Source organism: Streptococcus sp. Marseille-Q6379 (assembly GCF_965119505.1).
The window spans coordinates 67,501-182,843 of the sequence record NZ_CBCPLV010000001.1 but is presented as its reverse complement, the minus strand read 5'-3'; the positions used below and the strand labels follow the sequence as shown (position 1 = coordinate 182,843).

The window sequence follows — 115,343 nt, the reverse complement described above, 5'->3', positions numbered from 1 at the left end:
CACAACCTTAGTCGCTGGTGTGTAGGCGTTTGTTGCCATCTCAAGGTTAGCTGCATAGCTTGACTCTGTAGAGTAGGCAATTGTATCTTCACCAGATACCAACCATGATGTCAATTCTTTCTTGATTTCTTCCATGACATCTTCTGGAATCTCATCCAATGAAGCAATTGACTTATCAAGAACTACCCAACGGTTGAGATCTGTACGCTCAGGAGTGACCGCCATAAATTCTTGAGAATCCTTACCACCCATGGCACCACCATCACCGATGATTCCTTTAAATTCAAGGCCAGCACGTGTAAAGATAGCCTCGTAAGCTTTACGGTAGTCTTCATAGGTTACATCCAAATCTTCATAGTTTTGGTGGAAACTATAAGCATCCTTCATGATAAATTCACGTGTACGAAGAAGACCGTTACGAGGACGTTTTTCATCACGGTATTTTGATTGGATTTGGTAGAGATTAAGTGGTAACTGTTTGTATGATTTAACTGCATCACGAACCAAGGCTGTAAACGTTTCTTCGTGAGTTGGACCGAGGATAAAGTCAGATTTATCACGGTTTTTCAATTTATAGAGGTCTTCACCGTAAGTTTCATAACGGCCTGACTCACGCCACAAATCTGCTGTCAAAAGCGCTGGCGCCAACATTTCAACCGCACCGATTTTTTCAAACTCCTCACGCATGATGGTTTTGAATTTCTCGATAGCACGATTTGCCAATGGCATATAAGCATAAATACCAGCAGAAACCTGACGCACGTAACCCGCACGTACCATAAGCGCATGACTGATAACTTGAGCATCACTTGGCATTTCACGAAGTGTTGGAATCAACATTTTACTTTGTTTCATCATTTACATACTAAGGGGGCTGGCCCTCGGGTCAAGTCCCTTAGACTTCCTTTCGTTTCTTTGTTTCTAATTAAAAGAAAGCACGCATAATATCATTCCAAGTGACTGCAATCATAAGAACAACCATGATAGCAACACCTGCAAGTGTAATATAGCTTTCAATTTCTTGATTAAGTGGTTTACGACGAATGGCTTCAATAATATTCATAACAATTTTTCCACCGTCAAGGGCTGGAATTGGGATAAGATTGAAAATTCCCAAGTTAATTGAGAGCATCCCCATAAGGTTAAGAATGGAAATCAAGCCACTTTCTGAAGCCTGGGCAGACATCTGGAACATGGCAACTGGTCCACCAAGTTTATTCAAACTAAAGTTGGTGATAAGCCCCTTGAGTGCCACGAGAATTTTGAAGGCCCCTTCCCAAGCCATTTGGAAACCACCAAAAATCTTATCTTTTAGACCTGTTTTTAAGGCTGGAGAAACACCCAAAAAGTAGCTACCTTGACTCTCCTTAGGTTTAACAGAAACCGTTTCTTCCTGACCGTTACTTCTCTTAACCGTCACAGAAAGGCTGTCACCTTTGGAGAATTTTTGAGTATTCTCTGTCAATGCTTCCTTCAAGCTGTCCCAATCAGTAACCTTGTCCTTATTAATGGCCTCGATAGCATCACCATTTTTCAAGCCTGCTACCTGAGCAGCACCACCATCAGCCACCTGAATACGGTTGGTTGATGTGTCTTGAACACCACCTTGAACAAAGGCTAAGATAATAAAGACAAGCACCCCAAGAATGAAGTTATTCATAGGTCCAGCAAAGTTGGTAATTAAGCGTCCCCAAATGCTAGCATTTTGATATTGGACATCCTTAGGAGCGATACGAAGTTCTGTACCATCCTCCTCAACGATAGTGGCATCATGGTCAACCTCATAGGTCTTGGTCTCATCTAGGACTAGACCTGTAATGGTTAACTTATCTTCCAAATCATAGGCAGTGACGTTCATAGGTAAAGCCGTCTGGTCAACCTGACGATCCGAAAGGTTGATACGTCTTACCTTACCATCTGATCCAATCGTTAGACTAGCAGGACTACCTGTTTTAATCTCAGTTGTATCTTCACCCCAACCAGCCATACGGACATAACCACCCAAAGGGAGGATACGGATAGTATAAACGGTACCATCCTTACCGGTGTGTGCAAAAATTTTCGGTCCCATACCAATGGCAAATTCACGAACCAAAATTCCTGAACGTTTGGCGAAAAAGAAATGACCAAACTCATGGAAAACGACAATCACACAGAAAATCAGTAAAAAGGTAATAATAGCTTTCATCTAGACACCCCCACTCTTAAAAAAGTCCTAGGAAGTGCATGATTGGGAAAACGAAAATCCAGCTGTCACAACGGTCCAAAATACCACCATGCCCAGGAATGAGATTGCCTGAGTCTTTTACGCCAAAGTGACGTTTAATAGCTGATTCAACCAAATCACCAAATTGACCAAAAATACTAAAGAGAATCGTACAGATAAGCAACCAGAAGAAGTTATGAGGGGCATAAACTCCGTGGTTAATCAACCCAAAGATAAGAGCCACAATGACTGCTGATAAGATACCCCCAACACTACCTTCAATAGTCTTATTTGGTGATACTTTTGGCAATAACTTATTTTGACCAAATTGACGACCAAAAAGGTAAGCCCCAATATCCGTTGCCCAAACAATAAAAAGGGCAAAGAGAACCTTTTCCCAACTATCCAAACGTGCTGCAATGAGATTTTGGAAACCAAAACCAACATAAAAGGCAGATGCGATTGGATAAGCTGCATCATCAAAAGAATAGTGGTCGCTATTAAGGACAGTCCCTGCTAGAATCAAAAATGAAATAACAGCGAAACCTGTCACACTAGCATTTGTTGGAAGACTGATAAAATACCGATCAATCGGTACAGCCAAGATAAAGGCTGCCATCATTGATAAAATACCCTCGATAGAGAAAATCTCCAAGTGCTTCATGCGAAGCATCTCAGACACCGCAACCATGGCCATAGCCCCAACTAAAAGTTGGAAAGGAAGACCGCCGATAAAGAGCAATGGGAGGAAAATGGCTGCTGCCACACCCCCACCAATTAAACGTTCTTGCATGAGAGGTCCTTTCTAGACACCACCGAAGCGACGGTGACGTTTATTGTAGTCAGAGATGGCTTGACGTAGCCCCTGTTGGTCAAAGTCTGGCCAGAAAACATCTGTGAAGTAAAACTCACTATAGGCAGATTGCCAAGGCAAGAAATTACTAAGACGAAGCTCGCCACTCGTACGGATAATTAAATCTGGATCACGATAGAGGTAAGGCAATTTATCTGTCATCAAATGCTTAGCAATGAGATCTTCATCAATAGCTTCAGGACTGAGTTTTCCTGCTTCAACCTCTTTAGCAATCGCTTGAACAGCAGACACAATCTCCGCACGACCACCATAGTTCAGTGCAAAATTAAGAACCAAACCGGAATTGTGTTTCGTCTGCTCAACTGCCTTTTCAAGAGCATCTAAAGTCTCCTTAGGCAAACGACTATTATCTCCGATTGTCAAAATACGAACATTGTTTTTGTCTAATTCTGGTACATACTTGTTAAAAAATTCAACTGGCAAATTCATGATGAATTTTACTTCATCTTGTGGGCGTGACCAGTTTTCAGTTGAGAAGGCATAGACTGTCAATACCTTAACTCCAAGTTGTGATGCTTCGATAGTTACCTTTTGCAAGGCGTCCATCCCAGCCTTATGCCCCATCACACGTGGTTGTAGACGCTTTTTAGCCCAACGGCCATTTCCATCCATAATAATACCAATATGGTTGGGAATATTGTCTAGAACCTCTTGATGAGATTTTTTTCTAAATTTAAACATGGAATATCCTCTAAATATAGTTTACCCTTTATTTTACCACATTTTCAGGGGTTCTGAACAGCTTTTAATACCGATAAGATTAGAAAACGCAAAAAGACCAGGATTTAACCTAGTCTCAAATACACATCTTACTTTTCATCAGAAGATTCAATTGCTGAATCTTCTTCGATAATTGTCTTTTTAGTTGTTTCTGCTGTTTCTGTAGTTGGTGCTGGTGTGATCACTTTCATGATTGAACGACTCAAATCAAAAGTCAAGAAGACACCTTCTGCATCCAAAACGATACGGTTATTCTCTTTGTCAATCTCATCAACAATAGCAATCAAACCACCGATTGTTTCAACTTCAGCACCCTTAGCAAGGCCTGCAAAACGATCTTCCTGTGCCTTTGCTTGGCGACGACGGCTGAAAGCCACATAAGCAACAATGGCGACCACATAAATGGCCAAAACTAGCATCATATTCATATTTCGTATTCCTCCAATAATTCACTTGGCTACTACTATATCAGATTAAGTCAGGACAAGCAAGACAAATCCTTAGATAGACCACACAAAAACACTTTCCATCGTGAGGAAAGTGTTGAATGAGATTACATATCTGCTACGTTGTGGTAAACCTTTTGAACATCATCGTCTGCTTCAAGCGCATCAATAAGTCCTTCGAAAACTTCAAGGTCTTCACCTTCAAGAGTAACCTCAGTTTGTGGAATCATTTCAAGTTCAGTCACTTGGAACTCTTCTTGTCCGTTAGCACGGAGAGCTTCCAACGCTTTATGAAGATCTGTTGGCTCAGTATAAACAGTGATAGTACCATCTTCTGCTTCTACATCTTCAACTTCTACATCAGCTTCAAGCAATTGTTCAAAGATTGCGTCTGCATCTTCACCTGCAAAAACGATAACACCTTTTTTATCAAACATGTATGAAACAGAACCTGATGCACCCATGTTACCGCCATTTTTACCAAAGGCAGTACGTACGTTAGCAGCTGTACGGTTAACGTTTGAAGTCAAAGTATCTACGATGATCATAGAACCATTTGGCCCAAACCCTTCATAACGTCCTTCAACGAAAGTTTCATCTGTGTTACCTTTAGCCTTATCAATGGCCTTATCAATAACGTGTTTTGGCACTTGCGCTTGTTTAGCACGCTCCAAAACGAATTTCAAAGCTGAGTTTGATTCTGGATCTGGTTCACCTTGTTTAGCAGCTACATAGATTTCAACACCAAACTTAGCGTACACCTTTGAGTTTGCACCATCTTTAGCAGTTTTCTTAGCAACGATATTAGCCCATTTACGTCCCATGGGATTCACCTCTTCTAAGAGATTTGCATCTCTGATTTGTTTTTTCTTTTTTGAAAATAGCAGAACTTGCTAAATTCACAATCCCTTACATTATAGCACTTTGACTGCCGTTAGTAAAATTGAAATAAATCCTAAGCATTTATCTTATGAAACATTTACTCAGTGCCCTCTCCCAAACGAATAATCTCATCAAAATATGGTTCATTTTCCTTTATAAGATGGTGGGTAACCGTGATATAAGTGATATTAGGATCACTTAATAATGGGTGCTCAATACGAGTAGCATTTTTATGGTCAAGATTTGCAGTGGCTTCATCAAAAATCACAACAGAACTTCCTTTTAAAAACGCTCTTATCAGGCCTATTCTTTGTTTTTGACCCTCCGAAAAAATACCGTCACTTACTTGCTCATCTATACGGCTTAAGAAAGATAAAAGATTAATCCTTTCAAGAACTTCCTTGATGTGCGTATCAGTAATGGCTTCATTCCAAAGAGTTAGATTGTTCCTCAAGGTATCATTATAGATATGAGTTTGACTCCCAACATAGGCACAGTTAGATACGATTGAGTTCTCATCAATCTCTTTTAACTCCAATTTCTCAAACAAGATTTTTCCCTCATAATCTTTAAGATTTCCTAGGAGCATATTAAGCAGGGTGGACTTCCCACTACCTGAGCATCCAGTAATAGCGTACTTTCCTCCTTGTTTAAAGGTTTGGGTGAATCCCTCAATAATACCCTTCTCTCCAAAATGATAACTTACATTCTCAAAACGAACATCCTGAATAGTCGCTATGCAAGTCTTTGGAGCCTCTGGAAAATCGTGAAATTTTTTTAAGATAGGATCGACAGACTTAATTGTCACTTGCAGCTGATTAATGGTGGATAGAGAGCTAAAAATATTACCTGATATCTGGCCTACCGAGGCAATGGTTCCAACAGTAATATTTCCAAAAATAATTAACAAGCCAGTTAGAAGAAGTATCAACATCTGAGCGGCAACTGAAAATAAAGCCATCAGCGTCTCTGTGCTAGTATTTCTTTTTGTAAAAATAATTTTTTGTACAATATATTCCTCAACAATGGACCTCACTTGTCTAAGAAATATCTGTTTACGACTGGCGTAATAAACATCTGCATATCCATATAACTGGTCACTTATTCCTGAGACAAGTTCCTCATTCGCTTGGGAAAATTTTTCCATTGATTTCTGCATTTTATTGGTAAATGGTTTGGGAAGATAGGTCAGACACAAAGTTAAAAAAATGGCTAACAGAACAATTCTTACATCATAACTTAATAAGGCAATAATTGAAAACAAAGTTGTGAATACTGTTGAACAAAGAGTATAAATACTTGTAAAGCCATTTGATTCAATCAATTGGATATCATTATTTAATACTGAGAGATGCTCTCCAATATCACTCTTTCTGAATTCACTAAAAGAATGGTGAATAATTTTACTAAGATAAGACTGACGAATAGATAAAGTCATTTTCTGAATTAGTTTTGTTTGATTTACAGCAATAATATAATTCAAAACTAAATAAATAACGTAAAGCCCTACCTCTAAACCTAATAAAGCTAAAAAGGATTGGATTCGCTTCGATACCAGCTGATTAGTCATTAAAGCCAAGGTTACCGAAGCACTCACGAAAATAGCAGCATTCAACGCTAACAGTAAGATATGAACTAAATTATCATATTTGTATTTAAGAATATAGGTTCTCATAGATTTCCTCACAATCTAAATCACCTTGGTATTTAGTCAGTTGGATAAATTGAAGACATTGGAACTCCATATATCCATTGAAAATTAAAAACCATAGTGATATTGTACTATGGTTTTAGTTTATTCTATTTTTTAACTCACTCTATAAAATTGTCATATAGTGGAATTTAGCAACTCTTGATACTCTGATTCCTTAGTAAGCAATAAATTTTCCGCACCTAAAGTCCTAAGAGTTTCTAAACACCCCTCAATTAGATTTCTCCCTTCAGTAACTTCACCTGACTTTATCAAGTAGGTTCCCATTACAAATATCAACTCATGTCTTTCATATAAGAGGACCTCAGGAATTCCAATATCATTGACTAAATCTAAATAGTATTTCGCAGAATCTAATTCATCACGTCGTAAAAATTCATAAGCTGCATTAATAAGAAGACTAAGTCGAATTCTTTGATTTGAGTCGCTCTTTCCAAAAAGGCTAGTTCTATACACGACCTCCTTGGTCAAAACATTAAGTGTCTGGGTGGAAATAAACGACATACTATTTCCTAATATGATTAACTCTCTTTTTCCCCATTGTTCAATGCTAAAAAGATAGTCTGTTAATTCCCTTACCTTATTTTCATCAACTTCTTTATTTGAAACACTTACCAAAAAAGATTCTAGCATAATACTGTTATAGAGAAATGATTTGTCTTGTGTGAGCTCAAATTTATGACGCTCTTCTCCAGCGTACTTCTGTAACAATAAAATATTGTTTTGATAATAAGCCTTACTAGCACTTGCTAATAACTTTTCAGTATGAGTTGGATTATCTTGAGATAAAATACCATAGAACTCTTCAATACTGACATCCAATTTATCTAACAAAAGAAAAAACCTAGATAATGAGATATCAGATTCTCCACGTTCAAATTTTGATAGGAAAGATACTGATAAATAATCACTAGCAAGTTCTTTCAATGTCAAATTCTTTGATAAACGAATTTTTTTCAACAAAGCACCCATTTTAACAGGTCCAATCATGATCCATCCTCCTATGCTTGAACTAATTATAACAACAATCATTTCTAAATTAAAGAGCCACAAAGCCCAACTAGCCAGTCCAAAACGTTTAAAATAAAAATTCGTAAATTAACCTACAAGAAACAATCAATGGAAAGTTTTAGCTTACAAATGGATAAAAAAAAGACCAGCCAAAGCTGATCTTATCTGAGAATTACAAGCGAGCGTTAAGTTCTGCTCCAAGTTCTTCAAATCCTGGTTTACCAAGAAGGGCGAACATGTTTTTCTTGTATGCTTCTACACCTGGTTGGTCAAATGGGTTGATAGCATTCAAATAACCTGAAAGGGCGATAGCAATTTCAAAGAAGTAAATGATGTAACCCAATGTAAAGGCATCTTGTTCAGGAAGAGTGATGAACATGTTTGGTACATCACCATCTGTGTGAGCAAGAAGAACACCGTCTGTTGCTTTTTTGTTAACAAAGTCAACATCTTTACCTTGGAGGTAACCAAGTCCATCAAGATCTTCTTCCAATTCAGGGATAATCACGTTCTTACGTGGTTTTTCCACACGAACAACTGTCTCAAAGAGGTTACGTGTACCTTCTTGGATAAATTGTCCAAGAGAGTGCAAGTCTGTTGAGAAGTTTGCTGATGTTGGGTAAATACCTCTTTGGTCTTTACCTTCAGATTCACCAGCCAATTGTTTCCACCATTCTGAGAAGTATTGAAGTGATGGTTCGTAGTTAGCCAAGATTTCAGTTGTGTAACCTTTACGGTAAAGGATATTACGAAGTGCAGCGTATTGGTAAGCTTCGTTTTCAGAGATTTTATATGAAGAATACTCTTTACGTGCAGCGTTAGCACCTTCCATAAGGGCTTTGATATCAGCACCTGAAGCTGCGATTGGCAAGAGACCTACAGCTGTCAATACTGAGAAACGTCCACCGATGTCATCTGGAACAACGAAAGTTTCCCAACCGTTAGCATCTGCTTCAACTTTAACTGCATTTTTTTGGCGGTCAGTTGTTGCGTAGATACGTTTGTTTGCTTCTTCTTGACCGTATTTCTTAACAAGGAGTTCCTTGAAAACACGGAAAGCGATAGCTGGTTCAGTTGTTGTACCTGATTTAGAGATAACGTTAACTGAGAAGTCTTTATCTTCAACATACTCAAGCAAGTCTGCAAGATATGTTGATGAAATTGAGTTACCAGCGTAAACGATTTGTGGTGCTTTGCGTTCTTCTTTTGTTTGAAGGTTAGCAAAGTGATGGTTCAAGAAGTCAATGGCTGCTTTGGCACCAAGGTAAGAACCACCGATACCGATAACAACCAAAACTTCGCTTTCTTCTTTGATTTTTTCAGCAGCCTTCAAAATACGATCAAATTCTTCACGATCGTAGTTTTCTGGAAGGTCACGCCATCCAAGGAAGTCTGCCCCTGGGCCAGTTCCTTTGCGAATCATTTCGTCTGCTACTGTTACTTGTGCTTGAAGGTTGTCCACTTCGTGTGGTGCTACAAATTTATCCAAAACTTTTGAATAATCAAATGTAATATGAGCCATTAGTCTCTCCTTATAAAAATTCAATTATAGCTTCTAGTTTACTCTTTTATTTGTCTTTTGACAATGTTTTTTACCCTTATTAGGTCATAATAGGATACCGTTTCTACTTAAATGTTAATTCTGCTTCAAGACCGTAGTGGTCACTTACCAAAGGTTGGTTATTGCCATCAAAAATCACACTAAGGCGCTCTACTGTCCAATCTTGGCTAGCAAAAACATAATCGATACGTAAAGGCTCTTCATTGCCCTTCCAGCCATCGATACCTGGTCCAACTGTATAGCTACCAGTTGTTTCTTTAGCTACTTCAAAACTATCTTGAAGATTGAGCGAGCTAGCCAAAATGGCTTTATGCCCTTCGCGACCTGCTGGGTTGTTAAAGTCACCTGCTAGGATGAGCGGTTTCCCAATAGCTTTGAAACGTTCCTCAATACGTGCCCACTCTTCTTGGAAACCTTTGTCCCACCATGAAAGGTGAACACTAGCAACAGCAACTTCTCGGCCATCTACAGTAGTTTCAGCAACTGCTACACGGCGTGTATGGTAGTCAGTTGGATCATCAACATCTGAAACCAAGATTTCACTCGCTGTCAATGGTTGACGTGACAAGACGGCAACCCCCTCATTAAGGTGATCATAACCAATGTGATTATAGGCCCAAGTCCAATGGTATTGAAGCCCTTCTTCAGCTAACTTTTCCACAAGAAGACGGACAAAGTGATCTTGGTGGATTGGTGTTGCTGATGGAAGTGCATGATAGTAAGCATCCGTGTCCACAACAGAAGTTTCTATTTCTTGGTTAACTTCCTGGAAGCAAATAATATCATACTGAGCCTTTAGGATCTGTTCCTTTAAGGTTTGGAACTTCTCTTCTGCATCTTCTTCCATCCAACTGTGTGTATTTAAAGTTAGAAATTTCATAAGTTTATCCCTCTTCTGACTTGCATCTAGAAATGACATAGGGTCATTTACAAACAAAACAGCCCAAGGGCTGTCTGCTTGTTTATCGTTTAGCAAATTAAAGTTCTACTTTTGCAACTGGAGCGTCAGCAGCCAATTTACCTGTATGTTCTACTTTAACTGATTTGATTGCATCTGCATTTGTAAAGACAACAACTGTAGATGTTGCACGACCTGCTTCACGGATAGCATCAAGGTTTGCTTCAACCAAGAGGTCACCTGCAGCAACTGTTTGACCTTCAGTAACTTTAACGTCGAATGGTTTACCTTCAAGACTGACAGTGTCAAGTCCGATGTGAACCAAAACTTCAAGACCATTGTCAGTTACCAAACCAAGAGCGTGTTTAGTTGGGAAGATACTTGTCACTTTACCAGCTACTGGTGAAACGATTTTACCGTTTTCTGGTTCTACAGCGAAACCGTCACCCATCATTTTTTGTGAGAATACTGGGTCTTTAACATCTTCGATGTTGATAACTTGACCATCAGCGACTGAATGCACTTCATCAGTAACACCTTTGAATTTAGCTTCTGCTTTTTGAACAGCAGTCATTTGACTTGGAAGTGTTTCAGGGATAACTTCACCTGAATCAAGTACATCTTGGATATCAGATTTCAATACGTCAGCTTTAGGACCGTAGATAGCTTGGACACCTTGACCTTTCATAACAAGACCCATAGCGCCTTCAGCTTTCCATTGAGCTTCAGTTCCGACTTTTTCAGCGTCTTTAACAGTAACACGGAGACGAGTCATACATGCGTCAACATCGACGATGTTAGCACGTCCACCAAGAAGGTTGATAATGTTGATAACTTGTGAACTTGCTGAGCTTGTTCCAGCACCTGCTGATCCAGCAGATTCTGCAGGAGCATCATCGTTTTGTTCATAGTTACCGTTACGTCCTGGTGTAGCGTAATCAAATTTCTTAATCATGAAGTTTGCGATGAAGAACATGATAACACCAAAGAGTACAGTTACCCAAATGAAGTTAACGATATCCATCGCCAAACCAGCGTTAATAGCGAGTGGTGTACGTGTCAAGAATTCGATAGAACCGAATGAGTGAACACGAAGGTGAACGATATCAGCCATTGCAAAGGCAGCACCTTGTACAAATGCGTAAATAATGTAAAGTGGAGTAGCTACGAACATGAACATGTACTCGATAGGTTCTGTTACCCCTGTCAAGAATGTTGCAAGCGCAGTCGCAGTCAACATACCTTTGTACTGATGTTTCTTATCATCATCAACGTTACGGTAGATAGCTACCACCATACCCATCAAGATACCAAATGAACCAATCATTTGACCAACTTTAAAGCGGGCTGGTGTAACAGAGTCAAGAAGGTGTTTGTATTGATCAGGATGTGCCCCTTTAAGGTTTGCAAGGTCAGTAACCCAAGCAAGCCATAGTGGGTCTTGACCCAATACCTTAGTACCTTTTGCAGCACCAGTCAAGACTTCATAAGTACCACCCAATTGAGTGTAGTTAATTGGGATAGTCAACATGTGGTGAAGACCAAATGGCAAGAGAAGACGTTCCAATGTACCGAACAAGAACGGTGCCAAGATTGGAGCAGTTTCTTTTGAGCTGGCAATCCACATACCAAAGCCGTTGATTCCTGATTGGATAACTGGCCATACGATAGCAAGAACGATAGCTGCAATAGCTGAACGAAGAATAACTACGAATGGTACGAAACGTTTACCATTGAAGAATGACAAAGCTTCTGGCAATTTACGGAAGTTATAGTATTTATTGAAGGCAGTAGCTCCGATGAAACCAGAGATGATACCTACGAACACACCCATGTTAAGGGCTGGAGCTTCCATAACACTGATGAAGTAATCAGATACCTTGATTGATTGACCAAAAATGGTGTGGACTGTAGCAGCCTTATCAGCAAGAATATCTGAAGTAACACCAAAGATTGAACCAGTCAAACGGTTAATCAAGATAAAGGCAAGACCTGCCGCAAAGGCACCGCCTGCACGTTCCTTAGCCCAGCTACCACCAATGGCAAGGGCGAACAAGATGTGAAGGTTACCAATAACCCCCCAACCAATCTGCTCAAGAAATCCACCTGTAATAACGAGTGGTGCCATGTTTGGATTAATCATGGCAATCGTTTTACCGATAGAAATCATGAGACCTGCTGCTGGCATAACCGCGATAACAACCATGAGGGCTTTACCGAATTTTTGCCAGAACTCAAAGCCAAATTTTTCTTTTAGCTTATTCATTTCATTTCCTCCTACGTTTGATGCAAACGTTTGCATAACTTATGTAATTATTATAGCATCTTTTTAGAATTTGTAAAGCGTTTTCGTAAACTTTTTTTGAATTTTTTTACAAATTTAAAAAACCCCAGAAAAACCGGGGTTACTTGATTATTTTTAAGCCATAAGGACCATCAAAATTGGAATTACAATCATGGTAGCAAGGGTAGTCTCAGTAACCATGACAGCAGCGTAATCACTATCAGCCCCATATAGTTTAGCAACGACTGGAGCATTGGTCATGACAGGCATAGCCGACTGGATGATAAAAACTTGCTTCATCAAGGTTGGGAGGGGCGCCCAATATACGATGGTAGCCATCAAGAGAGGGGCAACCACAAAGCGTCCCAGCAAAATCAGTAACTGGTCCTTTTTAAGAACCAACTGCTTGACACCTGCATTGGATACTGACAAACCGATGAAAATCATAGATAGAGGAGTCGTCAAACTACCTAAATACTGCAAGTCACTGGCTAAAAAGCTTGGTAATTTAATATGGAGGATAACAATAATAAGGCCTAACATGAAGCCCATTAGAGGGGGGGAGAAGATTTTTTTCAGACTTGTTCTTAAATCAAATTCAGCGTCTCCTTCCCCATCACGTTGGATGAGGTAGGTCCCCAAGGTCCAGAAAAAGGTCGTATTGCACATATAATAGATAAGAACATAGGGGATACTAGCATCGCCAAAGAGGGCTTGATTGATAGGGAGCCCCACAAAAATGGTATTCGAATTAAAAAACATGGAAATAAAGAGACCACGACGCTCCTTTTTCACTGCAAAAATTCTAGCCACCGCTGTCGCAATCCCGAGTAAAATCACCATAGAAAGTGTAGGAAAACGCAATTCCGGCAACATTTTAAGTAGGTCTGCCGCTGTGAAACGCTGTGTAATCGTATAGAGCATATAACAAGGAAGGGCAATTTGAGTGACTAGCTTAGCTATAAGACCACGTGACTTGTCGTCAAACCAGCCTTTTTCACCCATTACGAATCCCACTAAAATCATACCCAAAATGACTAGGATTCCCGATATACTCGTTAGAAAGATTTCCATGTTTTCTCCTTTTTTGTTACTATTACAAATGATAGTGGATACTAGAGAAATATAATCATCATTTCTGCCTAGAAAGCTACCATTCTTATTTTAACTTCTCTCAAAAACCACTTTAGTATATCACAAAAAGAGCTTGATTTCTCAAGCCCTTTTCTTCTATTATCTATTCTGCTTTTAAGAGAGGTTCAAAGATTGATACCAGACCAAAGAAGGCGATGAAGATAAGGGTAATAGTGGCACTAGCTGGTGTTTCCCAATAATAGGAAATAAAAATACCAGAGAGCATGCCAACCAAACCAATACCAATAGCCCAGAAAATGACAGATTTAAAGGTTTGACCTATTTTCATACCAATAGCTGCTGGAAGAATCATGATGGTGGAAACCAAAAGTGATCCTGCTGCTGGAATCATCAGGGCAATCGCTATCCCTGTCACAATATTGAAGAGGAGAGACATGAGACGAACTGGCAAGCCATCCACATGAGCGGTGTCCTCGTCAAAGGTTAAAAGATACATAGGACGAATAAAGAGTAAGGTCAAGATCAGTACAATAGCCGCAATAACAAAGAGGGCATAGACCTGTTCAGAGCTAATGGTGATGATAGAACCAAAAAGATAGCTATCCAGACTCATGCTACTGCTACCCGCCTTGTTACTAAGAATAAGAGCCACTGCCAATCCCATTGACATGAGGATAGCCGTTGAAATCTCCATATAATGCTTGTAACTGACCCTGAGATATTCCAAAACCAAAGCGGCAATAACCACAACCACAAGGGTCATCCAAGTGGTTGATTGTCCCAAGAAAATCCCAACAGCCACCCCAGCTAGGGACACGTGACTCAAGGTATCGCTCATCAGACTCTGACGACGAAGAATTAAGAAGAGCCCCAAAATCGGAGAAAATATACTGATAGCAATCACGGCGAGAATAGCACGTTGCATAAAATCATAGGCTAATAATTCACTAATCATGTCTGTGCTCCTCTCCATCCTTTTCATGAACATTGAAACAACGCCAAGGCAATTTCTGATTACGAACCAGATGAATATTACGGTCTGTGTACTCTTTGACTTCCTCTGGGTCGTGGGTAATCATCAAGACCGACTTGCCATGCTTGTGAGCCGAGTGGTGCATGAGTTCATAGAAAGTATTAGCTGTCCCTGCATCCATACCCGTCGTTGGCTCATCCAAGACAAAAATATCTGGATCTGAGGCAAAAATACGAGCAATAACAGCACGTTGCTTCTGGCCACCTGAGAGACGCCCAATTTGCTTGTGACGATTTTCCCACATACCTACAGACTCAAGGGCACGTTGAACGTGTTCCAAGTCGTGCTTCGTCAAACGACGAAACCACCCCTGACGAGGATAACGGCCAGACTTCACAAACTCGTAGACCGTGCTCGGAAAACCTGCATTAAAGCTGGCAATTTGCTGGGGAAGATAGGCCATACGAAGCTTTTTACCATCTTTATTGGTTTCAGAGATGGTTACAGTTCCCTTCTTAGGCTTGAGAATTCCCAGGGTAGCCTTGATAAGCGTTGACTTGGCAGCTCCATTTTCCCCAGTCAGGGTTACAAACTCCCCAGAATCCAAATGATAGTGAATATTGTCCAGAACGGGCTCCGCATCATACTGGAAGCTCAGTCCTTCAACTGTAATATAGCGCATCTTATTCCTCAATTTTTTCTGCTAATTCTGTCAAGAAACGTCCAATAACCTGACGCTCTTGATTATCAAACTGATCCAATACAGACCGATAAACCCCCAAGGTCTCTTGGTGGTGTTCCTCATGCTCCTGAGCTATGGGTTGAGCCTCTTGTGTCAAGACAAAGTAGGTCACGCGCCCATCATCCTTGTCTTTCTTAGCCTCCAACATACCCTCTTTGACCAAGGTTTTAACAGCCTTGGTAACAGCAGCCTGACTGACATTTAAGGTCTTTGCCAACTCCGAATTGGTCTTGCGACCCTCAGCCAAAAGCATGAGAATATGTTCCTGAGTATTAGTCAATTTGACTTGACTACGGCACTGACCAATAAGGAGCTCATGCTGATTTTCAGCCTTAAGCAAAATTTGATTAATCAATTGATTGACTTGTTCTTCTAGTTCTAGCATTGCTTTCTCCATTTACTTAACCAGTTAATTATATCGAAAACACAGAGGTTTTGCAAGGGAAGACCAAGAAAAAGATTAGCGATGGGCTATCATCACTATCAAGGAAGAATAAGGGTAAAATAAAAACCTAACCAAGCTGGTTAAGTTTTTATCAGATATAGAATTATCGCAAAGTTGCAAAGATTTCTTCAACCTGAGCAACAGACTCGGCACGTGAGACTTCTCCACGAACCTTAGCTGCTCCTGCTGTTCCACGAAGATAGTGTGGTGCCAGACCACGGAATTCACGGACAGCAATCTTTTCACCTTTAAGGTCCACCAAACGTTTGAGGTGGTCTTCAGCGATGTCCAATTTTTTATCAAATGGAAGCTCTGGCAATTCCTCTCCTGTTTCGAAGAAGTGATTGATTTGCGTGAAGATGTATGGATTATTCATGGCTGCACGACCAACCATAACGGCATCTACACCAAGTTCTTCAATCATAAGTTTAGCGTCTTGAACGCTACGAACATCGCCGTTTCCGATAAACGGAATCTTAGTGATAGCCTTAGCAACACGGGCCAAAGTCTCGTGATCACAGTGACCTGTGTACATTTGCTCACGAGTACGGCCGTGCATAGCAAGGGCAGAAACACCTGCAGACTCAGCTGCAAGGGCATTTTCTACAGCCAAGTCACTGTCTGACCAACCTGTACGCATCTTAACGGTCAGAGGAATATCAAGTACTGACGTTACTTCCTTGACGATGTGGTAAATCTTGTCTGGATCCTTGAGCCACTTGGCACCAGCTTCATTTTTGACTACCTTATTGACCGGACAACCCATGTTGATATCAACGATATCAGCCTTGGTATTGGTCTGGATAAAGTCAGCCGCACGCTTCAAGCCCTCAGCATCACCACCGAAAAGCTGGATAGACATTGGATGTTCATTCTCATCGATGTGAAGCATGTGGAGGGTCTTCTCATTATTGTAGAGGAGACCTTTTTCAGAAATCATCTCCATCACCACAAGGCCAGCACCAAACTCCTTGGCAATAGTACGGAAGGCAGAGTTGGTCACACCTGCCATAGGAGCTAGTACTGTACGATGAGGAATCTCCACATTTCCAATCATGAAGGATGAATTAAGTTTAGTCATTGATGAGTTCCTCCAAGTCAGCTTCTGAAAATTCATATTTGGTTTGGCAGAATTGACAGACGATTTCAGCCCCATGGTCCTCGTCTTTCATAGCTTGAAGTTCATCCTTACCAAGTGTCAAGAGGGCATTTTCAAAGCGTTCACGTGAGCAATCACACTCAAAGCTAAGCTCCTCTTCAGACAAACGTTTGAAAGGTTCATCCCCATAAATGGCATTCAAGAGAGCTTCGATATGGTCATCAGACTCCAAAAGCGTTGAAATGGCTGGCATCTCTTGGATGCGTTTTTCGTAACGAGCGATTTCTTCCTCGCTAGCTCCTGGCAAGACCTGAAGCATGAAGCCACCAGCAACCTTGACCTTGTCCTCTTCGTCAAGAAGTACATTAAGACCTACAGCAGATGGCGTTTGCTCAGATTCTGTCAAATAGTAGGCAAAGTCTTCACCGATTTCACCAGAAATAAGTGGTGTTGATGACGTGTAGGGATTACCAGTTCCATAATCGATGATAGAAACAAACTGCCCTTGTCCCATGAAAGGACCCACCAAGACTTCACCAGTTGCTGTTTTCTTGATGTCCACACCTGGATTTTGGATGTAGCCCTTAACATGTCCTTTGGTATCAGCTACAGAGATGATATGCCCAAAAGAGCTGTTCCCGATAACTTTAACCGTAATTTTGCTCTCACCTTTTTGATTAGCAGCCAAGATTTGATTGGCAATAAGGGTACGCCCCAAAGCGACTGTTGAAGATGATAATGTATTGTGTTTTTCTTGTGCGGTTCTAACTGTTTCAGTGCTATCAAGAACGTAAGCACGGAAAGAACCTGATTCTGAAATTGTTTTTATTAATTTATCCATAGTGACTCTATTATAACACAAAAAAGAGGGTGGAAAAGTCGTAAACGCTTGGCGTTTCCTCTCCCACTCTCTCTAGCAAATTACCATGAAAATTCGGACAGCTTTTCCCTCAAACTTGCTATTTTCCTCTCGTCAAAATGGTGTTTCTGCCTTATTACAGGTGGCAAATTCTCCAAATACTCCATATAGACACTGACAAGGAGATTATAGTCGTTAGTCGTCAAACGCTTGAGTTGACTATGAATGAAGGTAGTTGCCTGATCATACTGTTCATGGATTAACAAGTCATCAATGTAGTCATTTCCATCAATAGTGCGACCTTGCTCGTCCTCCACCTGACCTAAATCAATATCTAGAGTCTCAAATTTAAAAGCCTTACTGACAACATTAGCTGTCCCACGAATCTGATTGAGTAGCCAGTCACTGTTATATACTCCCATATTAGTCCCCTCCATTACTGCTATTCAAATCTATTATATCTTTTTAAATATCAGTTGTAAACGTTTTCTGATCATTACAATCACTCCTTTCCTAACATTAATCTAGAGCTCATTTCTTGATTTTTCAAGCAAAACAAAAAGGACCGTCTGGTCCCTTTAGATTATCAGAGTTTTTACCCAACTGATCCTTCCATTTCATAACTAATCAAGCGGTTAAGCTCAACAGCATATTCCATTGGAAGTTCTTTGGTAAATGGTTCCACAAATCCCATGACAATCATCTCTGTTGCTTCTTGTTCTGAAAGTCCACGGCTCATGAGGTAGTAGAGTTGCTCTTCAGAAATCTTAGAAACCTTAGCTTCGTGTTCAAGAGCAACTTGTGAGTTATGGATTTCGTTGAATGGGATAGTATCTGATTTAGACAAATCATCCATCAAGATGGTGTCACATTCGATGTGAGATACCGATTTCTTAGAATCCTTGTTGAAAGTGACTTGTCCACGGTAGTCAACCTTACCACCATTACGGGCGATTGATTTAGAGACAATAGATGATGATGTATGCGGTGCATTGTGAATCATCTTAGCCCCTGTATCTTGGTGTTGACCCGCATTGGCGAAGGCGATTGAAAGCATGGTACCACGCGCACCTTCTCCATCAAGGTAAACAGATGGATACTTCATAGTTACTTCGGCTCCAAGGTTACCATCAATCCACTCAACAGTCGCATTTTTCTTAGCCGTAGCACGTTTAGTCACCAAGTTGTAAACGCTATCTGACCAGTTTTGGATAGTTGAGTAGCGCATGTAGGCACCATCAAGTGCAAAGATTTCAACGATAGCCGCATGAAGGCTGGCAGTTGTGTAAGTTGGCGCTGTACATCCTTCAACATAGTGAACGCTGGCACCTTCATCAACGATGATAAGAGTACGTTCAAACTGAGCAGTTGCTTCGTTATTGATACGGAAGTAGGTTTGAAGCGGAATATCCACCTTAACGCCTTTAGGTACATAGATAAAGGTACCACCTGACCAGAAGGCTGAGTTAAGGGCTGCAAATTTATTATCTGTTGGCGGAACTAGTTTTGAGAAGTACTTCTTGAAGAGTTCTGGATGCTCTTTAAGAGCTGAATCCGTATCTGTAAAGATAATCCCCAACTTGTCGTACTCTTCTTTCATATTGTGGTAAACCACTTCTGATTCATACTGAGCTGAGGCTCCAGCAAGATAAGCACGCTCTGCTTCTGGGATACCAATACGTTCAAAAGTTTCCTTAATTTTCTCAGGAACATCTTCCCAGTCACGAGCAGGTTTGTCTGATGCCTTTTGGAAATAAGTCAGGTCATCAAAGTTAATACCAGAAAGGTCTGGTCCCCACTCTTGCATAGCCATTTTGTTAAAGGTTTCCAATGATTTTAAGCGGAATTCAAGCATCCACTCAGGTTCCCCCTTTTCAGCAGACATGGCACGGACAACGTCTTCACTGATTCCTTTTCCGGTTGAAAAGACTGGTGTCACATCGTCATGGAAACCGTATTTATATTCTCCCAAATCAATAGGTTTTGGTTCTACTTTTTCATTTGTTTCAGTCATAGTATTTTCCTTTATTAAAGGTTTGATTCGTTTTCCTTTTTGCTTGGGCAAGGAGACTGACTGCTCCTTGACTTCCTAAAGCTCACTTCTCTCTATAGCTTTTTTAAGGGCATTCCAAGAGAGTGTTGCACATTTGATACGTTGTGGAAATTTAGAAACCCCTGCCAAGAGCTTAGCCTCACCTAGCTTATCTTCATCTTCATGATCTCCTTGAATCATAAGAGAGAAAATCTCCGCTAGTTCCAAAGCCTCTGCCTTAGTTTTACCAATAACCGCATCCGTCATCATACTTGATGACGCTGTAGAAATGGTACAACCATCTCCAGCAAAGGCAATGTCTTCAATCACGTCACCATCAAATTTTACTGACAGATTGATAACATCTCCACAAGTCGGATTATTCAGTTGAAGTTGCTCCACATCAGGTAGAACACCATGATGGTGAGGGCTCTTAGAGTGATCGGCCACAACAGCCATATATAAACTATCTAGTCTAGAGAGTGCCATTGAAAAACTCCTTCGTCGCAAGAATTGCCTCTACAAGCTTGTCACAATCCTCTTTAGTATTGTAAATATAGAAGCTTGCTCGGGCAGCTGATGAGATACCTAAATGATTGATTAAAGGCTGAGCACAGTGGTGACCTGCACGCACTGCTACTCCTTCATAGTCAAGGGCAGTCGCCACATCATGAGGATGAAGCCCATCAATGTTAAAGGCAATAACACCTGCGTGCTGGCTAGGATTCTCTGGACCGTAGACTGTCAATCCCTCAATCTCATGAAGTTTAGGCAAAACATAGTCTACTAACTCCTGCTCGTAAGCATGAACATTTTCCATACCTAAAGCAGAGAGATAGTCCACAGCAGCACCAAGAGCAATAGCCCCCGCAATGTTAGGTGTACCAGCCTCAAATTTCCAGGGCAATTCCTTCCAAGTGGCTTCCTGTTCATAAACGAAATCAATCATTTCACCACCAAATTCAATAGGATTCATCTGGTTAAGAATCTCTTCCTTGCCGTAAAGAACCCCAATCCCTGTTGGACCTAACATCTTATGTCCAGAAAGGGTGAAGAAATCACAATCCAAATCCTGAACATCAATGGCCATGTGGGGCGCCGATTGGGCACCGTCCACCACCATATAGGCACCAACTTGGTGGGCGAGCTTGGCAATTTCTTTGACAGGATTGATGCAGCCTAAAACGTTAGAAACCTGAGCTAGACTGACAAATTTTGTCTTTTCAGTAATCTTGTTGGCCAAATCTTCCATATCCAATTGGCCATCCTTCAAGTAGGCGTAAACAAGTTTAGCCCCCGTCTTCTTACAAGCTTCCTGCCAAGGAATGATATTCGAGTGGTGTTCCATAATTGAAATAACCACCTCATCTCCTGGCTCAAGAACCTGCTCTGCAAAACGACCAATCCAGTTAAGACCTGTCGTCGTTCCACGGGTAAAAAGGACCTCTTTGGTTGATTTAGCATTGATAAACTGACGAAGCTTTTCACGACTAGCTTCGTAAGTAGCTGTTGCACGCTCAGCCAAGGTATGCACACCACGGTGAACATTGGCATTGTCCTCATGATAGTAAGCCATGAGAGCGCCCAAAACGACTTGAGGCTTCTGGGTCGTTGCTGCATTATCCAAGTATACCAAAGGTTCATCATTAACTACCTGATCTAAAATGGCAAAATCTTGTCGAATCTTATAGGCATCTAAAGCTGACATCATATCTCCCTATCTAGATATATTATAGGTTAGACTATCTGCGTCGATAGTTCCTAACGTTTGTTTAGTTTTGTATCAGTTACAGAAATCATTTCATCGCGTACTTCTTTAACTGGAATTTCGGTAATAACCGCTCCCAAGAAACCGCGAATAACCAAACGTTCTGCAGTGTCTTGATCAAGTCCACGACTCATGAGGTAATACATATCCTCTGGATCCACCTGACCGATTGAAGCAGCATGCCCTGCCGTAACTTCGTTTTCGTCAATCAAGAGGATTGGGTTCGCATCTGAACGTGCCTTGTCAGAAAGCATTAGAACACGGCTTTCTTGTTGTGCATCAGCACCCTTAGCACCTTTGACAATGTGACCAATACCATTGAAAGTCAAGGTACCACGTTCCAAAATAACACCATGTTGTAGGATATGTCCCACAGAGTTGTTACCATAGTTAGTTACACGAGTATCAATTCCTTGAACCTGACGCCCTGATGAAAGACCAATAACTTTAAGGTTGGCATGACTTCCATTACCAATCAAGTCACTATCAAAGTCAGCAATAACATTGCCCTCGTTCATGATACCAAGAGCCCAGTCAATGCTGGCATCACGACCGATACGACCACGACGACTAATATAAGTTGTAACGTTTTCGCCCAAACGGTCAATAGCAGCAAACTTAACTTGTGCACCATCTTGAGCAATGACTTCAACTGAAATATTGGCACTAGCTTCTTCAGTCGCTTCACCTAGCGTTTCAAAGCGCTCAAGGTAAGTCAATTTACTGTTTTTACCAGCCACGATCAAAACGTGTTTGTTAAATGGAACATTTGAAGTTCCATCTTGGTAAAAATAGCTTTCAACTGGCAAGTCAATTTCAACATTATCTGGTACGTAAAGGACCGCTGCACTATTGAAATAGGCATAGTTATAAGCTGCCAATTTGTCCTCATCATAGGCTACAGCCTTACCAAAGAAGGCTTTAACGACTTCTGGGATTTCCTCAAGAGCAGTCGTCAGGTCTGTGAAGACCACACCTTGACTAATCAAGTCAGCTGGCAATTGTTCAAGTACAGTATTTGTTCCTACTTGGACCAATTTAGGGTTGTTTCCAAGCGCTGTAAAATCAGGTACATTTGCTGATGGTTCATTTTCAGTAATCGTTCCATCACCGAGATTCCAACGGTGGAATTTAACACGCTCAATTTTTGGAAGAGCCAAACTTTCAAGCTTATCAAAGGCTGCTTGACGAAGGTCTTGCAACCAAAGTGGCTCTGCTTTTGCTTGTGAAAAAGCGATAATAGATTCTTTTGACATAGGTTACTCCTTTTCTAGTTATTTCGAGTAACAGACTTACGCTTCTTCGTGGTACTCGTAACCGAGCTCTTCAGCGATTTTCGCATAACCTTCTTGCTCAAGACGAGCAGCCAATTCAGGACCACCTGAAAGAACCACTTTACCTTCCATCATCACGTGTACGACATCTGGAGTGATGTAGTTCAAGAGACGTTGGTAGTGAGTGATAATCATGGCACCAAAGCCTTCGCCACGCATAGCGTTAACCCCTTTTGAAACCACTTTAAGGGCATCGATATCAAGACCTGAGTCAATCTCATCGAGAAGAGCAAACTTAGGTTCCAACATGAGCAATTGAAGAATTTCGTTACGTTTTTTCTCACCACCTGAGAAACCTTCGTTAAGGTAACGCTCAGCCATTTCTTCACGCATACCAAGCAATTCCATCTTTTCATCCAATTTAGTGATAAAATCAAGAACAGAAATCTTTTCGTCATCTTCTTTACCAGCGTTCATAGCCGCACGGATGAACTCAGCATTTGTGATTCCTGGGATTTCAGCTGGGTATTGCATAGCAAGGAAAAGACCTAGGCGTGCACGTTCGTCAACTTCCAAGTCAAGGATACTTTCACCATCAAAAAGGATGTCCCCTTCTGTGATCTCATAGTTTGGATTACCCATGATAGCAGCTGAAAGGGTAGATTTACCAGTTCCGTTAGGACCCATGATAGCAGCAATCTCACCAGTTTTAAGAGTCAAATTAAGACCCTTCAAGATTTCTTTATCTTCAACAGAAACATGAAGATTTTTGATTTCAAGTACAGACATTGTATACTCCTTTTTCATATATACAGCGAGCAGTCGCTCGCTAATTTGCATTATTTTTTTGAAAATAGTCTTGCTATTTTCTGGAAAACAAAAAGAGAACTTCCATTTTCCTTAATTAGAATCATTATAACAAAAAAGCCATTACTTGGCTTTTCAAATGTTTAATTTTTTCGCCCTTGCTTCCATTTTAACAGGGTTGCTTGGCGATAATCACTATTTCCGATAAATTTCAGGAGGTTGAAGAGAGGTGTTCGACCAACGCCCCAAATCTCAAGCCCCTCAATCAGAATTTCCAATCCCAGAAGTAAACTCAAGAGCAAGAGAATACCACCAAGACGGCTAGAAACATTTAACAAGAGGGCAATCAATGAAAAGAGGATAGCGATGGCATAGACCACTAGAACCGCTCCACGATGAGTAAAGCCCATAGCTAGGAGACGATGATGCAAATGCATCTTGTCAGCTTCCATAGCTGGGCGCCCTGACAACTTACGGCGGAAAATAGCCACCACTGTGTCAACAATAGGCACTCCAAGGATAATAACAGGTGACAAAATAGCCACCGCTGTCGCATTTTTCAACCCTTGCAATGACAAGACACCAATCATAAAGCCAATAAAGAGCGCCCCTGTATCACCTAGATAGATAATCGCTGGATGATAATTGTAAGGGAAAAATCCCATAATGGCAGCCACCAAGACAAAGATGGTCATGGTCAAGAAAATATCAGTGTCATAGAGGAAGAAATAAGAAATCACCCCCATAGTCATAAGGGAAATGATAGAAACTCCTCCAACTAAGCCATCCAAACCATCAATCAGATTAATGGCATTGGTGATGGCCGCAATCCATAACACCGTTAAAATCAAGGTCAAGACCGGCCCAAAATGAATCATGGGACCACCAAATGGAATCTTAAAGCTATCAAATCGGAAGTCTGTAAAAGCCCAAACGATGACAGCTCCAATGACAATACCAAGCATCTTAGGTAGAGGCTTTAATTCCAAGATATCATCAATGAAGCCAGTCAGAGCTACGACAGATCCTCCTACAACAACCGGCAAGATGTACCTGATGTAAGAAACATGCCAGATATCCTTATGAATAATCATAGGCATAAAGACCAAGGTCGCTAGTACAAAGGCCAACAAAATAGCTAGGCCACCAGCACTAGGCATTGGCTTTTTATTGATACGTCTTGCATTGGGATTGTCAACAGCTCCGACACGTAAGGCCAAAGAGCGTACCAAAGGAGTCGCCACAATGGCGATCAAAAAGGTCCCAATCAAAACGAATATATAGTTAATGGTCCAAGGCATGTCTTAGCTCCATTTCGTTGCTTGTAGTACCGGTAAGGCGTCCTCTTCCATCAAAATTGTTGCATGCTCTTGTAGGTAGGCACGTGTTCGGTCTGCCACATTCGCATATTCAAGAAAACGCGCATACATATTGTTCGCGTAATAATCAGGCTCATCAGCCAAGTAAAGAAGGATTGTCATATAGTAGACATCCCCAAGTTTATAAAGCTCAGAACCTTCAACAGGCACATCCTTCAAGCCTTGTGTAAAGGTCACTACTTGATCAAAGTCAGAGAAAGCCAAGACATAGTGGGTATAGTCTTCACGAATATTTTCTTCAGCCACTTCCTTGGTAGGCTCTGTCATAGCCTTATCAACTTCTTCCAAGGTCTTCTCAAGTTCTTCGAGCTTATGGTGTGCTTCGATATCCCCCTTGTCCATAAAGTTACCTTCAAGAGCCTTGAGGAACTCTTCTGGAGAAAGACCTGAGTAGTCGTCCATATCTGACAAATCGTTGAAATCAAGGTCTTCCTTAAGATCTGATTTAGTCACAAAGACATCCACACGGTCCTTGCGTGGCGTGACACGGAAGCTCAGCATCCCGCTATTTTTAAAGTTATCAGGCAAGTCCAACTCATCCATGACAGTGTAGAAAAATTCCTCTGTTTTTTCCTGGGGAATCAAGAAATCTTTCAATTCCATACCATGTTCTTCAAGATCTTCCATGGTAATCATGATTTTTAGAGTTGTCTCGCTTATTTGTTTCATTTCCATATGTAAAAAACCTCGCACGAGTAGTTATTTCATTATACTAGAAAAGCCAAGAGATAGCAATTTCTGAGCAAGCTTGCGTCTTATTTAGGATAGGGTTTCTAAAAACTTCTCAATGCTAACAAAACCTTGTATTTCCCCATTAATACCTGTCATCTCCCCCAGAAAGCGATATAATATAAGTGAAACTATACGTGGAGGTGATGACCATGACTGCCTACAAAAAAGGGTGGCTACGAGCTAGCATTGCTGGAGGAATAACGAGTTTATTGACGCTCTTTCTCTACTTGTCGGGGCAACCTCATCAAGTAAACAAATCTACCTTTCTTACGGGGCTAATTGTCGCCATCATACTAGCAACTGCTCCCATTTACGACGATAACCGTTTATCGCTCAAACAGCAATCACTGCTCCACTTCTCTATCATGTGTGTTACCATCCTTCCAATCCTCTGTTTGTCTGGATGGTATCCCTTGCATAATGTCGTGGACTTCTTGAAAATCCTAGCTAGCTTCTTAACTTGCGGACTGGTCCTATGGTTGCTGGCTTATCTCATCTTTGGAAAACTTATCCACAAATGATTTCAAAACCAGATAAAAAGGACTCCAATTGAAGTCCTTTTCAGTTTACTTAAAAGTAATTATCCAAAAATAAGTTTAACAGCTCCATAGAGAAGCACAATAATACCAAGCACGATACGGTATTTTCCGAAAACTGTAAAATCATGTTTCTTAATGTAATTCATCAAGAAGCGAATCACGAACAAGCTGACAACAAAGGCTGTCACACTAGCTACCAAGAGAATAGCTACTTGTCCACCTGTCAAAGTATTTCCGTCAATGAAGTACTTAACTGCCTTAAGGCCACTGTAACCAAACATGGTTGGAATACCAAGGAAGAAAGTGAAGTCAGCAGCTACGCTACGACTAGTACCAACGATGATACCCCCAAGAATAGTAGCACCTGAACGGCTTGTCCCTGGAATGATACTCAAGACTTGGAAAAGACCAATATAGAAAGCTGTCTTGTAAGACATACGTGCCAAATCCGTTACCTTAGGCTCTACACGTCGATTGCGGTCCTCAATCCAAATAAAGGCAATCCCGTAGACCACCAACATAATAGCTACTACAAAGAAATTACTGAGATGAGCCTCCATCCAGTCATCTAAAAGAAGCCCAAAGAAGGCTGAAGGAATACAGGCAATGACCACCTTGAGCCAAAGTTGCCAAGTCAACTGCACTTCACGTGCTGTCTTACCAGGTTGGAAGGGATTCAAGCGTTTAAAGTAGATGACCATAACCGCAAGAATAGCACCAAGTTGGATTACGATATTAAACATATCAATGAAATCTTTACTCTGTCTCAAATTCAAGAATTCATTAACCAAAATCAAGTGACCTGTAGATGAAATAGGTAGCCACTCTGTGATTCCTTCGACAATCCCAAGAAAGACTGCTTTTAATAATTCAATAATAAATTGTGCCGTTTGCATAATTATCTCCGTTTTAAAATGCTAGCCCCATCACACCAAAAATGATCAGGGCTCCAAATTGTCCTTCCCATTATATCAAATTACAACTTGTATTTGAAGACAATCTTGATATAGAGATTGTTTTTCTAATCCCAGCTTATTGTCATTAGTCCTAATTTCCTGTAAAATAGTAAGGTATGACATTTTTATAGGAGACATTGTTTCAATGAAAAAAATTATTGTAGCCTGCTTTGCAGCGCTCCTCCTCGTTTTTGGTGGGGTATCAAGCGCTCAAGCAGACGAGTATCTCCGTGTCGGTATGGAGGCTGCCTATGCACCTTTCAACTGGACGCAGGACGATGACTCAAACGGAGCCGTTCCAATCGAAGGGACTAAACAGTATGCCAACGGTTATGACGTGCAAATCGCTAAAAAAATTGCTCAAGCCCAAGGTAAGAAACCCTTGGTGGTCAAAACAGCTTGGACAGGTTTGATTCCTGCCCTCACTTCCGGCAAGATCGATATGATTATCGCTGGTATGAGTCCAACAGCTGAACGTCGTCAAGAAATTGACTTTTCAGATAGCTACTACCGAAGTGAGCCTGTTATGGTTGTTAGCTCTGATGGTGATTATGCCAACGCTAAGAGTCTCAAAGACTTCAAGGATGCTAAAATCACAGCTCAACAAGGGGTTTATCTCTATAATTTGATTGACCAAATCCCAGACGTCAGCAAACAAACAGCTATGGGAGACTTCGGTGCTATGCGCCAAGCCCTTGCATCTGGTATCATCGATGGTTATGTTTCAGAGCGTCCTGAAGCAAAAACTGCCGAAGAAGCTAGCTCAAAATATAAGATGATTACGCTTAAAGATGGTGGTTTCCAGGTTTCAGACGATGACGTGTCCTTGGCCGTCGGTCTTCGTAAAGGAGACAGCCAGCAAATGGAACAAGTCAATAAGGTCCTTGCTGGAATCAGCCAAGAGGAACGTGTCAAACTGATGGATCACATCATTGCCATCCAACCTGCAGATAAGACTGATGAGGCTAAAAAAGGAAACTTCTTTAGTCAGATGAGCGCTATCATCGCTAAGAACTGGCCACAATTCTTACGTGGTACAGGAATTACCCTTCTTATCTCAATTATTGGTACAGTTGTGGGTACTTTTATCGGTCTTATGATTGGTGTTTACCGCACAGCTCCTAAAGCTGCTAATAAATTTGTAGCTTTGCTCCAAAAACTCTTCGGTTGGGTTCTTAATGTCTATATCGAAGTTTTTCGTGGTACGCCAATGATTGTACAATCTATGGTTATCTACTACGGTACTGCCCAGGCCTTTGGTATCAACATTGACCGTACCCTAGCAGCTGTCTTCATCGTTTCTATCAACACCGGAGCTTACATGAGTGAAATCGTTCGTGGTGGTATCTTCGCTGTAGATAAAGGACAATTTGAAGCTGCAACTGCTCTTGGATTTACCCATGGTCAAACCATGCGTAAGATTGTTCTTCCACAGGTTATCCGTAACATCTTGCCAGCTACTGGTAATGAGTTCGTTATCAATATCAAGGATACCTCTGTTTTGAACGTTATCTCTGTTGTGGAACTTTACTTCGCAGGTAACACTGTTGCAAGCCAAACTTATCAATACTTCCAAACATTCTTTGTTATCGCAGCAATCTACTTTGTCCTCACCTTCACAGTAACACGCATCTTGCGTTATGTAGAACGCCGTTTGGATCAAGATACTTACACACAAGGAGGGGTTCACTAATGACTGAGACGATTTTAGAAATTAAAAACCTCAAAAAATCATACGGAAAAAATGAAGTCCTCAAAGATATCTCCCTCAGCGTCAAAAAGGGTGAGGTTATCTCAATTATTGGTTCTTCAGGTTCAGGGAAATCAACCTTCCTTCGCTCTATTAACCTACTCGAGTCACCTTCAGGTGGTGAAATCCTCTATCATGGAGACAATGTCCTTGAAAAAGGTTACGACCTCACTACCTATCGTGAAAAACTCGGTATGGTTTTCCAATCTTTCAACCTCTTTGAAAACCTTAATGTTTTGGAAAATGCTATCGTAGCTCAAACAACCGTTCTCAAACGTGACCGTAAAGAAGCTGAGAGTATCGCCAAAGCTAACTTGGAGAAAGTTGGTATGGGGGAACAATACTGGAAAGCTAAACCAAAACAACTCTCAGGGGGACAAAAACAACGTGTGGCCATTGCCCGTGCCCTCTCTGTTGATCCAGAAGCCATCCTCTTTGACGAGCCAACTTCAGCTCTTGACCCAGAAATGGTAGGGGAAGTACTCAAGACTATGCAAGAGCTATCTGAAACTGGTTTGACCATGATTATCGTTACCCATGAAATGGAGTTCGCACGTGACGTTTCAGACCGTGTCATCTTCATGGACAAAGGAGTAATCGCTGAACAAGGTAGCCCAGAACAAATCTTTGAAAATCCTAAAGAAGAACGTACAAAAGAATTCCTCAAACGTTTCTTGGGTTAAAAACGAAAAAGTTAAGGTTTCGGCCTTAACTTTTTTATTTACTCACTTAACTCCTCAAAATTTTCTATAATAACTTAGTACTCCATGCTATTAAATTTTTTTAGGCCAAACAGACTTAGAATAATACTATAAAACATCGTTAACATAGTAGGACCAACTAAGCCAATCCAAGCGTTATTCACTGTTGTCGTAAATTGACTATAGCCGTTCGGAAAAAGTGTTGCGATAGGACCACCTACAATTGAGGTAATCATCATAATTACAGATAATCCAATTCCTGTAATCATTGTTGTACCTATACCAAATCTAAGAGAAATAAAAGCTGACACAGAAATAGAGAGAACTCCTTTTAAAAATATTACGAAAATACTTTGTAACCCCAAAAAAGTATAGTAAGTATTTTCAGATAAAAAGCGAGTTGTTCCAAAATCCATATGTACTACTCTAGTATAGTGAACAACTAATGAAGATAACAAGAAAACTCCAAAATATACGAGTAGGATTAATAACAAACTAAAGTATTTTGACAAGAAAATATTTTTTCTGTTAATATCCTTATACATGAACATTGTATGATCATCTGTTTCTCTTCTAAAAACTGAGATAGTTAGGAAATAAAGAGCTAAGGTTGGTAAAATCATAGTATCCATAGAATTTAAAATCATATCAGCAAAATCAAGATAACCAACTTTTGAATTCCCAGAGTTTGTAATTTGCATGAAATTAGAATCACCAAAAAGTGAGGCTACCCAATAAACTAGAGGATACAAACTAAACAATAGGAATATTTTTGTCTCTTTTCTTTTCCAAACTGATTCAAATACTGCGGAAAAAATTTGCTTCATAACCTCATCCTTTCATAAATACTTCCTTAAGGTGATTCTCTTTCACTTCGATTGATTCTACCAGAGATTCACTAGCTAATACTCCAAAAATATCATTAAGCGCTTCCTTATCAACAGATATTGGAATATCTAGCAAACCATCGCTTAAAGTAATTCCTTGTGAAATATGATCTTTAAGATTACACATATGATACTTAGAATTTAGGTGAACTACTAAACTTGGCTGAGCCTTACCAATAAAGGACTCCGCAAGTTTCCCACCTTCAATATAGATATATCTATTACACAAAGCTTCCAGTTCTCCAAGTTGATGGCTAGAAATCAACATAGAAATTTGACGTTCACTGGACCATTTTTTTAAAATATCAATTAACTTTTGAACACCTACTGGATCCAGCCCTACAAATGGTTCATCCAAAATTAGAAAGTCTGGTTCAGCTACTAGAGCAATAGCCAAAGCTGTACGCTGCTTCATCCCAAATGAGAATCCTTTGGGTTTACGATTTCGAGATTCCCACAACTCAACTAATTTCAAAGTCCTCTCGATATTAGGATATAACTCTTTTTTTCCATGAAGCTTCAAATAAAACTTTAGATTATCTATAACTGACATTTCTGGATAGAATACTGGTTCAATCATAATTCCAAAGTCTTCCAAAACATTATCATTACTATTTATATCCGTACCATTATAACTAATCTTACCTGAAGTTGGTTTTTGTGATTTTGCCATCATTTTCATTAATGTTGACTTACCAGCGCCGTTTTTTCCAATAAGGCCTACAATTTCTCCCTTCTCAATTTCGAGAGATACATCTGATAGCGAATAAAAATCATTACCGGGAAATTTTTTTGAAAGATTTTCTATTTTAAGCATATTTAGCTCCTTTATTCACTGAAATTTTTTTATTAATAAAGTGCGTTGTCAGTGACACTACATAAAACAGCAATGTCACAAATACTAGTTGAGATACTGATAACAAATTCATTCCAACTTTTACACTCATATCACTATTTGAAAACGTATTAATATTAACAAAATTTGTCCAAGTACCTGATTTAACAGTAACGTAAGCAAATACCAAATACCCTAATAAAGACATTGTAGGTAATAAGAAAGTCAGAAACGTTTTACATTTAAGTTGCTTTAGCTTATATCCAATAAAATTAATAATCAATGGTAACACATATAAAGAAAATAAAAGGATGGGAACAGACATATGAGGCAATAAAAAGATAGTTGCCAAAGTCGTAAGTAAATAAATAAGGGTAATTAATAAGATTAACATTATTCAAAATCTCCTATTAAATCTAAGAAAATAGTTGATGTACCTGCACTATATATCGAGGTAGCTATAGCAAGTAATCTATATGGAAAAACTAGCGATTGAATATTATTCTTCATTTCTCCTCCTAGAATTCCACATTTTTAAATTTATGCATACCTCTTACGTAAAAAATAACGAAGTAGATAATGGAAATAACAACTGCAGCCATATATGATAAAACCCAATTACTTTGAATAAAGTGGATATATCCATTTGGAAAGAGGTACTGAATACCGATTAACATCGGAGAAACAGATGCCGCTAGTGAAAAGAAAACCCCAGCCAATACTGACTTGATAGTTTTAGAGGTGATAGATACCATCACAACTAAAGTAATTGTAATTAGATTTAAATTAATAGTTGAAATTAAGGTAAATAAACTCTTAATTGTAGCTGAAGATTGATTTGCGATAAAGTTTGATGAAACTTCTCCTTTGGGCAACATAAATCCATAATAAGATACAATACTCGTAAAAATAGTTAACCCCAAAAAAATACTGTATACTGCAACTAAACTCAATAATTTGGCATTAAAAATTTTCTTTCTATTAATATCTTTATAAAGAAACATAATACCTGAGTCTATTTCATCCTTAAAAACTGAAGATACAACCAAAGAAAATAAAAGTATAGGCAATACAAAGCGATATTGCGTACTCACTGCTGACTCTAAAAAAGAAAGAAAATTACCTGTATATTCTGAACTCATTCCTTCCATGAACCCTGATAACAATGGAACTAAAACAGGGAGAAAGGCAAATGTAAGAAAAATATTAACATCCTTTCTCTTAAAAACTGATTTGAAAACTGATTTAAATAACAACATATATAATCTCGCTTTCTACTTCATTAGTAGTTAAAAAACAATATTTGATATCAAATCTATTCGGATTGTGAATAACGTTTTGCATATAATCCAATAAATTAAATATAGTAGATTCCTTTCATAAATGATTTAAGCTAAGTATTTTTCTGAACTTGCTCTTACAAAAATTAGTATATATTAAACTTAATAGTTCGCATCTTAAATATAATAAACAGCACATTATTAGTAATAAACGGGCAAAAAATTACAGATAATTCTTTTTAGTAGCAACACTAATATTTATAATTGCACTATTTCAGTATTAACATATCTTTGTTCAATCTTGAAAGATTTCCTAAATACAAAAAAGAAGACATGAATTATATGTCTACTTTTTAATCTTCAAAAACGAATTCTTGTCGAAATTTATACTCATTACTATAAGTTTTTAAATATACTCTACTGTAAGTCGATAGAATCTCATACACATTAGCTAGCCCTATCCCCCTACCATTACCTTTAGTTGAGTAGCCATAATTAAAAATGGCCTTTGTATTAATTCTCTCCTGCTTCGTTGAATTTTCAATAATCATTATTTTACGATTTTCTTCTTGAAAATATACAAATGAAAGCTCTGGTGAAGCTGATTCCAATGAGGCCTCTATAGCATTATCCAAAAAAATGGCTAATAATTTCAACAAATCTATTGAATCTATACTAGCCGGAGCTTTAATAACCTTTTCTATCTCTATAGAAAGTCTAATCCCCTTACTTTGTGCCTCAAACATTTTTGCTGAGACAATAGATTTCATTGCTAAATCCTCTAAATTTACCAAGTTAGCAATATCATAATGCGTATTATAAAAAGTTTTATCTGAATCCAAAAGCACTGAATCATATATGCTTTCAATCCCATCTATGTCTCTATTTTTTATGGATTCATTTAAACTAACTAATATGTTTGTATAATCATGACGAAAACTCTTGATTTCTTTATACAATGACTCTATATGCTCACTATAAATACTCATCGATGAAATCTGTGAGTCCTTAATTTTTTCTAGCTCCCTATTTATATTTTCTTTAACAAGATACTGAATGTATAATAAAAAACCTAAGAATATTGGAAAGTAACTATAAATAATTACCCTATTAATATATATGTCTTCTATATTAAAAGAAATCCAGCCCGCATGCTCTAATGTAGGTATACTTAGTAAAATATAGCTAGATGTATAATACAATATCATTGTCATAGTAAATAAATTAACAATTTTTGTTAACTTATTATTTTTAATTTCTCTTGACAGTGTATTTAAATCTATTCTTACTAATTTTAAAAACAAAACATATAGAGGAAAGGATGAAAGTGTAGGAATCCAATCTAGCCAAACGTTATTTTCCAAAGTAGTCTCTGGTATTTTAAATACAAATTGAAAATAAAGAGAAGACAAACTGCTAAATATCTCATAGATAGCTAAAGTGAAAAAGCAATAGAATAAGGATTGAACCCAAGACCAATGTTTTTTTGTTTTTATGAATAAAACAATTAAAGGTAGGAAAAAGAATTCACCCCAGAATACAATATCATAAAAAAAGTATTCCACAAGAGTAAATAAAATAGGAATAATAAATAAGTGTCTAACTTTAAATTTGTAATCACTAACTTGTTGAAAGATGACTAATCTAATAACCCACCCAATAAAAAATACTCCCTCATACTCAAATTTCATCTCAAAGTAATCCTCTCAACTAAACCTTTTAATTTCATACGAGATACAAAACAAGATTCATCATTTTCAAAGAAAACAGTATGATTTGATTTGTCAATACGAATAATATTCTCTGGATTCACTACATAAGATCTATGACTTTGGTAGAGTCTTTTGTCTGCCTTCGCAATATCTGAAACTTTACCATAAAATTCCATATGGCCTTTCTTCGTCGTTAAAATTACCTTATGAATCGTAGGTGAGGTCTCAAAATAAAGAATATCTGAAAAAGGAACTTGTATTTGGGAATGTTCTGATTTAAAACAAAATGAATCTTCACCTATTGTTTTATTAACACTACCAGTAGCATGTATCAAAACAGACGAAATAGCTTCCTGATAATCTTGATCACTTAACCCTTTGTCGATAAAGTCCAAAGCAGATACACGGTAACTGTAGGTGACTGGCATAAATTCTGAGTGAGTCGTCACAAAGACAATCGACGCACTAGGATCTTTTTCACGGATTTCACGCGCAATCTCCATTCCTCTCTTTTTATCTCCTTTAATTTCAATATCAAGAAAGAAAAATTGATGATTTCCTGTCTCTTTAATTGCATCTAACAACTGTTGAGGCTTACCAAAGACTTCTAAATACCTATACCTCATTTTATTATCAGACATACATTTCTTAATCGCTGTCTCAATACGAGTTTGCTGAAAAAAATCATCTTCTAGAACAAAAATATTTAACATATATATCCTCTTAAACTATAAATTCTTCCAATCCTTTAAAACTTCAGTAAGTTTTCGTCGCGAACAGACAATGGAATTAACTTTACTATTATCAAACATAATTCGTCTAGTTCCTAAATCAATAGCTTTTATACGCTTAAGATTAACTAAATATTTTCTATGACAGCGCCTAAAAACTAACCCCATATCTATTTCAAAGTCTTTTATTTTTCCATAAGTCTCAAAAATTCCATTATCAGTTATAAACTGCAAAAGTCTTGGACAATCTGACATTGTACCGATATATAGAATCTCTCCAATTGGGATTTTAACCGACATGCTATCTTTTTTAGCAACAATATAATCCATCATTTCCCCCTTACTATAACATAATTTAATCATAACAAAGAGTTCTCTTAAAAAACTAAAATTACATCCAACGGTACTTTTTTTGTCATAAACGGTAAAATTATCTCTACCATTACAAAATAAACACCATTCACGACAAGCCAAACCTCTTATTTACTCATCATGATAAAATTGATAATAAAAAGAAAGGTAAAATTATGAGTGATAAAATCTATATAATTCAACCATTTAGATATCAACAACCACTGACCAAAATCCTTAAACAATTGCTTAAGAAAAAATACCCTAATACCAGATTAAAAATTAAACATAGACAAGGTGATATTCAAAAACAAAAACTAGGTACCCCCACTAATGTCTATTTTATCATATACGATCCTCAACTAAAATCTTGGGATGGATTACATATCTCCAAAAAAATCAGACAAATAGAACCAAAATCTATTCTGATATTAGTTTCAACCACTATGGACCACACCAAATTTTTCAGAAGCCATATCGGATTTTTAGGAGTCATTAATTTTCACAAATTCTCTAAATCTGAAATAGAAGATTATCTAGAATATTGCTTTAAATTAATATCAAAAGTCGCTTAAGAATATTTCATATAAAAGATAAACTAAACTCCATTATCAAATTGAATATGATTCTGCTCTATAATTTTAAAATAATTATTGTTTGTTGATAATATATTAATCAGCAAATGAGTCTTTCCTATGTGAAAAAAAATGCCAGAAAACTATTAAGTTTTCTGGCATTCGGAAGTTTTGAGACATTAGACTCAAAACTTAGTCATGGAACTTCGCAGAAGGTCGCTGACGTCCGCCATCACATAATGAAAGACTCAGTAGAAGATTGCATTTTCATAATAAAAAAACGGCAGTTGCCGTTTTTTTCTATGATTAGTTACGACGTGTACGTCTGTCAACAAAACCAAGGAAGGCCAATAGTGTCATAAAGAGACCTACAAGACTGAATCCTACTGCAGTTGACTCACCTGTTTCTGGCAAGCTGTCTGTTTCTGGCAAGCTGTCTATTTCTTGTACAGGAGCTTGTTTCTCTGCTTTTGCTTGACCATAATTTACAGGAATTTGAGCCGCCGTTTGAGCTGCTTTTTCTTGTGTTGTGAAAGCAACAACTTTACCATCTACATCGTAAACAGGTACTGGTGTAAGACCTTTAGAGATGATGTTAGCATACTCTTTAGCCAATTGTGTTTGAAGCTCTTTGTCTGCCTTAGCTTTCATATAGTTATCGAAAGCTGTTTGAACTGTCGTGTATTCGCTCGTTAATTTATCACGTTTAGCAGACAATTCAACCAGTTTCGCACGTTCAGTTGAAAGAGCACCTTTCGCCGCAGTAAATTTAGCAAAGGCCGTTGCACGTTCTGCCTTAGCCTTAGCTAGGTTAGCTGAAGCATTTGTAAGAGCTGCTACACGGTTCTTAGCAGAAGCCAAAGCTTGGTTAGCTTGTGTCAATGCTACTTGTTTCTTAGCAGTATCTTGCTTAGCAGCGTTGTATGCATTTGTCAAACGTTGCAAGGTCGCAGAACTTGTCGCAAGTTTATCTTTAGCTGTTTGAAGCTCTGCTTGTTTTTCATCAAGAGTTGCTTGAGCTTTGCTAAGGGCTGCTGCTTTTTCTTGTGCATTAGCATTAAGATTTTCAACTGCAGCATTAGCTTTTTCCAATTCTGATTTAGCAGTTGCAAGGGCGGCTTGTTTTTCAGAAAGGTTATTCTGAGCAGCTGCCAACTTGCTTGCAGTCGCTTTAAGAGCTGCAAGTTCTGATTGAGTATTCTTAAGTTTAAGAGTTGCTGACTCAGAAGCAGCTTTCTTGCTAGCCAAATCACTTTGAGCTTGATCGTTAGCTTGTTTAGCAGCTTCATAAGCTGCTTTTGCAGCTGCTAGATTTGCATTTGAAGATGGTTGAGATTGGTTACCTACATATGGGTTAGCAATCTTAGTTGTGTCAAAGCTACTATCAGAAGCGATAGAATTTTTATTGACATTGTTTACGTGAACGTTAAAGGCACCGGCAACAACACTGATGTCTGTACCAATGTAAGCCTCACCACCATCTGCTGTAAGTCCAGAGATAGAACGAGCATGGTTCCACTCATTACCATTAAACATGAAGTCGAGCATAGCTTCATAGACATATTTCTTAATGTCGTTAAGTGTAAATGGTCCTGTCAAACCTTGCCATGTATTAAGATTTTCACCAATACTTACACTATTAAACGACTTACCAGCACGGTCAAGGGCGGCACTATCATGTCTTTTATGGGTAATAGCTTCCCAACCCCAGTTATCTGCTACATAACCATCTGAAACACGATCAGCTGCAAGAACACTACCTTTTGAAACAGATGTTTGAGTTGTACCAAAGACTGTACGAATTTGGTTAATCAAACTTGAAGCATACAATGACAAATCTGTAATTTGAGCTTCACTAAGATTATTCAAATCACTAATTTTAACATTTTTATCTGCTTCATTGTCTTGATAACTATTGTTACCACGATCACGTTTATTGACGTTCTTCAAGACTTGTTCAGCTTGAGCTATTTCTGCTGCTGTCGCTGTTTTAGACTCATGAATCTTAAGGGCATTAACATACTCTTGTGATACTGAGAATTTTTGACGAACATTAGCTGTTGAAGTTGTTGAAGATTCTGCTTTTTTCTTAGCTGCTTCAGCGGCTGCAAGGGCAGCTGCCTTTTCATTAGCTACTGTTTGAGCAGTCTCATAGGCTGCTTTAGCTTGGTTTGCTGCATTTTGGTCTGCAGTCAATTGACCTTCTTTAGCTGAAATAGCAGTAGCTTTTTCTTTATCAGCTGCCTGAGCTGCTGCCAATTCTTCTTGAGCTTTTTTCTCAGCTACTGTTGCAGCGTCAAAAACTGATTGTGCTTTAGCTTGGTTAGAAGCTGCCTCAGAAGCGCTAGAACCATTAAGAGCTGCTTTAGCAGCATCTACTGATTTTTGAGCATTAGCAACTTCACTAGCTTTAGCATTGACATTAGCTTGATCTGTATTAACGACAGATTGCTGTTTGTCTGCTGCATCTTTGGCAGTTTTTTCTGCTGATTGAGCTGTTTCGACTGCTGACTTAGCTTCCTTAGCCGCATTTTCTGCAGTAGTTACTTGACCTTGAGCGGCAGCAATAGTTTCTGGGCTTGCTTCATCGGCTGCTGTTTGTGCCTTTTGCAAGTTAGCATCTGCTATCGCTAGATTTGCTTGAGCCTGGTTGGCAACTGCTTCATGATTAGCAACTACTGACTCTTGTTGCGATACTGCTTGATTTGCAGCGCTGGCTTGTTCTCTAGCCGCTTCAACTTGGGCTTGAGTTGGGACAGCTTGTGTAGCTGTCGATGATACTGATGCTGTTGTTGAGGCTTGATCGTTTGTCGTTACCTCATCAGCTTTAGCAACTGTAGCAGAAACTGCAAGTGCTGCAATTCCAGCTGTCGCCAAAACCTTTTTATTCATAAGACGAACTCCTTTTTATGTTAAAAATTCACTACTATATAATAACATTTTAATAATCCTGAAACAAGATGCTGACTCCTAATTTTTTAAATTTAATTATTTTATAAGCTTTCATAGCCTGTTTACAAAAACCATTAAATTGTTAGTCAAAAGTAGAGTTGCTGTTTCAAAGTCCTTTTTTAGTCTTTGATTCTGCCTTATCTTTCCATTCTATCAAAACTTCGTTACAGTTTCTTAACTTTCTTTAAACGTTTTTTTGATATAATGTGTACTCATCATATGCAAATGGAGGAGCAAAGTGGCAAAAACATTAAAAACATTGAGTAATATCTTACTAGGAAGCCTATCACTGTGCTTGTCTTATTGGTTTTATAGGGGTCATCTCGAACAGTACGTTCATTACATCGCCCATTATGGCTCCTACTTCCAAGTCTTACTCAACCTAGTCATCATAGTCCTACTTAGTTACTTTGTCTATGCTTTTTTGAAACTCCTTCTTACCAGACAGCTGAAAAAACAGACACTGCTCCTACTCTACTTCATTTACTTTCTTGCTCTCTTCTACCTACTTTTCTTGAAAAACATTGGTACCCAAGGTCTCTCACTTAATCCCCTTTCCTTCGCTCGGGAATTATACTGGGGAAGCCACTTCGTTCCCACCATGAACCTATTAATGTTCATTCCTCTGGGACTCCTCTTTTCTTCACGATTGAGTAATCTCCTACTTTGTCTCCTGACCCTTTTCACCGTCGAATCCATTCAGTATTTTGGACATTTGGGAGTCTTTGATTTAGGAGATATCGCCTTAAATATGCTAGGTATCCTTGTCGGAACCGCTATCCATCAACTCCCTCAATTTCAAACAGTTATCAAAAAGATTTTAAGATAGAGAAGCCTCCAGAATTAAATCTGGAGGTCTTTTACTGGCTCTATAGATCAATCATCATAAGGAATTCTTAGATGAATACCGCAAGACTGCCCTCTGAATCTAGAGAGCTGTTTTGAACTCGAGCTAAAATCCTAGTGAAAAAGAAAAACTGACCCATTATAGAGCAGTTCCATTTTCGTGTATTCAATTGAACAAGGCCTAAGCACTTGGCAAAAAAGATAAAATCTCCTAGAAGCTAAAATTTCTTCGTCAATTTTCCTATTTTTGCTTTGTACTTTTGACGGCCTTTGTATCTTGGGGATTGAACATAAACCAAAAAAATAACAGCCCTCTAAATCTAGAGAGCTGTTCTGAACTCGGGCTAAAATCCTAGTGAAAAAGAAAAACTGCCCCATCATAGAGCAGTTCTATTTTCGTGTATTCAATTGAACAAGGCCTAAGCACTTGTATCTTGAATTAACGACGAAGTCCAAGTGAGCTGATCAACTCACGGTAACGGTTAACGTCTGTACGGCGAAGGTATGCCAACAAGTTACGACGGTGACCAATTTTTTTCATCAAACCACGGTAAGTAGCGTGGTCTTTTTTGTGTTGTTTAATGTGGTCGTTAAGGTGGTTGATTTCCCAAGTAAGGACAGCAACTTGAACCTCTACTGAACCAGTGTCACCTTCGTGACGTGCGTATTGAGCAATGATTTCATTTTTTTTCTCTTTTGAGATTGCCATGTTTTTTCTCCTTTTTTTGCTCCATCCGAGTCTTAGGATTGGCTCTCCTAAAACCAAGAAAGAGTTGGTTTGTCTTTACGACCTCTCTATTTTAGCTTATCTACTAATCTTTGTCAATCACAAGATTCGCTGTTTAGATTTCTACATCTTAGACTTTTTTTGTCATTCTTGATTTCATCAAAAACCCAAGGAAAAGTAGGAAACTTACTATAGCATAGGCTAGGAAAATCCAACTAAAACTTGGAGATACAAGTGCCAATAATTTCAAAACATAAGGAGAGAGGGCAGACCCTAGGTTACACCCCAAGAGGACATAGGCTGTCGCTTTGTTCAACAGATTTCTAGCAATACGCTCAGAAAGTCGGTTAAAGATAATTGTCAAAACAGTACTATAGAAGAAACCAACACCAACTGAGGATAAAATCAAAATCGGTAAGTTACTAGCCACTGACATCCCAAAGAGACAAACCGCCAATAAAAACATCACTATATGCAAAAGATGATTCTTAAAATATCCTATAAGAGAAGCGAAACTTAGTCCAGCTACAATTCCAATTCCCTGCTCTAAACTAAGTACTAAAGCTGATTGCCCACTCGCAATGGTCTTACCAGCAACCTGAAATAGAGGCACGCGCAAACTAATCGAAGAATTAATACAGATGACAAATCCTGCTAAAAGGGCCATGCTAAGGATCATACTAAGGTCTTTTTTGTTTAGACCTTGTTTACTTTTTGTAATCTGCTTCCTCTCCACCTGATCCATCGTTGGCACAAAAAGGAGGTACATGGTCAGAATCACAAAACCAAGACCATAAATAAGAAAGGCAAAGGTCCAATGGATTTTCAATAGTTGACCAACCAAAAGAGAACACGAAGCTCCACCAATCAACTCCATGGAGCCACGAATACCTAACATCTGAACCCGTTCTTTACCTTGAAAACGTTGACTGATGATGGCAATCGCCTTAGCATTGATAAGGCCAATCCCCATCCCAAAAGCAATACGTGACAGTAAGACAAGAGGATAGGCTTGTACAAAAAAAGGAAAAATCCCAGCACTACTAAGTAAAAGCAATCCAGTCACAATTAGCTGTCTATCACTTAACCTTTTGTCAATAAATGAATTAAGTAAGAGCATCGCTACTACGGAAAATGAAGGGACAGATACTAAAAGCTCCACTTGCGCGGCAGAAAAGGTTGGGCTATAGTAGTCCAACATAGGTGGTAGCGCTGTTGAAATCGAAAAGGCCGAAATCAAGAGCAAGGATAGCCCAAGTAGGCTCATTTTTTCTAAAATTCGTGTCATAATATAGGGATTAGAACATCCTTTCCTTACTTGTCTGATAGTTATTTTTTCATTATAATCTAAGGAGACTTTAAAAAATAGGACCTAGGTCCTAAAAAAGGAGATGTATGCGTAATCATGCCATAAGACCTCAACTTGATCAGGTCTTTCCACCCCCCTACCTCTACCAATTACAGAAAGTCACCTTTCAAAAGAATGATTATATTTGTACCCAAGGAAAAGCTATCACAGAGCTAACCTACATTTTGTCAGGAAAGGTAAAAATTGTGCGTTCTCTCTTCAATGGTAAAGAACATATCCTAGAAATGCTTAACCAACCACAAATATTTGGAGATGTAGAACTCATGACCAATCAACCAGCAGGGTCATCAGTCATTGCTTTAGAAGAGGTTCAAGCAGTTCAGCTCCCTTTAAATAATAAAGAAGAGCTCCTCAAAGATCCCGTTTTTCTCTATCAAATTGGGCATAACCTAGCCATGGCACTGCATAAACAGGGTATTACTGCCTCAACAAATGCAAGCTACTCTGTCAAAGAGCGTCTGGCTACTCATATGTTGAGTATTGAGGAAGAAGGTGTTTTTCAACTATCACCATCTATCCTAGCTGCCAGTTTTGGGACTAGCTATCGCCATGTGCAACGAGTCATCAAACAATTTATCAATCAAGGAATTATTGAAAAAGAAGCTTTTAAGACCTATCGTATTTTAAAGAGACAAACCTTGGAAAAACTGGCTTTTATCGATTAGAATAAGCCTCACTTTAACCCTTGATGGTTTAATTTTCAACCCTTTTGTGCTATAGTTATAAACAAGTAAATCAAAGAAAATAGAGGTAAACAAATGGACGCTCAAACCAAAATTATCCGCGCCAGCCATATGATTGATATGAATGATATCATTCGCGAAGGAAACCCAACCTTGCGTGCTGTCGCTGAAGATGTAACCTTCCCACTATCAGACGAAGACATTATCCTAGGTGAAAAAATGATGCAGTTTCTTCGTAATTCACAAGATCCTGTTATTGCTGAAAAAATGGGGCTTCGTGGGGGAGTCGGTCTTGCAGCCCCACAATTGGATATTTCAAAACGCATTATCGCCGTTCTCGTTCCAAACCCTGAAGACGCTGAAGGTAATCCACCAAAAGAAGCATATAGCCTTCAAGAAATCATGTACAACCCTAAAGTAGTTGCCCATTCTGTTCAGGATGCTGCCTTGGGTGATGGAGAAGGATGCCTCTCAGTCGACCGCGACGTTCCTGGTTATGTGGTTCGTCATGCTCGAGTAACTGTTGAATACTACAACAAAGAGGGCGAAAAGCAACGTGTTAAGCTCCGTGGGTACAACTCAATTGTTGTTCAACATGAAATCGACCATACTAACGGTATCATGTTCTACGACCGCATCAATAAAGACAATCCATTCGCCATTAAAGATGGACTCTTGATTATCGAATAAAGAAAGCCTCAGTAGCAATACTGAGGTTTTAATTTGAAGATAAAGCCTTAGTGCCTCCGTATAGCTGGGTTAAAGTAGAAAAGAACCGACTTTCTTCGATTCTTTTTTCATTATGTGAACCTGTCCTCAGACAAGCATATTGTAAAGTGTTTCGTTACCGTGAAGGTTGATATAACTTGGGTCAAAGGCCGAAAGACGCTCGAGAAGTCCATCATAATCGTTCTTGTCACTAAGAGCGATACCAATGAGAACTGGACCTTTTCCTTTATTAGCACGTTTGATGTACTCAAAACGAGTGATATCATCATTTGGTCCCAAGATATCATTTACAAATTCACGAAGGGCACCAGGACGTTGTGGGAAGTTAACCACAAAGTAATGCTTGATACCATCGTAGATAAGCGCACGTTCTTCCATCTCTGGCATACGGTTAATATCATTGTTACCACCTGAAATGATGCAGACGATGGTTTTTCCTTTAATCTCATCTTTAATCACTTCCAAAGCTGCTACTGATGCTGCACCTGCGGGTTCTGCAATGGTACCAACCTTAGAGTACATATCAATTAGGGTTTCTGAAATCAAGCCTTCATCAACTCCCAAGAGACGGTCAACATATTTACGTGCAACTTCATAGGTCTTGACACCTACCTTTTGAACAGCAATCCCATCCGCAAACTTATCAATTTCTTCGAGTTTTATAGGATAACCACGGTCAAAGGCAGCACGCATACTACGCGCACCACTAGCCTCAACACCAATAACTTCCATAGATGGTGCCACATCCTTGATATAAGTAGCCACACCAGAGATAAGGCCACCGCCTCCGACTGGAACCAAGATACTATCAAAGGAAACACCTTCCTCTTGAGCCTGCTCATAAATTTCATAAGCAACAGTTCCTTGACCCGCTTGGACATTATAATCGTCGAATGGATCAATGAAAGTCATGCCTTCAGACTTGGTATATTCCTGCGCTGCTTGAGCAGAAGCATCAAAGGTATCTCCCACCAATTTGATTGTTACAAACTTGCCACCAAAGAAACGGACTTGACCAATTTTTTGGAGAGGCGTTGTTACTGGCATAAAGATGGTTGCCGGAATCCTCATCTCGTTACAAGTGTAGGCAACCCCTTGAGCATGGTTTCCGGCTGATGCACAAACCACACCACGCGCCTTATCCTCATCACTCAATTGATGAATAGCATAGTAGGCTCCACGCAATTTGAAAGAGCGTACCTTTTGCATATTTTCTTTTTTAATATAAATGGTCGCCCCGTATTTTTCAGATAAGTAGCGATCAAAATCTAGTGGTGTGCGTTCCACCACGTTTTTTAAGACTTCATTAGCCTTTACGATATCATTTGCAGTAATCATTGGCTCTCCTTTGACACAATATTCAAACTATTTCTATTGTATCACAATTTTCAGAAAAAATAGCAGCCAGTATAAAGAAAACTCCTTGTTTACACAAAGAGTTCTACTTATTATTTATCAACTTTTTTTGACATCAAGAAGTTACGAAGAGCTGCAAGGGTTGCCGCACCTGCAAGGACAATAGCTGTAAGGATAGCTACAGCATGTTCTCCCCACTTGTGAGATTTTGCTGTTTTAGCAATTGTAGCCTTAAGATCTTCAGCTGTTCCTTTTTCACCTGCTTGCGTCGTTGTCTTACTTGCAAGGTTAAGATCTTGACTACCACTGTAAGTGTTATCTGACGAAGCTGTATTGTTAAGGTCTTGACGGCTACTGCGAGTATAGCTAACATTTGTTGTAATGCTATCAATCATCTCAACAATATTTCTGATTGTAGTTGCATCGTACAAGCCACCCTCAGTATCTTTCAAGATTGATACTGCTAATTTTTCAATAGAAGCTGCTGAAGAAGCTGCTACCATAGAGTGAGATTCTGAGCTTGCTGTTTCTGAATATCTTGCATAATTGCTAAAGAGTGACGCTGCTTCTGTAATCGTTTCAGAAGTACTTGGTAAGTTTTCTGAGACGCGAGGAGCTGCAGAGAGTCTATTCCAACTATTGATGTTTTCTGATAGTCCATCAAGGATGACTTCCTCAGACGTGCTCACTGTTTCTGAAATTGCCGAAGTCACTTCTGAAGTGCTCACTTGACTTTCTGATTCTGTCAATGAAACAGCTGGTTCTTTAACTACTTCTGATTCTGAAACGACTGTGCTGATTGAATTCTCTGATTCAGATGCTGAAGTCTCGGAAGTTGATGCTTCTGAGATAATATCAGTTTCTGAGACCTTCGATGACACTGTTGTGCTTTCTGCTACTTCTGATGAGGCTGTTGAGTTTACTAACTCGTCAACTGTTGGTGCTGGTTTAGTTATTTCATCTAGTTTAGGAGCTTCAACAGATGGTTTCGTATCAGTTGGAGCCTCTGAACCTTTGTTTACTGTTGTATTTTCGGATTTAGCTGTTTCTGAGCTTGCTTCAGATGTTACGGTATTGTCTGCTTTCTTACCAGCTTGGTTAGTAACTAGTTTCAAGATAACTGGTTCTACCGGTGTTGCTGTTGTGTCTTCCTTGATATAGAGCATGTTCCAAAGCGTTAGTTTAGGAACTGAAATGACAAGTACTGGTTGACCATTTTCATCTGTTTCAAGACTTGCTTGTGCCTTCTTCATGCTTGAAGTTGCCCAATCATCTGGTGACGTCACATAGACTTGATCAGTAATTTTAGCTGCTTCTTGGGCTGTTTTACCTGCTAGACTAAGACGAACTGTGAGATTTTCTTGAGCGTCCGGTGTTTTATTATCCGCATAACCCTCTTCATTATGCCAGCCCGCATTGATGCCCATCATGTTAATCATTTGAACAGTTGAGAAACCTTTTCCTGATTTAGCAAATGTCCAAACTTGATCTCCTGTCACACCTAGAGCATCCTTAGAAAGGATTTCACCAGCAGTATTCTTGGTAGACACAGACTGAGTGCTGTTAATCACACCCTCACCACGGAGAAGATTTTCATAAGCAGTGATAAACTGTTGGTAATTGTAAAGCTTACGAATAGTGTCCTTAGCCACACTGAGGTATTGAGTTGGGTAATAGGCACTTTGAAGGACGTTTAGGGCTGCATTAGCATTGGCAAGGGCTGCAATGGACATGTGATAGCCACCGGCTGCAGCTACTGTCGCATCTACGAGAAGAGTCGCGTCAGCTTGCAATGGCTTACCAGCAAGGGCATCTTTACCAGCACCGTTAGTTGCTTTTCCACCAGGAACAGTATAATCAATACCTGGTTCTTCCATGTAGGCACCAACGATAAGTGATTTACCAGTTTTATTGCGTACCATATCGATACGTGCTTTCAAATCGCCATAGGCAACCTGCATACGTCCTGGAATAACTGAACCACCGTTTGTCCAGAGCTCATTATAAACAACATCTTGACGTGCCTTGGCTAATTTATCATCATTACCACCATTGACATCATTGATTGTGATGTAGTACTTTTCACCAATGAGGTCTTTCATAGCATTAATAAATGACGCATATGAATCAGACATCATGTATGAGTCAGCCTCGTCTGAGCTGTTACGGTGCTCATAATCAGTCACACGGTTGTCACCAATTGTATCACCTTGCCAACCATCGAAGCCCATACGATCCATAGCTGATTTCATGACACCCGCAATGTATTTTTGCCAATCTGGATTAGCCGGATCATAGTAAACTTGAGTTGGGTTATCACCGATAGTGTAAGTCATCGGCTCACCCTTCTTACCAAAGCTATCGTAGAAGTTATAAGCCAAAGCAGCAAGTGGAAGGGCTGGATTCTTTGGATTTGAATCTGCTGAAATCATGTTATAAAGCATGGCAACAGCACCTGACTTATGAACTTGGTCAACCAATTCTTTAACAGCCTTAGTGTCAACCTGAGTATGACTCCAGGTATTCCATTTTTGAACAAAGCTATCAACACCTTCTGGGAAAGGATCTGTAGCTTCACTATAAGCATCATAGAAGAAATATGAGTTGATATTCATAGACTTCATGAGATCAAGCTCTTTACGGTAGGCTTCAAGATTTTTAACAAGAATACTGTTTTGATCCGTTGGCGAACCTGCTACGATACCGTAACGTGGGAAAACTGTCCAATCATCTTCAACAGACAAGCCAGCACGCTTGCTTGACAAAGTACTACCTGATTTATCGTTGACACTGATTGTCACCAAGTAACCTGTATTGTTTGTCAACCACTCTGACGCTACTGTCAAGTTTGAAACCTTAGCTGAGGTTCCTGCCGCTAGCGTAAGGTCAACGTTATCTTGACCGATGATCTCCGAAGCATGTTGAAGTGTCAAGTTGACAGTCATCGTCTTAGTTTCTGCAGTTGGATTAGACACAACAACAGAATAGTTAATATCACCATCTGTCTTGCTATAAGCAGCTTTTGTTGTTTCTGGATCTGTCAAGTAAGCATCACCATTTAAGTTTTGCTCTGTCACTTCTGTAACTGGTGTCACTTGAGCAGTTGAATGGCGTCCTGCTTCAGTAGCATTATCAGATGATGATGTGATGGTTTCCACAGCAGCTGACTCAGGAGCTAGTGCTTCACTGGCTACAAGCATTTCTGAGCTAGCACTCTCTGCTGACACAGCTTGTGAAAATATTGTAGAAGCTGTTGCTGTTGTTGCAGTATCTGTCGCAACAGCGGCAGATGATGGACCTACTTCTGTTGTCGCAACTGGAGCAACTGTCTCCGTTGGTACCACCACCAAGTTATCTGCTTCAGTCGTAATGACTGGTTTTGTTGCTTCTGAACTGACCATGTTATCTGCCTTGGCGACATGATTCATCCCTAGGACACCGCCGGCTACAAACAAACCTGATAGTAATTTATTTGACGCTACTTTCTTTGACATCTCTCTATCCCTCTAAAAAAGTTTAAATCACCTCGGCGTTTCAAATTATCACTATTTGTATTTGCATGCTGTAAACTCGAGTTATTTTTTAGTTTCATAAAAATCGCTTGGTGTTTCTTATGAAACTAATGTTAACTTAATCTTTTTTGTAAGACAAGGGAATTTCCGGCAATCCTCGTAAACGGTAATTTTTTCATCATGAATGGTCGGTTTTTTCAGAAATTTGAGAACAACATTTTCTAATTTCATTAAACATTCACTTGGTTAAGCCTACTTAAAATAACAAAAATAAATCTCAAATAATGAAAATCGAGCACCTAAATTGCCCATACGATGAGAGTTAAAAAACCACCTCTCACACAAGGCGAGAAATGTTTTATCGATTTTTGGTATCTAAAATAATGGTCACAGGGCCGTCATTGACCAGACTAACCTGCATATCTGCACCAAAGCGTCCTCTTTCTACAGGAACATGTGTTGACAAGGATTGGTTGAAATCGTCATAGAACTGGCTAGCCATGTCAGGCTTTGCAGCTCCCGTAAATGCTGGTCTATTCCCTTTTTTCGTATCTGCAAAAAGCGTAAACTGAGAAATCGACAAAATCTGGCCATCAATATCCTTAACAGAAAGATTCATCTTACCATCTTCATCTGAAAAAATACGCATATTGACAATCTTACGAACTGCATACTCTAGGTCCTCTTTGGTATCCTCTGGACCAACTCCGACCAAGAGTAAGAGCCCCTGATTAATAGCACCAACCGTAGAATCCTCAATAACCACAGAGGCACTTTGCACGCGCTGAATCACAATCTTCATCGCAGTAACTCCTTACCCATTCGTACGTTTAACACTGTAAACATCAGGGATAATTTTAATCTTATCCACTAGACCAGTCAATTCAATAAGGTTTGCAATTTCAAAGCTAACGTGAATATTGGCAAACTTCATGTCCTTAGTCGGTTGCGCATTGACCGTAGCGATGCTCTTGGTCGTATTTGACAAGATTTGGAGAACATCATTCAACAGACCAGAACGGTTAAGGCCATAGATGTCAATCTCTGCCAAATAAGATTTATTGGCATTACGTTCATCCCACTCCACTTCGATTAAACGTTGTTCATAACCTTCTTGACTCTTGATATTATTACAATCTGAACGATGAATAGCAATTCCACGGCCCTTGGTGATGTAACCTTCAATCTCATCTCCAGGTACTGGGTTACAGCACTTAGCGATACGCATGAGGAGACCAGAGGCACCTTGAATGATGACTCCATTTTCACTCTTAACCTTAAGAACTTCTTTCTTCTCAGTCTTAACCTCGCCACCGTTCATTAGCTCTTCAGCTTCAGCTTTTGCCTTAGCACGCTCTTCCTCACGGCGTTCTTTTTCTGTCAGACGATTGAAAACAGCAGCAGCACTAATTTCGCCAAAGCCAACAGCAGCATAGAGAGCTTCTTCACTACGCACACTCATACGAGGGAGAATTTCCTCAATATGTTTCTTGTCTAGGTATTTATTGGCAATATAGCCATGCTCTTGGAAGTAGGCAATCAAAAGCTCACGACCTTTGGTGATAGAAGCTTCCTTATCCTGATTCTTAAAGAATTGTCGAATTTTATTTCTGGCCTTAGTTGTCTTGACCATCTTAATCCAGTCACGACTAGGACCAAAAGAATTGGCATTAGTGACAATCTCAACCACATCACCTGTCTTAAGTTTGGCAGTCAAGGGAACCATACGGCCATTAACCTTAGCACCTGTAGCCTTCTCTCCAACTTGGGTATGGATAGCATAGGCAAAGTCAATAGGTCCTGAATCTTTAGGCAATTCCTGAACAGCACCATTCGGCGTAAAGACATAAATACGCTCTGAGAAGATATCCTCTTTAACAGAGTCTACAAATCCCATAGCATCACCATTTGAGGCATCTTGAAGTTCAACAAGATCTTTAATCCAGTTCATTCCCAAAGCGGACTCTTTTGAATCTACCTTGCCCTTGATCCCTTTCTTGTAAGCCCAGTGAGCTGCAACCCCGTATTCGGCAACTTGGTGCATTTCCTTGGTACGGATTTGGATTTCAATAGGTCCTTTTGGTCCATAAACCGTTGTATGGATAGACTGGTAACCATTGGATTTAGGATTGGCAATATAGTCTTTGAAACGGCCAGGCATCGGACGCCAGAGCTCATGAATGTATCCCAACATGGCATAAACATCACTGTGCGTCTCCATGACACAACGGATGGCAATCAAATCATAAATTTGATCGAAGCGCTTTTTCTTGTCGCGCATCTTACGATAAATAGAGTAGATATGCTTTGGACGACCATAAACATCACCAACAAGTCCTTGTTCAGCTGTGTAGGTCTTAATTTTATCGACAATCTCGTCCACAAGTTCCTCACGCTCACGACGTTTTTCCTTCATCATGTGAGAAATCTTGTAGAATTCCACCTCATTAAGGTAACGGAAGGACATATCTTCCAATTCCCATTTGATACGACTGATACCCAGACGGTGAGCCAAAGGAGCATAGATTTCCATGGTTTCACGAGAAATGCGCTCTTGCTTATCCTTACGAAGATGCTTTAGGGTACGCATATTGTGTAAACGGTCGGCCAATTTAACCAAGATGACACGGATATCCTTAGACATGGCCATAAGCATCTTACGGTGGTTTTCAGCCAACTGCTCCTCGTGGGACTTGTACTCAACCTTACCAAGCTTAGTAACACCATCTACGATATTTCGTACATCCGTACCAAAATCCATTTCCAAATCATCGAGCGTTTTTTCGGTGTCTTCAACGACATCGTGTAAGAAACCACAGGCTACTGTCACTGCATCAAGATGAAGGTCTGCCAGGATACCTGCCACTTGAATAGGGTGAATAATATAAGGTTCTCCTGACTGACGAGATTGCCCACTATGAGCATCTGTCGCATAATGCCAGGCTTTTTCAACTAATTTCAAATCATCTGCTGACATGTAGGCCGAGCAAATGTCTAAAATTTCTTCTCCTGTTACATTTTTATCTTTAGCCATGATTTCTTCCTTCGCTTCTTTTAATAACCTTTATTTTATCACTTTTACAAGTAAAGAAAAAGAGCTAGATAGGCAATTATTAACTGCAAGGAGCCAACTTGAAAAGCACAACATCTTGTGTTAGAATGATTGAGCAAACACAAGATATAGATAGAAAGAGGACGCTTATGTCTCAACTTACCCTCGTTTATATTAGTCTAAGTGGCAATACCCAAAGCTTTGTCAAACGTATGTCTGACTACCTATCCCTCAACCACGGGATTGAATGTCGCCAAATCAATATTAAAGAGCTTAATCATGAAACCTTCCAAGTAGATGAACCCTTTGTCGCACTCTTGCCAACCTACCTTGAAGGTGGAAATGGCGTGGACAATGGAGATGTCGAAATCCTAACCAATCCACTGGGAGATTTTATCGCAGCCCATGATAACCACAAACGTTGCTTTGGTATCATCGGTTCTGGTAACCGTAACTTCAATAACCAGTACTGCCTAACCGCCAAACAATACAGTCAACGTTTTGGCTTCCCTATGTTGGGAGACTTTGAGCTTCGTGGCACACAGTCTGATATCGAACGTCTGGCACCTATTATTCTAGAAGCACAGAAGAACTTTAACCAACGCTAAAACTACAGCAAAAAAGCCCCTGTCAGGGCTTTTTCCTTTGCTTAATTTTTTTCGTGTTTTTTGATTCCAAAGAATCCAGCCAAGGTCATAAGAACCATACCAGCTAAAGTTGCTGACATAGATTCGTCTGAACCAGTGTTTGGCAAGGCCTTAACTGAACTTGAACCTTGAGTTTCTTGCACTTGAGCTTGAGGTAAGATAACGACTTGAGCGTTTGACAATTGGATAGCTGAAGCAGGTTTAGCCATGCTAGCAACTGCAGTAGCATTTGGTTTCACATGCTTAGTTTGGTCTGCCATCTCAACACCTTTTGGTGACTTCTCAGATTCTTTCTTAGTCGTATCCTCAACTTGATTTGCCTTTTCCTTAACAACCAAGCGGTACTCTGCAAATCCTGCTTGTGTTGATGGTCCTACATAACTAATGGCATCCTGACCAGCAAGGTGGGCACGTGCATTGTCAGATGAGGCAAAACGGATATCTGCATTCGTAATATTAGGAACGAAACTCCAATTTCCATCAGCAGTTGGGTTAATCGTTTTCTCACTAACGATATAATCAATGATTGCCTGACGATTCTCAAGATTGAGGAGACGTTTTTCTGCAGCATCCTTAACACCAGGGAAATTACCAGTCGCACGATAGTTGTTAGTCACAACAAGGAAAGTCTGATTCAAATCAATGGGTTTACCTTGATAAGTCAAGTCACGAACACGACTAGCATCTGGGTTAACCAACTTACCTTCACGATCGTATTTGTTAGGTTGTGTCAAATCAAACTTATAAGTCACCCCATCAATCACATCGTAATTGTATGAGCGATAGCTACTATTAATGAGTTGTTGTGGCTCTTTGCTATTAGGATCAATTTGATTGAACTGTCCTGCAGACATTTCCAACCATTCTTTTATTTGTGCACCAGTCACCTTGAGTAGGGCAGTAACATTGTCGTAGAGGTAGAGGTCTGCGACATTCTTAATGGCTAATGGTCCTGCTGGAATATCGGTATAGTAGGTCGCATCCCCACGAGTCCCCGCCTTGAAAGGTGCCGCTGCTGAGAGGATTGGGAGTTTTTCATCTGCTGTTCCCGCTACTTGTTTTTTAGCATACCATAGTTGTGCATTATTAACGATTTGAATAGATGGATCGTCCTGAACCTGAGCAAAATAGCTAGTAATTGGTGCAGTAGTCTCACCAACTTCCTTACGAACATAGTTGATTGTTCCATTATGGTCATGAGCAGCCATATTAATTAAGTCCTTGTCCGCAACATCTGACTTAGTATCAATCTTTTCAAGCTTGGCCTTACTGTTAACAACTTTCCATTTACCATCCGTGTAAGTCAATTTGACATCCATGATGCCTAGATGATCTCCGAATTTACCAGCCATAACCACAGGTTTCCCATTGATGAGACCATTGACATCATCTACACCAGGGTATTTCGCATAAAAACTTGTACCATCCCCATTTGGGAAATCCGCATGAGAATGCCCTGTCGCAACAGCATCAACACCTTCGATACCAGCAATTTGGTAACCTTCATTTTCCTCATTCTTAGTGTATTCATTGTCACCAATACCAGAGTGAGCAGCAACAAGGATAAAGTCAGCTCCTGCAGCCTTCATCTTAGGAACGATAGCCTTAACAGCCTCCATTGGATCGTCAACAGTTACCTTACCTTCAAGATTGGCCTTATCCCAAACCAAAATCTGTGTTGGAAGGACACCTGTAATACCGATTTTTAGCGTTACCTGTTTGCCATCTGTATCAGTAAAGGTCTTGTTAACAATCTTATAAGGGTTGTAATAGTAGTCACCTGTCTGAGCATTACGCACATTGGCATTGATAATGTTAATCTTAGCAGCCTTAACCATACGATCCAAAAATTCTAGACCATAGTTAAACTCGTGGTTTCCAAGTGTTTCGGCATCGTAGCCCAGCATCTCAAAGGCTTTGTACATAGGGTGAGTCTCACCTTGGGCAACAGGGTCAATCAAAGCCTTATAAGTCCCAAAAGGAGTTCCCTGAATCGTATCCCCACTGTCCACTAAGACCGTATTGGGATTAGTTTCACGGGCTTTTTTGATAAGGACAGCAGTTTTAGACAAACCAACTGTTTGAGACGGCTTATCTTGATAATAATCATAGTTAACCAAGTTGGTATGAAGGTCTGTTGTTGACAAAATCTGCATATCAACGGTCTGCCCCTCATGAGCAGGCTCTGTAACAGTTTCAGCCTGTACTGGCACCGCTGGTGTCACCTGATTGGCATTCGTCAAAACAGCACTGGCTTCTTGACTTGCTTGGGTCGTTGAAGTGGTAGGTGATGACTCTGCGGACGCATTTGTCGCTACTGTTGTTGATGTAGGAGATACAGTCTCTGTTCCTCCTTGAACAGCTGTTCCCGAAGTTCCTTGTCCTGATACGGTAGCAGCTCCACTATCTGTCACACTTTCAGTTGAAGTAGTTGGTACTGGTGCGGTTGCCTCATCAGCATGACCTAGGACTTGTGGCACAGTCAAGAGAGCAAAGAGGCCCAAAACCACAGCCGATTGAGTCACATAACGATTCGTTTTCATTAAAAATCTTCCCCTTTTATAAAGATAGTACAATTATATTAAATCTAAATAAGATTATCAACTTTTTTAGAAATGCTTGATTTGTCATACAAAACTAATGGCACGATGCAATCTTAGCTTAAAAGTGTCAAATACAAAAAAAGTTGGAACAAGGCCAACTTTCTCTTATTGATTCAATTCCAAGGCATAACTGACACTACTCAAAGCGTAGAGAGGAGCGGTTTCCGTCCGCATAATACGTGGTCCAAGGCCAATTTTAAGGCCACCAGCTTCTTCAAAGGCGTCAATCTCAGACGGAGAAATACCACCTTCTGGTCCAAAGATAAAGAGAATTTTCTGACCATTCTCTACCTGAGCCAACTCACGAGCTAGAGTAGCCAACTCACCTGCTTTGGCTGTTTCCTCATAGGCGATAAAAATCTTATCAAAATTATCTAATTCTGATAGAAATTCCCCTTTTTTCTCGAACAATCTGACTTCTGGAACACGATTACGCTTGGATTGTTCTGCAGCTCCTAGACCAATCTTGGCAAGTTTATCTTCCTTCTTGGCTAGCTTCTTACCATCCCACTTAACCACAGACCAGTCGGCAGGGAAGGCCCAAATAGCCTGAGCTCCAAGCTCTGTTGCCTTTTGTGTCACCAACTCCAGTTTATCTCCCTTGGGAAAACCTGAGGCAATGGTTACAGATACAGGCATCTCGACATTATCATTTAAGTCTTCAATCACTTCAAAGACGTGATTCTCACGGTCAGTCACACGCGCAAGACGCTTGATACCATCTTCAAAAACCAAAACCACCTGATCATCTTCTGTTAAACGCATAACGTTAAACATATGCTTCACAGTATCCTTGTCTTTGATGATTACTGGATTTTCAACCTTCCCCTTTATAAAATACTGTTGCATTTAGCCTCCAATCACACCTGAAATATCATCTGTCTTCTTGAAAACACAAGCATTCCACTCTCCCTGAACCATGTGAGTTTCTAGGAAGAAACCTGCTTTCTCAGCCGATTCACGCACCATATCCCATTTTTCAGAAATAATACCTGACATAATCAAGTAACCTTCATCCTTAACCAAACGGTAGGCATCTTCCGTCAAATGGATAAGAATATCCGCTAAAATATTAGCCACGATAACATCAGCTTCTTGCGTCACACCCTTCAAAAGATCTCCCGCAGCAACGTGGATATTTTCCATATCAGGATTCATATCAATGTTTTCCTGTGCCACTCGAACCGCCACATCATCAAGGTCATAAGCGTAGATTTCCTTGGCACCAAGCAGAGAGCTGGCAATCGAGAGGACTCCTGAACCAGTTCCCACATCAATCACCCTCTCACCACCACGAAGCACCTGTTCCAAGGCAAAGAGGCTCATCTTAGTTGTTGGATGTGTTCCTGTCCCAAAGGCCATACCAGGATCCAACTTAATGATCTTTTCCCCCTCTGATGCTTCATAATCCGTCCATGACGGTACGATGGTCAAATCATGGGTAATTCGTGCTGGTTCATAGTATTTTTTCCAATTCTCAGCCCAATCCTCTTCAACCAATTCTTGAGTAGCCAAGTGAATATCTCCTGTTTCAAGACCAAAATCTGTCAACTCAGCCAAACGCTCATTGACCTGCTTAGTAATGGCCTCGATATCTGCTGATTCCGGATAATAAGCCGTAATTTTAACCGTTTCAACCTGCTCAACCTCAGGATAAAGTTCCCCAAAACGGTCCGCATTTTCCAAATAATCTGCACTATCATCAATAGCCACACCTTGGCTCCCAGACTCAATTAAAATATTAGAAGCCGCTTCTTCGACCTCACGATTAACTTCAATCGTTAATTCTTGCCATTTGTCCATTTATTTCTCCATTTCCTTTCCTACTAAATAGTCTTTAAAGCGTTCCTGCAACTGGGGAATGACGCCTTCTGCTTTTATAAAATCCTCTATAGGCATTAGTTTAAATTCCTGCCCCTCGTCACCAAAACGAATCTCACGATACTGCTCTTGGCTAATTTTGCCAACCACAAAAACAGCTAACCTATTTTTATCCAACATACTAGGATAGATTTTCGACCAAATAATCGATTCCTCTTTCAGAGCCAATCCCAGCTCCTCCCAGACTTCGCGTTGAAGACACTCAAGTGGTGTTTCTTGACCTTCTCTTCCGCCACCTGGCAACTCCCATGTATTTGGCCAAGGAATATCTGGCTTATTATCTCTGAGAATGACCAAAATACTTTGCTCTACGAGTAAGGCAGCCTTAACACCTGTAAAATCGAACTGATCTTTTAAATAAGCATCCATCCCTTTTCGCTCCCTTTAATACCTTGGATAAGCAAAAAATTCCTTCTCTTCAAGTTGAGCTTTCCCTTTTTCGAAAGCTTCTTTGTCCCAAACCAAACCGAATTCCTCAGGTCCATCATCAGATAGAAAATCCATCAAGTCACTCAATCCTTCTGTTGCCACCTCATTCAAGGTCTCCGCAAAATAGGACAAAAACTCACGAGATAGACCTTTCTTAGGTTCATATGGAATTGTCACTAGGTAGTCCTCTTCATCAAAACGTGATTTTGCTGGATTGTAAAAGAGCACGTAATCCTCAAAAATGACATCTTCATCAGACACTTCACCCTTATCATCAATAGTCTCGACATTGCTACTGTTTTGCGCTTCCAGGATAAACGTTACTTCCACAGCATGATTCTTTTTATCCCAGTCCATAGCAAAATCATAGTCCAAGTGCTTATCCAGTTCTTCTTCTAATACTGACAAAAAGCCAAATTTAGCCATTTGTTTTCCTCGTTCTTTCTTATTATTCCCTTTATTTTAGCATAAAAGGAACTAATAAAAAACAGAGTAGGCTATCCCACTCTGTCTTAGATAATTATTTAGCATTTTCAACTGCTGCTGTCACAAAGGCACTGTAAAGTTCTTCCGCATGGTTTGGACGGCTATGATATTCTGGGTGGTATTGCGCTGCCACAAAGAATTTCTTGTCTGGGAGTTCTACAACTTCCATCAAACGATTATCTGGTGACACACCTGAGAATACAAAGCCCTCAGCCTCAAACTGTTCACGGAACTTAGTATTAAATTCATAACGGTGACGGTGACGACGTTGAACAACTTCTTGGTTGCCATAAGCTGCAGCTGCCTTAGAACCTGGTTTCAACTTACATGGGTAAAGACCAAGACGAAGAGTACCACCCATGTCTTCAATGTCAATTTGATCACGCATAATATCGATAATTGGATATTTTGTGTTTGGATCAAGCTCAGCTGAATTAGCGCCATCCAAGTGAAGAATGTGGCGAGCAAACTCAATACATGTCAATTGCATACCGAGACAGACACCCAACATTGGCACATCATTCTCACGTGCATAACGAATAGCTTGAATCTTACCTTCAGTACCACGTTGACCGAAACCACCAGGAACAATAATACCATCAGCATCAGCCAAACGAGAAGCAACATTTTCAGCAGTCAAATCATTAGCATTGACCCAGTCAATATCAATGGCAGTATCATTTGCCAAACCTGAGTGTTTAAGTGCCTCAACTACTGACAAGTAAGCATCGTGAAGCTCCACATACTTACCAACAAGAGCAATTTTAGTTGTTTTCTTAAGGTTAAGCACCTTATCAACCATAGCAGACCACTCTGTCATATCTGCAGCTGGAGCATCCAGTTTCAAATGATCACAAACGATTTGATCCATACCTTGAGCCTGCATATTAAGTGGCACTTGATAGATATGTTCCACGTCGAGTGATTCGATAACAGCCTCAGGTGCAACATCACAGAACTGAGCTAATTTATTCTTGATTCCTTGACCAGCAGGTTGTTCTGTACGAATAACCAACATATTTGGTTGGATACCCAAACCACGCAATTCCTTAACAGAGTGTTGCGTTGGCTTTGTCTTCATTTCACCAGCAGCCTTCAAATAAGGAAGAAGCGTTGTGTGGATATACATAACGTTGTCAGAGCCCACATCAGCCTTCATTTGACGAAGAGCTTCAAGGAATGGAAGACTTTCAATATCACCAACCGTACCACCAACTTCAGTGATAATGACATCTGAATCAGTTGTTGTCGCTGCGCGCTTAATCTTGTCTTTCAAAGCATCTGTGATATGCGGAATCACCTGAACAGTCGCACCAAGATACTCTCCTTTACGTTCCTTACGCAAAACTTCGCTATAAATCTTACCAGTAGTCACGTTAGAGTATTTATTAAGATTGATATCAATAAAACGTTCGTAGTGACCAAGGTCAAGGTCAGTTTCAGTACCATCATCAGTGACATAAACTTCACCGTGTTGGTAAGGACTCATTGTTCCTGGGTCAATATTGATGTAAGGATCAAATTTTTGAATCGTAACCTTAAGACCACGGTTCTTAAGCAAACGCCCAAGACTTGCAGCTACAATCCCTTTACCAATTGAAGATACCACACCACCAGTGACGAAAATATATTTTGTCATGTTAACTCCTTATAATATAATTCAAAACAACTACAGATAGCAGATTGGTTACCCACTCAGATAATCACGATAGTCCTTTCCTAGTACCTGATGGGTGCCGTACAAAGTACCTCACCTTAGACAAGTCCAGTAAATGACTAAAAACAAAAATGACCCCCAAGAGTTTTACTCTGGGAGCCTTAATCATGACCTCTTCAAAAGAGGTGCCCGATAAATAGTCTAAACTATCCAAGACCATTTGTCAATGAAAACTTAGTCGTTTGACTCATCCTCATAGTCATCGTCATCATCTTCTTCTGACAACTCAACATCATCCAAATCATCATCTGGAATAATTTCATTCAACTCAGAGTCATAAGATTCCACTTCGGCTTTCTCATCATCTTCGCTATCGTCGTCATATTCAAGACTATCAGAATCAGGTGTAAAGTTCTCGTCTTCTGGATCATCGTCATTATAATCGATGGCATCTTCATCACCATCCATGAAGGCATTAACTTTCTTGTTCTTACGTTTTGGTGCATTTTCATCAGTATCTTCCAATGTGATGACCTCTTCATCGATTTCATCAATTGCATACCATGAACGCAAGCCCCATTTGTTATCACCTAGTGGAATGAAACTTCCATCCGTATTCAAATCTGAATAAAAGAATGGCAAAGCATTGCGGATATCAGCATCCGATTTTTCTAAGTAATTTTGAATTTCATTGACCAAATCATTGAAATACATTTCATTATCACGACCACGTGTTTCTAAGATAGCACGGGCCACTTCAATCATTGATAATTCACTTTTTTCTTGTCCAGCAAATACGTCTAGTTCCAAAGTGGTTCTCCTTCATTCTTACTCAAGCTAGTTTCTATCAGAAATAGCTCAGCAATCAATTTTTCGCTACCTTTTATTTTACGCTAAAAAGAGTCAATAGTCAAAGCATTTATAGAAGAAAAAATCAAGTCTCAACAGAAACTTGATTTTAGTCATATTATTTAACTTTTGCTGTGCTTGTGATAACTTCAACAGCTTTCTTCATAGTGATATCGTGTTTAAGCATTTCAGGTGAAAGAAGTGCAGAAACTTGTGATACTTCCATGTTGTACTCAGCTGCAAGATCGTTAATTTCTTTTTGGATTTCTTCTTCTGTAGCGTCGAATCCTTCAGCAGCAGCAACAGCTTCGATAACAAGGTTAGTTTTCACACGTTTGTCAGCGTCAGCTTCATATTGTTTGTGAAGATCTTCTTGAGTTGTACCAGTGATTTGGAAGTACATTTCAGGAGAGATACCTTGACGTTGCATGTTGCCCATGAATTCGTTCATAGCACGGTGAACTTCGTCTTCAACCATTTCTGCTGGCAATTCAACGATTTCAGCGTTTTCAACAGCCAAATCAAGTGCAGCACCTTCAACAGCGTCATCAAATGCGATTTCTTTAGCTGCTTCAAGTTCTTTACGGTATTTAGCTTTCAACTCATCAAGAGTTTCAACTTCATCGTCAAGATCTTTAGCCAACTCATCATCAAGAGCTGGAACTTCTTTAGCTTTAACTTCGTTAACTTTAGTAACAAATACAGCAGCTTTACCTGCAAGGTCAGCAGCTTGATAGTCTTCTGGGAAAGTTACTTTAACTTCTACTTCATCACCAGCTTTTGCTCCAACCAATTGGTCTTCGAAACCTGGGATAAATTGACCTGAACCAAGTTCAAGAGAGTGGTTTTCACCTTTACCACCATCAAATTCAACACCGTCTACTGAACCAACAAAGTCGATAACAACAGTGTCGCCATTTTCAGCTGCACCTTCTTTAACAACCAATTCAGACAAGTTTTTGCGTTCGCTTTCAAGCTTAGCATCAACTTCTTCATCAGTAACTTCTTTAGAAGCTTCAACTGAAACTTCAAGATCTTTATATGCACCAAGTTTTACTTCAGGTTTTGTAACAACTTCTGCAGTAAGTGTCCAATCTTGACCTTTTTCAATTGATTTTACATCAATTTTTGGTTGTGCAACAACATCAAGACCAAGTTCAGCAATCGCTGCTTCATAAGCTGCTGGAAGAATTGCATTCAAAGCATCGTCGTAAAGAGCTTCTTCACCAAATTTTTGGTTAAATACGGCACGAGGCATGTGTCCTTTACGGAAGCCTGGAGCGTTCAAATTCTTTTTAACCTTGTTAAATGCTTGATCCAAAGCTGGTTGAATTTTATCTTGACCGATAGTGAATGTCACCACACCACGGTTAGTGGCTGTGTTTTCAAATGATACAGACATGTAGTCATTCTCCTTAAAATTTTTTATAGATACAGTTTAGTTTACCATATTTCAAAGCCTTTTAAAAGTTTTTTTATCCAATTTAATCACAAGAAAATCGTTAGAAACTGCTACTTTTTCAAAATTTTGATAAACTAGAGCTATGAATATTTTACAAAGATACATCCAACAATTTAATTTTGAAGAGACCCTAATGGTACTCATTACGAAAGGGATTAAACTCCTTATTCTCCTCATCATCTTTCTTCTTAGTAAGAAGATTATCAACTTTCTTTTTAAACATACAGTGGGACGCTCTCTAGCTTGGACAATTCAAACACCTGCTCGACAAAAAACAATTGAACGATTACTACACAATTGCATGAACTACGTGCTATACTTCTTCCTTGTTTACTGTCTTCTTAGTATCCTTGGGGTCCCAGTATCTAGCCTCCTTGCTGGGGCAGGACTTGCTGGGGTTGCTCTTGGTCTAGGAGCTCAAGGCTTCCTATCTGATGTCGTTAATGGTTTTTTCATATTGTTAGAAAACCAATTTGAAGTCGGTGACGCAGTTGAAGTAGGAGCCGTTACAGGCCTTGTTTCAACCGTAGGTATTCGAACTACTCAAATTCGAGGATTTGATGGAACCCTCCATTTTATACCTAACAGAAATATCACAATTGTATCTAACAAATCTCGAGGGGACATGAGAGCTCAAATTGATATCCCAGTCTATCCGTCAACCGATATCAATAAAGTGACAAGCATCATACAAAAAGTAAATCAAGAAAACATTGAAAACTATCCTCAAATCTGTGGAGCTCCAAATATCATTGGATTAAGCACAACTCCTTCTGGACAACTAGTATTTCGTATTGATATTTTTACGAAAAATGGACAACAAACTCATATCTATGCTGATTTCTTAAAACTTTACCAAGAAGCTCTAATCAAAGAAAACATTGAACTTCCAAGATTCATTGGAAACCCTATAGCAGTAAAATAAATTCATTACATTAAAAACACTTCAAAAGATAGATAAGATAAATCTACTTTCGAAGTGTTTTTTATTCATATTAATCAATAATGCTAGTCAAGGTTCTATATTAAGAATTAATCATCTTCATTGTAAGGATCAAAATCAACCATCCAAAATTTTAACTCTCGAATCATCTTTTTTCGACCTCTAAAACACTCCCCAGCTAGCAAACGGTCTAACTTAGTAGCATCTTCCGAAGACAACTGATTACGGAAAGCATTAAGCTGCTCGTCATAAACAAGCCTATCAACAGCATCTAACTCTTTATTTGGGAGACAAAAAGCAATATCTGAAATTTCGATATAACATTGTCGATTAGCTTGTCGTTTTACAGACTCCTGCCTTCTAACCTCATCATTAAGTCTATTCCTAAATTTCGTTTTAAAATATCGCCGTAACTTATCATCATCAGACTTTAATTCAGGAAACTTTTCTAAAAGCTGATAAAGCGTCATCATAGCTTCTTGCTCCATATCAGCTTGGTCCCAAAGTTGGATGAAATATTGTCTACTAGCCTTAAGTACAATCGGTCTTACAACTTCATATGCATGAACAAAAACTTCTTGTTCCATTAAACCTCCTATAAATAGATAAAATATTTGTAATTAAAATAATTACGAAATCTATTATAAGAGATACATAAGAAATAAAATAGAGACATATATGTCACTATAAAAATGATAGGCTCTATAATTTCTGAAGTGGGTAAAACCACTGTAGAGATTATAGAGCTTTTTGAGTATACACAAAAATTCCCATAAGAACTATAATGAAAAGCGACCAAACCATCATTAGAGCTTATAAGATTTATTAAGAATGCCACAGAATTAATCGGAAATAGAGAGTAAAATATTAAGGTTTCCCTTGTTTTTGAAACTGTCACTCATATCCAAATTTAAACAAAACTGGATTACCCTATACCACTATATCCTCTCTAGATATTAGCTTTTCGTCACTCACTACAGTTGATAAACAGATCAGTCAAAACCACCCGTGAGAACGGGTGGCTTGCTCTTCGGCTGAAAGCCTCTGCTACCGGCCGAGGCCTAAAGGCCTACCGAATGGTTTCCCTTCAGTACTACCTTTGCTAGCTGACCCGACTAGTGGGTCTCTTTAAGACTACTTTCTTTTATTCTTCTCACCTGTAAACGGATCATATTCCTCAAAAAGACTGAGCCGATCTGCTATCACGTCTTCTTGTAATTGATTACGAATATATTCTTCAAGTCACTTCTGATTTCGCCCAACCGTATCAACATAAAACCCTCGAAACCAAAATTTGCGATTTCCAGATTTATACTTTAAATTAGCGTGTCAATCAAATATCATTAAGCTACTTTTACCCTTTAAATATCCCATAAATGAGGAAATACTTAGTTTCGGTGGTATACTCACCAATTAGGGGGACTTTTTTGATACATCGCTAAAAGCTTTTCGGAACCACTAGCACAGCTAGTGGTTTTCGTAAAACAAAAAAGCTAGACCTGCGTCTAGCAATGAGAATTATACTCCGCCAGTAGGACTCGAACCTACGACATCATGATTAACAGTCATGCGCTACTACCAACTGAGCTATGGCGGATAAACGCTAAGCGACTACCGTATCTAACAGGGGCAACCCCAACTACATCAGGCGTACTAGGGCTTAACTTCTGTGTTCGGCATGGGAACAGGTGTATCTCCTAGGCTATCGTCACTTAACTCTGAGTATTCTCAACTCAAAATTGAACATCTATACTGTATCAAGAAACCAAATCGTTGTCAATATGTCTCAGTTACTTTCTTTGGATAAGTCCTCGAGCTATTAGTATTAGTCCGCTACATGTGTCACCACACTTCCACTTCTAACCTATCAACCTGATCATCTCTCAGGGCTCTTACTGATATAAAATCATGGGAAATCTCATCTTGAGGTGGGCTTCACACTTAGATGCTTTCAGCGTTTATCCCTTCCCTACATAGCTACCCAGCGATGCTCTTGGCAGAACAACTGGTACACCAGCGGTAAGTCCACTCTGGTCCTCTCGTACTAGGAGCAGATCCTCTCAAATTTCCTACGCCCGCGACGGATAGGGACCGAACTGTCTCACGACGTTCTGAACCCAGCTCGCGTGCCGCTTTAATGGGCGAACAGCCCAACCCTTGGGACCGACTACAGCCCCAGGATGCGACGAGCCGACATCGAGGTGCCAAACCTCCCCGTCGATGTGAACTCTTGGGGGAGATAAGCCTGTTATCCCCAGGGTAGCTTTTATCCGTTGAGCGATGGCCCTTCCATGCGGAACCACCGGATCACTAAGCCCGACTTTCGTCCCTGCTCGAGTTGTAGCTCTCGCAGTCAAGCTCCCTTATACCTTTACACTCTGCGAATGATTTCCAACCATTCTGAGGGAACCTTTGGGCGCCTCCGTTACCTTTTAGGAGGCGACCGCCCCAGTCAAACTGCCCGTCAGACACTGTCTCCGATAGGGATAACCTATCTGGGTTAGAGTAGCCATAACACAAGGGTAGTATCCCAACAACGCCTCACTCGAAACTGGCGTCCCGAGGTCATAGGCTCCTACCTATCCTGTACATGTGGTACAGATACTCAATATCAAACTGCAGTAAAGCTCCATGGGGTCTTTCCGTCCTGTCGCGGGTAACCTGCATCTTCACAGGTACTAAAATTTCACCGAGTCTCTCGTTGAGACAGTGCCCAAATCATTACGCCTTTCGTGCGGGTCGGAACTTACCCGACAAGGAATTTCGCTACCTTAGGACCGTTATAGTTACGGCCGCCGTTTACTGGGGCTTCAATTCATACCTTCGCTTACGCTAAGCACTCCTCTTAACCTTCCAGCACCGGGCAGGCGTCACCCCTATACATCATCTTACGATTTAGCAGAGAGCTGTGTTTTTGATAAACAGTTGCTTGGGCCTATTCACTGCGGCTGACCATAAGTCAGCGCCCCTTCTCCCGAAGTTACGGGGCCATTTTGCCGAGTTCCTTAACGAGAGTTCTCTCGCTCACCTGAGGCTACTCGCCTCGACTACCTGTGTCGGTTTGCGGTACGGGTAGAGTATAATTAACGCTAGAAGCTTTTCTCGGCAGTGTGACATCACTAACTTCGCTACTAAACTTCGCTCCCCATCACAGCTCAATGTTATAGATATAAGCATTTGACTCATATCACACCTCACTGCTTGGCCAGACACTTCCAATCGTCTGGTTTAGTTAGCCTACTGCGTCCCTCCATCACTATATACTCTAGTACAGGAATATCAACCTGTTGTCCATCGGATACACCTTTCGGTCTCTCCTTAGGTCCCGACTAACCCAGGGCGGACGAGCCTTCCCCTGGAAACCTTAGTCTTACGGTGGACAGGATTCTCACCTGTCTTTCGCTACTCATACCGGCATTCTCACTTCTATGCGCTCCAGCACTCCTCACGGTACACCTTCTTCGCACATAGAACGCTCTCCTACCATACCTATAAAGGTATCCACAGCTTCGGTAATATGTTTTAGCCCCGGTACATTTTCGGCGCAGGGTCACTCGACTAGTGAGCTATTACGCACTCTTTGAATGAATAGCTGCTTCTAAGCTAACATCCTAGTTGTCTGTGCAACCCCACATCCTTTTCCACTTAACATATATTTTGGGACCTTAGCTGGTGGTCTGGGCTGTTTCCCTTTCGACTACGGATCTTAGCACTCGCAGTCTGACTGCCGATTATATCTCGTTGGCATTCGGAGTTTATCTGAGATTGGTAATCCGGGATGGACCCCTCACCCAAACAGTGCTCTACCTCCAAGAGACTTAACATCGACGCTAGCCCTAAAGCTATTTCGGAGAGAACCAGCTATCTCCAAGTTCGTTTGGAATTTCTCCGCTACCCACAAGTCATCCAAGCACTTTTCAACGTGCCCTGGTTCGGTCCTCCAGTGAGTTTTACCTCACCTTCAACCTGCTCATGGGTAGGTCACATGGTTTCGGGTCTACGACATGATACTAATGCGCCCTATTAAGACTCGGTTTCCCTACGGCTCCGTCTCTTCAACTTAACCTCGCATCATATCGTAACTCGCCGGTTCATTCTACAAAAGGCACGCTCTCACCCATTAACGGGCTCGAACTTGTTGTAGGCACACGGTTTCAGGTTCTATTTCACTCCCTCCCGGGGTGCTTTTCACCTTTCCCTCACGGTACTGGTTCACTATCGGTCACTAGAGAGTATTTAGGGTTGGGAGATGGTCCTCCCAGATTCCGACGAGATTTCTCGTGTCTCGCCGTACTCAGGATACTGCTAGGCATAAAGACTATTTCGAATACGAGGCTATTACTCTCTTTGGCCTACCTTCCCAGGTAGTTCTTCTATAATCTTTAAGTCCACGTTGCAGTCCTACAACCCCGAAGAGTAAACTCTTCGGTTTGCCCTCTTGCCGTTTCGCTCGCCGCTACTAAGGCAATCGCTTTTGCTTTCTCTTCCTGCAGCTACTTAGATGTTTCAGTTCACTGCGTCTTCCTCTACATTACCTTAACAGTAATGAGTGACAGGCATTACCTGCCGGGTTCCCCCATTCGGACATCTCTGGATCATTGCTCACTTACAGCTCCCCAAAGCATTTCGTCGTTAGTCACGTCCTTCATCGGCTTCTAGTGCCAAGGCATCCACCGTGCGCCCTTATTAACTTAACCTTATTTTGGTCTTGCGACCTAACTCATTAAATATTCACAGCGTTTCGGTTTATTTTCTTGTTACTATCTATATGTAATTAATTACATATGGAATTTGATATAGATATTCAATTTTCAATGGACAATACTTGAATCTTTCGATTCAATGGAGCCTAGCGGGATCGAACCGCTGACCTCCTGCGTGCAAAGCAGGCGCTCTCCCAGCTGAGCTAAGGCCCCACAAGACCTCTCAAAACTAAATAAGAAACTCAAGTGCATTCCGTTTTTCCTTAGAAAGGAGGTGATCCAGCCGCACCTTCCGATACGGCTACCTTGTTACGACTTCACCCCAATCATCTATCCCACCTTAGGCGGCTGGCTCCAAAAGGTTACCTCACCGACTTCGGGTGTTACAAACTCTCGTGGTGTGACGGGCGGTGTGTACAAGGCCCGGGAACGTATTCACCGCGGCGTGCTGATCCGCGATTACTAGCGATTCCGACTTCATGTAGGCGAGTTGCAGCCTACAATCCGAACTGAGATTGGCTTTAAGAGATTAGCTTGCCGTCACCGACTCGCAACTCGTTGTACCAACCATTGTAGCACGTGTGTAGCCCAGGTCATAAGGGGCATGATGATTTGACGTCATCCCCACCTTCCTCCGGTTTATTACCGGCAGTCTCGCTAGAGTGCCCAACTGAATGATGGCAACTAACAATAGGGGTTGCGCTCGTTGCGGGACTTAACCCAACATCTCACGACACGAGCTGACGACAACCATGCACCACCTGTCACCGATGTACCGAAGTAACTTTCTATCTCTAGAAATAGCATCGGGATGTCAAGACCTGGTAAGGTTCTTCGCGTTGCTTCGAATTAAACCACATGCTCCACCGCTTGTGCGGGCCCCCGTCAATTCCTTTGAGTTTCAACCTTGCGGTCGTACTCCCCAGGCGGAGTGCTTAATGCGTTAGCTGCGGCACTGAATCCCGGAAAGGATCCAACACCTAGCACTCATCGTTTACGGCGTGGACTACCAGGGTATCTAATCCTGTTCGCTCCCCACGCTTTCGAGCCTCAGCGTCAGTTACAGACCAGAGAGCCGCTTTCGCCACCGGTGTTCCTCCATATATCTACGCATTTCACCGCTACACATGGAATTCCACTCTCCCCTTCTGCACTCAAGTTTGACAGTTTCCAAAGCGAACTATGGTTGAGCCACAGCCTTTAACTTCAGACTTATCAAACCGCCTGCGCTCGCTTTACGCCCAATAAATCCGGACAACGCTCGGGACCTACGTATTACCGCGGCTGCTGGCACGTAGTTAGCCGTCCCTTTCTGGTAAGCTACCGTCACAGTGTGAACTTTCCACTCTCACACTCGTTCTTGACTTACAACAGAGCTTTACGATCCGAAAACCTTCTTCACTCACGCGGCGTTGCTCGGTCAGGGTTGCCCCCATTGCCGAAGATTCCCTACTGCTGCCTCCCGTAGGAGTCTGGGCCGTGTCTCAGTCCCAGTGTGGCCGATCACCCTCTCAGGTCGGCTATGTATCGTCGCCTAGGTGAGCCGTTACCTCACCTACTAGCTAATACAACGCAGGTCCATCTTGTAGTGGAGCAATTGCCCCTTTCAAATAAATGACATGTGTCACCCATTGTTATGCGGTATTAGCTATCGTTTCCAATAGTTATCCCCCGCTACAAGGCAGGTTACCTACGCGTTACTCACCCGTTCGCAACTCATCCAAGAAGAGCAAGCTCCTCTCTTCAGCGTTCTACTTGCATGTATTAGGCACGCCGCCAGCGTTCGTCCTGAGCCAGGATCAAACTCTCATTAAAATCTTTAATAATTGTTCGAGCGTTAACTCATTTCCGTCATCTGACGATTTATTCTTGTAAATTGACAGGTTATAATTTCTTCTATCATAACCCTGCACTTGGTTTCTTATTCAGTTCTCAAAGGTCTTTATCTCTCTTAAGACAACTCCTATATTCTAGCAAATCTAGAATAACTTGTCAACACTTTTTTCGAAGTTTTTTTACTTCTCGTGTTCGCCACCCCTTCCGAAGCAGCTTATTTATAATATCATCTCTGACTTGTCTTGTCAATAACTTTTTAAAAGTTTTGGAACCTTTTCAAGTTTATGGCAAGTCTGTTAAGACAACTTTTATATCTTAACACCCAATTTTGTTATTGTCAATAGGGTTTAGTAATGTTATTAACCTTTTTTAGACTGAACTTTTTTGAATCCTTGATACAATACCCATCCAACAACTACGCCAAGAGCATTCTGGCAGAAATTAGGAATCACTTCTGCGATTGAAGCTCCTGTTCCATACATAAATACTGAAGCAAGTGCATAGCCACCCACCATCACAATTGTTGCAATCAGAAGGCCTAGGATACGATAGTTCCCTTTAAATCCAGCAAAATAACCTTGTGCACCATGAATTAATAAACTGATAAACATCCATTGCGGAGCAGATGATAGCAAATCTATCAGAAAAGCAGACAATCCGCCCACAATTGCCCCCTCTTTCTTCCCAAGATAAAAGGCTGTGAAGTAGATTCCTGCATCTACCAAAGTTAAAAGCCCTGTTGGAGTTGGAATTTTAGCTACGAATCCAAAGGTCACTGATAAAGCTGTTAAGATAGCTAATAATGTTAGCTCTTTTGTTTTCTTATTTTGCATATTGAACTACTCCAAATTCATTTGATTGTTTAATTGATTCATAAACAAAGGCTTTAGCATTTGCCACAGCTTCAGTTTCTGAACATCCTTTAACTAATTCACTAGCTATACTTGAAGCAAATGTACATCCTGCACCGGTATTGTTTTTATCCAACACAACTTCCTCAAACAATTTGTAGTCTGCTCCATCATAAAAGACATCTATCGCTTTATTTCCATCCAAGCGGTTTCCACCTTTGACAACGACAGTCTTAGCTCCTAATTCATTGAGATAGCTAGCCGCATGCTTCATATCATCAAGAGTCTTGACCTTTCTATCTATAAGCAGTTCGACTTCAGGTAAGTTCGGAGTGATAACCGTGATATAAGGGAAAAATTTAACCAATTCATCACGTAGTTGAGAAACTTCAACGTCATGAGTCTCCTTACATACTAAAACGGGATCCAAGACAATTGGAATATCAGAATGATTTTTAACAAAATCCAACGTTAATTCTGCAATCTCAACGTTAGGCAACAAGCCAATTTTAATTGCTGAGAAGGGGACATCTTTTAGTGAATCAAGTTGTTGTTTAAAAACATTAGTATCAACCGGAATGACCTCAAAACCATTCTCAGTCATAGCTGTTAGACAGGTAAGAGCCACAAATCCATGCTGTTTATTTGTGGTAAATGTCGCTAAATCTGCATGAAGTCCGCCACCACTAAAAATATCATTCCCTGAAATCGCTAAAATCAATTCATTACTCATATCGTATCTCCTTTAAATACAAACCATTACCAGCTGTCGTTGGTCCTGCAAGATTACGGTCACGACTTTCCAACACTGTCTTAACTTGCGAAACAGGCATGCGACCATTGCCAATCTTCAACAAGGTGCCAACCATATTTCTAACTTGCTTATAGAGAAAACCATTACCAGAAAAAGTAAAGATATAAAATCCAATTTTCTCATCGATAGATACACTAGCCTGGGTAATTGTGCGTACTTTATTTTCTACAGAAGTTCCTGAAGCTGTGAAGCCTGTAAAATCATGTGTACCGACCAAATCCTTAGCAGCCTCTTGCATAGGTTCTAAACTTAGAGGGTAGGGATAGTGGGTCGCATAATTACGCATCATGGGGTTCTTAGGTCGCCCTGCATCTACTAGGAACTCATAAGTTTTACTGTGTTTATTGTATCGTGCATGGAATTCCTCCGATACAAGTTCGATACTAACAACATCAATGTCATCTGGACATTGCGTATCTAAACCGAAACGTAACTTCTCTGGATCTCGCTCCTGGGGCAAATCGAAGTGGACAACTTGTCCATAGGCATGAACACCTGCATCTGTCCGACCCGCCCCATGAACGGTGACAGGTGTACCGCTATTTAACCGTAAGAGAGTCTTTTCAAGCTCTTCTTGAATAGAACGTGCATTTGGTTGTCTTTGAAAACCTGAGAAAAGTGTACCATCATAGGAAATTGTCGCTTTGTATCTAACCATAGAATTATCATATCAGATTTTTTCAAGGATAAAAAGTAGGTCGATCACCAACTGACCCCATACAGTTTTTTTGTCATAAAGAAAAAGACGCATTAAGCGTCCTTCCTTTATAAATCTTCTAAAGCATCCTTTACCTTATTGAAGAAACCTTTTTTCTGTGGTGCGATTTTTTCATCACCACTTGCTTTGGCAAATGCAAGGAGAGCTTCTTTTTGAGCATCATTTAGCTTCGTAGGAGTTACAATCTTAACTGTAACGTGTTGATCTCCTTGTGAACCTCCACGAAGACGTGGAGCACCCTTTCCTTTTAGACGGAAAGTTTTGCCTGTTTGAGTTCCTGCTGGGATGGTCATCTCAACATTTCCGTGAACCGTTGGTACTTCAACAGTGTCACCAAGGGCTGCTTGGACAAAGGAAATATTAAGTGTATAGTAAATCGTTGATCCATCACGCGTAAATTTATCGCTTGGATTAACATTGATGATTACAAAGAGATCTCCATAAGGTCCACCATTGAAACCAGCTTCACCTTGACCAGCAAGACGGATTTGTTGACCTGTTTCAACACCTGCTGGAATCTTGACAGATACTTTGTGGCTTTGTTTTTCATGTCCTGTTCCATGACAAGTTTGACATGGCTCTTTAATTTCTTGACCTGTTCCATGACAGACATCACAGGTTACTTGACGACGCATCATACCAAGTGGTGTTTGCGTATCAACATTGATAACCCCTTGACCATGACAGCGACCACAAGTTACAGGGCTTGTTCCAGGTTTTGCACCAGATCCTGAACATGTCTTACATGTCGCTTCACGATTATAGTGCACTTCTTTTTCGGCACCAAAAATCGCCTCTTCGAAGCTTAGGTTGACACGGTACTGAAGATCATCACCTTGACGTGGAGCATTTGGGTTACGAGTAGCACCACCACCAAAGAAGCTAGAGAAGATATCCTCAAAACCACCAAAACCTGCACCACCATCGAAGCCACCAAAGCCTCCTTGACCACCAAAACCATTCGCACCATCTGGTCCGTATTGGTCATAGGCTGCACGTTTTTGGTCGTCACTTAAAGTTTCGTAGGCCTCTTGGACCTCTTTATATTTTTCTTCCGCACCTGGTTCTTTATTAATGTCTGGGTGGTATTTTTTAGACATCTTACGATAGGCACGTTTGATTTCATCTTGAGAGGCATCCTTAGATACCCCAAGACGATCGTAATATTCCGTATTGTTCATAATTTTAGATACAAAGGGCATCTAATGGAGAAAGCCAAAGTAATAGTTTTAAAGATGAACACCTAGTCCCTTGAAACCAACTATCTTTTTGGCTTAATCCATAGCCCGTGTTCAACGACGAACACTCTTTGTTCCTTTCTATTTTATATTTGTTACGATACGAAGTAAAACTATATCTTATATTCACTTCACTTATTTTACCGAAAAACAGAGGCTGGGTTGCAACCTCTGGATTTCTTTTTATCATTACGACGTTCAAAACAAAGTCGATTATACTTTGTTTTTGAACTAGTGAGGCGTTTAGGCAATCGCTCTCATGATTTTCAAGCTCGGGATAAAATAGTCCACTGGACTATTTTATTTTTCCGTAAACTCTCCGTCTACGACGTCGTCGCCTGAGTTATCTGCTGTTTGTGCACCTTCTGCTCCTGCTTGAGCTTGTTGTGCTGCTGCAGCTTGTTCGTAAAGTTTAACCGCAAGAGCTTGAGCTTTTTCGTTAAGAGCTTCCAATTTAGCCTTCATGTCATCAAGATTACCTGATTCTTGAGCGTTCTTAAGATCATCAAGGGCTGATTGAGCAGCATCACGTTCTGTATCGAAACCTTTACCTTCTGTTTCTTTGATTGTCTTCTCAGTGGCAAAGATAGCTTGGTCAACTTCGTTACGAAGATCTACTTCTTCTTTACGTTTTGCATCTGCTTCAGCATTTGCTTCAGCATCTTTCATCATCTTTTCAATTTCTTCATCTGTCAAACCAGAGTTCGATTGGATAACAATTGTTTGTTCCTTTTGAGTTCCAAGGTCTTTAGCTTTAACAGATACGATACCGTTCTTATCAATATCGAAAGTAACTTCGATTTGTGGGATACCACGAGGTGCAGCTGGGATATCAGTCAATTGGAAACGTCCAAGAGTCTTGTTATCTGCTGCCATTGGGCGTTCCCCTTGAAGAACGTGGATATCAACGGCTGGTTGGTTGTCTGCTGCAGTTGAGAAGACTTGTGATTTAGATGTTGGAATAGTAGTGTTGCGGTCAATAAGTTTTGTGAAGACTCCACCCATTGTTTCAATACCAAGTGACAATGGAGTTACATCAAGAAGGACAACATCTTTGACATCACCAGTGATAACACCACCTTGGATAGCAGCACCCATGGCAACTACTTCATCAGGGTTAACTGATTTGTTTGGTTCTTTACCAGTTTCAGCTTTAACAGCTTCTACAACGGCAGGGATACGAGTTGAACCACCGACAAGGATAACTTCGTCAATATCTGACAAGCTCAAACCTGCATCTGAAAGGGCTTGACGAACTGGAGTTTTCGTACGTTCTACAAGATCACGAGTCAAATCATCGAATTTCGCACGAGTCAATGTCATTTCCAAGTGAAGAGGTCCAGCCTCACCAGCAGTGATGAATGGCAAGCTGATTTGTGTTGAAGTAACACCAGAAAGGTCTTTCTTAGCTTTTTCAGCTGCGTCTTTCAAACGTTGAAGAGCCATCTTGTCTGTTGACAAGTCGATTCCATTTTCTTTCTTGAATTCTTCAACCATGTGGTCGATGATTTTTTGGTCGAAGTCATCACCACCGAGTTTGTTATCCCCTGCAGTTGCCAATACATCAAAGACACCATCACCAAGTTCAAGGATAGATACGTCGAATGTACCACCACCAAGGTCGAATACCAAGATTTTTTCTTCTTTATCAGTCTTATCCAAACCGTAAGCAAGGGCTGCTGCTGTTGGTTCGTTGACGATACGTTCTACTTCAAGACCAGCGATTTTACCAGCATCTTTTGTTGCTTGACGTTGCGCATCGTTGAAGTAAGCAGGAACTGTGATAACTGCTTTAGTTACTTTTTCACCAAGGTAATCTTCAGCATAACCTTTCAAATATTGAAGAATCATAGCTGAAATCTCTTGCGGTGTGTATTCTTTACCGTTTGCAGAAACTTTTTCAGAAGTACCCATCTTAGATTTGATAGAGATGATTGTATCTGGGTTTGTTACTGCTTGACGTTTTGCAGCGTCACCAACGATGATTTCACCATTTTTGAATGACACAACAGATGGAGTTGTGCGGTTACCTTCTGGGTTTGCGATAATTTTTGATTCAGTTCCTTCAAGAACTGCTACTGCTGAGTTTGTTGTACCTAAGTCAATACCAATGATTTTAGACATATGTTTTTCCCCTTTTTACTTAATTTCTATTTTGCTTTTTTATCTTTCATTCATAGTTTTCTGTCATTTCGGACAAGTTTTCAATTAATTATATACAACTACCATAGCTGGGCGTAAGACGCGTTCGTGGAGTTTATACCCTTTTTGGAAAACTTGTGCAATCGTATCTGCTGGATGTTCATCATCTGCAGGCATTGTTTGAATAGCCATGTGGAAGTTATGATCGAAATCACCATCTGCTGGAATTTCTTCAATCCCTTCCTCTTTAAGAGCATGCACTAAACTTTCTTGCACCATTTCCAAACCTTTTTTGACATCATCAGTCAAACCCTCAACGGCAAGAGCACGTTCAAGGTTATCAAGTGATGGCAAAATTGCTTTTGCCAAATCTTGGCTACGATACTTTTGTAATTGTTGACGTTCTTCATTAGAACGGCGCTGAATGTTTTGCATTTCTGCATGGGCACGAAGGTATTTGTTTTCAAATTCTTCGGCACGCGCTTGGGCTTCTTCAAGTTCAGAAGGTTCGCTTACTTCCTCTACAACTTCTTCAGTTGTCTCAGTAGCTTCCTCTTCTTTCACTTCTTCTTTTTTAATATCTTCAGTCAAGGCATACACCTCTTTCTATACTTTTTAAATGTTATATCTTAGCTAACTTCATAATGGTTACTATTGAGGTAACGGTAATAATCCGTCAACTTCATAACCAAAACTCTACTAATAACATTGACCAAACTAACCATGCGACGATAATCCATTTCAACTGGGCCAATCACATGCATGAGCGCCATCCCACGATAAGGAATCAGGAATTTATGACTCATAACTGTGACATTTTCAAGCGCTTCTTCAGTTGATTCTGCAACCGAAATCTTGGTCACTTCATCATCGGAGATAGCTGATCGAAGCTCAAGTGCCACATGTTGTGGATTGTCCAAAAATTGATAGGTTTTTAAGTCGGCATAAGTCAGTGATGCAACCTTACCTTCGATGAAAATCAATTCCTTAAAAAGTTGTGAAAAGATATAATCAAACAAATCTAGAACATTATCTGTTACCTTGAAATATTTTTGCACAATCTGAGGAATCTCAGTTCTCAATCGGTAATGGATATCTAAGACAGTGTTTCCCAAAAAACGTTCTTGAACAAGCTTATGAAGAATTTCCAAATCACTAGACAAGAAATTTTTTGGAATAGCAAACTGAACTGTCACAGGCTTAGATTCATCTAGAGTAAGAACCGCTAAAGCGTCGTGATTGGATAGATGAACAATATCAAATCCAGTCAGACGTTGTCGTGTCGGTTCCACATCTTGAATCACTGCTGTGCATCCTGTCATTTCTGCCAGCAGCTTTGCCGCTGCATCCAAGATATCTTCAAGTTTGAAAGCTTCAAAGTCGAAAGCTTTAACCACTTGATAAACATCTTGTTCATCAATCGTATCAAGATTCAAAGAATTAGCGACAAAATACTGGAAACCTGCTCGGCTTGGCATACGCCCACTAGAAGTATGAGCTTTTTCAAGATAGCCCATTTTTTCTAGCTTGGCCATGTCATTACGAATAGTCGCTGAACTCGAATCAATTGATTCTTGTAACGCTTTAGAACCAACCGGTTCATGTGTACGAGTAAACATCTCAACTATCAAATTCAAAATAGTGTTTTGCCTTTGCGTAATCACGATGTCACCTCATTTCTATCTGTTAGCACTCTAATACGTCGACTGCTAACTTATGATTCTATTATACACCTAAACTTGAACATGTCAACCCAAAAAACCAAAAAATTAGCACTCTTTTTGAGAGAGTGCTAAAGATACATCTCAAGACCTAGAGAAGCAAAAAAAGAGCACCTCCGAGGTACTCTAATCTTATCGATCATATTTTGACAAATGATAGGTCTCAATAATAGATATGAGGTGTTTGGCGTAATCAGGATCACTGCTAAAACCCGCAGCTTGTAGTTTTTCTGCCGCAACTTTATAACTAGTCGTTCCTGCCACCTCTTTATAGGTCGACTCGCCCCACGTTCCTTGGCGAAGTTCTTCTAAATAAGTCATCATAGAACTTGACCAATCCTTAAAAACTGCAAAATCCACTTTTTGGTATTGCCATTTCCCTTTACTATAGATACTATCCTTTAAACGAATACGTTCTTGACCCGGCTGAGCTGCCAGACTGTAGATGTTATGGTATTTAACAGATAAAAGACTGCTACCATAATTCGACTCATATGCAGCTTGGCTAAGGAGAATTGACGCTGGCACACCATAGTTTTTGGACATCTTTTGAGCTGTTGGAGCTAAGGTCTCAATAAACTCTTGCTGCGTGTAAGCAACCTTTACCGAACGAGCATTATCATCTGTAGAGGCATGAAGAATCAAAGGTAAGACAATACCTAAAGCGAAAACAGCAACTAGGGTTATGAAGGCTTTTAGTTTAAAACGTCGTCTCACTTAGCTTTCTCCTTTAATAATGCCAAATATTCCTCCAAAGTAAGATTATGTTCAGTCATATACTCTGCCGACTCTTTACCAACATAGCGGAAATGCCAATCCTCGTAGCCTACACCAGTTGATGACGTTTTACCATCTGGAAAACGAAGAACAAAGCCATATTTCGGCGCCAACTCTTTGACTTTAGCTACTGTATCTGGATCTGCTTCATTTAAGCTATCTACAGTACTCATATCAATCGCAAGACCTGTCTGGTGTTCACTCGCTCCTGGTGGTTGTGAATAGGTTTGAACCTTTTTCTCCGCCTGAGACTCTGTCAAACTTGGGTCAGCAGCCATTTCCTGCTGAACATAACTGTTATAAAGTTCTGTCTGATAAGCAACACTACGATAACCTGATATCAAGTGGTAACTTGGATCAATTTCTTGAGCAGCTGCTAAAAACTCCTTAACATTCTTAGCAATTCTCGCATCCACAGAAACACCATCGACATCAGCAATCTCAGGGTTAAGTTCTTTAGACTTATTATCTCGATTTACCAAAAGCAATTGCCAGTCTTTAGGCGATACATCAGGTAGTCCCTTTGCATCCTTGCTTCGAGTCGCATCGGTAGCTTGCTTACTACTTTTCATTACCGACGATCCATTGGTTTGTTGAACCGTACGACTGACACCAAATACAGAATAAAGTCCTGCTGCAACTAAAAGGACTGCAATCAAGACACTACTGATAACCAAAAACCAGTTGGTTTGCTTTTTCGCCTGACGGCGACTTGGATAGTTATTTTTTACCATTTTCTTTTTCTATTATCTCTCGCCCAACCTGACGATAAGTCATATCGCCAAGTGCTTCTAATGTAAATTTACCATTTTCATAAGCAACAACAGTAACCGAACCGTTGTCCAATGAAGGATGCTCGACAGAAGGATCAATTAACCAAGCAAAGGTTGCAATGGTCATACCGTGACTAACAACGATAGCATTACCACCACCAGACCTCTCAAGATCCTCAGCAATAGCTGTAAACCCTTCTAAAATACGTTTTCTGAGCACTTCCCAAGACTCTGCCCAACCAGCCGTATCCACATCAAGGATACCTTGTGCAAGTTCAGGATAAGTTACCTCATGTAACTCCTTACCTTGAAAAGCATCTGTTCTCGGTAGCACACCGTAGAAAAGTTCACCATCATAGCCACCATCTAAACTACCAAAACACCACTCACGGATACGTTTATCACGTTTATAAGGAATAGTTTCCAAACCCGTCTCATGTAAAATGATATCCATGGTTTGAATCGTTCGACCTGAATCACTAGAATATGCGGCCTTGAAAGGGATACCTGCCGCTTTCAGACCTACCCCCAATTCACGAATACCTTCTTCACCGAATGGGGTCAAAGGGCTATCAGACCAACCTTGTGCACGACCAATGGTGTTAAACATGGTTTTGCCGTGTCTCGCAATATACAACTTAACCTTACTCATAGCGCCCCCTTCTTTCCGTCATTTTTGAATTCATTATAGCACAAATTCCCTCGACTATCTAGCCAGCGAGACCATCAGAAAATGCCTTACCAATTGGCAAAGCATTTAACATCCGCTTAGTTTTTAAAGCTGTGAACAGGAGCTGGGATTTGACCACCACGCGCAATGAAGTCAGCCGATGAAGCTTTGTTTACCTTCATTACCGGTGCATAACCAAGAAGACCTCCAAGTTCCAACATGTCACCTTCCTTACCATAAGGAATGATACGAACAGCTGTTGTTTTCTGGTTAATGACACCGATAGCTGCTTCATCAGCAATCATGGCCGCGATTGTTGTATCTGGCGTATCAGCAGGAATAGCAATCATGTCTAGACCAACAGAACAGATAGCTGTCATGGCTTCCAATTTTTCAAGGTTGATATGACCAGATTGAACCGCAGCAATCATACCTTCATCTTCAGAAACTGGAATAAAAGCACCTGACAAACCACCAACTTGGTTACATGCCATGATACCACCTTTTTTAACCTGGTCGTTAAGAAGGGCTAGAGCTGCAGTAGTACCATGCGTACCAACAACCTCAAGACCCATCGCTTCAAGGACACGGGCTACTGAATCACCAACTGCTGGTGTTGGCGCAAGAGACAAATCCACAATACCGAACTCGACACCAAGACGTTCACTGGCCATTTGACCAACCAACTGACCAACACGTGTGATTTTGAAGGCAGTCTTCTTAACTGTTTCAGCTAAAACATCGAAACTTTCGCCTGGAACTTTCTCAACTGCACGTTGCACAACACCAGGACCTGAAACCCCAACATTGATTACAACATCAGCCTCACCAACACCGTGGAAGGCACCTGCCATAAATGGATTATCTTCAACCGCATTGGCAAAGACAACCAATTTACCTGGACCCATTGGATCTGCCTGAGAAGCCTCTTTGATGATACGTCCCATGTCACGTACTGCTGTCATGTTAATACCGGTCTTTGTTGAACCAATGTTGACAGACGAACAGACAAAATCAGTCTCAGCAAGCGCACGTGGAATAGAATTGATAAGAATCTCATCACCTTTTTGGTAACCCTTTTGAACGAGCGCAGAGAAACCACCAATAAAGTTAACGCCGATTTCCTTAGCTGCTCGGTCAAGCGCCTTCGCAAAAGGTACATAGTCTGTAGCATCTGTTGCCGCACCGATGATTGAAATCGGAGTAACAGATACACGTTTATTAACAATCGGAATACCAAGTTCAGCCGCAATCTCGTCGCCAACAGTTACCAAATCCTTAGCCTTAGATACAATCTTGTTATAGACTTTTTCCGCTGCCTTATCGATATCTGAATCGATACAGTCTAGGAGTGAGATTCCCATGGTAATGGTACGAACATCAAAATTCTGTTCCTCAATCATGGCAATGGTTTCTGTGACCTGTTTAATATCCATTTTAAGCTACTCCTATCTTACAAGTTGTGCATCGCATCAAAAATCGCTGAACTTTGGATGTTGATTTTAACGTTCAATGACTCACCAAAGGCTTCCAATTCAGCACGTAGGTGTGTAAAATCTTGTTTGCCTTCCGATGATACAACCGCCATCATGGTAAAGAATTCATCAAGGACTGTTTGAGAAATATCATCAATATTCAAACCAAGTTCTGCTACCTTAGTCGCAACACCCGCAACAATACCTGCTTTGTCCTTACCTACAACTGTAATAATTGCTTTCATGAGAAGCCTCCATCATTTTATTTTGTATAATTTTAGCATATTTTGATTAAAAATGCTATTTTTTATGAAAATTGCCTTTTTTTCTTGAAAAAGACGAATGTTTCAGCAACATTTAATCATTATCGTTTATGAAAACATCCTCTCTTTGACCTAACTACTTGTGGATAAACTTGTTCACAACCTAAACAATTTCCTTCTTTTAAAACCTTGAAAAATCAATATTCAACACAGTTAACAGACTTATCCACACCTGTGGATAAGTCTGTGGGTAACTTGTCGATAAACAAAAAATACCGCCAAATTTAGGCGATATCTTAGCTTTATTTCCATTTTAAATTAACATGGGCATTCATTTCTTTATAGGCAGTATCGATACGTTCTTTGGTCTCTTCATCTAATTTATTTCTATATTTACCACCTTTAATGAAATCCTCTAAAATATAAGTTTGGTAAGTATACAAAGGATACCCCTCTGGCGAAGTTGTTCCTTTAGGCATACGGTTAACCCAAGTCGGATGTGCTTGAGCCGTCTTAATCGTGGTTTGACCATTCTTTTTCTCAAGGGTCACATCCATTAAGACACCTCTCTCTGTCCACTCTGCACTATCCACACCATCCATAGTCTCTATGCGCTGGTTAGAGATAAAATTCCCCATTGAGTAAATAATAAGTTTTTGCTGACCATCTTTTTTAACCACCTCTGAAGGCTCAACCACATGAGGATGACCTCCAAAGATAATATCGGCACCCCAATCAATCATCTTATGATAAAGTTTAACCTGTTCATCTGTCGGTTCCAAACGATACTCAACACCCATCTGAGGCATGATAACCGTGATATCTGCTTCTTTTTCTGCACGCTGAATCTCAGCTTTCATACGTTTTTCATCCAAATTCGATAAGTGGTCTGCAACCTCTTTATCCGTTAAGTTCGACTCTAGGCCATTGTAACCATAAGCATAGGAAAGTATTGCAACCTTGATACCATTAATATTCTTGATGAGGAGTGGTGCCTTATCACGCACCGGCTTTTCATAAACACCAACAGGATCAATGCCCACCTCTTTAAAAGCATCAGCCGTTGTAAAAGCTCCCTCTAAACCAGAATCCAAGATATGATTATGAGCCAAATCCATAACATCATAGCCAGCATCCTTAATAGCTGCAGTCACTGATTGAGGAGCATTAAACAGAGGATAGCCTGACAAAGGATAATCAGGATTGATCGTTCCCTCAAAATCACCCAAAACCAAATCAGCCTGCCTTAACCACGGCTTCACATAAGTAAAATTCTCCGTGAAATCATAGCTACCATCTTCCTGCAGGGCACTCATATAGAGACCATCATGATAGAGCAAGTCCCCATTAGCCATGATACGTGCTGTCTGTACCTGGTTCGAGGCATTCTTTTGCTGTTCGTTCTTACTATGAACAATTAAAATCTCAAGAAAAAGCAAACCTAAGACAAGAGCAATTAACCCCATCAAAATCTTATTAGTCATCGCATTGTCACGCTTTTTAGCCTGGCTCTGTTTCATAATACTCTCCTTTTTCATACTTCTAGTGTACCAAAAAAACTTATCCATTGATGATAAAAAAGATTAATAAACGGTTACATCTCAACTCCACGACGATTGAAAAGAGCAGTTTTCTTAGACAAGATAAAAACTCTACTTCATACTGAAGTAGAGTTTTTGTTAATGATTAGCGTGTTGGTGTGTATTCCAAATCTTTACCATGTTTAGCTACAAAATCAGACATTTCAGAATCTGGAATTTGACGTAAGTAGAGATTGGCACGAATCGTTTCATCTTCCTCACGACAAGTAGAAAGAACGAGGTATTTATCTGAAGCACTAACCTTCAAGTCCTTGTTTTTAACACTTGCTTGATCATAGATAATATCCAACTGTTGTTTAAAGTCTTTATCGCTTTCAAATGATGTACGATAGAAAGCTGTGTCTTCAGGCACAATTACCATAGCAAGCGCTTCATAATAGTACTTACGTTGAGGCGTCTCAATAACAACATATTTGTGTTTATCAAAGAACGACTGATCACTATAGTAGTTAACATCGTTGAACATACGACTATCAGCAACCTTACTGCCTCGAGCATGGCCGAAGAGCCAAGTCAAACGATCACTGAAATCTTTCTTATTGTCTGTATCCATGAAGACAGTTCCCAAATATGGAACGTTTCCTCCATCGAATGTTTTATCTAAATAGGTTGAATTGTCCGTTGTTTGAACAACCGGCTCATCCAATTTAGTCCCTGGTGCATAGACATAAGCGATAGTATCAGGGTTTGTTGCCTCAAGACCATCAAATTTATTTTTGAGGTAGGCTTTCTCCTCATCTGAAACTTTATAAGTGTTTGCTTTTTTAGTCGTTAAAACACTCTTAACACCATTAGAGGATGATGCTGTTGGAGACATAAACTGGAAGCCAAGGAAAATTGCCAAAGCAGCAATTACTACGGCAGAAATCCCAGCAATCAGTTTATTGCGAGATCCATTAGATTTACGATTGTGATTACTCATGAAATGTCAAATCCTTTTCTTTATCCATAGAAAAATATCACCGAAGCTTAAGCTCCAGTGATATTCTTTTTAGCAATAACAGTTAATTATTTAACAGCTGCTGTGTTTGGAAGAGCTTTAGCTTCAGCTTTAGCTGCTGGAGCTTTCTTTTCTGCAGCTTTAACAGCTTTAGCTTCTTCTTTAGCGTCTTTGTTAGCGTTAGCTTTATCAGTAACTACAAATTCATCTTTGATGATGTTTCCGTTAGCATCACGTTTTGGTTCGATGTGTTCACCAGCATCTTCAAATTTTTGTTTAGTTGAATCTGCGTCAACGTTGTTAAGACCATCTTTAGCAGCTTGAGTAAGACCACCTTCGTTGTTTGTGAAGAAGTCACCACCAGTTGCTTCAGTTTTGTTATCAAGGTTTCCAGTGTGAACGTTACCGTCGTTAGCGAAAACTGCTGCTGATGAAGCGAATACTGCAAGAACTGCAGCTGATGTAAGCAATACTTTTTTCATAATTGTTTCTCCTCTAATGGATTATTATATATTTAGTATCAGGACCTCCCTGACATTTATAGATTATAACACTATTTAGAGATATGTCAACAATTTTTAAAAACTTTTTTAAATTTTTAATATATCCTACAATTCCTACAAACAAAGGGTTTTTGAAGTCTGTTACCAAATAGTAATAATTAATCGTTTTTAATTTTAATGTTATTTTAGGTAATTTATTACGTCCTCTGCTAAGTTTAAATACAAATTTAAATCATATATAAAAGCATAATTTGTAAAATATACATTCATTATTATGTGAAGTTTTTTGGCCAAAAATCAAGAGATATTTAATAGACATATAAAACCCTTTACTGATAATATGTTTGAAGTATATAACAATATCATCTTTCAAATGAATGTACTCATTCACTTTGAGCGCTTTTGTATGATAACTACATAATATGCAAGACCTCAAAATTGAATAGATTAGAGAAACATTAGCATTTTTGAAAGTATTTCGGCCTAAAAAGTTCTATTATTGGGTTAAAATGCTTGAAAAATAAACTATTATCTTATTTTTAAAAGCGTTTCAACTAAGGTGAAGTCAAGAAAATTCCTTTGAAAACACTCCCTCTTACCAAGACCTCTTCTCAGAATAACAAGTCTCCAAAAAACTAATACACAAATCAATTGGATTATTTTACTTCTCTTATTTCAGACGAAATAGTTCTTCCACTTGTTTATTAAAGACTTGTGCTATTTTTAAAGCCATTTCCAACGAAGGGTTGTAGCGGTTATTTTCCAAGTGAACAATCGTTTCTCTCCGTATTCCTACTTGATCTGCTAAATCTTGTTGAGTCATACCATAAGCTTCCCTTACTTCTTTCAAGTTAGTCTTTATTTTACTTTCTTTCGCCATATTTCATCCCCTTTTTTCAATGATAAAGTAAGTAATGGCAAATAATAAGAGTAAAAAAGCCACCAAAATATAAAGAAATCCAGCATTCAAAACGAAAACTTTACAGACGGCTATCAAGGTTGCAATTCCCAATAATATAAAGATTGCTATTGTAAACAAAATGGAAGAGGACTTTGCAATATTTCTATAAAATCGTTCATCAGGTTCTTCATTAATTCTCTTGAATAAGAAGTAAAACATTAATAACAATTGAACACTTAATCCAATTCCTAACATTATATTCTTAATCAAAGAACCAGGAGTTAGAAGCCAAACTCCAATTGTATAGATCGATGACGAGAGAAGTACAAGCACTGTATATAATTTTGCAGTAATCCCAAACATATTTTTCTCTTTCTTTTGATAGGTTGATTTTGAGAGGACCGATTGCATCGTACAAGCCAAATACGTAGGAAGCCAAGACATCGTCATAATAGCACCTTTTGCTAGAATCGGTAGGTGATTCCCCAGCAATAAAACTAAACATACAACAATAAGCACGCTAGCGATATAAAGGATTATCTTTAAGTTCTTCGACATTTTCATTTTCGTCACCTTCTTTCACCATGTTATAAATACATCACGCCTTATCTGTTATAAATATATCACATTATTGTCAGAATTTCAAGATGAAGACAAAACTCTAGTAAGATTTTGAACAATTTTTCAGAAATCTATACAAAAAAGCACCCATAGGGTAAACCTGTGAGTACGTTGAAACGTTGATATAATCGTATTGATTAACGTTTTGAGTGCAGTGGTTGCCATCCAATCAAATGTCGCTTCGCTTATTTTCTTGGGGCAACTATGCATAGCATATCTCTATGCGACTAAAGTCGCTAGAGCTATCCTAATTGCGCACCGCCAATTCTCATACAAAAAAACACCTTGCAAGTTGCAAAGTGTTTTCGTTTGGACTCTGCTGTCCAGTAACGAATTAACGTTTTGAGAACTGGCTAGCTTTACGAGCTTTCTTAAGACCTGGTTTCTTACGTTCAACCATACGTGCATCACGAGTAAGAAGTCCAGCGCGTTTCAATGAATCGCGGAAGTCTGGATCTACTTGAAGAAGTGCACGAGCGATACCGTGACGGATCGCACCTGATTGACCAGCGTATCCACCACCTACAACGTTAACGTGTACGTCGTATGAACCTTCAGTTGAAGTAACTGCGAAAGGTTGGTTGATAACGAGACGAAGGTCTGCGTGTGGGATGTATTCTTCTACATCTTTTTTGTTAACTGTGATTTTACCAGTACCTGGAACCAAACGTACGCGTGCAACGGCGTTTTTACGGCGTCCTGTACCTGCATATTGTGCTTGTGCCATTATATTAGTGCTCCTTTCCTCTTAGAATTAGATAAGTCCTGAGATATCAAGTACTTCTGGTTGTTGTGCAGCGTGAGTGTGCTCACCGCCAACGAAGACTTTCAATTTCATACCTTGTGCGCGTCCAAGAGTGTTGTGTGGAAGCATACCTTTAACTGATTTTTCAATCAAACGAACAGCATTTTTAGAACGAAGTTCACCTGCTGAGATTTGTTTCAATCCACCTGGGTACATTGAGTGAGTGTAGTAGATCTTATCAGTTGCTTTTTTACCAGTCAATTTAACTTTTTCAGCATTGATAACGATTACGAAGTCACCTGTATCAGTGTGTGGTGTGAAAGTTGGTTTGTTTTTTCCGCGAAGTACGCTAGCAACTACTGCAGAAAGACGTCCAAGTGGCACATCAGTTGCGTCAACGACATACCATTTACGTTCAACTTGGCCTGGTTTAGCCATAAATGTTGTTTTGTTCATGATTTCTCCTATATATAGTTCGATTTTTGTTTACGAGTGATGGGTGTTCCTTCCCATCGAAAAGTATTTGGAAGGTTCCGGGGCCTTTCAAATGGGGTAAACAATACCGTTTAACATAATATCAAAAAAACACGTCCAAGGCAAGTCATTTTGAGGTGTTTTTCTTTTATTTTTTGTATTTTTTTAGTCTCTAATTTTATAAGGTGTAAGACTAGAAATCATACCTAATTAACCTCTAAGGGGGTACAAATTAATCCTCAGATTCCCAAAAAAGCTGGTCTAAAGTTTTGTCCAGAGTTTTGCAGATAGCAATACACAGATTTATAGTCGGGTTGTAGTCTCCCTTTTCAATAGCTGAGATAGTCTGACGAGAGACTCCTATAGCATCTGCCAACCCCTGTTGAGTGAGATCCTTTGCTACACGCGCTGACTTCATTTTTAAATTTTTCATTTAAAAAACCTACTCTTCGTCTTCCTGTTCTTCCAGACGGTTCTTCTTGATTCTTTTAATAATAACCCAGCAGTCACAAATAAGGGTCAAACCCAATGTCAAAAATGCTACACTACTCATAAGATTCTTCCCTATCTTAAACGACTGAAATAGACTTAAGAGGCCCATTAGCAATATAAAAATTCCCAAAAAACACATTACCCAGGAAATTATAAGCATCTTCTTCTCAAGTTTTTTGTCTAGCAACCATGGATGCCCATTACGTGATACGCTGTGAACTAATACTAGGCACATAGAACCAAAGAAAGTGATGATTAATAGTGACTGCACTAATTCGACGGAGTGTGTCTTACTAGCAACCATAATCGTTACAAACATACCAAGCATGGCTATCCAATAACCTCTAGCAGAAGATTCTCCGCTGATCAACTGAGCACGTTCATCCATCGTGCTAGCTACTTTTTTCTTTGACTTCTTCATTTTGTTTCCTCCATTTTCTAGATTCATTATAGCATTATTTTACGTTATGTCAAATATATCATTCATTTTGTATAGATTATCTTTTTATATTCTATTAATCTAGCATTTCAGAAAACAAAAAATCAGATAGGAAATCCTATCTGACACTTTTCTATCTAGCTTCTTTACCAATCGTGAAGACGGCCAAGGTATCTGGTCCGACGTGGGTAGAGATGACTGGCCCAAGTGGCAGAATGAGAACTTGCTCAATGCCGTCAACTGCTAACAAGTCCTGTTTTAGATTCTCCGCAGCTTCAATATCATTGGCATAAGCGACAATTGCTGTGCTATGTCCAATATCCTGAGTAGCTTGTAGGACCATTTCTTTAATAGCTTTTTTACGTCCACGAATCTTGGCCAGAGGAACCAACTTGCCTGAAGCATCTAACCAAAGGAGAGGTTTGATATTAATCAAACTACCAATAATGGCTGAGCTCTTAGAAAGGCGCCCCCCACGCATCAAATGGTAGAGATCATCAACTAAGAAATAGGTCCGTAAACGTGGCAGAATGTCCTCAATCATAGCTTTCGTTTCAGATAAGCTCTTACCTTGGTCACGAGCTTCTGCCGCCAAGATAGAGAGATAACCTTCCCCACCTGCTGCCGCTAGAGTATCTACAATCTCAATGACAGCTTCTGGGTATTCATCCAAAATCATGTCACGCGCCATAACAGCACTTTGATAAGTACCTGAAAGCACTGATGAGAAGGCAATATAGAGAAGAGCATCACCATTTTTAGCATGACGACGAAAAACCTCTTCAAATTGACCAACATTCACCTGGCTTGTGGTGGGCTGACTGCCTTCTTGCATACGTTCTAAGAGACGGTCACTCGTTAAACGGTTAGGACCAACGGTCTCATAGGCAATATCATCAAGCGTGATGGTCAAACCAACGAGCTCTACCTTATTCTCCTGAGCCCATTTTTCATCTAGATCTGCTGTGGAATCTGTCAAAATGTTAAATGTCATATGTCCCTCTATTCTATTTCATTTAAAAGGTCCTGTAATTTCCCTAATTGTGCATCGTCCCATGGACGTAGTTTTGGTGTCTTTAAGTCAATATGTGCCGACATCTTGTCTAAGTCAGACTTAACAGTATTGACACGCTCTTGCAACTCACGCGCCGAAACACGCAAAGCTCCTTGTGAAAAGATAGCCCACTGTTCATTTAAGTCACTAGTTGCTACTTCAACTAAATTTTGAACAGTATTCATCTCAGCCGCTGCGCGCTCAATATAGCTATCTGCTGTCTCATCTTCCTCAGTAAAAATAACACTGATACGATACTGATCATAACGCTGACGACTTCCTGGAACAAACTGGGCATCAAACACACAGATAATATCAATATGTTCAAAGTTAGCATAATGATTGAGCTTACGAAGCAATGTTTCACGAGCTTCATCAAGCTGATTGGTCTTAAAGAGTTGACGGGTTTCTTGCCAAAAGGCAATCATATTATAACCATCAACTAGAAGTATTCTTTTTTTCATAGTTACAATCGGTTTCGATAAACTTCATACATGAGAACTGCTGCTGCCACACTGGCATTAAGGCTCTGCACATGACCACTCATGGGTATAGTAATCATCTCATCCACTTGTTTCTTGATGTTAGCAGAGATTCCCTTACCTTCATTACCAATGATAAGGGCAACCTTTCCAGCTGTATTCCATTTATGAGATGGGGTCCCATCCATATCCGTTCCAAACACCCAGAAGCCTGCTACTTTAAGCTTATCAAGAGTTTGGCTAAGATTAGTCACTCGGGCAATGGGAATATGCTCCACGGCCCCTGTTGATGTCTTAGCAACAACAGGTGTTACCCCCACAGCACGATGCTTAGGAATAATAACTCCTGTCACCTGAGTAGCATCAGCTGTACGTAGGATAGAACCAAAGTTATGAGGGTCGTTAAGTCCATCTAAAATGAGGACTAGAGGATTCTCCTCTTGTTCAGCCTTATCCATAATAACTGAGAGCTCAGAATAAGCGAACTCTGACACACGAAGAACAAAACCTTGATGCACAGCCCCACCTGTCATATCAGACAAGGTTTTCTTAGGTGTCCAAGAGATGGAAACCTTCTTTTCAGCTGCCAAGGCCTTAATGGCATCAACATTTTTCCCTCGAAGATCATCTTGAATATAGAGTTTATTACCAGTATTTGCTTCTAGACTCTCTGTTACGGCGTGCACACCATAAACAATGTCTAGACTTGTTTCTTTAGTTGTTTTCATAAGCTAATTCTATCATAAAAAAAGCCCTCTTACGAGGGCAAAGCATGTTAAATAAATGTAATTGCTGCTAGGTAAAGCACTAGGAGAACTAGAACAACAGTTGCAGCAGCCAAAGCTTGCTTACCAATTGTATCTGGATCTGAGATTGATTCTGCAATCTTTCTCGCAGCTTGAGTAATGGTTTTACCTGCCGCTTGGAAGATATCAATTGAACCTGTGCTTGTTGAATTATTTCCAGAAATCGCTGAAGACCAACCACTCAAAACCTCAGCAATTTGTTCTGCTAATTGCTGTGTTAACGCTCTAGTTGTCTCAGCCAACTCATTAACAGCCGTAGCTTGTATATGATTGGCGGTCTCAGTATAGTTATTTGCACTGGTATTATAAGTAACCGGTACAGTCGTTGTTGTCGTTGATGAATACTGATTCCTACGGTAACTATCAGGTGTCACTGGACGTTCGCCTTCATTGAAGACGCTAAAAGTCTGTGTCAGGTAATGAATATTGTTATTCGTATCAATCAACTCAAAGGTCATTTTATGAATACCAGTCGTTTGTTCTGCCAAATGGTAGGCACTCAAACCAGCATTGACCTCATCCAGAGTTCCTTCAACAAAGTAACTATGATGAATTTGTTTGCCATCAAGGACTAGATTAAGGCCCTTAATCTTCTTACCTTCCATCTTGTTAACATCAAAATTGACGTTAAAGATTTCACCACGTGCTAAATAAAGAATGTCTGTATTCCCTGTAACAGCAGGTTGATCTTCAAGAAGCGCTCCAGTACTATCTCGTTTTGGAACAACGGTGTATACTTCAGAAGTGATTGGAGTCGCTAAGATTTCTGAGATGAGTCCATCCGTAAAGGTTACCTCTGACGAATAGGTCAAACTCTCACTTTGCAACATAGAAACCACTTCAGAAGTTTCAAAGACCTCAGAAGTTGATGATGAATCTTTCCAACCAATCGTGAGGACAGTTAAGCTATCTTCTGAATTATTATTTAACTGACTCGTTTCTGGAGCCGTAGATGCAAGAGAGCTAGCAGTACTTGCAGACTCAGAAGCGACTTCAGAAGTTGCAATAGCTTGGCTAGTATGAGTTGCACTTACAAATGTCTTATGAGAATCCAATGAAGAATACTCTGATTTTTCAATAACATCATGTGTATTTCCAGCAAGTTCTGATGTATATAGTGTACTTTCACTCTTATACATTGAAGTCACAGCTTGTGACTCTGCAGTCGCTGTAGCCTCACGAGACTTATCATAAGTAAGCACAATATTTGGTTTAGCTTGTTCAGAATCAGATGTTGGATTTGCATCTCCTCGTTCAGACGCCGCTACTGATCGATCCTCACCAAAAGCTTGGGCACGAGCCTCTTCTGAATGAGGTGTCGTCGTAGAAACGCTAGTCTCCACGATATCAACTTGAGAATGTACCTCAAGAAGCCCCTCATCTGTCTCACTTGAAGAGACAACCATCAGTGACGTTGAGGTCACTACTGAACTTACTTGACTCGCTGGCTCTGCCTTAGCTCCTACTGAAGAAAGATCAGCCTGAGGAGCAACTGGAGCCGGTGCCTCACTATTAACATAATCTATTTTAGCTTCATCAGGTTTTACCTGAACCTCATCTGCTTTACCTGTTTGAAGCGTAAAGCTAGATAAAATCAAAGCAGCAAAAGTTGTATAGAAAACTTTTTTCTTAGCTATTTCCATTCACCTCCTCATTTTTTATGGCCTCGTTTACTAATATTATAGACTTTTTTTTTACTTTCTGTCAAATTAGTTTTATTAAAAAACGCTATAATATCGGGGTTTTACACGTGTCAGACATCCCTTAACTTTCTCATTTTCAAGGTGCTAAATATTAGTTTCATCTTATTTTTTATTGTCAAATCGCTGAATTACTTTGATTCTCAAATAATCTAAATTTTGAAGTTTCAACTAATTGTCACAATTTTTATAGCCTTTAAGTCAAAACCACCCGTGAGAACGGGTGGCTTGCTCTTCGGCTGAAAGCCTCTGCTACCGGCCGAGGCCTAAAGGCCTACCGAATGGTTTCCCTTCAGCACCACCTTTGCTAGCTGACCCGTCTAGCGGGTCTCTTTAAGATTACTTTCTTTTATTCTTCTCACCTGTAAACGGATCATACTCCTCAAATAGACTTAGCTGATCTGCTATCACGTCTTCTTGTAATTGATTACGAATATATTCTTCAATTCGCTTCTGATTTCGTCCAACCGTATCAACATAAAACCCTCGACACCAAAATTTGCGATTCCCATATTTATACTTTAAATTAGCGTGTCGATCAAATATCATTAAGCTACTTTTGCCCTTTAAATATCCCATAAATGAGGAAATACTTAGTTTCGGTGGTATACTCACCAACATGTGAATATGGTCTGGGCAAGCTTCTGCTTCATGAATTTCAACACCTTTTCTTTCGCATAATAATCGTAAGATTTGACCAATACTTGCTTTGTATTTCCCATAAATTATCTGACGTCGATATTTGGGTGCGAACACAATATGATACTTACAATTCCATGTAGTATGTGCTAAACTATTATTATCCTGTCTCATCAGGGGTCCTCCTTTTGTATATTAGTTAGCGGTCGGGAAACCTTATCTAATATAACACTTTAGGGGGACTTTTTTGATACATCGCTAAAAGCTTTTCGGAACCACTAGCACAGCTAGTGGTTTTCGTGAGACAAGAAAAAATAACAAAAAATCCTGCTCTCGGCAGAATTTTTAGATTTCTTTTTCAACTTCGTCAATACACCAAGCAATTAGTTCCTCTAAGCGAGCAATATCCTCAGTCATATGAAGATAGCCCATGACTGCTTCGAAGCCTGTTGACATTTTGTAGGTAATGACATCTGTATTTTTAGCCTTGGTATGGCTATTCGCATTACGACCTCGTTTATAGATATCTAGCTCTTTTTCAGTCAAAAGCTCTTGCTCTAGCATTTTTTCAATGAGACTAGCCTGGGCCTTTGCCGACACATAGCGTGTAGCTAGACGGTGCAATTGATTTGGCTTGGTCTGACCTTGAAAAATCAGGTGACGGCGAATGTACAAGGAATAAACAGCATCTCCCTCAAAAGCGAGAGCAATACCATTAATAAGGTTGACATCAAGATGTTTAGTCACGTGTCCACCTCACACCATCCTTGGTATCAAGAAGTTTGATACCTTGAGCAGCTAACTCATCGCGAATGCGGTCTGCTGTCGCAAAGTCTTTGTTGTCACGCGCTGCTTGACGCTCTTCAATGAGTTTTTCGATATATTCATCAAGGACTTCTTCTTCGAAAACAATACCGAAGACTTGGAGCATTTTTTCAAAAGCATCCTTAACGGTTTGGTCATAATTGCCTGAATTAATCCATTTGGCCATGTCAAACAGAACAGTCACACCATTCGCTGTATTAAAGTCATCATCCATAGCTTCTTGGAAGGCTTCAAGATAAGTTTGCAACTCATCTTGATTCACCTGATCTGTCAATGGAAGACTGTGGGTGTTTTTCAAATACTTAAGATTGACTTCAGCATCATGAATAGCTTTTTCAGTAAAGTTAATTGGCTTACGGTACTGTTGTGTTGCTAGGAAGAAGCGAAGCACTTGACCATCGACTGTCTTAAGCATATCATGAACCGTTACAAAGTTACCTAAGGATTTTGACATTTTCTCATTGTCCACATTGACAAAACCGTTGTGCATCCAGTAGTTGGCGAAGGTCTTGCCAGTTTTGGCTTCTGATTGAGCAATTTCATTGGTATGGTGTGGAAACTCAAGGTCTGCCCCTCCACCATGGATGTCGATGGTATCTCCAAGGATTTCAGTCGCCATAACTGAACATTCGATATGCCAACCAGGACGACCAGGTCCCCACGGGCTGTCCCAAGAAACTTCTCCCTCTTTGGCAGCTTTCCAAAGGGCAAAATCCAGAGGATTCTCCTTACGTTCTGTTTCAGCATCCGTACGTCCGCTTGCACCAATTTCAAGATCTTCCAAAGTCTTGTTAGCCAATTTAGCATAGTTGTTTGACTTAGCTACTCGGAAGTAAACATCACCTTCAGAGACATAGGCGAATCCTTTGTCAACCAAGGTTGACACAAATGCAATGATTTCATCCATATAGTTAATAACACGAGGATTTTGTGTCGCTGGTTTAATGCCAAGCTGTGCAGTATCTTCCATAAAAGCCGCGATAAACTTGTCCGACAATTCTTTAGTTGAAATGCCAGCTTCATTGGCTGCCTTGATGATCTTATCATCTACATCCGTAAAGTTGGAAATATAGTTGACTGTGTAGCCACAATACTCAAAATAACGACGAATAGTATCAAAAGCTACTGCTGAACGGGCATTTCCGATATGAATATAATTGTAAACTGTTGGTCCGCAGACATACATATTGACAACATTTTCTGTCAAAGGTACAAAATCACGGAGCGAACGCGTCATCGTATCATAAATTTTAATCACTAGAGATTCCTTTCAATTAACTGGAAACTATTTTTTATCCTTGATATGGTTTAGGTATAAACACAAGAGTATCACAAGAATGATAATCCATATAGCCGCAACCAGCTGACCCTGAGCCAAGAGAGACATAGCTGAAAGGAAACTCCCAACTATATAGAAGACCAAAAAAGGATTGTTTTTGAATAAATTTTTCATAACTCAAGTATTACTTGTGACGTTGCTTAAAAACAAGACCACCCCATAAAAGAGCAATGCAAAACCACAAGGCTGCCATGCTATAGTCTGCTCTATGTAAAGCAATGTAAACAAGGGCAAGAGGGCCCACGACCGTCAATCGAGTCACCTTTGAACTAAAAAGTTTCATCGTTTCCTTTCCTTATAGCCGTGATGAGTGGAAGCTAGCTGCTTTTAGAAGGTCTTCTAGTTTTTCGCTATAGTATTCACGACCTTCTTCAATATCGTGGATAACTTCTTCGTCCTTTTGACCATGAACACGCACAACCTTAGCAGGAACACCAACGACTGTAACATCTTCTGGGACATCCGCAACAACCACAGCTGCCGCACCGACCTTAGAATTCTTTCCAATCTCAATAGGGCCTATGACCTGAGCATGGGCTGAAACCAAGGCACCCTCACGAACGGTTGGGTGACGTTTTCCGACATCTTTACCAGTACCACCTAAAGTGACACCGTGGTAAAGCATAGCACCCTTCTCCACAACAGCTGTCTCACCAATGACAAGGCCTGAGCCATGGTCAATGAAAACACCTTCAGCAATCTGAGCCCCTGGGTGAATCTCGATTTGAGTCCAGAAGCGCCAAAACTGACTATGCATACGCGCTAAGAGTCGACAATGGTGGCGCCAGAGAAAATGTGAGATACGATGAGCAGCCAAGGCTTTTAATCCAGGGTAGGTTAAAAGAACCTCCAGACTCGTCCGAGCTGCTGGGTCATTTTTCTTTACTATATCAATACTTTCTTTCCACCAACCCATTTAGGTCACTCCTTACATCATTATTGCTATTATTGTTTGTTGTGGCCCTATTATTTCTTTAAAGTGGAAAGCTGTAAACACTAGGTCTACTCGCTATCCCCCTCAAAATAAGACCAATCGACTAACTCAGGTTGCTCATCAAACGGATTGATGACAATACCTTGAACCTTATCCAGCTCATTTTCACCTGTTGAAGGCTGGTAAATTTCTGACAGTGGCCATTGTAAAATCGTCCCTTTAGCCTTACGGAAAGGTAGGCCAAAAGTTTCGTTACCGTACCATTTTGCAAAGCTCGTTAAGTTCGTAAACACTGGCACATAACTCTGTCCCTCTGCATTCGACATGGTCGCAAAGAGACGGTCATCCTGACCATCTTCCTCGCGCTTGTGAACAAAGGCTGGGACAAGATAAATCTTATCTTTGGAATCTGCCTTTTGATTTTCCTCACCCAAAAGATTATTTAAGGTCTGAGTGAAATAGTTGATAAACTGGATAAGTTCACTGCTTGCAAAAAGAGTGGTATTTGAGAAATCACCATCCTCTTTTAAATTGAAAGCAAGACCAAAAAGCTCTGCCTGAACCAGTTGTGTTAGGATATCTAAGCTTGAACGTTCTATCCAAGTCTGTTCTCGAGCACTCTCTTGAGTAGCTTTGAAAGATTGTAAGTCCTGTTCACTAGTGAAGACAGGAACAACCTTCTTGCCTTCCACTTCAACTGCGTAGAGGTCTTGGGCAGCCAAGACGGGAGTACGTTGTAGGTGATTAACCAAAGCCAGACTGGTCAAAAAGTGGTCTGGTTCCTTTAAAAATTCTTTTAGAGTTTCATCAAAAGCTTGCAATTCTTGATTTTCTGTCATTCTTCTATCTGTTCTTTCGTTTCTGATTTATCAGGATTTTTCGGTGCTTCACCATTTTCATTATGGTGGCGTGGTTTGTGATGAGAACGACGGCGGTGACGATGCTCTCCTTTATTTTCCCCGTCCTCAATCTTTTCAGGCTTAGGGAGCAAGGTCTTGATTGAGGCATCGATACGTCCTTTTTCATCGATTTTGATAATTTTAACAGTTACCATGTCCCCAACCTTAACCACATCTTCGACACGCTCAGTGCGTTCCCAAGCTAGTTCTGAGATGTGGACAAGAGCATCTGTCTTATTAAAGAGGTGAACAAAGGCACCGAACTTTTCAATACGCACAACTGGTACAGTGTAAACCTCTCCAACCTTAGCTTCACGTACAAGATTAAAGATGATAGCTTTAGCACGGTTAATGGCATCCTGATCACTAGAGAAAATCTGAACAAGACCTTCTTCATCGATATCGATAGTGACACCAGTCTCAGCGATAATCTTGTCAATCGTTTCGCCACCTTTACCGATGACAACCTTAATCTTGTCAACAGGAATCTGAATACTGTCAATCTTAGGCGCTGTTGGTGCCAATTCTGGACGTGGCTCAGCGATTGCTGACTCAATAACGTCAAGAATCTCAAAACGAGCTACCTTGGCTTGAGCCAAAGCCTCTTCGAGAATGGCAGGTGTAATACCTGAAATCTTAATATCCATCTGAAGAGCTGTAATTCCTTGACGTGTACCAGCTACTTTAAAGTCCATATCTCCAAAATGGTCTTCTAAACCTTGAATATCAGTCAGGACAGTGTAGTTAGTACCATCTGAGATAAGCCCCATAGCTATCCCTGCAACAGGCGCCTTAATCGGTACACCACCAGCCATAAGAGCCAAGGTTCCTGCACAAATAGAGGCTTGTGAGGAAGAACCATTTGACTCCAAGACTTCTGCTACCAAACGGATAGCATAAGGGAACTCTTCAACACTTGGAAGAACCTGAGCAAGGGCACGTTCACCTAGGGCTCCGTGACCTATTTCACGTCGACCTGGTGCACCGTAACGCCCTGTTTCACCCACTGAATACTGAGGGAAATTATAGTGGTGAAGGAAGCGTTTCTTATACTCTGGATCCAAACCATCAACAAGTTGTGTATCACTCATAGGTGCTAAAGTCAAAACTGACAAGGCTTGAGTTTGTCCACGTGTAAAGAGACCTGAACCATGAACCTTAGGAAGAAAGTCAATCTCTGCGTCCAAAGGACGGATTTCATCCACACGACGACCATCTGGACGAACCTTATCCTCGGTAATGAGACGGCGTACTTCAGCATGTTCCATCTGCTCAAGGATTTCTGCTACATCACGCAGAATGGTTTCCTTATCTTCATCTTCTGCAAAGCGTTCTTGATAAGAAGTAAGGACCTCTTCTTTAACAGCGTGGGTTGCTGCTTCACGCGCCAGTTTTTCTTCCACCTGAACAGCCTTAGCTAACTGATCATAATAAGCCGTTTCGATTTCGACTTTCAAATCAGCATCAACTTGTAGAAGTTCAACCTCAGCCTTTTCCTTACCGACAGCTGCAACGATATAATTTTGGAAATCAACCAACTCTTGAATAGCCTCATGTCCCTTCAAGAGTGCTTGCAACATAATATCCTCAGACAATTCCTGAGCACCCGACTCTACCATATTGATAGCTTCCTTGGTACCTGCCACTGTCAAGTCTAAAAGTGAAATTTCCTTATCCGCTGCACTTGGGTTGATGATGAAATCTTCTGCGGCATAGGCCACTTGAACCCCAGCAATCGGACCATTGAAAGGAATGTCAGAAATAGAAAGAGCTAAAGAGCTGCCAAACATAGCTGCCATCGGAGCACTAGCATTCTCATCATAAGAGAGGACGGTGTTAATGACTTGAACTTCATTTCGGAAGCCTTCCGCAAACATAGGACGAATAGGACGGTCAATGAGGCGAGCAGTCAACGTGGCATCTGTTGAGGGACGACCCTCACGCTTGTTAAAGCCCCCCGGGAACTTACCAGCTGCATACATTTTTTCCTCATAATTAACCTGTAAAGGAAAGAAATCTGCAGTTGCCATCTTTTTAGACATAACAGCTGTTGATAATACCGTTGTATCTCCATAACGCACGACGACAGCACCATTAGCCTGCTTGGCTATCTGCCCAACTTCAACGACAAGCGGGCGTCCTGCAAAGGTCATCTCAAAAGTTTGTTTAGCCATGTTTGATCCCTCTTTTTATCCATGACCAGCCCTTATAAAAACGAACCGGTCAACTTTATGTCATTCATTTGATATAACTTTCATTTTACCATAATATAGTCAAAAATGGCAGAGCTCCGGCATAAGTTAGCAGCTAAGATTCCCTTTCTCTCAGATATTTAAGTCGTTTTGTGATATAATAAACACTTATGAGAGACGAAGGAATGACTATGAAAAAATTACAACACATCATTATGATTGCCTTAATCTTACTAGGCCTAGTAACACCTGCTCTAGCACAAGAACAGACAGATGATTTCAATGTTTCCGCTAAACATGCGATTGCTATCGAAGCAACTACAGGAAAAGTCCTCTATGAAAAGGACGCCACTACCCCTGATGGTGTGGCTTCAATGACTAAAATCCTAACAGCCTACATGGTCTATAAAGCAGTTGATCAAGGAAAAATTACCTGGGACACTGAAGTAGATATTTCAGATTATCCTTTCAACTTAACCGTTGATTCAGAAGTTTCAAATGTCCCACTGGATTCCCGAAAATACACTGTTAAACAACTCCTAGATGCCACCCTCATTTCCAGCGCTAACAGTGCTGCTGTTGCTCTGGCTGAAAAAATCTCAGGATCAGAGAGTGCCTTCGTTGACAGTATGACAGCCCAACTAAAAGAATGGGGCATTACAGATGCTAAATTATTTAACGCTTCTGGTCTAAATAATAAATATCTTGGGGATAACCGCTATCCTGGCTCAAAACCAGATGACGAGAATACGATGAGCGCCCTAGATGTTGCCATTATTGCGGACCACCTCATCAAAGACTATCCTCAGGTACTTGAAATCACCAAGCAAACCGAAACTGACTTCGAAGGTGACAACAAATTAACGACACACAACTACATGTTGGAGGGGCAAGACAACTACCGTGAAGGCGTTGATGGACTCAAGACTGGAACAACCGAACTTGCAGGGGCATCCTTTGTAGCCCACTCCAATGAAAATGGCATGAGTTTGATTACAGTTGTTATGAATGCGGACAATGGCGGAGAGGATGAAGCTGCTCGATTCACAGCCACAAATGAGTTGCTAGATTATGTGACTCAAAACTGGGAAATCAAAACCCTCAACACCAAAGGACAAATCGTCAAGAAAAATGATATTAAGGTAGCCGATGGAGACCGTCAAACCATCTCTGCTAAGCTCGAGTCAGACCTTACAGTCATTCAAAAAATAAACAGCAAAAATGATGCTGTTAAAATCAAAGCAAAAACCATAACGGCACCTATCAAAAAAGGTGACACTATTGGAACAGCAACCTTTGATGATAAGAATCTCGTAGGAACAGGTTACATCTCTGATCCGCCTCAAATTTCGGTGACAGCCAACCAATCTATCAAGAAAAGTTTCTTCTTAAAAGTTTGGTGGAACCATATCGTTAATTTCTTTACAGGAAATAAGTAAACACAAAACTACCTTTTAGCTATCAAAAGGTAGTTTTATCTTGCATTCAAAATTAGTCCTGTTAGTAAATGCCCCTTCTCTACACCTTAAGTTCCTCTCAAAATGTGGTATAATAAATATCCAAAACACATGAAGGAACAAACCATGAAAAAACTGATTACGCTTATGATGACCTTCTTACTCTGTCTGGGAAGCGTAGCCCCTGCTTTTGCAGCAGATAAGAAAAAAGGATATGATGCCGCAGCCAAACATGCCATCGCTGTCGAAGCTACTACTGGCAAAATTTTATACGAAAAAGATGCAACCACTTCTACAGGGATTGGCTCTATTACCAAGCTCCTAACAGCCTACATGGTTTATAAAGCGGTAGATCAGGGAGACCTCAAATGGAACAGCAAAGTTGATATTTCTGACTACCCCTTTGAACTAACTGTCAGTGCCGGAGTATCCAATATCCCACTAGACGCCCGCAAATACACTGTCAAACAACTTCTTGACGCAACTCTTATTTCCAGTGCCAATAGTGCATCGATTGCTCTAGCCGAGGAAATCGGAGGAACCGAAAGTAAGTTTGTCGACATGATGAAAGCCCAACTTAAAGATTGGGGTATCACTGATGCCAAGATTGTCAATGCCTCTGGTCTCAATAATTCTTACTTAGGTGACAATATCTATCCAGGCTCTAAATCAGACGAAGAAAATACCATGAGTGCTAAAGATGTTGCTATCATTGCACAACACGTGGTGAAAGAGTATCCTGAAATCCTCGATATCACTAAAAAAACTGAGGCTGATTTTGATGGTGTTAACAAACTTAAAACCTTCAACTATATGCTTAAGGGACAACCTAGTTACCGTAAAGGGGTGGATGGCCTAAAAACGGGAACCACTGATTTAGCTGGTGCTTCCTTCGTGGCCCACTCAAATGAAAGTGGCATGAGCATTATCACAGTCATTATGAATGCTGATAATACCGATACTGATGACTACGCCCGTTTCACTGCAACAAATGACCTACTTAACTACGTTGTCTATCATTGGGAAAGCAAGACCATTGCCAAAAAAGGACAAGCCATCGGTAAAAGTCAAGCCCATGTCCTTGATGGTAAATCTAAGCAAGTCACTGCCGTTGCTAAGTCTGACTTTAATATCATCCAAAAAATAGATGCTAACAATAGTAAACATATTAAAGTCACTACCAATCAAGTCCAAGCCCCTGTCACCTCAAGTGACAAGGTTGGAACTGCTACCTTTGAAGATAAGTCACTTGTAGGAGAAGGTTACTTACCTGACCAAGGTATGCCTAGCATGGAACTGGTTGCTGGTAAAGAAGTTAAGAAAAGCTTCTTCCTCAAGGTCTGGTGGAATCACTTTGTCAACTTTGTCAACGAAAAACTCTAAGCATTACAGTCGAGCTTTGCTCGGCTTTTTCTTTTACCCTACCTTTACAGAAAGATTGACTCTATCTTGACTCCTATTGACACAACAAAAAGACAAACTACACCTGTAATCTGTCTTTTTGTTTGATTTTTACACTACTGTAAAGGTTAATTTATCTTTCGAGCAGCCGATTTTAAGAGTTTGTCCACTAACTACTTGGCCACCTAGTAAGAGCTCAGATAACTTGTCCTCCACTTGAGTTTGAATCGTACGACGTAATGGACGAGCACCCATCTCAACATCATAGCCATCTTTAGCCAAATGCTTGAGGGCAGCTGGTTGGAACTTCAAGTCAATCCCTTTTTCAGCCAAAGCTGATACCAACGGTTTTACCATAATCTTGACAATCTCACGAAGCTGCTCTTCCTCTAAACTATGGAAGACAACCTTTTCATCAATACGGTTGATAAACTCTGGTCGGTAGGCCTTCTTAAGCTCTTCCATGATGCGTGACTGCATAGCTTGGTGATTATGAGAAATGTCTTGGACTCCAAAACCAACGGTCTTATCATCACGAAGAGCAGTCGCTCCCAAGTTCGAAGTCATAATGATAATGGTATTTGAGAAGTCAACTTTACGACCTCGACTATCCGTCAAGACACCGTCATCCAAAACCTGTAAGAGAATATTGAAAATATCTGGGTGAGCCTTTTCCACCTCGTCAAAGAGAAGAACTGAGTAAGGCTTATTACGAACTTTTTCTGTTAACTCACCGCCCTCATCATATCCAACATAACCTGGAGGAGCACCGTTAAGTCGGCTAGCCGCAAATTTTTCCATGTATTCTGACATATCAAAGCGAAGCAAAGCTGACTCATCATCAAAGAGAACTTCCGCCAATGCCTTGGCCAATTCTGTCTTACCAACACCAGTAGGCCCAAGGAACATGAAGGAACCAATCGGACGTTTTCCAGTACGAATACCTGACTGGTTACGACGAATAGCACGACTAATCGCTGAAACTGCTTCGTATTGACCAATAACACGTTTGTGAAGCTCTGCTTCCAGATTCAAATAACGCTTTCTATCTGCCTGAGCCATCTTCTCAACAGGGATACCTGATAGACGACTAAGGGTTTGCATAATCTGATCCGCATCTACCAAGGCAGGTTTTGGTAATTTTGCTTTTTGGTTAGCCTTATATTGTTTAACAGCAGCCTTCATATCACCAGATAGAAGTGCTTCATCCAAAGGCGTTATCTCACGTTTGGCTTCTTTTTTAATACGACCTTGAACAGTTGCACTCGCTTCATCTAAAAGGTCAATGGCAGAGTCAGGCAAGTTTTTACTCGTCAAATAACGGTGGGCCGCCTTGACCGCTGTCTCAACTGCCTCATCAGTAATCGTTACACGATGATAGTCTTCATAAGACGAACGTAGACCTTTTAGAATATCAATCGCCTCATGTACACTTGGCTCCTCAATTGTAATCTTAGCAAAACGGCGAGAAAGAGCTGCATCTTTTTCAATATGCTTCTGGTACTCAGCTTGAGTAGTTGCTCCAACCATATGAAGGGTTCCACGTGCTAGAGCAGGTTTCAAAATATTTGCCGCATCTAAGGTACTATCAATACCTGAACCAGAACCAATAATCGTATGCAATTCGTCAATAAAGAGAATGATTTTTCCATCAGCTTCAATCTCATCAATGATTTGATTCATACGTTCTTCGAAATCACCACGGAAACGTGTTCCTGCAACCACACTCATCATATCAAGCTCTAAGATACGCATATCAGCCAGCTCAAAAGGTACTTCGCCTGAAGCAATACGCTGTGCCAAGCCAAGCGCCAGTGCCGTCTTACCAACACCTGCTTCACCAACAAGAACTGGGTTATTCTTCGTTTTACGACTCAAAACCTGAATCATGCGTGAAATTTCTTTCTCACGTCCAATAACAGGATCAAGAGCACCTGACTCGGCTACAGCCGTTAAGTCCTTGGTATAATCTGACAGTTCCCCAGTAGAAGATTGGGGAGGCTGCATCATATTAGCAAAATTTCCTGATGCCTTTGATTTTTTAGGCTTACGAAGGTCATGAATGGCCTTCAAGTCTTGCTTACTAAGACCTGCGTAACGCTCCAAAGAACGTCGTAAATCGATAATGCGAGGCTTATCGCTGTCATCCTTATATTGAAAACCAGCAACTTCAAGGAGACGACAAACCATCAAATCCTTATGAAGAAGAAAGGCCATCAATACATGTTCAGACCCTACCTCTACAGCACCAGTCACACCAGCAATTCCCTCTGCCTCTTGCAACATAGCCTCTAAAGCATGTGACTGTGCACGTAAATCGATAATATCTGATTCAGACAAGTCTTTTGGACTTTTCTCCATCGCTAGTACAGCGGCTGTCTCAATCTCTTCCGAACGAATACGGTCCTCAAAATCAGTAAATGTTAGGTAGGCTACAGATCCTGGAACCTCAACCATAGCCAGAAGCACATGCCAAGTCTCCAGAAAAGGACTTCCAAAACGCTCTGCCTCAAGCTGCGCACGATGGAAAATGGCCTGCATTTTTCTTGAATATGTCGTCATCTAATTTCCTTTTCTATCCAATCTAAGTAATAGCGAGCGTAGAATACGCGAACGAATAGCAGCCGCATCTGCGCCTAAAATATCATCACTAGCAGTTGCTAAAATCAAATTTCCCTCACGTTCTGTGATGATTTTTTCATCAAACAGCAACTGGATCAAGTCTGTAAATACCTGCTCGCTGAGCTGATCCGCTAAGTTTTGAAGCAAATCATTAATCATGTGGTGCTTGTCAGAGAATCTGACTTTGACGATACGAATATAACCGCCACCTCCACGCTTACTCTCAACAATATAACCACGACTTTCTGTAAAGCGGGTCTTAATAACATAATTAATCTGACTCGGTACAACTTGAAAAGTATCTGCTAAGTTCGAGCGTTGAATCTCAGCAATTCCAGACTGGCCCAGCAATTCTTTAATATATTCTTCTATACTATCTGATGTATTTCTTGCCATCTTAATTCCTCCAGTCTAATTTGACTATAACTGACTATTATTATACCAAAAATGTCAGCACATGGGAAACTATACCTTCAAAAAGCTTTTTTAAGTTGTCATTAGAGACCATATAAGATACAATAAATAAGACTAAAATATTAGGTAACTTTAAGTGTTTGATCCACTTTGACAGGCTGAGCCTCACCTAATCCAACAAGTACTTTTTAGTACTTTCGCAGTAGTATTAGTCTTATCACTCTTGATAAAGCTCTTGTGACTTTTAGTCTTTATTTTATTTCTCTATGAAAGGTTACTCATGAAATACATCATTGCACTCTTAATCTCTATGATTCCCTTGGTTGAGCTCCGCGGAGCCGTTCCTGTTGCTATCGCCTCAGGTATTCCTTGGTGGCAAGCCCTAATTCTTTGTGTTATTGGGAACATGATTCCAGTTCCAATTATCTTCTTCTTCGCCCGTCGTGTTCTCGAATGGGGGGCAGACAAACCTCTAATTGGTGGCTTCTTTACCTGGTGTCTTAAAAAAGGTCACAGTGGTGGCCAAAAACTTGAAAAAGCTGCCGGAGATAAGGGGGTCTTCTGGGCCCTCCTCCTTTTTGTGGGAATTCCACTTCCAGGAACAGGAGCCTGGACTGGCACCCTAGCAGCATCTATCCTAGATTGGGACTTTAAACGTAGTGTTATTGCCGTTATGCTGGGGGTTATCTTTGCAGGTATCATCATGGGAACACTCTCTCTTCTACTTGGTGTAAATACCTTCGCTCATTAATTACTTTGTTAACGTCTGGGGCATGCTCAGATGTTTTTTTATAACAACAAAAAAGAAGTTACGATTCATTTACGTAACTTCTTTCTTTTTATCTAGCAACTAGAATTAGTTGTTAAGGGCTGCTGCCATTGTAGCTGCAACTTCTGATTCAAAGTCGTTAGATGCTTTTTCGATACCTTCACCAACTTCAAAGCGAACGAATTCTACTACTGAAGCGTTTACTGATTCAAGGTAAGCTTCAACTGTTTTGCTGTCGTCCATGATGTAAACTTGAGCAAGAAGAGTGTAAGCTTGGTCAACTTTAGTGTTGTCAAGCAAGAAGCGGTCCATTTTACCTGGGATGATTTTATCCCAGATTTTTTCTGGTTTACCTTCAGCAGCCAACTCAGCTTTGATATCTTCTTCAGCTTGAGCAAGAACAGCATCAGTCAATTGAGCTTTAGAACCATATTTAAGGTGTGGAAGAGCTGGTTTGTTAACCATTGCACGGCTTTCGTTATCTTGATCGATAGCGTGGTTAAGTTGTGCCAATTCATCTTTAACAAATTGTTCATCCAATTCAGTGTATGAAAGAACAGTTGGTTTCATCGCTGCGATGTGCATTGAGATTTGTTTTGCAAGAGCATCATCTCCACCTTCGATAACTGAAACAACACCGATACGTCCACCGTTATGTTGGTAAGCTCCGAAGTGTTGTGCATCAGTTTTCTCAACAACTGCAAAACGACGGAATGAAATCTTTTCACCGATAGTAGCTGTAGCAGTTACGTATGCAGCTTCAAGAGTTTCACCTGAAGGCATAGTCAATGCAAGTGCTTCTTCGTTGTTAGCTGGTTTACCTTCAGCAATTACTTTAGCTGTTTCGTTTACCAACTCAACGAATTGAGCGTTTTTCGCAACGAAGTCAGTTTCAGCGTTAACTTCAACAACTGCTGCAACGTTACCGTTAACGTAAACACCAGTCAAACCTTCAGCTGCAACACGGTCAGCTTTCTTAGCTGCTTTAGCCATACCTTTTTCGCGAAGCAATTCAATCGCTTTTTCGATATCACCTTCAACTTCAACCAATGCTTTTTTAGCGTCCATGACACCAGCACCAGATTTTTCACGCAATTCTTTAACAAGTTTAGCTGTAATTTCTGCCATTTTGTTTTTCTCCAAATTTATTTTATCAAACTAAGGGGCAGGGCTGAGCCCCGCCCCTTAGGTGTTTGTCGTATCTTAAGTGGGCATATAGCCCTAACCAATCTTAAAGATTAGTTGTTGTCACCTTCGACAACTTCAACGATTTCTTCGATTGAATCAGCTGCAGCTGCTTCTTGGAAATCTGCAGAAGCATCTTCACCTTGGTTACCTTCGATGATAGCATCAGCCATTTTTGAAGTGATCAATTTAACGGCACGGATAGCGTCATCGTTAGCTGGGATGATTACATCGATCTCATCTGGATCAGCGTTTGTATCAACCATCGCTACAACTGGGATACCAAGTTTTTTAGCTTCTTTAACAGCGATTTGTTCTTTGTGTGGGTCAACGATGTAGATTACATCTGGAATGCGAGGCATATCTTCGATACCACCCAAGAATTTTTCAAGACGTGCACGTTGTTTGTTAAGAAGTGCAACTTCTTTCTTAGGAAGAACTTCGAAAGTCCCATCAGCTTCCATTTGTTTGATTTCTTTCAAACGAGCGATACGTTTTTGGATAGTATCCCAGTTTGTAAGAGTACCACCCAACCAACGGTGGTTGATGTAGTATTGACCAGCACGAGTTGCTTCTTCAGCTACTGCTTCAGCTGCTTGTTTTTTAGTACCAACGAACAAGATTACTGCATCGTTAGCTGCTGCTTCACGAACGAATTCGTAAGCTGTATCAGCCATTTTTACAGTTTGTTGCAAGTCGATAACGTGGATTCCGTTACGTTCTGTGAAGATGTACTTAGCCATCTTAGGATTCCAGCGACGAGTTTGGTGACCGAAGTGAACACCAGCCTCAAGAAGTTGTTTCATTGAAATTACTGCCATGAGTATTTCTCCTTAAAAATTGTTTTTTCCTCTTCTAAGCTTTAGACTTGCAGTCCCACCCTGCGGCAACAAGACCACAATCGGCTTAGAATGAGTATTTGTCACTTTACGCAACTATAATAGTTTATCAAAAAAAGTGACATTTGACAAGCTCTAAAACCAGTCTGACCATTAGAAAAATCCCCTCTCATTAAAATTGCAATCGTTTTCTTTGAGGTTGATGAGTATTTTGTTTATAATTAGGCTATTAAAAATAGAGGAGGACATTATTTTGTCATTAGTCGGAAAAGAAATTATTGAATTTTCAGCACAGGCTTATCACAACGGGGAATTCATTACTGTTACAGATGAAGATGTTAAAGGTAAATGGGCGGTCTTCTGCTTCTATCCTGCAGATTTTTCATTTGTCTGCCCAACTGAACTCGGTGACCTTCAAGAACAATATGAAGCTCTTAAATCTCTTGGTGTAGAGGTTTACTCTGTCTCTACCGATACTCACTTTGTTCACAAAGCTTGGCATGATGACTCAGATGTTGTTGGAACTATTACTTATCCTATGATTGGGGATCCTTCACACCACATCTCACAAGGTTTTGATGTTCTTGGACAAGATGGTCTCGCACAACGTGGTACATTCATTATTGATCCAGATGGTGTTATCCAAATGATGGAAATTAACGCTGATGGTATTGGACGCGATGCAAGTACTCTTGTTGATAAAGTCCGTGCTGCTCAATATATTCGTCAACATCCAGGTGAAGTTTGTCCAGCCAAATGGAAAGAAGGAGCTGAAACACTTACTCCTAGCTTAGATCTTGTAGGTAAAATTTAACAACCAGGGGGTATCCATGGTCTTAGATAAAGAAATCAAGACACAATTAGCGCAGTATTTAAATTTACTAGAATCTGATATTGTATTACAAACAGATTTAGGGGATGATGATAATTCTCGTAAAGTAAAAGAATTTCTAGACGAGATTGTTGCTATGTCTGACCGCATTAGTCTTGAATCAACACATTTAAAACGTCAACCTAGTTTTGGTATTGCACAAAAAGGGCAAAAAAGTCGTGTTATTTTCTCAGGCTTACCAATGGGACACGAATTCACATCTTTCATTTTAGCTCTCTTGCAAGTTTCTGGTCGTCCACCTAAAGTTGATGATGACACTATCGAACGTATCAAGAAGATTGATAAACCCATTGATTTAGAAACTTATGTTTCATTAACTTGTCACAATTGTCCAGACGTTGTTCAAGCCTTTAATATAATGGCTGTTTTAAACCCTAATATCACCCACACCATGATTGAAGGTGGTATGTATCAAGATGAGGTCAAAGCCAAAGGTATCATGTCTGTTCCTACGGTTTACAAAGACCAAGAAGAATTTACGTCTGGTCGTGCAACCATTGAACAGCTTGTAGAAAAGTTGGACGGACCACTTGAAGCTGAGGCTTTCGCTGGTAAAGGTGTCTATGATGTTTTGGTTATTGGTGGTGGTCCTGCTGGAAACAGTGCTGCAATTTACGCTGCTCGTAAAGGGCTTCAAACTGGGCTTTTAGCAGAAACTTTTGGTGGGCAAGTTATCGAGACAGTCGGCATTGAGAACATGATTGGTACGCTATATACAGAAGGTCCTAAGTTAATGGCCCAAGTTGAAGAGCATACAAAATCTTACAATGTTGATATCATCAAAAGTCAATTAGCTACTGGCATTGAGAAGAAAGAACTTATTGAAGTCACACTAGCTAATGGTGCCGTTCTACAGGCTAAAACTGCTATCCTAGCACTAGGAGCCAAATGGCGTAATATCAACGTTCCTGGTGAAGATGAATTCCGCAATAAAGGGGTTACTTACTGTCCACACTGCGATGGTCCTCTATTTGAAGGAAAAAATGTTGCTGTTATCGGTGGTGGTAACTCAGGTTTGGAAGCTGCTTTGGATTTAGCGGGTATTACTAAACACGTTACAGTCTTAGAGTTCTTGCCTGAATTGAAGGCAGATCAAGTCTTACAAGAACGAGCTGCTAAAACTGATAATCTAACCATTCTTAAGAACGTTGCAACCAAAGAAATTCTTGGTCAAGATCATGTGACTGGTTTGAGTTACGTTGAGCGTGATACAAACGAAGAAAAACATCTTGATCTTGAAGGTGTCTTTGTCCAAATTGGTCTTGTACCAAGTACTGCTTGGCTCAAAGACAGTGGTATTGAACTCAATGAACGCCAAGAAATTATCGTTGATAAATTTGGTTCAACAAATATCCCTGGTATTTTTGCCGCAGGTGACTGTACTGACAGCGCCTACAAACAAATCATTATTTCCATGGGATCTGGTGCTACAGCTGCTATCGGAGCCTTTGATTACTTGATTAGACAATAATCAAAACATACGTGTTAGTAATCTATCTACAACAATTATAATTAATATAAAGAGGTTGAATGTCTTTCAGCCTCTTTATATTTCTTGTAAATAGGCAGTTTGAACAATCAACCAGCCAATTTGATGAAAGAGACTTGACGAATCTTTGTTTTTTCGATAGAATGGTATCTGTTATGGCGGTATAGCCAAGTGGTAAGGCACGGCTCTGCAAAAGCTTGATCGTCGGTTCAAATCCGTCTACCGCCTTCATAATACGAGGACACCTTAGGGTGTCTTTTTTCATTATTGCATATAAAAATACCCGAAGCTAGAAACCTCGGGTATTCGTTATTCTTATTTAATCGCTTCAACCAAAGCCTCTGCTTGATTCTGAAGGCTTTCAAGAACTTCTTCAGTTGCTACTAATTTTCCATCCACCCAGGCTGTATCATTTACACGTGTCGCTGTAAAATCACCAACCACTTGGGTACGGATAAATGGTAACAATTCTTTGTAGACATCAAAAAGTTGATTGTGACCACCATTAGCAACTGATGACACGGTTACAATCTTATCTTGAAGAGCTGATGGTCCTGAAGGATCTGATAGGTCAAGGGCGCGGCTCAACCAGTCAAGCAAATTTTTCACTGGCCCAGGAATTGAAAAATTATAAACCGGTGAGAAAATCCAGATTGCATCTGCTGCCAAGACCTGCTCTCGAACTTCTGCCAAAACAGGAAGAACCGGACTTTCTAAATCCTGATTAAAAACAGGTACTTGACTATAGTCAAGATAAGAAACATTAGCTTTATCAGCTAGCATTTTCTCAGCTTCTTTTGCTAATTGGTGGTTAAATGATCCCTTACGAAGGGACCCAACGATAAATAGAATGTTTTTCATGATACATTTCCTTTGTATTTCTAACAATTAATAATTAATACTACATAGTAATATATGTGATTTCATTAGAAATATAAAGAAATATACTCAGACATTCTTAAATTTTTTCAGTAGCTCTACCAACTGTACCTGCTCTTCAGATGTCAGAACGGAAAAAGTCTCCTCAATAGCTCGCTGATGTGGGGGGATTGCTGCTTGAATAATACGACGTCCCTCATCCGTCAAATCAACCTCGAAAGCACGCTTATCTGTTTGGCAGGCTTCTCGCGTCAGCCAGCCTTTTTTCTCCATATTTTTAATGACGACAGTCATATTACCGGAGGTAGCAAGCATGCGATCAATTAATTCGCCAATCTTCATACGTCCTTTGGCATTTAGTACGTCCATGACCCCAAATTGAGTTGGTGTCAAATTAAATTCTTTAAAGGTCTCAGAAACCTTGGCATCGATGGTACGAAAAGCCTTACGCATAACTACCATACTTTTTACAGCCATATTTTTATCTAAGTCGCTCATTTCTAGTCCTTTCCAAATAGATGCTGTTTTTATTACTCTACCACAGTTTTTCTAAAAGTGGTATATGAAAATGAAAAAATAAGAAAAAAGAGTCCTTAGATATCTAACCAATACCTCAGAACTCTTTCATTTCTAACTATTACGATTCCAAAAAAGGGCTAATAAGATAACAGCACCTAGTACCGAAGGGACTATAGCAGTATCTGCTAACATCGGTCCCCAATTTCCAAAAAGAAGCTGACCAACAAAAGCACCTAGCCATCCAACAAAGGTCTTGCCAATACAACCCATACGTTCACCCCTATTTGATATAGCAGAAGCAATAAGGCCAATTAGAAAACCAACTATCATACTTCCAATCATGATAAATTCTCCATCATACTTAGATTACCCAATCCCCATTTCGGAAGATTGGTACACGACTACCATCTTGGCGGATACCATCAATATCCATTTGATTTGAACCAATCATAAAATCTACGTGTACATCAGAACGATTAAGACCAGCTTCCTTAAGCTCCTCTTCTGTCATGTCTGCCCCTCCCTCAACACTGGTAGCATAGGCTGCTCCAATAGCTAGGTGGTTGGATGCATTCTCATCAAAAAGAGTGTTAAAGAAGGTGATGCCTGACTGTGAAATAGGACTTGGATCTGGTACCAGAGCACATTCACCTAGAGCACGCGCCCCATTATTGTTGAAGACGAGATTCTTCATCACCTCATCGCCCTGGTCCGCTGTGATATCTACAATTTCACCGTCTTTGAAGGTTACCTTGATTCCCTCAATAATATTGCCATTGTAACTTAGAGGCTTTGTACTTGAGACATAGCCATCTGCACGACGAAAATCTGGTGCCGTAAAGACTTCTTCTGTTGGCATATTAGGGAGGAAGCCTTCACCTTGCGCATTGATGGCACCTGCAGACTCCCAAACGTGATTTTTAGGCAATCCTAGAGTCAAATCTGTTCCAGGTGCTTGGTAATGCAAGGCTGAGAATTGTGCCTCATTGAGTAGGCGTGCTTTAGCATCCAAACGGTCAGCATGTTCCTTCCAAGCACGTACAGGATCCTCTTCATAAACACGACAGGTCTTGAAAATTTGGTCCCAAAGTAAATCTACAGCTTCCTCATCACTCGAAGCATCGGGAAAGACCTTCTTAGCCCATTCCTTACCAGCTGCAGCAGCTACAGTCCAACTAACCTTATTAGACTGAGTTGCCACCTGCATAGGTTTAAAGGCCACTCCAGTAGCTTTAGCATGGGCAGATAAACGTTCAGGAGCTACACCATTAAGGGCACCTGGATCTGATGAACGAACACCTAAGCGACTTGCCTTTTTGGTCAACAAATATTCCATCTCAGCTTTTTTATAGGCAGGAACCTCTTCGATGCGGTCCATATCAGCATGCAAGAAGCGCTCGCGATTAATAATATCATCTGACCATTGAACGATTACCTCAGCTGCTCCTAAAGTATAGGCTTCTTTTACTAAGAGGTGAGCTAGCTCTGCTTGTTCTACATCAATGCTCAAGGCCACTGTGTGACCAGGTTGCACATTAATCCCATTAGCAACCAGTAATTTAGCATATTTCTCAAGATTTTCTTTAAAATTTGGTAAAACCATGATTAACTCCTTGAAACTATATTTTTCTATCAGTATACCATAAGACGAAGAAAAAGGTTTCTTCTCAGCTTTAGCTTGTTAGCATCACATGCAGACCCCTAAACAAAAAGAGAACGGAGACTGACTCCATTCTCTCAAAGTTGATGACGATTCTCTTTAGCTATTAAAAGAAATCATCAAAAAGACTTAATTGATTATCTTCTGGCATATTTCCTAGGATTCCCATTTCATCCAATTTTTCAACCAAGGTTGATGATAAACCTCCTCGTTTACGCAATTCTGTTTTGGAAAGGAACTCCCCTTCTTCACGCGCAGCAACCACTTGCTTAGCAACGTTCTCACCCAAACCTTCAAGTGCAATAAACGGTGGAATCAAGGTATCTCCTTCAATCAGAAATTCAGTTGCCTGACTCTTATAAAGATCTAACTGGCCAAAGGTAAAGCCACGTTCTAACATTTCATTGACAATCTCAAGCGTCGTAAATAAGTCATTTTCAACATTAGTCGCTTCATTTCGTTGGCGCTTCTCCTTAATATCTTCCATTCGAGCTTTAACAGCATCAAGACCCGCAGACATCGTTTTAAGCTCGAATGCTTTAGCTCGAATTGAAAAGTAGGCACAATAGTAATAAATAGGATGGTGCACTTTGAAATAAGCTACACGCAGGGCCATCATAACGTAGGCTGCCGCATGGGCTTTAGGGAACATGTATTTGATTTTACCACAAGATTCAATATACCAGTCTGGAACATTATTTTCACGCATGGCTTGAATATAGCCATTTCGCTCTTCTTCAGAAATTTTCAACCACATTCCCTTACGCACACGTTCCATAATGGTGAAGGCCATCTTAGGATCTAATCCTGCATGCATTAGGTATACCATGATATCGTCACGACAACCGATAACGGTTTTCAGAGTGGCAATACCTTCCTTGATCAAATCTTGTGCATTACCCAACCAAACGTCTGTACCATGAGACAAACCAGATAACTGTAAGAGTTCCGCAAAGGTCGTCGGATGCGTCTCGTCTACCATACCACGAACAAAGTTAGTCCCAAACTCAGGGATTCCCAACATTCCCGTTGGTGTCCCAATCTGTTCAGGTGTAACCCCCAAAATTTCAGTCCCTGAAAAAAGTTTCATCACATCTGGATCATCTGCTCGAATATCTTTGGGATCAATTCCCGATAAATCCTGCAACTTACGAATCATAGTCGGATCATCATGTCCCAGAATATCAAGCTTCAATACGTTCTCATCGATATCGTGGAAATTAAAGTGAGTCGTCTGCCAGGCAGCCGTTACATCATCAGCCGGATATTGAACAGGTGTGAAATCATAGACATCCATATAATTTGGAATAACAACGATACCACCCGGGTGCTGACCTGTGTTTCGCTTAACCCCAGCGGCACCCATGGCCAGACGATCGACCTCGGCATCACGGTAAAACTTATTGTAGTCACGTTCGTAACCTTTGACAAAACCATAAGCCGTCCTATCTGCAACAGTACCTACTGTTCCAGCACGAAAAGCATATTGCTCTCCAAAAATATCACGAACATCCAAGTGGGCTGATGGTTGATCATCACCGGAAAAGTTCAAATCGATATCCGGAACCTTATCCCCATCAAAACCTAGGAAAGTCTCGAAAGGAATATCCTGACCATCTTTTTTATACTCCGTTCCACATTCCGAACACTCCTTATCAGGCAAATCGAAGCCAGATCCATAAGAACCATCTGTAATGAACTCTGAGTGTTGACATTTAGGACATAAATAGTGTGGCGGCATCGGATTAACCTCAGTAATTCCAATCATCGTCGCAACAAAACTAGAACCAACAGATCCACGCGAACCAACTAGGTACCCACGTTCATTTGAACGGTTAACCAGCATCTGCGAAGCCAGGTAAATTACGGCAAAACCATTACCAAGAATTGAGGACAACTCTTTCTCAATTCGCAGATCAATAATATCAGGCAAAGGATTACCATAGAGCTCAAACGCTCTAGCATATGTCATCTCCGCAACCTGTTCTTCCGCACGATCAATGAAAGGTGTGTACAAGTCTTTTTTGACAACCTCGACCTCTTCAATTTGGTCAGCCATAGCCTGCGTATTAGTTACAACAATTTCATAGGCTAAATCTTTTCCCAAAAAGGCAAAGTCATCTAGCATCTCATTCGTTGTTCTAAAATGCGCTTCAGGTAAAGGAGCAGGTTTCGCATTTTCTCCCTTACCGATTGGCCTATTAATCATTGCTCCTTGTCCCAAAGCACGAACAATGATTTCACGATAAATCGCATCCTCAGGATTGATATAATGTACATTTCCTGTAGCAAGCACAGGCTTGTCCAGACAATTAGCAACTTCAATCAGATCTCGAATCAGTTGTTCTGTAGCCACCTCATCCTTAATTAAGTCCTTCGCAATCAATGGTGCATAAATCGCTGGTGGCATAACTTCAATAAAGTCATAATATTTAGCAACTTCAACTGCCTTGTCAATACCATGAGACAGAAGCGTATCAAAAACCTCACCATCAGAACAAGCAGAACCTACAATGATTCCCTCACGATACTCATCTAAGACCGTACGAGGAATACGTGCTACCCCCTCAAAGTATGAGACATTTGATAAACTTACCAACTTAAAGATATTCTTCAAGCCAGTTTGATTCTGAACATACAGCGTTGCATGTTTAACACGAGACTTTTTATATGAATCTTCAGAAACCAAATCCGTGTTCAACTGTTCCAAATTAGTCAAACCGTGCTTATCAAACACATCTTTTATGAAGATAAACAACAAACGGCCCGTTGCTTCCGCATCATAATTGGCCATGTGGTGGTGATCTAAAGCCACACCAAACCGCTTCGTCAAAGGACCCAAACCATGACGCTTATACTCAGGATAAAGATTTCGTGCAAATTCTAAAGTATCAATAACTGGTTGTGAAATTGTTGGTAACTGATGTCTTTCATAATTGGCATTCATAAAACCAACGTCAAAGGTCGCATTATGGGCTACTAGCACAGTTCCTTGACAGAATTCTTGAAACTCCTGTAAAACTTGGACTAAAGGTTTAGCACCTTTTACATGATTATCAGTAATACCTGTCAACTCAGTAGTAAAAGCAGAAAGAGGATGCCCTGGGTCTATAAATTCATCAAATTGCTCAATAATATTACCTTTATGCATTTTTGATGCCGCAATCTGAATCAAATCATTATGAACAGCAGACAAGCCCGTTGTCTCAACGTCAAATACAACATAAGTTGCTTCTTTTAATTCCAAATTCTGGGAATTATAAACAATAGGAACTTTATCCTCAACAAGATTGGCTTCAAGACCAAAAATAGCTTTAATACCAGCTTTCTTAGCCCTATGGTAGCCATGAGG

At 40.3% G+C, this 115,343-nt stretch carries 103 protein-coding genes, 3 tRNA genes, 3 rRNA genes and 1 pseudogene (2 of these 110 only partly in view); 15 read left to right on the top strand and 95 right to left on the bottom strand.

Annotated elements, in window-relative coordinates; all coding sequences use genetic code 11:
• The 25 genes from ACWPVZ_RS00975 to mecA form a co-directional block, all read right to left on the bottom strand.
• A protein-coding gene (locus ACWPVZ_RS00975; RefSeq protein WP_142246465.1) for a proline--tRNA ligase crosses the window boundary here: on the bottom strand, positions 1 to 855 show its beginning. Its footprint begins 1,008 nt before the window's first position; the window shows 855 of its 1,863 coding nt (coding positions 1-855); its start codon is at positions 853 to 855; its stop codon lies beyond the left edge, outside the window.
• 70 nt (positions 856 to 925) lie between these two features.
• Complete coding sequence (gene rseP / locus ACWPVZ_RS00970; RefSeq protein ID WP_073685732.1) at positions 926 to 2,188, bottom strand: RIP metalloprotease RseP; 1,263 nt, start codon at positions 2,186 to 2,188, stop codon at positions 926 to 928.
• 16 nt (positions 2,189 to 2,204) lie between these two features.
• Positions 2,205 to 2,999, bottom strand: a complete 795-nt coding sequence (locus ACWPVZ_RS00965; protein ID WP_454380538.1) for a phosphatidate cytidylyltransferase — start codon at positions 2,997 to 2,999, stop codon at positions 2,205 to 2,207.
• A gap of 12 nt (positions 3,000 to 3,011) precedes the next feature.
• On the bottom strand, positions 3,012 to 3,761 hold the full coding sequence (locus tag ACWPVZ_RS00960; protein ID WP_002886457.1) for an isoprenyl transferase: 750 nt from the start codon (positions 3,759 to 3,761) through the stop codon (positions 3,012 to 3,014).
• 128 nt (positions 3,762 to 3,889) lie between these two features.
• The gene (locus tag ACWPVZ_RS00955) at positions 3,890 to 4,228 is read right to left on the bottom strand and encodes a preprotein translocase subunit YajC (protein ID WP_013989990.1); all 339 of its coding nucleotides are present in this window, start codon (positions 4,226 to 4,228) and stop codon (positions 3,890 to 3,892) included.
• Between the two features lie 125 nt (positions 4,229 to 4,353).
• Positions 4,354 to 5,070 carry a YebC/PmpR family DNA-binding transcriptional regulator gene (locus ACWPVZ_RS00950; RefSeq protein WP_002883635.1) on the bottom strand — a complete coding sequence of 239 codons (717 nt, stop codon included), beginning with the start codon at positions 5,068 to 5,070 and terminating at the stop codon, positions 4,354 to 4,356.
• A 155-nt stretch (positions 5,071 to 5,225) separates the two neighbouring features.
• On the bottom strand, positions 5,226 to 6,803 hold the full coding sequence (locus tag ACWPVZ_RS00945) for an ATP-binding cassette domain-containing protein (protein WP_454380535.1): 1,578 nt from the start codon (positions 6,801 to 6,803) through the stop codon (positions 5,226 to 5,228).
• A 153-nt stretch (positions 6,804 to 6,956) separates the two neighbouring features.
• Positions 6,957 to 7,829, bottom strand: a complete 873-nt coding sequence (locus tag ACWPVZ_RS00940) for a helix-turn-helix domain-containing protein (RefSeq protein WP_414343872.1) — start codon at positions 7,827 to 7,829, stop codon at positions 6,957 to 6,959.
• Between the two features lie 193 nt (positions 7,830 to 8,022).
• Positions 8,023 to 9,372 (bottom strand): glucose-6-phosphate isomerase, encoded by a 1,350-nt coding sequence (locus ACWPVZ_RS00935; RefSeq protein ID WP_454380533.1) that lies wholly within the window; start codon positions 9,370 to 9,372, stop codon positions 8,023 to 8,025.
• Between the two features lie 103 nt (positions 9,373 to 9,475).
• Entirely contained in the window at positions 9,476 to 10,291 is an 816-nt protein-coding gene (locus ACWPVZ_RS00930; protein WP_454380531.1) for an endonuclease/exonuclease/phosphatase family protein, read from the bottom strand.
• A gap of 97 nt (positions 10,292 to 10,388) precedes the next feature.
• Positions 10,389 to 12,575, bottom strand: a complete 2,187-nt coding sequence (locus tag ACWPVZ_RS00925) for a PTS transporter subunit IIBC (RefSeq protein WP_454380529.1) — start codon at positions 12,573 to 12,575, stop codon at positions 10,389 to 10,391.
• A 153-nt stretch (positions 12,576 to 12,728) separates the two neighbouring features.
• Positions 12,729 to 13,667: an AEC family transporter gene (locus ACWPVZ_RS00920; RefSeq protein ID WP_002889783.1), complete on the bottom strand. Its 939-nt coding sequence runs from the start codon at positions 13,665 to 13,667 to the stop codon at positions 12,729 to 12,731.
• Positions 13,668 to 13,830: 163 nt separating this feature from the next.
• Positions 13,831 to 14,643 carry a metal ABC transporter permease gene (locus ACWPVZ_RS00915; RefSeq protein WP_454380526.1) on the bottom strand — a complete coding sequence of 271 codons (813 nt, stop codon included), beginning with the start codon at positions 14,641 to 14,643 and terminating at the stop codon, positions 13,831 to 13,833.
• Positions 14,636 to 15,343 carry a metal ABC transporter ATP-binding protein gene (locus tag ACWPVZ_RS00910; RefSeq protein WP_037597367.1) on the bottom strand — a complete coding sequence of 236 codons (708 nt, stop codon included), beginning with the start codon at positions 15,341 to 15,343 and terminating at the stop codon, positions 14,636 to 14,638. Before ACWPVZ_RS00910 ends, ACWPVZ_RS00915 begins: the two co-directional genes overlap by 8 nt.
• A gap of 1 nt (position 15,344) precedes the next feature.
• Positions 15,345 to 15,788 carry a zinc-dependent MarR family transcriptional regulator gene (locus tag ACWPVZ_RS00905; RefSeq protein ID WP_454380523.1) on the bottom strand — a complete coding sequence of 148 codons (444 nt, stop codon included), beginning with the start codon at positions 15,786 to 15,788 and terminating at the stop codon, positions 15,345 to 15,347.
• A gap of 163 nt (positions 15,789 to 15,951) precedes the next feature.
• The gene (gene dusB, locus ACWPVZ_RS00900; RefSeq protein WP_002883588.1) at positions 15,952 to 16,929 is read right to left on the bottom strand and encodes a tRNA dihydrouridine synthase DusB; all 978 of its coding nucleotides are present in this window, start codon (positions 16,927 to 16,929) and stop codon (positions 15,952 to 15,954) included.
• A complete protein-coding gene (hslO, locus tag ACWPVZ_RS00895; protein WP_002883609.1) occupies positions 16,922 to 17,788 on the bottom strand; it encodes an Hsp33 family molecular chaperone HslO in 867 nt (288 codons plus the stop codon). The genes dusB and hslO overlap by 8 nt, the downstream gene beginning before the upstream one ends.
• 80 nt (positions 17,789 to 17,868) lie before the next feature.
• Entirely contained in the window at positions 17,869 to 18,228 is a 360-nt protein-coding gene (locus tag ACWPVZ_RS00890; RefSeq protein WP_037597357.1) for a hypothetical protein, read from the bottom strand.
• Positions 18,229 to 18,401: 173 nt separating this feature from the next.
• Positions 18,402 to 19,820, bottom strand: coding sequence for a Fe-S cluster assembly protein SufB (sufB, locus tag ACWPVZ_RS00885; protein ID WP_002883666.1), 1,419 nt, complete (start codon positions 19,818 to 19,820; stop codon positions 18,402 to 18,404).
• Between the two features lie 75 nt (positions 19,821 to 19,895).
• Complete coding sequence (sufU, locus tag ACWPVZ_RS00880) at positions 19,896 to 20,327, bottom strand: Fe-S cluster assembly sulfur transfer protein SufU (protein ID WP_037597354.1); 432 nt, start codon at positions 20,325 to 20,327, stop codon at positions 19,896 to 19,898.
• Positions 20,314 to 21,546, bottom strand: a complete 1,233-nt coding sequence (locus ACWPVZ_RS00875) for a cysteine desulfurase (protein WP_454381485.1) — start codon at positions 21,544 to 21,546, stop codon at positions 20,314 to 20,316. The genes sufU and ACWPVZ_RS00875 overlap by 14 nt, the downstream gene beginning before the upstream one ends.
• 53 nt (positions 21,547 to 21,599) lie before the next feature.
• Complete coding sequence (gene sufD, locus ACWPVZ_RS00870) at positions 21,600 to 22,862, bottom strand: Fe-S cluster assembly protein SufD (protein WP_414341045.1); 1,263 nt, start codon at positions 22,860 to 22,862, stop codon at positions 21,600 to 21,602.
• Positions 22,863 to 22,898: 36 nt separating this feature from the next.
• The gene (gene sufC, locus ACWPVZ_RS00865; protein WP_002883600.1) at positions 22,899 to 23,669 is read right to left on the bottom strand and encodes a Fe-S cluster assembly ATPase SufC; all 771 of its coding nucleotides are present in this window, start codon (positions 23,667 to 23,669) and stop codon (positions 22,899 to 22,901) included.
• Between the two features lie 161 nt (positions 23,670 to 23,830).
• The gene (locus ACWPVZ_RS00860) at positions 23,831 to 24,988 is read right to left on the bottom strand and encodes a glycosyltransferase family 4 protein (protein WP_454380518.1); all 1,158 of its coding nucleotides are present in this window, start codon (positions 24,986 to 24,988) and stop codon (positions 23,831 to 23,833) included.
• A 3-nt stretch (positions 24,989 to 24,991) separates the two neighbouring features.
• Positions 24,992 to 25,741, bottom strand: coding sequence for an adaptor protein MecA (gene mecA, locus ACWPVZ_RS00855; RefSeq protein ID WP_021143484.1), 750 nt, complete (start codon positions 25,739 to 25,741; stop codon positions 24,992 to 24,994).
• 206 nt (positions 25,742 to 25,947) lie between these two features.
• Here mecA and ACWPVZ_RS00850 point away from each other — a divergent pair, with 206 nt between their 5' ends.
• On the top strand, positions 25,948 to 26,319 hold the full coding sequence (locus ACWPVZ_RS00850; protein ID WP_002889766.1) for a DUF3021 family protein: 372 nt from the start codon (positions 25,948 to 25,950) through the stop codon (positions 26,317 to 26,319).
• A 59-nt stretch (positions 26,320 to 26,378) separates the two neighbouring features.
• Here ACWPVZ_RS00850 and ACWPVZ_RS00845 read toward each other — a convergent pair whose 3' ends face one another.
• Positions 26,379 to 27,233, bottom strand: a complete 855-nt coding sequence (locus ACWPVZ_RS00845) for an undecaprenyl-diphosphate phosphatase (RefSeq protein WP_002883622.1) — start codon at positions 27,231 to 27,233, stop codon at positions 26,379 to 26,381.
• A gap of 205 nt (positions 27,234 to 27,438) precedes the next feature.
• On the opposite strand from ACWPVZ_RS00845, the gene ACWPVZ_RS00840 reads away from it, so the two are divergent.
• Positions 27,439 to 28,986 (top strand): ABC transporter substrate-binding protein/permease, encoded by a 1,548-nt coding sequence (locus tag ACWPVZ_RS00840; RefSeq protein ID WP_037597348.1) that lies wholly within the window; start codon positions 27,439 to 27,441, stop codon positions 28,984 to 28,986.
• Entirely contained in the window at positions 28,986 to 29,726 is a 741-nt protein-coding gene (locus ACWPVZ_RS00835; RefSeq protein ID WP_013989971.1) for an amino acid ABC transporter ATP-binding protein, read from the top strand. Before ACWPVZ_RS00840 ends, ACWPVZ_RS00835 begins: the two co-directional genes overlap by 1 nt.
• Positions 29,727 to 29,800: 74 nt before the next feature.
• Here the strand turns inward: ACWPVZ_RS00835 and ACWPVZ_RS00830 are convergent, their stop codons facing one another.
• From ACWPVZ_RS00830 to ACWPVZ_RS00800, 7 genes are all read right to left on the bottom strand, one after another.
• Positions 29,801 to 30,571, bottom strand: coding sequence for a hypothetical protein (locus tag ACWPVZ_RS00830; RefSeq protein WP_347096079.1), 771 nt, complete (start codon positions 30,569 to 30,571; stop codon positions 29,801 to 29,803).
• A gap of 4 nt (positions 30,572 to 30,575) precedes the next feature.
• On the bottom strand, positions 30,576 to 31,448 hold the full coding sequence (locus ACWPVZ_RS00825; RefSeq protein ID WP_347096078.1) for an ABC transporter ATP-binding protein: 873 nt from the start codon (positions 31,446 to 31,448) through the stop codon (positions 30,576 to 30,578).
• Positions 31,441 to 31,860, bottom strand: coding sequence for an Msa family membrane protein (locus tag ACWPVZ_RS00820; RefSeq protein WP_155164423.1), 420 nt, complete (start codon positions 31,858 to 31,860; stop codon positions 31,441 to 31,443). The genes ACWPVZ_RS00825 and ACWPVZ_RS00820 overlap by 8 nt, the downstream gene beginning before the upstream one ends.
• 124 nt (positions 31,861 to 31,984) lie before the next feature.
• A complete protein-coding gene (locus ACWPVZ_RS00815) occupies positions 31,985 to 32,725 on the bottom strand; it encodes an amino acid transporter (protein WP_155164424.1) in 741 nt (246 codons plus the stop codon).
• Positions 32,726 to 33,099: 374 nt separating this feature from the next.
• Complete coding sequence (locus ACWPVZ_RS00810) at positions 33,100 to 34,437, bottom strand: GHKL domain-containing protein (RefSeq protein WP_454380512.1); 1,338 nt, start codon at positions 34,435 to 34,437, stop codon at positions 33,100 to 33,102.
• Positions 34,434 to 35,171 (bottom strand): response regulator transcription factor, encoded by a 738-nt coding sequence (locus ACWPVZ_RS00805; RefSeq protein ID WP_002889752.1) that lies wholly within the window; start codon positions 35,169 to 35,171, stop codon positions 34,434 to 34,436. The genes ACWPVZ_RS00810 and ACWPVZ_RS00805 overlap by 4 nt, the downstream gene beginning before the upstream one ends.
• A gap of 15 nt (positions 35,172 to 35,186) precedes the next feature.
• On the bottom strand, positions 35,187 to 35,663 hold the full coding sequence (locus tag ACWPVZ_RS00800; protein ID WP_002889751.1) for a LytTR family DNA-binding domain-containing protein: 477 nt from the start codon (positions 35,661 to 35,663) through the stop codon (positions 35,187 to 35,189).
• Positions 35,664 to 35,716: 53 nt separating this feature from the next.
• Here ACWPVZ_RS00800 and ACWPVZ_RS00795 point away from each other — a divergent pair, with 53 nt between their 5' ends.
• Entirely contained in the window at positions 35,717 to 36,115 is a 399-nt protein-coding gene (locus ACWPVZ_RS00795; RefSeq protein WP_038675182.1) for a hypothetical protein, read from the top strand.
• A gap of 306 nt (positions 36,116 to 36,421) precedes the next feature.
• On the opposite strand, the gene ACWPVZ_RS00790 is transcribed toward ACWPVZ_RS00795, so the two are convergent.
• Positions 36,422 to 39,007, bottom strand: coding sequence for an SEC10/PgrA surface exclusion domain-containing protein (locus tag ACWPVZ_RS00790; protein WP_454380509.1), 2,586 nt, complete (start codon positions 39,005 to 39,007; stop codon positions 36,422 to 36,424).
• A gap of 298 nt (positions 39,008 to 39,305) precedes the next feature.
• On the opposite strand from ACWPVZ_RS00790, the gene ACWPVZ_RS00785 reads away from it, so the two are divergent.
• On the top strand, positions 39,306 to 39,896 hold the full coding sequence (locus ACWPVZ_RS00785) for a VanZ family protein (RefSeq protein WP_198463521.1): 591 nt from the start codon (positions 39,306 to 39,308) through the stop codon (positions 39,894 to 39,896).
• A 456-nt stretch (positions 39,897 to 40,352) separates the two neighbouring features.
• Here the strand turns inward: ACWPVZ_RS00785 and rpsO are convergent, their stop codons facing one another.
• Positions 40,353 to 40,622: a 30S ribosomal protein S15 gene (gene rpsO / locus ACWPVZ_RS00780; RefSeq protein ID WP_008535715.1), complete on the bottom strand. Its 270-nt coding sequence runs from the start codon at positions 40,620 to 40,622 to the stop codon at positions 40,353 to 40,355.
• A gap of 148 nt (positions 40,623 to 40,770) precedes the next feature.
• A complete protein-coding gene (locus ACWPVZ_RS00775; protein ID WP_225745493.1) occupies positions 40,771 to 41,928 on the bottom strand; it encodes an MFS transporter in 1,158 nt (385 codons plus the stop codon).
• A gap of 107 nt (positions 41,929 to 42,035) precedes the next feature.
• Between ACWPVZ_RS00775 and ACWPVZ_RS00770 the strand changes: the two genes are divergently transcribed.
• Together ACWPVZ_RS00770 and def are read left to right on the top strand one after the other, a co-directional pair.
• A complete protein-coding gene (locus ACWPVZ_RS00770) occupies positions 42,036 to 42,674 on the top strand; it encodes a Crp/Fnr family transcriptional regulator (RefSeq protein WP_454380505.1) in 639 nt (212 codons plus the stop codon).
• Positions 42,675 to 42,767: 93 nt separating this feature from the next.
• On the top strand, positions 42,768 to 43,382 hold the full coding sequence (def, locus tag ACWPVZ_RS00765) for a peptide deformylase (RefSeq protein ID WP_003095026.1): 615 nt from the start codon (positions 42,768 to 42,770) through the stop codon (positions 43,380 to 43,382).
• A gap of 126 nt (positions 43,383 to 43,508) precedes the next feature.
• Here def and ilvA read toward each other — a convergent pair whose 3' ends face one another.
• The 4 genes from ilvA to ACWPVZ_RS00745 all read right to left on the bottom strand — a co-directional run bounded on the left by ilvA (position 43,509) and on the right by ACWPVZ_RS00745 (position 51,323).
• Positions 43,509 to 44,759 (bottom strand): threonine ammonia-lyase IlvA, encoded by a 1,251-nt coding sequence (gene ilvA / locus ACWPVZ_RS00760; RefSeq protein WP_347095372.1) that lies wholly within the window; start codon positions 44,757 to 44,759, stop codon positions 43,509 to 43,511.
• A 110-nt stretch (positions 44,760 to 44,869) separates the two neighbouring features.
• A complete protein-coding gene (locus tag ACWPVZ_RS00755) occupies positions 44,870 to 48,271 on the bottom strand; it encodes a glycoside hydrolase family 66 protein (protein WP_198463524.1) in 3,402 nt (1,133 codons plus the stop codon).
• Positions 48,272 to 48,647: 376 nt separating this feature from the next.
• Positions 48,648 to 49,091: a D-aminoacyl-tRNA deacylase gene (dtd, locus tag ACWPVZ_RS00750; protein ID WP_414341041.1), complete on the bottom strand. Its 444-nt coding sequence runs from the start codon at positions 49,089 to 49,091 to the stop codon at positions 48,648 to 48,650.
• 12 nt (positions 49,092 to 49,103) lie between these two features.
• Entirely contained in the window at positions 49,104 to 51,323 is a 2,220-nt protein-coding gene (locus ACWPVZ_RS00745; RefSeq protein ID WP_414341040.1) for a RelA/SpoT family protein, read from the bottom strand.
• A 167-nt stretch (positions 51,324 to 51,490) separates the two neighbouring features.
• Here ACWPVZ_RS00745 and nrdI point away from each other — a divergent pair, with 167 nt between their 5' ends.
• The gene (gene nrdI, locus ACWPVZ_RS00740) at positions 51,491 to 51,949 is read left to right on the top strand and encodes a class Ib ribonucleoside-diphosphate reductase assembly flavoprotein NrdI (protein ID WP_022496522.1); all 459 of its coding nucleotides are present in this window, start codon (positions 51,491 to 51,493) and stop codon (positions 51,947 to 51,949) included.
• A 41-nt stretch (positions 51,950 to 51,990) separates the two neighbouring features.
• On the opposite strand, the gene ACWPVZ_RS00735 is transcribed toward nrdI, so the two are convergent.
• The 8 genes from ACWPVZ_RS00735 to tig form a co-directional block, all read right to left on the bottom strand.
• Complete coding sequence (locus ACWPVZ_RS00735; RefSeq protein WP_414341039.1) at positions 51,991 to 54,531, bottom strand: bifunctional 2',3'-cyclic-nucleotide 2'-phosphodiesterase/3'-nucleotidase; 2,541 nt, start codon at positions 54,529 to 54,531, stop codon at positions 51,991 to 51,993.
• Between the two features lie 165 nt (positions 54,532 to 54,696).
• The gene (locus ACWPVZ_RS00730; protein ID WP_414341038.1) at positions 54,697 to 55,440 is read right to left on the bottom strand and encodes a 16S rRNA (uracil(1498)-N(3))-methyltransferase; all 744 of its coding nucleotides are present in this window, start codon (positions 55,438 to 55,440) and stop codon (positions 54,697 to 54,699) included.
• Entirely contained in the window at positions 55,441 to 56,394 is a 954-nt protein-coding gene (gene prmA, locus ACWPVZ_RS00725; protein WP_414341037.1) for a 50S ribosomal protein L11 methyltransferase, read from the bottom strand.
• Positions 56,395 to 56,841 carry an NUDIX hydrolase gene (locus ACWPVZ_RS00720; RefSeq protein WP_414341036.1) on the bottom strand — a complete coding sequence of 149 codons (447 nt, stop codon included), beginning with the start codon at positions 56,839 to 56,841 and terminating at the stop codon, positions 56,395 to 56,397.
• Positions 56,842 to 56,856: 15 nt separating this feature from the next.
• Entirely contained in the window at positions 56,857 to 57,327 is a 471-nt protein-coding gene (locus ACWPVZ_RS00715; protein ID WP_037598883.1) for a DUF3013 family protein, read from the bottom strand.
• Between the two features lie 94 nt (positions 57,328 to 57,421).
• Entirely contained in the window at positions 57,422 to 59,026 is a 1,605-nt protein-coding gene (locus ACWPVZ_RS00710) for a CTP synthase (RefSeq protein ID WP_002889723.1), read from the bottom strand.
• A 252-nt stretch (positions 59,027 to 59,278) separates the two neighbouring features.
• The gene (gene rpoE, locus ACWPVZ_RS00705; protein WP_002885605.1) at positions 59,279 to 59,854 is read right to left on the bottom strand and encodes a DNA-directed RNA polymerase subunit delta; all 576 of its coding nucleotides are present in this window, start codon (positions 59,852 to 59,854) and stop codon (positions 59,279 to 59,281) included.
• 157 nt (positions 59,855 to 60,011) lie between these two features.
• On the bottom strand, positions 60,012 to 61,295 hold the full coding sequence (gene tig, locus ACWPVZ_RS00700; protein ID WP_037598880.1) for a trigger factor: 1,284 nt from the start codon (positions 61,293 to 61,295) through the stop codon (positions 60,012 to 60,014).
• Positions 61,296 to 61,437: 142 nt separating this feature from the next.
• Here tig and ACWPVZ_RS00695 point away from each other — a divergent pair, with 142 nt between their 5' ends.
• The gene (locus ACWPVZ_RS00695; RefSeq protein ID WP_368386982.1) at positions 61,438 to 62,280 is read left to right on the top strand and encodes a mechanosensitive ion channel family protein; all 843 of its coding nucleotides are present in this window, start codon (positions 61,438 to 61,440) and stop codon (positions 62,278 to 62,280) included.
• Between the two features lie 107 nt (positions 62,281 to 62,387).
• On the opposite strand, the gene ACWPVZ_RS00690 is transcribed toward ACWPVZ_RS00695, so the two are convergent.
• The 38 genes and pseudogenes from ACWPVZ_RS00690 to pnp all read right to left on the bottom strand — a co-directional run bounded on the left by ACWPVZ_RS00690 (position 62,388) and on the right by pnp (position 97,847).
• Complete coding sequence (locus tag ACWPVZ_RS00690) at positions 62,388 to 62,885, bottom strand: sigma-70 RNA polymerase sigma factor region 4 domain-containing protein (protein WP_021143466.1); 498 nt, start codon at positions 62,883 to 62,885, stop codon at positions 62,388 to 62,390.
• A gap of 547 nt (positions 62,886 to 63,432) precedes the next feature.
• Positions 63,433 to 63,711 (bottom strand): annotated as a pseudogene (tnpA, locus tag ACWPVZ_RS00685) (IS200/IS605 family transposase); the annotation flags it as partial.
• 110 nt (positions 63,712 to 63,821) lie between these two features.
• Positions 63,822 to 63,895, bottom strand: a tRNA-Asn gene (locus tag ACWPVZ_RS00680).
• A gap of 5 nt (positions 63,896 to 63,900) precedes the next feature.
• A 5S ribosomal RNA gene (rrf, locus tag ACWPVZ_RS00675) occupies positions 63,901 to 64,014 on the bottom strand.
• Between the two features lie 83 nt (positions 64,015 to 64,097).
• Positions 64,098 to 66,995: ribosomal RNA gene (locus tag ACWPVZ_RS00670) — 23S ribosomal RNA — on the bottom strand.
• Between the two features lie 146 nt (positions 66,996 to 67,141).
• A tRNA-Ala gene (locus ACWPVZ_RS00665) sits at positions 67,142 to 67,214 on the bottom strand.
• A gap of 54 nt (positions 67,215 to 67,268) precedes the next feature.
• Positions 67,269 to 68,816, bottom strand: a 16S ribosomal RNA gene (locus ACWPVZ_RS00660).
• Together the 16S, 23S and 5S rRNA genes with 2 tRNA genes alongside form the textbook arrangement of a ribosomal RNA operon.
• Before the next feature lie 380 nt (positions 68,817 to 69,196).
• Positions 69,197 to 69,670 (bottom strand): ECF transporter S component, encoded by a 474-nt coding sequence (locus tag ACWPVZ_RS00655; protein WP_060973129.1) that lies wholly within the window; start codon positions 69,668 to 69,670, stop codon positions 69,197 to 69,199.
• On the bottom strand, positions 69,660 to 70,421 hold the full coding sequence (locus tag ACWPVZ_RS00650) for a bifunctional hydroxymethylpyrimidine kinase/phosphomethylpyrimidine kinase (protein ID WP_347096343.1): 762 nt from the start codon (positions 70,419 to 70,421) through the stop codon (positions 69,660 to 69,662). Before ACWPVZ_RS00650 ends, ACWPVZ_RS00655 begins: the two co-directional genes overlap by 11 nt.
• A complete protein-coding gene (truA, locus tag ACWPVZ_RS00645; RefSeq protein WP_145517579.1) occupies positions 70,414 to 71,160 on the bottom strand; it encodes a tRNA pseudouridine(38-40) synthase TruA in 747 nt (248 codons plus the stop codon). The genes ACWPVZ_RS00650 and truA overlap by 8 nt, the downstream gene beginning before the upstream one ends.
• Before the next feature lie 107 nt (positions 71,161 to 71,267).
• Entirely contained in the window at positions 71,268 to 72,401 is a 1,134-nt protein-coding gene (gene dnaJ, locus ACWPVZ_RS00640) for a molecular chaperone DnaJ (protein WP_002886399.1), read from the bottom strand.
• A 357-nt stretch (positions 72,402 to 72,758) separates the two neighbouring features.
• Positions 72,759 to 74,582 carry a molecular chaperone DnaK gene (gene dnaK / locus ACWPVZ_RS00635; protein ID WP_414341426.1) on the bottom strand — a complete coding sequence of 608 codons (1,824 nt, stop codon included), beginning with the start codon at positions 74,580 to 74,582 and terminating at the stop codon, positions 72,759 to 72,761.
• A gap of 84 nt (positions 74,583 to 74,666) precedes the next feature.
• Complete coding sequence (gene grpE / locus ACWPVZ_RS00630) at positions 74,667 to 75,191, bottom strand: nucleotide exchange factor GrpE (protein WP_037598025.1); 525 nt, start codon at positions 75,189 to 75,191, stop codon at positions 74,667 to 74,669.
• Positions 75,192 to 75,229: 38 nt separating this feature from the next.
• Entirely contained in the window at positions 75,230 to 76,264 is a 1,035-nt protein-coding gene (gene hrcA / locus ACWPVZ_RS00625) for a heat-inducible transcriptional repressor HrcA (protein WP_037604041.1), read from the bottom strand.
• Positions 76,265 to 76,453: 189 nt separating this feature from the next.
• Positions 76,454 to 77,038, bottom strand: coding sequence for a glycoside hydrolase family 73 protein (locus ACWPVZ_RS00620; RefSeq protein WP_145517581.1), 585 nt, complete (start codon positions 77,036 to 77,038; stop codon positions 76,454 to 76,456).
• The gene (locus ACWPVZ_RS00615) at positions 77,035 to 77,832 is read right to left on the bottom strand and encodes a M15 family metallopeptidase (RefSeq protein WP_073689399.1); all 798 of its coding nucleotides are present in this window, start codon (positions 77,830 to 77,832) and stop codon (positions 77,035 to 77,037) included. Before ACWPVZ_RS00615 ends, ACWPVZ_RS00620 begins: the two co-directional genes overlap by 4 nt.
• Positions 77,819 to 78,523, bottom strand: a complete 705-nt coding sequence (locus tag ACWPVZ_RS00610) for a histidine phosphatase family protein (RefSeq protein WP_414341424.1) — start codon at positions 78,521 to 78,523, stop codon at positions 77,819 to 77,821. The genes ACWPVZ_RS00615 and ACWPVZ_RS00610 overlap by 14 nt, the downstream gene beginning before the upstream one ends.
• A 116-nt stretch (positions 78,524 to 78,639) precedes the next feature.
• Positions 78,640 to 79,977, bottom strand: coding sequence for a PFL family protein (locus ACWPVZ_RS00605; RefSeq protein WP_183139346.1), 1,338 nt, complete (start codon positions 79,975 to 79,977; stop codon positions 78,640 to 78,642).
• 17 nt (positions 79,978 to 79,994) lie between these two features.
• Entirely contained in the window at positions 79,995 to 80,261 is a 267-nt protein-coding gene (locus ACWPVZ_RS00600; protein WP_002889695.1) for an ACT domain-containing protein, read from the bottom strand.
• Between the two features lie 320 nt (positions 80,262 to 80,581).
• The gene (locus ACWPVZ_RS00595; RefSeq protein ID WP_414341423.1) at positions 80,582 to 81,799 is read right to left on the bottom strand and encodes a CapA family protein; all 1,218 of its coding nucleotides are present in this window, start codon (positions 81,797 to 81,799) and stop codon (positions 80,582 to 80,584) included.
• 166 nt (positions 81,800 to 81,965) lie between these two features.
• Positions 81,966 to 82,802, bottom strand: a complete 837-nt coding sequence (gene srtB, locus ACWPVZ_RS00590) for a class B sortase, LPKTxAVK-specific (RefSeq protein WP_002889691.1) — start codon at positions 82,800 to 82,802, stop codon at positions 81,966 to 81,968.
• Between the two features lie 86 nt (positions 82,803 to 82,888).
• A complete protein-coding gene (locus ACWPVZ_RS00585; RefSeq protein WP_002889684.1) occupies positions 82,889 to 83,302 on the bottom strand; it encodes an LPKTxAVK-anchored surface protein in 414 nt (137 codons plus the stop codon).
• Positions 83,303 to 83,993: 691 nt separating this feature from the next.
• A complete protein-coding gene (locus tag ACWPVZ_RS00580; RefSeq protein WP_002886384.1) occupies positions 83,994 to 84,203 on the bottom strand; it encodes a helix-turn-helix transcriptional regulator in 210 nt (69 codons plus the stop codon).
• 3 nt (positions 84,204 to 84,206) lie between these two features.
• Complete coding sequence (locus tag ACWPVZ_RS00575) at positions 84,207 to 84,788, bottom strand: hypothetical protein (protein WP_021143452.1); 582 nt, start codon at positions 84,786 to 84,788, stop codon at positions 84,207 to 84,209.
• Positions 84,789 to 85,179: 391 nt separating this feature from the next.
• Positions 85,180 to 85,572 (bottom strand): 30S ribosomal protein S9, encoded by a 393-nt coding sequence (gene rpsI, locus ACWPVZ_RS00570; RefSeq protein ID WP_002888293.1) that lies wholly within the window; start codon positions 85,570 to 85,572, stop codon positions 85,180 to 85,182.
• A gap of 27 nt (positions 85,573 to 85,599) precedes the next feature.
• Positions 85,600 to 86,046: a 50S ribosomal protein L13 gene (gene rplM / locus ACWPVZ_RS00565; protein ID WP_002886374.1), complete on the bottom strand. Its 447-nt coding sequence runs from the start codon at positions 86,044 to 86,046 to the stop codon at positions 85,600 to 85,602.
• 250 nt (positions 86,047 to 86,296) lie between these two features.
• Entirely contained in the window at positions 86,297 to 86,497 is a 201-nt protein-coding gene (locus tag ACWPVZ_RS00560; protein ID WP_002886373.1) for a helix-turn-helix transcriptional regulator, read from the bottom strand.
• A 9-nt stretch (positions 86,498 to 86,506) separates the two neighbouring features.
• Positions 86,507 to 86,977 carry a hypothetical protein gene (locus ACWPVZ_RS00555; RefSeq protein WP_060973213.1) on the bottom strand — a complete coding sequence of 157 codons (471 nt, stop codon included), beginning with the start codon at positions 86,975 to 86,977 and terminating at the stop codon, positions 86,507 to 86,509.
• Positions 86,978 to 87,128: 151 nt separating this feature from the next.
• A complete protein-coding gene (locus ACWPVZ_RS00550) occupies positions 87,129 to 87,989 on the bottom strand; it encodes a DegV family protein (protein WP_454380481.1) in 861 nt (286 codons plus the stop codon).
• An 8-nt stretch (positions 87,990 to 87,997) separates the two neighbouring features.
• Complete coding sequence (locus ACWPVZ_RS00545; protein WP_060973211.1) at positions 87,998 to 88,513, bottom strand: NYN domain-containing protein; 516 nt, start codon at positions 88,511 to 88,513, stop codon at positions 87,998 to 88,000.
• Between the two features lie 2 nt (positions 88,514 to 88,515).
• A complete protein-coding gene (gene rlmB / locus ACWPVZ_RS00540) occupies positions 88,516 to 89,259 on the bottom strand; it encodes a 23S rRNA (guanosine(2251)-2'-O)-methyltransferase RlmB (protein WP_060971528.1) in 744 nt (247 codons plus the stop codon).
• A 47-nt stretch (positions 89,260 to 89,306) separates the two neighbouring features.
• Positions 89,307 to 90,980, bottom strand: coding sequence for a hypothetical protein (locus ACWPVZ_RS00535; protein WP_060971527.1), 1,674 nt, complete (start codon positions 90,978 to 90,980; stop codon positions 89,307 to 89,309).
• Between the two features lie 396 nt (positions 90,981 to 91,376).
• Positions 91,377 to 91,850 carry an IS200/IS605 family transposase gene (gene tnpA, locus ACWPVZ_RS00530; RefSeq protein ID WP_002891962.1) on the bottom strand — a complete coding sequence of 158 codons (474 nt, stop codon included), beginning with the start codon at positions 91,848 to 91,850 and terminating at the stop codon, positions 91,377 to 91,379.
• A gap of 171 nt (positions 91,851 to 92,021) precedes the next feature.
• Entirely contained in the window at positions 92,022 to 92,423 is a 402-nt protein-coding gene (locus ACWPVZ_RS00525; protein ID WP_002886359.1) for a Mini-ribonuclease 3, read from the bottom strand.
• Entirely contained in the window at positions 92,416 to 93,759 is a 1,344-nt protein-coding gene (gene cysS / locus ACWPVZ_RS00520; RefSeq protein WP_414341371.1) for a cysteine--tRNA ligase, read from the bottom strand. Before cysS ends, ACWPVZ_RS00525 begins: the two co-directional genes overlap by 8 nt.
• 376 nt (positions 93,760 to 94,135) lie before the next feature.
• Positions 94,136 to 94,756 (bottom strand): serine O-acetyltransferase, encoded by a 621-nt coding sequence (gene cysE / locus ACWPVZ_RS00515; RefSeq protein ID WP_014633706.1) that lies wholly within the window; start codon positions 94,754 to 94,756, stop codon positions 94,136 to 94,138.
• Positions 94,757 to 94,842: 86 nt separating this feature from the next.
• Positions 94,843 to 95,613, bottom strand: coding sequence for an SseB family protein (locus tag ACWPVZ_RS00510; protein WP_410531716.1), 771 nt, complete (start codon positions 95,611 to 95,613; stop codon positions 94,843 to 94,845).
• Positions 95,610 to 97,847 (bottom strand): polyribonucleotide nucleotidyltransferase, encoded by a 2,238-nt coding sequence (gene pnp, locus ACWPVZ_RS00505; protein WP_414341370.1) that lies wholly within the window; start codon positions 97,845 to 97,847, stop codon positions 95,610 to 95,612. The genes ACWPVZ_RS00510 and pnp overlap by 4 nt, the downstream gene beginning before the upstream one ends.
• A 209-nt stretch (positions 97,848 to 98,056) precedes the next feature.
• Here pnp and pbp3 (ACWPVZ_RS00500) point away from each other — a divergent pair, with 209 nt between their 5' ends.
• Entirely contained in the window at positions 98,057 to 99,304 is a 1,248-nt protein-coding gene (gene pbp3 / locus ACWPVZ_RS00500; RefSeq protein ID WP_347106048.1) for a D-alanyl-D-alanine carboxypeptidase PBP3, read from the top strand.
• Between the two features lie 144 nt (positions 99,305 to 99,448).
• Positions 99,449 to 100,705 (top strand): D-alanyl-D-alanine carboxypeptidase PBP3, encoded by a 1,257-nt coding sequence (gene pbp3 / locus ACWPVZ_RS00495; RefSeq protein ID WP_414341369.1) that lies wholly within the window; start codon positions 99,449 to 99,451, stop codon positions 100,703 to 100,705.
• 129 nt (positions 100,706 to 100,834) lie between these two features.
• Here pbp3 (ACWPVZ_RS00495) and ACWPVZ_RS00490 read toward each other — a convergent pair whose 3' ends face one another.
• Together ACWPVZ_RS00490 and ACWPVZ_RS00485 are read right to left on the bottom strand one after the other, a co-directional pair.
• On the bottom strand, positions 100,835 to 103,285 hold the full coding sequence (locus tag ACWPVZ_RS00490) for an ATP-dependent Clp protease ATP-binding subunit (RefSeq protein ID WP_414341368.1): 2,451 nt from the start codon (positions 103,283 to 103,285) through the stop codon (positions 100,835 to 100,837).
• On the bottom strand, positions 103,286 to 103,741 hold the full coding sequence (locus ACWPVZ_RS00485) for a CtsR family transcriptional regulator (RefSeq protein ID WP_002889615.1): 456 nt from the start codon (positions 103,739 to 103,741) through the stop codon (positions 103,286 to 103,288). It abuts the gene before it with no gap.
• A 298-nt stretch (positions 103,742 to 104,039) separates the two neighbouring features.
• Here ACWPVZ_RS00485 and ACWPVZ_RS00480 point away from each other — a divergent pair, with 298 nt between their 5' ends.
• On the top strand, positions 104,040 to 104,510 hold the full coding sequence (locus ACWPVZ_RS00480; RefSeq protein ID WP_414341367.1) for a COG2426 family protein: 471 nt from the start codon (positions 104,040 to 104,042) through the stop codon (positions 104,508 to 104,510).
• Between the two features lie 105 nt (positions 104,511 to 104,615).
• Here the strand turns inward: ACWPVZ_RS00480 and tsf are convergent, their stop codons facing one another.
• Positions 104,616 to 105,656 (bottom strand): translation elongation factor Ts, encoded by a 1,041-nt coding sequence (tsf, locus tag ACWPVZ_RS00475; RefSeq protein WP_002886343.1) that lies wholly within the window; start codon positions 105,654 to 105,656, stop codon positions 104,616 to 104,618.
• A gap of 110 nt (positions 105,657 to 105,766) precedes the next feature.
• Positions 105,767 to 106,534 (bottom strand): 30S ribosomal protein S2, encoded by a 768-nt coding sequence (gene rpsB / locus ACWPVZ_RS00470; protein ID WP_002886342.1) that lies wholly within the window; start codon positions 106,532 to 106,534, stop codon positions 105,767 to 105,769.
• Between the two features lie 271 nt (positions 106,535 to 106,805).
• Here rpsB and ahpC point away from each other — a divergent pair, with 271 nt between their 5' ends.
• From ahpC to ACWPVZ_RS00455, 3 genes are all read left to right on the top strand, one after another.
• Positions 106,806 to 107,366, top strand: coding sequence for an alkyl hydroperoxide reductase subunit C (ahpC, locus tag ACWPVZ_RS00465; RefSeq protein ID WP_037599758.1), 561 nt, complete (start codon positions 106,806 to 106,808; stop codon positions 107,364 to 107,366).
• 16 nt (positions 107,367 to 107,382) lie between these two features.
• Positions 107,383 to 108,915, top strand: coding sequence for an alkyl hydroperoxide reductase subunit F (ahpF, locus tag ACWPVZ_RS00460; protein ID WP_195436097.1), 1,533 nt, complete (start codon positions 107,383 to 107,385; stop codon positions 108,913 to 108,915).
• 175 nt (positions 108,916 to 109,090) lie between these two features.
• A tRNA-Cys gene (locus ACWPVZ_RS00455) sits at positions 109,091 to 109,161 on the top strand.
• An 87-nt stretch (positions 109,162 to 109,248) separates the two neighbouring features.
• Here the strand turns inward: ACWPVZ_RS00455 and ACWPVZ_RS00450 are convergent.
• The 5 genes from ACWPVZ_RS00450 to ACWPVZ_RS00430 form a co-directional block, all read right to left on the bottom strand.
• On the bottom strand, positions 109,249 to 109,794 hold the full coding sequence (locus ACWPVZ_RS00450) for an NAD(P)H-dependent oxidoreductase (protein WP_414341365.1): 546 nt from the start codon (positions 109,792 to 109,794) through the stop codon (positions 109,249 to 109,251).
• 87 nt (positions 109,795 to 109,881) lie between these two features.
• Positions 109,882 to 110,310, bottom strand: coding sequence for a MarR family winged helix-turn-helix transcriptional regulator (locus ACWPVZ_RS00445; RefSeq protein WP_060971519.1), 429 nt, complete (start codon positions 110,308 to 110,310; stop codon positions 109,882 to 109,884).
• 132 nt (positions 110,311 to 110,442) lie between these two features.
• Positions 110,443 to 110,673, bottom strand: coding sequence for a GlsB/YeaQ/YmgE family stress response membrane protein (locus ACWPVZ_RS00440; RefSeq protein WP_002889604.1), 231 nt, complete (start codon positions 110,671 to 110,673; stop codon positions 110,443 to 110,445).
• 19 nt (positions 110,674 to 110,692) lie between these two features.
• Positions 110,693 to 111,934 (bottom strand): aminopeptidase, encoded by a 1,242-nt coding sequence (locus ACWPVZ_RS00435; protein WP_414341363.1) that lies wholly within the window; start codon positions 111,932 to 111,934, stop codon positions 110,693 to 110,695.
• 163 nt (positions 111,935 to 112,097) lie between these two features.
• On the bottom strand, positions 112,098 to 115,343 hold the 3' portion of the coding sequence (locus ACWPVZ_RS00430; RefSeq protein WP_414341361.1) for a PolC-type DNA polymerase III. Its footprint extends 1,149 nt past the window's final position; only the last 3,246 of its 4,395 coding nucleotides appear in the window; its start codon lies off the right edge, out of view; it ends in the stop codon at positions 112,098 to 112,100.

What these genes read in the sequence shown, in the direction of transcription:
- rseP (WP_073685732.1), bottom strand. Translation starts at nt 2,188, where the DNA reads ATGAAAGCTATTATTACCTTTTTACTGATTTTCTGTGTGATTGTCGTT.
- ACWPVZ_RS00965 (WP_454380538.1), bottom strand. Translation starts at nt 2,999, where the DNA reads ATGCAAGAACGTTTAATTGGTGGGGGTGTGGCAGCAGCCATTTTCCTC.
- ACWPVZ_RS00960 (WP_002886457.1), bottom strand. Translation starts at nt 3,761, where the DNA reads ATGTTTAAATTTAGAAAAAAATCTCATCAAGAGGTTCTAGACAATATT.
- ACWPVZ_RS00955 (WP_013989990.1), bottom strand. Translation starts at nt 4,228, where the DNA reads ATGAATATGATGCTAGTTTTGGCCATTTATGTGGTCGCCATTGTTGCT.
- ACWPVZ_RS00950 (WP_002883635.1), bottom strand. Translation starts at nt 5,070, where the DNA reads ATGGGACGTAAATGGGCTAATATCGTTGCTAAGAAAACTGCTAAAGAT.
- ACWPVZ_RS00945 (WP_454380535.1), bottom strand. Translation starts at nt 6,803, where the DNA reads ATGAGAACCTATATTCTTAAATACAAATATGATAATTTAGTTCATATC.
- ACWPVZ_RS00940 (WP_414343872.1), bottom strand. Translation starts at nt 7,829, where the DNA reads ATGATTGGACCTGTTAAAATGGGTGCTTTGTTGAAAAAAATTCGTTTA.
- ACWPVZ_RS00935 (WP_454380533.1), bottom strand. Translation starts at nt 9,372, where the DNA reads ATGGCTCATATTACATTTGATTATTCAAAAGTTTTGGATAAATTTGTA.
- ACWPVZ_RS00930 (WP_454380531.1), bottom strand. Translation starts at nt 10,291, where the DNA reads ATGAAATTTCTAACTTTAAATACACACAGTTGGATGGAAGAAGATGCA.
- ACWPVZ_RS00925 (WP_454380529.1), bottom strand. Translation starts at nt 12,575, where the DNA reads ATGAATAAGCTAAAAGAAAAATTTGGCTTTGAGTTCTGGCAAAAATTC.
- ACWPVZ_RS00920 (WP_002889783.1), bottom strand. Translation starts at nt 13,667, where the DNA reads ATGGAAATCTTTCTAACGAGTATATCGGGAATCCTAGTCATTTTGGGT.
- ACWPVZ_RS00915 (WP_454380526.1), bottom strand. Translation starts at nt 14,643, where the DNA reads ATGATTAGTGAATTATTAGCCTATGATTTTATGCAACGTGCTATTCTC.
- ACWPVZ_RS00910 (WP_037597367.1), bottom strand. Translation starts at nt 15,343, where the DNA reads ATGCGCTATATTACAGTTGAAGGACTGAGCTTCCAGTATGATGCGGAG.
- ACWPVZ_RS00905 (WP_454380523.1), bottom strand. Translation starts at nt 15,788, where the DNA reads ATGCTAGAACTAGAAGAACAAGTCAATCAATTGATTAATCAAATTTTG.
- dusB (WP_002883588.1), bottom strand. Translation starts at nt 16,929, where the DNA reads ATGACTAAACTTAATTCATCCTTCATGATTGGAAATGTGGAGATTCCT.
- hslO (WP_002883609.1), bottom strand. Translation starts at nt 17,788, where the DNA reads ATGGATAAATTAATAAAAACAATTTCAGAATCAGGTTCTTTCCGTGCT.
- ACWPVZ_RS00890 (WP_037597357.1), bottom strand. Translation starts at nt 18,228, where the DNA reads ATGGGAGTATATAACAGTGACTGGCTACTCAATCAGATTCGTGGGACA.
- sufB (WP_002883666.1), bottom strand. Translation starts at nt 19,820, where the DNA reads ATGACTGAAACAAATGAAAAAGTAGAACCAAAACCTATTGATTTGGGA.
- sufU (WP_037597354.1), bottom strand. Translation starts at nt 20,327, where the DNA reads ATGGCACTCTCTAGACTAGATAGTTTATATATGGCTGTTGTGGCCGAT.
- ACWPVZ_RS00875 (WP_454381485.1), bottom strand. Translation starts at nt 21,546, where the DNA reads ATGTCAGCTTTAGATGCCTATAAGATTCGACAAGATTTTGCCATTTTA.
- sufD (WP_414341045.1), bottom strand. Translation starts at nt 22,862, where the DNA reads ATGTCAAAAGAATCTATTATCGCTTTTTCACAAGCAAAAGCAGAGCCA.
- sufC (WP_002883600.1), bottom strand. Translation starts at nt 23,669, where the DNA reads ATGTCTGTACTTGAAATCAAAAATCTTCATGTTTCTGTTGAAGATAAA.
- ACWPVZ_RS00860 (WP_454380518.1), bottom strand. Translation starts at nt 24,988, where the DNA reads ATGCCTTGGACCATTAACTATATATTCGTTTTGATTGGGACCTTTTTG.
- mecA (WP_021143484.1), bottom strand. Translation starts at nt 25,741, where the DNA reads ATGGAAATGAAACAAATAAGCGAGACAACTCTAAAAATCATGATTACC.
- ACWPVZ_RS00850 (WP_002889766.1), top strand. Translation starts at nt 25,948, where the DNA reads ATGACTGCCTACAAAAAAGGGTGGCTACGAGCTAGCATTGCTGGAGGA.
- ACWPVZ_RS00845 (WP_002883622.1), bottom strand. Translation starts at nt 27,233, where the DNA reads ATGCAAACGGCACAATTTATTATTGAATTATTAAAAGCAGTCTTTCTT.
- ACWPVZ_RS00840 (WP_037597348.1), top strand. Translation starts at nt 27,439, where the DNA reads ATGAAAAAAATTATTGTAGCCTGCTTTGCAGCGCTCCTCCTCGTTTTT.
- ACWPVZ_RS00835 (WP_013989971.1), top strand. Translation starts at nt 28,986, where the DNA reads ATGACTGAGACGATTTTAGAAATTAAAAACCTCAAAAAATCATACGGA.
- ACWPVZ_RS00830 (WP_347096079.1), bottom strand. Translation starts at nt 30,571, where the DNA reads ATGAAGCAAATTTTTTCCGCAGTATTTGAATCAGTTTGGAAAAGAAAA.
- ACWPVZ_RS00825 (WP_347096078.1), bottom strand. Translation starts at nt 31,448, where the DNA reads ATGCTTAAAATAGAAAATCTTTCAAAAAAATTTCCCGGTAATGATTTT.
- ACWPVZ_RS00820 (WP_155164423.1), bottom strand. Translation starts at nt 31,860, where the DNA reads ATGTTAATCTTATTAATTACCCTTATTTATTTACTTACGACTTTGGCA.
- ACWPVZ_RS00815 (WP_155164424.1), bottom strand. Translation starts at nt 32,725, where the DNA reads ATGTTGTTATTTAAATCAGTTTTCAAATCAGTTTTTAAGAGAAAGGAT.
- ACWPVZ_RS00810 (WP_454380512.1), bottom strand. Translation starts at nt 34,437, where the DNA reads ATGAAATTTGAGTATGAGGGAGTATTTTTTATTGGGTGGGTTATTAGA.
- ACWPVZ_RS00805 (WP_002889752.1), bottom strand. Translation starts at nt 35,171, where the DNA reads ATGTTAAATATTTTTGTTCTAGAAGATGATTTTTTTCAGCAAACTCGT.
- ACWPVZ_RS00795 (WP_038675182.1), top strand. Translation starts at nt 35,717, where the DNA reads ATGAGTGATAAAATCTATATAATTCAACCATTTAGATATCAACAACCA.
- ACWPVZ_RS00790 (WP_454380509.1), bottom strand. Translation starts at nt 39,007, where the DNA reads ATGAATAAAAAGGTTTTGGCGACAGCTGGAATTGCAGCACTTGCAGTT.
- rpsO (WP_008535715.1), bottom strand. Translation starts at nt 40,622, where the DNA reads ATGGCAATCTCAAAAGAGAAAAAAAATGAAATCATTGCTCAATACGCA.
- ACWPVZ_RS00775 (WP_225745493.1), bottom strand. Translation starts at nt 41,928, where the DNA reads ATGACACGAATTTTAGAAAAAATGAGCCTACTTGGGCTATCCTTGCTC.
- ACWPVZ_RS00770 (WP_454380505.1), top strand. Translation starts at nt 42,036, where the DNA reads ATGCGTAATCATGCCATAAGACCTCAACTTGATCAGGTCTTTCCACCC.
- def (WP_003095026.1), top strand. Translation starts at nt 42,768, where the DNA reads ATGGACGCTCAAACCAAAATTATCCGCGCCAGCCATATGATTGATATG.
- ilvA (WP_347095372.1), bottom strand. Translation starts at nt 44,759, where the DNA reads ATGATTACTGCAAATGATATCGTAAAGGCTAATGAAGTCTTAAAAAAC.
- ACWPVZ_RS00755 (WP_198463524.1), bottom strand. Translation starts at nt 48,271, where the DNA reads ATGTCAAAGAAAGTAGCGTCAAATAAATTACTATCAGGTTTGTTTGTA.
- dtd (WP_414341041.1), bottom strand. Translation starts at nt 49,091, where the DNA reads ATGAAGATTGTGATTCAGCGCGTGCAAAGTGCCTCTGTGGTTATTGAG.
- ACWPVZ_RS00745 (WP_414341040.1), bottom strand. Translation starts at nt 51,323, where the DNA reads ATGGCTAAAGATAAAAATGTAACAGGAGAAGAAATTTTAGACATTTGC.
- nrdI (WP_022496522.1), top strand. Translation starts at nt 51,491, where the DNA reads ATGTCTCAACTTACCCTCGTTTATATTAGTCTAAGTGGCAATACCCAA.
- ACWPVZ_RS00735 (WP_414341039.1), bottom strand. Translation starts at nt 54,531, where the DNA reads ATGAAAACGAATCGTTATGTGACTCAATCGGCTGTGGTTTTGGGCCTC.
- ACWPVZ_RS00730 (WP_414341038.1), bottom strand. Translation starts at nt 55,440, where the DNA reads ATGCAACAGTATTTTATAAAGGGGAAGGTTGAAAATCCAGTAATCATC.
- prmA (WP_414341037.1), bottom strand. Translation starts at nt 56,394, where the DNA reads ATGGACAAATGGCAAGAATTAACGATTGAAGTTAATCGTGAGGTCGAA.
- ACWPVZ_RS00720 (WP_414341036.1), bottom strand. Translation starts at nt 56,841, where the DNA reads ATGGATGCTTATTTAAAAGATCAGTTCGATTTTACAGGTGTTAAGGCT.
- ACWPVZ_RS00715 (WP_037598883.1), bottom strand. Translation starts at nt 57,327, where the DNA reads ATGGCTAAATTTGGCTTTTTGTCAGTATTAGAAGAAGAACTGGATAAG.
- ACWPVZ_RS00710 (WP_002889723.1), bottom strand. Translation starts at nt 59,026, where the DNA reads ATGACAAAATATATTTTCGTCACTGGTGGTGTGGTATCTTCAATTGGT.
- tig (WP_037598880.1), bottom strand. Translation starts at nt 61,295, where the DNA reads ATGTCTGTATCATTTGAAAACACAGCCACTAACCGTGGTGTGGTGACA.
- ACWPVZ_RS00695 (WP_368386982.1), top strand. Translation starts at nt 61,438, where the DNA reads ATGAATATTTTACAAAGATACATCCAACAATTTAATTTTGAAGAGACC.
- ACWPVZ_RS00690 (WP_021143466.1), bottom strand. Translation starts at nt 62,885, where the DNA reads ATGGAACAAGAAGTTTTTGTTCATGCATATGAAGTTGTAAGACCGATT.
- ACWPVZ_RS00655 (WP_060973129.1), bottom strand. Translation starts at nt 69,670, where the DNA reads ATGCAAAATAAGAAAACAAAAGAGCTAACATTATTAGCTATCTTAACA.
- ACWPVZ_RS00650 (WP_347096343.1), bottom strand. Translation starts at nt 70,421, where the DNA reads ATGAGTAATGAATTGATTTTAGCGATTTCAGGGAATGATATTTTTAGT.
- truA (WP_145517579.1), bottom strand. Translation starts at nt 71,160, where the DNA reads ATGGTTAGATACAAAGCGACAATTTCCTATGATGGTACACTTTTCTCA.
- dnaJ (WP_002886399.1), bottom strand. Translation starts at nt 72,401, where the DNA reads ATGAACAATACGGAATATTACGATCGTCTTGGGGTATCTAAGGATGCC.
- dnaK (WP_414341426.1), bottom strand. Translation starts at nt 74,582, where the DNA reads ATGTCTAAAATCATTGGTATTGACTTAGGTACAACAAACTCAGCAGTA.
- ACWPVZ_RS00615 (WP_073689399.1), bottom strand. Translation starts at nt 77,832, where the DNA reads ATGGTAAAAAATAACTATCCAAGTCGCCGTCAGGCGAAAAAGCAAACC.
- ACWPVZ_RS00610 (WP_414341424.1), bottom strand. Translation starts at nt 78,523, where the DNA reads ATGAGTAAGGTTAAGTTGTATATTGCGAGACACGGCAAAACCATGTTT.
- ACWPVZ_RS00605 (WP_183139346.1), bottom strand. Translation starts at nt 79,977, where the DNA reads ATGGATATTAAACAGGTCACAGAAACCATTGCCATGATTGAGGAACAG.
- ACWPVZ_RS00600 (WP_002889695.1), bottom strand. Translation starts at nt 80,261, where the DNA reads ATGAAAGCAATTATTACAGTTGTAGGTAAGGACAAAGCAGGTATTGTT.
- ACWPVZ_RS00595 (WP_414341423.1), bottom strand. Translation starts at nt 81,799, where the DNA reads ATGAAACAGAGCCAGGCTAAAAAGCGTGACAATGCGATGACTAATAAG.
- srtB (WP_002889691.1), bottom strand. Translation starts at nt 82,802, where the DNA reads ATGAGTAATCACAATCGTAAATCTAATGGATCTCGCAATAAACTGATT.
- ACWPVZ_RS00585 (WP_002889684.1), bottom strand. Translation starts at nt 83,302, where the DNA reads ATGAAAAAAGTATTGCTTACATCAGCTGCAGTTCTTGCAGTATTCGCT.
- ACWPVZ_RS00580 (WP_002886384.1), bottom strand. Translation starts at nt 84,203, where the DNA reads ATGGCGAAAGAAAGTAAAATAAAGACTAACTTGAAAGAAGTAAGGGAA.
- ACWPVZ_RS00575 (WP_021143452.1), bottom strand. Translation starts at nt 84,788, where the DNA reads ATGAAAATGTCGAAGAACTTAAAGATAATCCTTTATATCGCTAGCGTG.
- rpsI (WP_002888293.1), bottom strand. Translation starts at nt 85,572, where the DNA reads ATGGCACAAGCACAATATGCAGGTACAGGACGCCGTAAAAACGCCGTT.
- rplM (WP_002886374.1), bottom strand. Translation starts at nt 86,046, where the DNA reads ATGAACAAAACAACATTTATGGCTAAACCAGGCCAAGTTGAACGTAAA.
- ACWPVZ_RS00560 (WP_002886373.1), bottom strand. Translation starts at nt 86,497, where the DNA reads ATGAAAAATTTAAAAATGAAGTCAGCGCGTGTAGCAAAGGATCTCACT.
- ACWPVZ_RS00555 (WP_060973213.1), bottom strand. Translation starts at nt 86,977, where the DNA reads ATGAAGAAGTCAAAGAAAAAAGTAGCTAGCACGATGGATGAACGTGCT.
- ACWPVZ_RS00550 (WP_454380481.1), bottom strand. Translation starts at nt 87,989, where the DNA reads ATGACATTTAACATTTTGACAGATTCCACAGCAGATCTAGATGAAAAA.
- ACWPVZ_RS00545 (WP_060973211.1), bottom strand. Translation starts at nt 88,513, where the DNA reads ATGAAAAAAAGAATACTTCTAGTTGATGGTTATAATATGATTGCCTTT.
- rlmB (WP_060971528.1), bottom strand. Translation starts at nt 89,259, where the DNA reads ATGAAAACAACTAAAGAAACAAGTCTAGACATTGTTTATGGTGTGCAC.
- ACWPVZ_RS00535 (WP_060971527.1), bottom strand. Translation starts at nt 90,980, where the DNA reads ATGGAAATAGCTAAGAAAAAAGTTTTCTATACAACTTTTGCTGCTTTG.
- tnpA (WP_002891962.1), bottom strand. Translation starts at nt 91,850, where the DNA reads ATGAGACAGGATAATAATAGTTTAGCACATACTACATGGAATTGTAAG.
- cysE (WP_014633706.1), bottom strand. Translation starts at nt 94,756, where the DNA reads ATGGGTTGGTGGAAAGAAAGTATTGATATAGTAAAGAAAAATGACCCA.
- ACWPVZ_RS00510 (WP_410531716.1), bottom strand. Translation starts at nt 95,613, where the DNA reads ATGACAGAAAATCAAGAATTGCAAGCTTTTGATGAAACTCTAAAAGAA.
- pnp (WP_414341370.1), bottom strand. Translation starts at nt 97,847, where the DNA reads ATGGCTAAACAAACTTTTGAGATGACCTTTGCAGGACGCCCGCTTGTC.
- pbp3 (WP_347106048.1), top strand. Translation starts at nt 98,057, where the DNA reads ATGAAAAAATTACAACACATCATTATGATTGCCTTAATCTTACTAGGC.
- pbp3 (WP_414341369.1), top strand. Translation starts at nt 99,449, where the DNA reads ATGAAAAAACTGATTACGCTTATGATGACCTTCTTACTCTGTCTGGGA.
- ACWPVZ_RS00490 (WP_414341368.1), bottom strand. Translation starts at nt 103,285, where the DNA reads ATGACGACATATTCAAGAAAAATGCAGGCCATTTTCCATCGTGCGCAG.
- ACWPVZ_RS00485 (WP_002889615.1), bottom strand. Translation starts at nt 103,741, where the DNA reads ATGGCAAGAAATACATCAGATAGTATAGAAGAATATATTAAAGAATTG.
- ACWPVZ_RS00480 (WP_414341367.1), top strand. Translation starts at nt 104,040, where the DNA reads ATGAAATACATCATTGCACTCTTAATCTCTATGATTCCCTTGGTTGAG.
- tsf (WP_002886343.1), bottom strand. Translation starts at nt 105,656, where the DNA reads ATGGCAGAAATTACAGCTAAACTTGTTAAAGAATTGCGTGAAAAATCT.
- rpsB (WP_002886342.1), bottom strand. Translation starts at nt 106,534, where the DNA reads ATGGCAGTAATTTCAATGAAACAACTTCTTGAGGCTGGTGTTCACTTC.
- ahpF (WP_195436097.1), top strand. Translation starts at nt 107,383, where the DNA reads ATGGTCTTAGATAAAGAAATCAAGACACAATTAGCGCAGTATTTAAAT.
- ACWPVZ_RS00450 (WP_414341365.1), bottom strand. Translation starts at nt 109,794, where the DNA reads ATGAAAAACATTCTATTTATCGTTGGGTCCCTTCGTAAGGGATCATTT.
- ACWPVZ_RS00445 (WP_060971519.1), bottom strand. Translation starts at nt 110,310, where the DNA reads ATGAGCGACTTAGATAAAAATATGGCTGTAAAAAGTATGGTAGTTATG.
- ACWPVZ_RS00440 (WP_002889604.1), bottom strand. Translation starts at nt 110,673, where the DNA reads ATGATTGGAAGTATGATAGTTGGTTTTCTAATTGGCCTTATTGCTTCT.
- ACWPVZ_RS00435 (WP_414341363.1), bottom strand. Translation starts at nt 111,934, where the DNA reads ATGGTTTTACCAAATTTTAAAGAAAATCTTGAGAAATATGCTAAATTA.